We start from the raw sequence: 112,672 nt of genomic DNA on the forward strand, positions 1-112,672 counted from the left end.
GGTGAAGGCTGTCCGGCGGGCTGGTCAATGCCGGGCGAACCGGACGCCCGTCGGCTGCGCGACGTCCGGCTGCACGGCGGCGCCGTCGACGGTCAGCCGCTCCCCGTAGATGTCGGTGATCCTGACACCGGTCCCGCTCCCGGGGGGGACGGCACGCCAGCACCCGACGACCAGCAGCGCCAAGGGAATGCCCGTGACCAGTCCGCGCCTATCGGCCGTGCTGCTGCGACTGGCACCATTTCGGCGTCACGAACGCGTTCGCCATGCTGCGTCTGCTGGCGATGAGCGACAGGGACAAGGACGTCGAGATCCTCGTCCTGCGCCATCAGATCACCGTCCTGGACCGCCGACTCGGCAAGAAGAGGGTGCGGTTCCACCCGGGTGATCGGGCATTCGTGGCGGCGCCGCTGCACCAGCTCCCGAAGGACGTGCCGCCCAGGCTGCGGTTGCTGATGCGTCCGGACACGGTGCTGCGGTGGCACCGCGACCTGCTCGCGCGCCGCCACGCCGCCGCCTCCCAGCCGCCTCATGGGGCTTGTCGGGTCGTGAGTGAGACTCGATGAGTGGCCGCCAGCCGGCCGACTGAACGAGCATGCCGGTGGCGATGAGGGGTTTGCGGCCGATCCGGTCGGCGAGGTGGCCGGTGGGGCCTGTCCGGTGCCTCCACGAGATCGGGTAGAGGCCCTGTGGAAGGGAACCGGCGTCAGCACCTTGGCCGGGAGATACGGGGCCAGGTCGCGTTCCGCGAAGTGGCGCCGATCCGCGTCTGGCGGGTTGTGCTCAGGCGGGCCGGGTGGAGGCCCGTAGTTCGATCTCGTATCCGCCCTGTGGGGTGGGTTCGGCGGTGAGGGTGCCGTTGAGCAGTTCGGCGCGTTCTCTCAGGCCGATCAGGCCGTGCCGGGCGCTGGGCAGGGCGACGGACGGGCGGGTGGGGGCGGTGTTGGTGACGGTGACGCCGAAGTGCTGCGCGTCGTGCCACAGGCGCACCTCGGCGCGGGCGCCGGGGGCGTGCTTGCGTACGTTCGTGAGGGCTTCTTGGACCGTGCGGTAAATGGTGCGTTGGGCGGTGGTGCTGATGCCGGGCGGGAGCCCGCCGGTCAGGGTGGTCTCGATGCCGCTGTTGGCGATCAGCTGTTGGAGGTCGGCGAGGGTGGGCTGGGGGGTGAGTTCGGTTTCCTTGCCGCTGGAGGCGCGCAGCAGGGTGACCATGTGGCGGAGTTCGTCGAGGGTGTTCACGCTCAGGGTGCGGATGGTGCGGGCGGCGTCGCGGGCGTCGGGGTCCTTGGCGGCGACCTGCAGGGCTCCGGCCTGTACGGCGATGAGGCTGACCTGGTGGGAGACGACGTCGTGCATCTCGCGGGCCAGTTGGGCGCGTTCGCGGGCGAGGACGGTCTGGGCGTACAGGGCGCGTTCGTGTTCGCGGGCCACTTCGACCTCGACGAGCTGGCGGGCCACGTCGTGTCCGGCCTGCACGAGCTGGCCGCACAGGATCGGGGCGAAGGCCGTGGCCAGCGTGTAGACGAACTGGATGAGCGTCCAGGTGCGGTCGCCGGGAAACGTGTCGCCGGAAAACGTGTCGGACAGGGGCCAGGCGAGGGTGCTCGCCGCCGCGTTCAGCAGGGCGCAGCCAGCCAGCAGGGGGCGGTTGCGGGTGCGCGTGGCCAGCGTGTACAGGGCGGCGATCGGCGCGACCGCCACGTCCATGAACAGGGTCATGGGCAGGGTCAACAGGAAGACGGTCAGTGGAAAGCGCCTGCGCAGGAGCAGTCCGGCGCAGCCGAGGGCGGCGCAGGCCCATATGAACGGTGTCGCCTCGCCGTAGAGGTTGATCCAGGCGTCGAGGGCGGCCAGCACGACGAGGCCCGCGTCGACGGCCCAGGGCGGCACCCGCCGCCACCGTTCCTGAGCCGTGCTCATCATCCGTTGCTCCCTGCCTTGTTGGCGCCGTCGTCGCCGAGCAGTCCGGCCCGCTCCGCGAGGAGCGCCGCCTGGACGCGGCTGGAGACCCGGAGCTTGGTCAGGATCGAGCTGACGTGGTCCTTGACGGTGCCCGCGCTCAGATGGATGCGGGTGCCGATGTCGGCGTTGGACAGTCCTTCCGCGATCAGGACGAGGACGTCACGTTCGCGGTCGGTGAGCAGGTTCACGCGCGCCACGTCCTCCGCGACCTGGGGCGCGTCCGCCCCAGGATGGCCGCGCAGCAGAGCCCGCGAGGCTTTCGGGGACATCACCACGCCACCGGCGGCCAGGGTGCGTACGAGGTGGGCGAGTTGTTCGGGCTCGGTGTCCTTGAGCAGGAAGCCCGCGGCTCCCGAGCGCAGCGCGGTCAGGATGTACTCGTCGGTGTCGAAGGTGGTCAGCATGGCCACCGTCGGCGGCTCGGGCAGCGTCCGGATCTCCCTCAGGACGGTCAGGCCGTCCACATCCGGCATGCGGATGTCGAGGAGCACGACGTCCGGGTGCTCGCGCCGGATCACGTCGGCGGCCTGCGCTCCTTCCGCGGTCGCCACGACCTGGATGCCGTCGGAGGCGTTCAGGATCAGCTCGAACCCGGACCGCACCAGCGCCTCGTCGTCCACCACCACTACCCGGATCACCGGCGTTCCGCCTCACACTCGCCTGCTCTGTCCAGCTTCTCGGCGACCAGTACACCCCGCATCGGGGCGTCCACGTTCCCGCACGGTGATCGCCTGCCGTCGACACTACGTCCGGCACGGCGCGCGGCGGTGCGGCTGCTGTGGACACCCGCCACCCGGCAGGCCGGTTCCAGCCGGTCGGGGGGAAAGCTCCGGCCCGTCGGCGGGCGGGTGGGCGAGGCTCGGCGGATGGTGTCCGTGGTTGTCGTCCGGTGGGATCGGTCCGTGGGCCCGCCCGAGTCCGCGGGCCGCAGTCGATTTCCGTACCGTCAGAGGATCACCCAGCCATGCCCCGCCTGTACCTGCGTCAGCCTGTCCGTGCTCTGCGCCGCTGTGCGGCGCGGCCCCATGTGCTGTTCGGGGGCGTGTACGGGGCGGTACTGGCCAGCTCCATGGTGGCCGCCCTGACGGAGCAGGGTGAGACGGCGCCCGCCGACCGGTTCAGCAGCGCCGAGTGGCTCCTGGTCACGGCCGTCGCATCGGCCTTGGCGCACGGTTACGCACATCTGATCGCCCTGCGCGGCGACCGGACCCATCACGGTGTGCGCGCCGGGGTGCGGCTGTTGCTGTCCGAGTGGCCCTTGGTGGTGGCGACGGTGCCGACACTGGTCCTGCTGCTCGGCGCGGCCTGGGGGTGGTGGCCCTCGGCGGGCATCGAGTACGTGGCCTTCGCCGTGAACGTGGTGCTGCTGTTCGCCTGGGGCCTGCTCGCGGCCCGCGCCGCAGGTCGCACGTGGGGCTCCGCCTTGAAGATCGGCACAGTGGACGCGCTGCTCGGGCTGGCGGTCGTGGTGGCCAACGCCCTCATCAAGTAGGGCAGTTGGCCGTCCGGGGCCCGCCGAACGGCCGACGCGGCGCTGTTCCGCCGGTCGGAGGGGCAGACCCGGCCGGTCGGCGGGGGTGCTACCGAAGCCTGCCGGATGGTCCGCCTCCTGACGGCACCGAAGGATTTTCCGTATGACACAGATACAGCCGCCCCAGGAGACACCGGCTCCGCAGGAGAGCGCGCCTCCACGGTCCCGAACCTCGCCCGACTCCGCCGGGCAGACCCCCGGCGGTCCCTCGATGGGACGCCTGGTCGGGGTGGACCTGGCCCGCGCGCTGGCGGTGTTCGGCATGTACGTCGTGCACATCGGCCCGCCGCTGTCGGCCACACACGGCGTCGGCAGCTGGGTCCGGTACATCGCGGACGGCCACTCGTCGGTCCTGTTCGCCACCCTCGCCGGGTTCTCGCTGATGCTGATCGCGGGCCGCTTCGAGCCGAAGACCGGCCTGGCGGGCCGACAGGCGAAGGCCCGGATCGCGATCCGCGCCGTGATCCTCCTGGCGCTGGGCACCGTGATGGCGATGGAGTACGGGGGCGTGATCATCCTCGGCTTCTACGGCGTCTACTTCCTCCTCGCCCTGCCCCTGGTGCGACTGAGCGCGGGGACCCTCGCGATGATCGCGGCGGGGCTCGCGCTCGTCATGCCGCAGCTGGCGTTCGTCCTGACCATGGGGCTGAGCGAATCCGTCCAGCAGAGCATCAACGCCTACGACCCGCTCCGCCACCTCAGCGAGGTGGGAGTGCTCGATCTGCTGCTCACCGGTTTCTACCCGGCGCTCACCTGGATGCCGTTCGTGATCGCCGGCATGGCGCTCGGTCGCATGGACCTGTCGGCGGCCGCCGTCCAGCGGCGCCTGGCGGCGCTCGGCGCTTGCCTCGTCGTGGGGGCTTACGGCTTGTCCCTGCTGCTGGCGGGCAAGAACGCGTTGCGGAGCACGGCTGAGGACATGTCGTCGTCCAGTGGCTCCGGGGCGGCGTCCATGGGCAGCGGGTTCATGGAGCCCCAGCGGTCGTTCTCGGAACTGATGGCCGCCGGGCCGCACAGCGGCACCACGTTCGACATCATCGGCAGCGTGGGCGTCGCAATCCTCGTGATCGTGGGCGCGACGGTGGTGATGGACCGCCTGCCGCGTCTGCGCCGCCTGGCGAAGCCGGTCATCGCCGTGGGCACCATGTCCCTGACCGCCTACGTCGGCCACTTTGTCGCGCAGTCCGTGCTGTCCACACCCGCCGGGACAGGGACCCAGCAGTCCTGGGTGCCGCTGCTCATGTACGTCCTCGGGGCGATCGTGTTCGCCACCGTCTGGTCCCGCTTCTTCCGCCGCGGCCCTCTGGAGCACCTGCTCAACACCGCCACCAAGCCCGCCAAGTACGTCCGGTGAGGTCCGGCCGGGGTGGCTCGCCTTCCTGCCCCATCCCGGCCTGAACGGTCTGCCGAAGCCCGCAGGGGGATCGCCCTTGCGGGCTTCGGCTGTTGTTCTTGGCCGACTGATGTCGGGGACATGCGTGGGCAGGGTGCCGGCGCGGCCCGGGGGCGATCGTCAGTACTGGCAGGCGTGCAGGGAGCGTTGATCACGACGTGGCGTACGTGTGCGTCGGCTCGCGCCTGGCGCACGGTGCACCGCGCGCACGATCCCCGCACCACTCGGCGCCGCAGGCAGTCTCCAAGGTGCTGCCGTCGAGGGAGCTGACGGAGAAGAGGGTGTGATCCACGTGGGGAGGCAGCCGGGACAGGCAGGCGAAGAGCGACTCGGTGTCCCCTTCGCCCGAGGGTGTACTCCACCCTGAGGCCGGCGATGTGCTCGACGGGCTCGTCCGGGTCGCGGGGCTGTCGGCGAGCAGAACGTCGAGGAACCGGCCGTGGCGGTACAGCACGGCGTATCCGGCGGATGTCCGACGCCACCATCCCGCCACCCGGTACGGCCGGCGGCACCGGCGAGCCCATGGTCAAGCTGCCGCCAGCCTGGAGGCCCGGACCCTTTGGCAACCAAAACCGGCGAAGGAGGGAGGCAGGGGCGGCGGAGCCGGAGCCAGGCCCGCGGCTTCATCGAGATCAAGGACGGCACCGCCGCCTGAGGTGACCGCGGAGACGCCCACACCGGAGAGATCTGCGATCGCCGGCTCAGTGGACCAGTGACGCCGCCCGCGTGGCGAAGATGTGCACCCCTGCCTCGTAGAACTCAGGACGGACGACGAACAGGACACCCGCGCCCGCCACCAGCGTCAGGCCGAGAAGTTCCAGCAACCCGCCCCTGCCAGAAGTGACGTCACGGCCCGGCACGTCGATGCCGGCCGACGTCCCGAGGGTGGTTTCGGGCTCCTTGTCACGAACGCGCTGTGTCATGCCTCCAGCCTGGACGCCCAGCCGATCTCCGCACATCCGGCGACTGTCGGGTCCACCCCCGCCGAGTGGCTGGAGAAGACCGGCCTGCGGTGGTAGCGGCACATCAACTCTGCATGGCGACGACCGGTGCGTCAGGCTTGTCGGTCCCCGGGGAGCCGGGGCCGCCGACAGCCGACGGGGGCGGGCCGGTCAGGGACCGGGCGATGACCGCCGATCCGCCGCCGTGGAGCAGAACGCTGCCGAGCACCGTCAGGGTCATGGCGTACAGGGCGGTGTCGGCGTACCGCCCGTCCGGCAGAGCGTTGAACGCGAGCAGGCCGAACACGATGGAGGTGGTGCCGCGTGGTCCGAGCGCGCCGACAGGCCGGCGTCGGCCCGGGCGGAGCGCCGTCAGAGGCGCCGGGCCCCGCGCAGCCCCTGGGCGTAGTAGCCGTCGCCGTCGAGCCGTGAGGTGCCGCCCTTGTCACCCATGGTGGGGCCGCCCGCGTTCTTCCGGCTGGAGATGAAGCGCGGGTGGTCGGCGGTGTCCAGGCCGAGGTAGACACCGATGTGGCCGATCCGTTTGCCGGGCAGCTCCCGTGTTCTGAAGAAGACCAGGTCGCCGGGCTGGAGCTGCTGGATGACAGCGGGGCGGCGGTCGGTGAGAGGGATCACGGGCACGCCGAGCCGCCCGTGGGCGATCGCGTCGGGGGTCCGCTGCAGCCCGCTGCCCGCCGCGCCGTCCCGGCTGCCCAGCGGGAACTTGGCGCGGTATCCGTACACCAGCCGGACATAGCCGGAGCTGTCGACGGAGCGCGCGCGGTCCTTCTCGGGGCGGCGGGTGACCGTGTCGGGGAAGGTCCAGGGGATGCCCAGGTAGTCGTAGAAGTCCGAACCCGTGCGCGGGTTCGGCTTCCCTTGCCCGGCACGCTTGGAGTCACCGGCGGTGCCCGGTGTGTAGCGGGCGGCACCGCTGTATTTGACTCCCGCTGCCGTCGTCCGGACCGGGGCACCGGCGACGTAGTCGAAGGCCGTGGCGAGGATGTCGGGGTCGCGGCTGCCGAGCCGGGACCTGAGCCAGGTCCTGAACCAGCCGCTCCGCTCCGCGCCACGGGCCCATGCCTTGGGCAGCAGCCGCACCCAGCTCTTGGTGACGACCTTGGCATCCGTCGTACGCGGCTCCGCGAACGTCCTGCTGGGCCCTGTCAGTACGGCTGTACGGGCGCCGTCGGTGAACGTGGCGACGACGGTGCCGTGCCGGTCGCGGGCGACCGTGCGGGCGGGGTTGCCGATCCGCTCGAAGTGCAGCGGGCCGCTCCTGACCCGGATCCCGGAGCCCAGTGATGCCCGTGACATCTGGGATGCCCAGGATGCCGGTGGTGCCGGCGATGCCGCCGGGCTGTCGGTACGGTGCCTGAGCTGCAGGGTCAGCCCGCAGCTCGCCGCGAGCAGAACGGCTGTCACCAGGAACAGGACCGTGTTCCTGGTCAGGGAGAACCTACGGATTCTGGGCAGGAGGCGTTTCACTGGTCAACTCCGATGGGGGGAAGGGGAGATGGCGTCGCAGGTCGGTGCGGGGGCGGCTCATTTCGTGGGCAGGGCGCCCAGCAGCAGCCCGGAAACCAAGATCACGTAGGTGGCGAAGGTGACCGCGCCGGTGGAGAGGACCGTCGCTGTCTTGGGCTGCCTCTCGAGCTGGTAGGCGATGAGACCGGGGACGATGAACCCGAGGGCCTGATGGGCGAACAGCAGCGGGAACTGTTGCTGGAGCAACAGGGAGAGCCCGGCCTGGAGCAGGACACCGGTGAGCACGACGGCGGCGAACAGCCGCTTGCCGTAGAGGATGACGAAGCGCTGCAGCAGCTTGGTCAGCAGGTAGGTCAGGGCCGCCACGGCCGCGACCATGGCGGCGCGCCGCAGATCGCCGACGAGGGTGAGGGCGAGCCAGCCGGGGGTGATCATGCCGCCCGGTGAGAGGTTCGTGGTCAGGTAGCACAGGAGGGAGAACACCAGACCGAGTGCGATGCCGATGGCGGCGATCTGCGGGGTGACTACTGCGGGGATCAACGGGACGCTCCATGGGAGGAGTTGTGGGGGGCGACGAGTGATGTGTGGGCGTCGCTCGGGTCAGCCGGGTCGGCGGCGTCGGGGTGTTCGGGCGCGAGTGCCGTGAGCCGCTCCAGGAAGAGTTCGCCCTGGCCGTGGATGTTGCCGATGGCGACGAGCGAGGAGTCCGGCCCCAGGTGAGCCAGCAGCTCCGTGGTGAGCCGGTCGGGGTCGCGGCGGTCGCCGCCGAGATCGACGACGTTCCCGGTCCAGTGGGCGGGTATGGCGTCGGCGGCCGACTTGGTGGGGTGGCCGATGAGGAACACCGTCTCCGGGTCGAGCTGGGGGATGAGCGCGCCCATCTGGCCGTTGCGCTCCACACGGTCGGGACGGCAGTTGATGACGACGTGCAACGGGCGGTGGATCGCGCCCAGTTCGAGCAGCTGCTTGATGTTCATCAGCGTCGACTCGGGGTCGTTGGCGGCGAAGACGTTCGCGAATCGCAGCCGCTTTGCGTCAGGGGTGCGGTACCGCTCGACGGACAGCACACCCGGGTCCGGCGGCGCCTCGTGCATTCCCTTCAGCGCGGTCTCCCGGTCGACGCCGAGCAGTTCGGCGACCGCGATGGCGATGGCGACGTTCTCCTTGAAGGTGAACCAGCTGAAGCCGCGCAGTTCCTCGTCGGTGACGGTTTCCGGGTCGGCGTGGACCAGCTTGCAGTTCCGGGCGTCGGCCTCCTCCTGGAGGATGTGGAAGCGCTCCTTCTCGGCGGTGACACAGACGCCGCCCTCCGGCATCGAGCGACACAGGGAGCGGGCCACGTCGTCCAGCGTCGGGCCCATCTCGGCGAGATGGTCCTCGCGGACGTTGCAGAGCACGCCGATGGTGGAGCGGATCAGCTTGGACTGGTTGATCTCCTGGAGTGCGGGCATGACGGCCATGCACTCCATGACCAGGACATCGGGCCGGTAGCCGGCGGCCCGCCGGACGATGCCGATCTGCTCCACGACGTTGGCGATGCCGAACTTGCGGTAGACCGGCTCCTCGGTGGCATCGGGGTGGATGAACCGGGCCGCGGTGCCCGTGGTCTTGGCGACGGTCACCAGGCCGCTGCCGCGCAGCGCGCCCGCGCACAGCCGGGTGATGGAGGACTTGCCGCGAATGCCGTTGACCAGCACTCGGGTGGGTATGGCGGCGAGATTCGCGTCATGGCGGCGTTGTTCGACGATGCCTGCGAGGAGCAGGCCGGCGCAGCACGCCGCGAGGACGCAGTACAGGAAGAGCATGGCAGGTCAGCTCCTGGGACCGGGGCCTGACGGGGAAGTGGAGGAGGTGGACGCCCCGTCCGGGGAACCGGGCGCGGGCGGTGCGTCGGTGCGGAGGAGTCGCTGTCTGATCAGTTCGAGGCTGCGGGCGACGGATCCCACCTCGTCGTGGTAGCGCGGGTAGAGCACCGTTCTGCGGTCCCCGGCTGCCAACGCCTCGGCGCCCTGCGCGAGTTCACGTAGCGGCCGTACGACGACGAGGTACAGCCAGCCGAGGCAGAGGGCGCCCGTGGTCACCCCCAGCAGACCGACGAGCATGATCCGCCGCTGTGCCTCGTACTCGGGCAGACCGATCCAGAACACCGGCCTGATCGAGGCGACCTTCCAGCCGAGTGCGCTCGCGACGCCCAGCCTGTCGTTGAACGGCGCCACTGCGGCAACCGCCGGATCCCTCCAGCCGAGCAGCAGCTCGGCGGAGCCCTTGGTCGTGCGGACGGCCTTCATCTGGGCTCGCAGCCGGCCGTCGGAGACCCGCCCGAAGGCCACGAACCCCTTGTTGGACGCGATGACGCGATCCGCGGAGTCCACCAGCCATACCGAGCCGAGACCGGGGCGGTTGAGGATGCCGGTCAGGTACTGGACCTTGAACTCACCCACGACATAGTGGCGTCCGGACCTCGCCGGCGCGCCCTTGACCGGCTGAGCGGCCACGGCGGCGAGCACCGGTTCCGTGCCGGAGGTGTTCGTCTGCCTGACCCCGGGCCTGATGCGGACCTTCTTCGGGGTACGGGGTTCGTCGCCGGCCCGGAGGAGGATCTTGCCGGCGCCGTCGACGACGTACAGGGACCGATATCGGCCGTGCTGCTCCAGGGATCTGTCGAGGACCTTGCCCGCCTCCTCCGACCGGGAAGCGTCGATCACGGTGGCGAGATGGGTGAGATCCGCGTATCCGTCGTTGATCCCCCTGCGCACGCGATCAGCCGTCGTCTCGGTGCGTTGCCGCTGGTCGTCGGAGATCAGCCGCGGTACGACCGCAGCCGGGTGCGGCCAGGTGCTGCCGAGCGTCAGCAGCATCGACGCGGGCCAGGCCAGCAGAGCGAACGCGCACACCACAAGGACGGTGCGCAGCTCGAGCCGGCGCCGCCCCTTGCCCGTCCCGCGCGGAACACGCATCTCGGCCGGTGACTGCGCGACCGTCTCCTGCGACGGCCCGCCCCTGCCCCGGAGTTGCCCGCGCAGCGCCTCCAGCGCGGCGCCGACCCGGGCAGGTTCCCCGAAGTGGGGCATGTGGACGGGAGCCGTGAGGTCACCCGAGCCGAGCCTCTGCGCTTCGCGACGCAACCGCAGCAGAGGCCGCTGCACCACCATGTGCAGGGCGGCGGTGACCCCGGCCGCGAGGGCCAGTAGCACGGCCGCGGCGAGGAGGGCGAGACGAAGGTCACCGGTCCCGGCCCCATGGCGCTCGGTTTGCACCGTCGTGACGACCGTCAGTCCGAGTGCGCTGCTCGGACTCTCTTTCGTGGCAAGCCCCCGGGCCACTCCGGCGTACCCGACGGCGGTACGGGTGTTGCCGTCCGCCGCCCCGACGAGACTGCCGCTCGGACCGTCGAAGCCGCCGGCGGCGGCGGTGTCCGACGGTCCCTTGCTCTGCGCCTGGCGGGCTGCGGTGCCGGCCAGCGCCTTGGACCGGGCGGTGCCGGATCCCGGCCCGGCCGAGGTGAGAGTGGCCCCGTCACGGTCCACGACGGTGAGCGTGTGCTTCTTGCCGACGGAGATGCCCGGCGGCTTCAGGCTCTGGGAGGCGACGAGCAACTCCTGCCTGCCGCCTTGCGACAGCGTCGCAAAGGCCAGCAGCCGGGTGACGCCCGAGTCGTCCCGCACCAGTCTCGGTGGTGGGTTCGCCGGCAGTCCACGAAGGTTCACCTTCCCGAGCGGTACGGCCTCGCCCTGCGAGGCGAGCAGCCGACCGGTGGACTGGTCGACGACGGCGGTACCGCGCCACTTGGGGTAGGTCCGGTTGAGGCGGCTCAGCACTCCGTCCGCCGGTACGGACTCGGAGCCCGCGAAGTCCGCGGCCGCTGTCCGCAGATCGGTGACGCTCTGGTCGACGGATCCCTGCAGCGCGACCGCCCCGTCCTCGGCGATGTGCTGCTGGGAGCCGAGGACGGCCTCGGGAACGCCGCGTTCGGCATCGCTCCCGACGGCGAACACCGTCAGGCCCGCGACGAGCGCCAACAGAACCGGCAGGGCCGCCAGTGGCGGCCGCACACCTCCTAACACCGCCATGTCCGCGCGACGCCGAGCGGAGCGCAATTTGGATATCGGGGATCGGGTGGTGGTCAAGAAGAATCCTTTCCAGGAAAGAAGTTCTCGACCTGTCTGACGACGGGAATGCTTCGCCGGTTTATCGGGGAGGTGTGACGGTGCTCACCGAAAGAATGTAACAGCCGCCATGACATGCTGGTTTGCATACCCGCGACCATGGTGAATTTAGGCTTCACGAAATGCAAACAATTGCGATGGACCAACCCGCGAACGGGACGACAATTACCCGCAAGGATTATTTTGCATTTCTTCTTCCTCCGCCATCCCGCAGTCGGCTGTTTCACCCCCGCCGATCGGCGGGGGTGCGGCAGTCGTAGAGGCCGAAGCTGCCCCTCGTGCGCCAGCCGTAGGCCCCGGAGCGGACGCGCTTGCAGTGGGTCTTCACCCAAGTCGTGGCGGGGGTGGTGGGTCGCAGGTGGGTGAGCAGCACGTAGCGGAGTTGGTGGGTGGCGATCAGGTTGCCGAGCTGCGGGGCGCTGGGGAAGGGGGTCTTCCCGGTGAACCCGCCCATGACGAGCACGGGTTGGGACTGAGCGCGCAGCAGACGTTCCGCGGGGTAGGCGGCCTGGGTCGCGAGCAGGTACTTCTCGCCCTTGCGGTGGGCGATGAGGTAGTCCAGCAGCGCGGCGTCGCGGGCGCTGGGCCGGCCGAGCTCGGCCCGGCGGAGAGCGGACGGGTCGTGAAGGGCCGTGTGGTGGACTGCAGGTGCTCGCGGACCGGGTCCGGCTCGGTCAAGGGCCGCTGATCTGCCAGGAGATGGCCGCCGTGTTCGGCATGGACGTGGTGTCGGCGCGGGTGGAGGCACTGCGGTCGTAGGCGAGACGCCTGGTCGCGCGGGGCTGGCTGGCCGAGCAGCAGCCGGGCCGGTTCACGCTCGCGCAGGATGTGGCTGATGAGGATCTCGGAAAACAGCCAAGGCTACTCGTTGCCCCACTTGGTCCGGCGTTCAGCAGAGTGGGTAGCTTCAGCGAGCGTCGCGCACGTTGTCGGCCGGGACCGCCCACCCGTCGACTGTGCGGGCCGAGCCGGCCGGTCAGGGACGCGGGGCTTGAGCAGTATCCGATCGGCCAGTGGTGTCAGCGCCCCGCCGGAGTTCGGGCTCCGTGCCACTGGCCGGTCGAATGCGGGCGGCGCGGTCGAACCTCGCCTTCTCAACGAGGACTTGCACAGTCTCGACGAGGGCGACCACGGTCGGTACCGGGTCGAGCACATGTCTGATCGCGGCGGCCGGCGGGCCAGCGGCAGCTTCTAGGATCTGCGGCATGGCAACACGACTTGTGCAGATCAATATGAAGGCCCAGGACGACTCCGTGCTCGGCCGGTTCTGGGCGGAGGCACTCGGCTGGGGTGTCGACAGCGAGGGACCCGGTGTGACGAACCTCGAACCCGTGGGGTTCGCCTACCCCGACCCCACGGCCGTCTGCATCGACATCATCGCCCGCCCGGAACCCAAAACGGTCAAGAACCGGGTGCACGTTGATCTGGCCACCACCTCGACCGCCCATCAGGCGGAGTTGGTCGCACGCCTGAAGGATCTCGGCGCGACGCTCGCCGACGTGGGTCAGGGCAACGTCCCCTGGACGGTCATGGCCGACCCGGAGGGCAACGAGTTCTGCGTCCTGGAGCCCCGCCCGATCTACCGGGACACCGGGCCGATCGCCGCGGTGGTGGTCGACTGCACCGACCCACGAGAGATGGCCCGGTTCTGGGGCGAGGCGATGGACTGGACGCTGCACGAGGTCGCCGACGACCACGCGACCATGCGCTCCGCCAAGGGCGTCGGCCCCTACCTGGAGTTCCTCCGCACCCCCGACACCAAGAGCGTGTGGAACCGCGTCCACCTCGACGTCTGCCCCTACCCCGGTGACGACCTGGCAGCAGAGGCAGCCCGACTGCGCGCCCTGGGAGCCACTGACCCGGGTATCGACCAGTCCGCCATCTCCTGGACGGTTCTGGCCGACCCGGAGGGCAACGAGTTCTGCCTCCTCACCCCTCGCTGACGGCACCACCCGCCGGCCCTCGGCCACCATGGACACTCCGCCCGCCCCCGGAACGGGCTGTCCATCGGGCGGCCGCGCCTGTGACGCCCGGTCAGGTCAGGCATGGCTGGGGAGGTCCATCGAGGATGTGGGGTAACTCCCGATCAGGGGTGGCCGTATTCAAGGTTCAGGCAAGATTCTTGCGGAGCGTGACGGAGCGTCACCTTCCTGGCATCGTCACCTATGTGTGATGAACGTCTTGGACGTCGTGTTTCCGCATCTGAAGTCGGGTTGGTGGAGCGGGTGTTCGTGGAGGGCGGCACGGTACACGTCACCGCGCGTACTCCGGAGGACCGCGTGGTGGACTGCCCCCGGTTGCGGCATGGCCGCGCATCGTGTCCATGGCCGGTATCAGCGGCACCTCGCCGATACCGCTGTCGCCGGTCGTCCGGTAGTCGTCCACTTGTTGGGTGCGCCGTCTCATCTGCGATCAGCCAACATGCCTGCGCCGTACGTTCGTTGAGCAGGTCTGTCATCAGCACCGTGGCTGCCTGAAGAAGCATGCCGAGCGCGGGCGCGACCAGCCGGTGCAGATGCCCGTCCGTGGCGTCCTGCCCCCGACGCTGATCGTCCGGCGCGTCCTGGACCGGCATGTGGAGATCAACCGCATGCTCGCTGTCGGCTACCCGATCAGCGAGATCGCCCGCCGCCCGGGTCCCTCCACGGTTCCGTCATCTCCACAGACTCGCGTCGAGCCACGCGAGGGCCTACGGCATGATCACGACAGGTTCGGGGTCACCAGGGGATGACGCCGTCGTCCTCGAAGAACGAACCGGTCGGGCCGCCTTCGGGCAGCGTGGCGAGCCGGATCGCTGTGGCTGCGCCCTGCTCGGGAGTGCGGGGTCCGTGGAAGCCGTTGAAGTCGGTCGCGACGAGGCCCGGGCAGGCGGCGTTGATCAGGATGTTCGTGCCGGTGAACTGCCGGGCGTACTGGACGGTGACAGCGTTGAGGAACGACTTCGACGGCGAGTAGGCCGCCATGACGGGGCCGATCTCGATGTCCGGGTCCGCCTGCCGGGTCAGGGAGCCGACGGAACTGGAGACGTTGACGATGCGCGGCGACGTCGAGCGCCGCAGCAGTGGCAGCATCGCGTTGGTCACCCGGATGACACCGATGACGTTGGTCTCCACCACCCTGCGGACCACGTCGAGGTCGAGCGTGGTCGGGTCCTGCACCCACCCCGGGCCCATCTCTCCTGAGATACCGGCGTTGTTGACCAGGACGTCCAGGCGCCCGGCCTGTCGTTCGATCAGTTCCGCGGCGTCGGCGACGCTCTGGTCTCCGGTCACGTCCAGCGGTACCCCGAAGGCGTCCACCCCGGTGGCGCGCAGCTTCTCGACGGCGGTCTCGCGCCGGGCCTCGTCGCGGGCCCCCACGCCCACGCGGTATCCGAGGGCGCCCAGCCCGGTCGCGATTTCGTACCCGATTCCCTTGTTCGCACCGGTCACCAGTGCGATCTTCGTCTCGCTCATGCCGTTGATGCTCGCTCGTGGGCGAGCGGTGCATCAAACACCGATACGGTGCCCTGTCATACCCGGTAGGTATCACTGAGCTAGTCTGTGGCCGTGGACACCTTGGAGACCCGCGAGTTGAGGTACTTCGTGGCCGTCGCCGAGGAACTGCACTTCGGCCGCGCAGCCGAGCGCCTCGGCATGGCTCAACCACCACTGTCCCGAGCGATTCAGCAGCTCGAACGGCGCCTCGGCGTCTCCCTGTTGCAACGCAACCGCCGCGGCGTCTCCCTGACCGGCGCCGGAGAGGTGCTGCTGCACGAGGGCCGCGCCGCCCTCGACGCGACCAGTGCCGCCGCCCGCCGCACCCGTCGCGCCGGTGGCGCGGACAGTCCGGGTGGCCCCCGCAATCGCCTGGTGCTGGCGGTGAAGGCCGCCGCGGCTCACGAACTGCTGCAGAAGCTTCTTTACGCCTACGCGGCCGAGCCCGATGCCGCCGAGATCGAGGTGCTGCCGTGCGGCTTCTGCGAGCAGGAAGAGCTGCTGCGCGACGGCCGCGCCGATGTGGCGCTCATGCACGCGCCGTTCAACTCCCTCGCCGGGTTCGACAGCGAGGTACTGATGACCGAGGGGCAGATCGCCGTCCTGCCCGCCGGGCACCCCCTCGCCGCGCGCAGGACTCTGTCCCTGGCCGACGTCAGCGACATCCCCGATCTTCCGCTCGCCCGCTGGCCCCGCCACGGCACGTACCCACCCGGCCCGGGCCCCGAGATCCGGGACCAGACGCAGCTGGCCCAGCTGATCGCCCTCGGACGCACCATGGCCGTCTTCCCCGACTCCGCCCGCGCCTGGCTGTGGGCCGAGCACACCGCCGTCCCCCTGACCGACGCGCCCCCCGTCGTCACCCACATCGCCTGGCCCGCGCACAGCCGCTCCCTGGCCCTCGCCGGGCTGATCCGCACGGCCGCACAACTATGACCCTCTCTTGCCTTCCCTCACCGGCGTACGAGCGCCGCGCCTTCTTCCCCGGTCAGGCGGCTACCGCCGCGCCCTTCCGAGCGCACTGAAGTCGACGTCGAGCTGGGCGTCGTAGTCGTCCGGGGTGATGCCGAGCTCGTAGGTGGAGTTCTCGCCGAAGCGCATGATGTGCTCGGTCAAGTACGGGAAGACATCGGCGCATGCGAGCCGACGTGATCCTCAACCAACGCTGGTCGGCGATGAGTTGTGCGCGCGGCGGGCCGCTCGTCGGTTGTCAGTCGGGCCGTTGGGTGCGGTTCTCGTGGGCGAGGCCGTCCGGGTGGGCAGCCATGCGCTCCCCGAGGGGAAGGACCAGGGCCCGCAGCAGCACAGGGGCCGACCGCCGTACGACCGTGGGATCCGACGGTCGACGGATCGCTCCGATGTCCTGCCATCCCCACGACAGGAAGGCGTCGCAGGCCAGGGCGTCGGCTTGGTCGACCAGGGTCGCCCCGAGCGAGGCGTGGTGGTCGGCGAGCAGGCGTTGCTGGAGTCGGCGGGCGAGGTCCTGGTCGTCCGTGTGGGGATGCACCACGATCTCGGTGATTGCGAAGACGTGTCCGGACACGGTGAGCTGTTCGACGCTCTGTGGCAAGGTCCCGTCGAACCCTCTCCACCATGTCCCGTCGCGCGGTACGGGGAATCCGTAGGCACACCCGGCGAAGGCCGTGTCCTCCGCGATCAGCAGGGCGAATCCGGCCCGCCGGATGTCGCCGGTGAGCCGCCGCAGAAACGCTTCCCGGCCGCGGTACTCCTGGCCTGCCTGCGCGCGGGAGGACTCCACGTACAGATCGGCCAGGTCCTCCCGCAGGGTCTCGGCCTGCCAGCGGTTCAGCCGGCGCAGACGTACCGCGTGGGCGGGAGTCGTTGTGCTTCGCTCACTCCGCGGCGGCTCGCGGCGGAGCGGGGCCGTCACGGCGCACCGTCCGCGGCAGCGGGAACACGACGTGATGGTGCTCGAACGGCGTGGAGGTCGTGGAGCAGGAAGCCGGAGCCGGTGATCTCGATGATGCGGGCCATGGTCGGTGGCGGACAGTGCAGCTGGAGGGTGGTTCCGGCATCGGTGGCCGTCCGGTGTGCCGCGAGGAAGGCGTTGAGTCCGCCGGCGTCGCAGAAGGGGACCGCCGTGAGATCGACGTCGACGATGCGGATGCCGTCGCGCATGCATGCGGCCAGGGCGGCGCTCACAAGCGGGGCGGTGGCCAGGTCGATCTCTCCTGCGAGGGTGATCAGGGTGCGGGTGGTGTGGTCGTGCCGGTGGACGTTCAGCTGGGGAAGGGGCATGGCTCCTCGGTTCGGGGTGTGGGAGCGGACGGCACTGTCGGAAGCCTGGTCGGCGGACCGGTCCGGGGTGGGGTGGAGATCAGCCGCCCGGCAGGCGGCCAGCTGCGGGCGGACGGCTCATCGGGCTCCTGGGCTCTGTGCCGTCCCCCCGCTCCATGACGTCCCCGATCCCGGGCAGTCCTGGCTCGGGGGAACAGGACACGGAAAGACCCCGGCCTGTCCTGTGCGATGCTGCGGCCGGGGTCCTGGGCTGCGGGCTGTTCGGTCAGTTCGGCCCGTTCGGTGACGGGCCGGGAGGGCCTGCCGGAAGGGCGAGGCTCACCCGGCTCCCTTACGGGTGCGGCGCCGGGGACGCAGCCGCCCGCGTCCGCCGTCGCGATGGTCGCGGCGGCCGGTTCTGCTCGCCCCGGCCCAGCCGTGAGCCTTCCGCGGAGCCGACGGAGCCGGTCCCGCGACAGGCATTCCGGAGCGGCCGTAGTGGAAGGCGGCGATGTGGTCGCTGTCCCGCGTGTTGAGCAGATGGATGAGGACCACCCCGAGAGCGATCATCGCAAGAATCACGAGCACCGTCACGAACGTCTCCACGGCCCTCACCTCCCCATCGGCTGATGCAGCAGCGCAGCGGTCACGGCCGGGATCCGTGGACGTGCGGCCGGATCGCGGACCGCATGTCCTCCTTCGGAGTCCCAGACCGCCTCCACGGCCCGGTCGGTCTCGGACACCGTCCGCAGGCGCGCCGCCTCCTCCATCAGCCGGCTCGCGGTCGACGTGCCCAGTGGGTCGCTCGCGGCGGACATCAACCAGGAGGCCGAGACGGGAGTCGTCTGCGGCGGGACCACGAGGAGGTTCCAGCGGCCCATGCGGTAGGAGAGCAACAGCAGTTCATGCGGGTCCTGCTCGGCCAGGAACCAGCCCACCTTCACCACATGCCCGGCGACGGGCACCTTGCGCGGGACGACCGGCCAGTGGGTGGGATTCACCGTGACCCGGGTGATCCGCCCCCACAGGGGATCCAGCACGTCGGTCAGAGAGGGGAGTTCCGCCACCAGATCGCGGGAGCGGGGCCACCAGGCGCCGTCCAGCAGAGCCGGTGCGGGACCGACGGGAGCCAGGGACAGGCGGAGGGAGGACGAGGAGGAACGGTCTTCGGCTTCGGCTGTCGGCGGGAGGGAAATGGTCGCAGTCATGACGCGAGCCCTGCCCCGGGCCGGTCGCAGCCGGCCCGGCATCTTCGATCGCCGAAAACGTCACAAGCATGGAAGCCCGTGCGCGAAATATCCTCGGTAGTTTCAGCGTACTCCTCGGGCAGGCCCAACGGACCGTTCGGTCGGCGGAGGAACCCGGTGCGCAGCTGCGCCCTCGGACGCCGTACTGCCCGTAGAAGCACCCAATGACGGCAGGGTGTTTCGGTCATACGATGACAAGTGGGTCGGGCCTCGTTGTACCACCGGCGGAGCGCGCAGACAGGGAGCAGGGCATGATCCGAGCAGCCGACATCCGTGAGTGGCGCAACCATGACGTGGTCGACCCGAACCAGCGCAGGATCGGCATGCTCGAAGCGGTCTACGTGGACACGGCCACCGACGAACCGGCCATGGCCACCGTCCGGACCGGGCTGCCCACCCGCCACCGCCTGGTCTTCGTCCCCCTCGACGGCGCGGTCCTCGGACCCGGCTACGTCAAGGTCTCCTACGACAGGAGGCAGGTACGGAAGGCCCCGTCGATCGGGACTGACGACGTGCTGCCGGCCGAGCAGGAGGAAGAGATCTTCCGGCACTACGACATGACGTACCGGCCGGGAGCAGGGGGCGAACGTCAGCTCGCACGCCGCTGACATGGCCTTCTTCGCGGTGCGGCTGTCCCGGCGCGCCAGACGGCGTCCTGTCCGCTGACGGCCGCCATGACTGGAGGGCGGCATGGTGGAGGGTGCGGGAGGTGAAGGGCGGTCGTGGCCGGCGGCCGGGCCGGGTTTCTGGCCGCGGGTCGTCGAGCAGCTGGGCACCGCCCTGATGGTGGTGGATCCGGTCGGACGGATCCTCGCCGTCAACCCGGCCGCCGAACGGCTGCTGGGCCGCGCCGCCCGCGCGATGCGCGGGATGGACGCGCACGAGCTGCTGCACCGGGATGCGGACGGCAGCACGCTTCTGCGGAAGCAGTGCCCGCTGCTCCAGTCGCTGGCCGAGGGGGCCGCCGCGCGCGGGGAGGGCGACAGTTATCTGCGCGGTGACGGTCGCCTGGTCACGATCTCCTGGTCCGCTTCTCCCCTGGCGGACGACGGCTCCTTCCAAGGCATGGCCGTGCTCTTCACCGACATCACGGGCGACCACGGCGCGCGCCGTGAACGTGCGGCCTATACGAGTGCGCTGGAGGACCTCAACGAGCGGCTGACGCTGGTCGCGGAGATCACCGACGTACTGGGCCAGACCCTGGAGACCGACGAAGCCCTCGCCCGGCTGGGCCGTCTGCTGGTTCCGCGCCTCGCCGACTGGGCGGCGGTGGACCTACGGGCCGGTTCCGGGCAGGTCCACCGGGTGACGGTGACCGGTCCCGCGGGCCGGGACGCCGGACTGGAGGGCGGGCGCGAGCACCTTCCCGAGGCCGTGGAAGGTGACCACTCGCCTCTTGTCCAGGTGCTGAACGGCGGTTCCCCCGTTCTGCGGCACGAGCAGCACGACACGGACACGCACGACACGGGGACGGCGGCAGCCCCGCCCGGCTCTCCCCTGTCCGCCGCCCACAGCGACTTCCTGCGGACGGTGCACGCGACGTCCGTCATCACGGTGCCGCTGGGCTCCAGACGGCAGATCACCGGCGCGCTGACGCTGGTGCGCACCGACCCGGCGCACCCCTTCGACACCGCCGATCTGGACGTGGTGAGCGACATCGGCCGCCGGGTCGGCCTGGTCATCGACAACGCCCGCCGGTACGGCCGCCAGCGCGCCGTCGCCGAGGCCATGCAGCGCAACCTGCTCGCCCCGCTGCCCCAGCCGGGCCGCCTGCGGCTGGCCGCCCGCTACCAGCCCGCTCCGGTCGGCTCCCAGGTCGGCGGCGACTGGTACGACGCGTTCGAGCTGAAGGACGGCGCGCTCGCGCTGGTCATCGGGGACGTCGTGGGCCACGATCTGACCGCGGCGGCCGGGATGGCCCAACTGCACGGCATCCTGCGATCCCTGGCCTGGGACCACACCGAACCGCCCGGCGCGGTCGTCGACCGCCTCGACGACGCCATGCCCGCCATCACCACCGTCCCGATGGCCACCCTCGTCCTCGCCCGGGTCGAAGGCCACCCGGACACCGGCCCATGGACACTGCGGTGGACCAGCGCCGGACATCCGCCGCCTCTCCTCCTGGCCCCCGGCGGACAGGCGCAGTACCTCGAAGCGGGACAGGGACTCGTCCTCGGCGCTCCCCCGGCCAGCGGCGCGAGCAGGCCCAACGCCACGCTGCCCCTGCCGCCGGCCTCCACCCTCCTGCTCTACACCGACGGCCTGATCGAGATCCCCGGCAGTGACCTGGACACCGGCCTGGGCCGGCTGCGCCGCCACGCCCTCGCGCTCGCCCACGCACCGCTGGACACGCTGTGCGACGAGCTGCTCGCCCGGATGCCGCCCGGCAGCACCGACGACGTGGCCCTCCTCGCCCTGCGGCTGCCGACGCCGTGACAGGGGGCGAGCTGCCCGGGCCCCGAGGACGGGCGAAAGCCGTCATCGTCGGAGCGTTGATGTCCGCGGGTTTCCGCCAGAAGACGGCGGGGCGGTGGCGCTGTTCAGCCGAGCGCGGACTTCACCAAGGAGGCCGCGGCCTTCATGCCGGCCTCGTTCGGGTGGTACGTGGTCCGTCCCGAGGCCGGCTTGTACTTCTCCACCCACGGGTCGGCCGCGCAGGCGTCGTGGCCGTGGCTGGCGGTGGCGAAGCGGACCAGGGTCGCGCCTGTGCGGTTCGCCGTGTCGATGTAGGCCTGCGCCAGGCGGGTGGCGACGGTGCGCTCGAAGATCCGCTGGTCGGCGGTGAGCGGTACGCCGGTGCAGCCGCCGGTGTCGGGCAGGAGGGTGGAGTAGCTCACCAGGAGGATGCGTGCCTGTGGGGCCCTGGCCTTGACGGCGTTCACGACATTCTCGATCTTCTGGCCCACCGTGCCGAGGGCCGTGTTGATCGCGCCCTGGTCCACGGTGCCGCAGTTCGTGCCGCCGCTGTTCTGGCAGGAGTACGTGACCATGCTGCCCAGGTAGTTGACGTCGTTGCCGCCGATGGTGATCGTGACCAGGTCGGTACCGCTGTTCACGGCATTGATCTGCGGCGGCTGCGAACCCTGGTTGGTGGTGAGGATGTTCGCCGTCGTGGCGCCGCTGCAGGTGACGTCCGTCAGGTTCGCCCCGATGTCGCGGGCCACGATGCTCGCGTAGTTGTTGGCCGACCGGCTGCACGCCGCCGCCCCGCTGCTCGACTGCAGCGGCGGGATGCTCGGTCCGGCGGCGAAGGAACTGCCCATCGCGACGTAGTCGACACCGGCCGCCGTGTTGGAGGCGGTCCCCGCCTGAGCGGTCTTCGTGGTGACCGAGTCGGCGGTCAGGGCCAGTTGGGCCTTCGACTGCTGGACCTTCGACTGCCGGCCGGCGCCGTCCGCTGTGGCGCTGCCGCCGCAAGCCGTGAGGGTGAGGGCACCGACGACCAGGGCCGCACAGGCCATCAGGGCGTTTCGTCGGCGTGTGTCCGTTGCCACAAGCTGCTCCTGTCTTCATGGTTCATGGGGTGTGGCCCGCTCCGGTTCTGCCAGAGGAGAGCACGCAGTGCCGCATGCTCAACTCACGGTCGGGCATGGAGAGTTCAGACGGCGTGGCCGCGGCGGAGGACCCCTGCCTCCTCCGCCAGGCGGCCCGTGCTGCCCATGACGATGACCTGGAAGGCCGCGCCGAAGTAGGCGGTTACGGCGGTTACGAAGCGGGAGATCCTGCGGGTGCTGCTACGCATGGTGGGTTGCCTGCCTTCCGGGTCCGTGAGGTGCTGTACGTCGAACGGGCGCTCAGGTGGTGGCGTCGCTCATCGACTGCTGCCAGTACGTGACCTTGATCGAGTCGTCGATGTAGGCGCCCTTGGCGGGCAGCGACGGGTGGGCGGCGGTGCCGACGTTCCCGCTCATGGAGCGACCGTAGAAGTAGACGGTCAGGGACTTCGCGGTGCGGCCGTTCGTGCTGCTGCCGTCGGTGGCGGACAGGCTGATGGCCGCGTAACCGGACTGGCCCGGCTCGAGCGTGACGACTGCCTGCGGCTGCGAGTCCTCGATGACCGGGGGCTCGGACTGGGCATCGGTGAACTGGACGCTCGGGTAGCCGTAGAGGAAGCAGGCTTTGCTGCCGGTGTTGGTCACCGTGAGCAGCATGTGGTTCACGGGGCGGGTCAGCGGGGCCGCGACCGTCTTGGTGTTGGACCCCTCACAGGTGACCGGCTTGCCTGACGAGCCGGGCGCCTTCGACGCGGAGGCGCCGGCGGCGGGCTTCGAGCCGGCGGTGGTGGACCTGCCGCCGGAGGAGCCCGTCGAACCCGTGGAGCCGGTCGAACCCGTGGAGTTGGAGTCCGCGCCCGAGGAGGCCGCACCGGACGAAGGGCTCGTGGAGGTGCTCGCCGCTGCGCCCTCGTCGTGGGCGCCCGCTCCGTCGTTGCAGGCGGTCAGGGAGAGCGCGGCGAGAACGGCGGTCACGGCGGCGGCTGCGAGACGGGTGCGGGAGGTGCGGAGATCGGACATGTTGCTGTGCCCCTTCGGTGCTCGGGTGGCGGTGGTGATCGGATGACCGAAGCTTGTGAGGTGATCCGTCCCAACCGCCACGCCCAGCCGGGTGTTGGGGACGCTGGAACGCCGAAATGCACTTTGACCAGCGAGAACACAGTCACCCTGGAACGGGTGAATGGGATGCGGGGACTGCGGGGAACAGGTTGAGCAGCTCACCACGAACGCCCCGGGGGACGGGTCAGGGGTTCCAGTGGACGCTGGTGAACGCGCGGTCGAAGCGTCGCGCGGCCAAGTCCTCGCGCTGGATCACCCAGTGGACGGTGGCGCTCTCCCAGCCCTGCACGTCCATGCCGGCCACCCAGTCGGCCAGGAGTACCCAGTCCGAGACGTCACCCGAAACCGGTCCGTCCCCCCAGCCTGCTTCCGCGGCTTTCACCGCACTGTCCACGGCGTGAGCGACCGGGTCGTTGTCGATGGCCTCCTCATCGGCGTATCCCCCGATCTGCAGCGGCCCCTCGGGGGCGATGTCCGCACGGGTGCTCTCCCAGACCGCGACGAGTTCCTCGGAGCGGGGATGCCCGGGATGCGGCCCGCCCCACGGCATACCGGGCTGTACGACCGACTTGTGGCAGGGCAGCGACACATTGGCCGTCGCCCGCAGCGGGCCCTGCGGGAACTGCGCGAACATCGCCTCGTCGTCATCCCAGTCGGAGGAGTTCCAGGCGTGCTTGTCCCGTTCGGCCACGGCCGTGCCGACGGGGACGTACACCACGCTGCCCATGGTTTCGTCATCGCCCTCGGTCTCGGGGAAGGCGAAGAGCAGCAGTTGGCCGTCGGGAGGCAGAGGCAGGTCCGTCGCATCGGCGGGCAGGGCCGCGAGGTCGATGGAGGCGACGAAGGGATGGGCGAGGTCCGGGGCATCGGCCGGAAGCAGGAGCGGACCGCCGAATCGGCCCACGACCGGCCCGTCCCCGCCCCGCGTCAGCGTCGCACAGGGGCGGGCGGTGGCCAGCCATCGCTCCGCGTCGTCGGCCGGTATGCCCCGCTCAACTGCCTTGTCACGGAAGGGACTTAACCGGTCCCACATCTCAGGAGTCATGGGCACACCGTAAGGGGAGGCCCTGACACAGCCGCTTCGAAGCCGCGGCGGGCAGCCGAGGAGCCGCACCTGATTTCATGCGGCCGGCGTCTCGCCTGCCCGGTCCGCGACCCCGACATCCAGCAGCGCCTCGTCCGCCGAACCCAGGAAGTCGAGTGACTTCTTGTCGAAGACCCAGACCGAGCGGCCGTCGCGCTCCTTGAAACTCAGGCCGATGCCGGAGCGGCCGGTGTAGTCCTTGGCGTCGGTGACGACCGAGACGCCCGGGATCTTCGCGGCCGCGCGGTAGAGCGCGGCGTCCAGTTCGGGCAGGAGCGTGGCGTCGGGCAGCATGTCGCCGATCTTCTCCAGGGCCGCGCTCTGCCTGGTCCGCCCCTCCCCCTTCGTACCGGCGTAGATCTTCTCCAGCAGCGCATCGGGGTCGGTGGGCAGCGCCTGAAGCTCACGGAACGTGGTGACGTTCGGGTCGCGGCTCAGCCTCATGTCGTGAGTGCCCTTCGAGTACGAGGAGAACGGGTCCCGGGGCCGGAACGGCGGACCCACCAGCACCGTGACCCGGCGCAGTCCTGAGCGCTTGCCGTCGACGGCGGTCCAGCTCGCTTCGCGCAGGATCCGGATGTCGTTGTCCGAGAACTTCATGGAGCCCTGAGTGCGGACATAGATGTACTGGTCGTCCCTGACGGGCACGGTCTTCTTCGCGGCGGCGACCTCGGCGATGCGATCGAGCAGGTCGACCGCGTCCGCATCGGTCGTGGCGGTCCTGGACCCGACGGCGCCGGCAAGGACCGCGGCGACGACCGCTGCCGCCGTGGCGAGGGGTACGGCGATGACGGCGAATCGGCGGCGGGGGGCGCGCGCTCGTCGGCCGGGTGCAGGTGCCGTCGCGACGTCCAGGAATTCCGGGGCGGCCGGCTCGGCGATGTCTCTGAACTCCCTGAACTCGGTGAGCTCTCTCATCAGATGGTCCTTCAGCAGGTCGTGGCGGTCGCTCGTCAGGACCGGCTCACCCGGGCTCGGCAGCAGCCTGGCCAGTTCCTCGTGCTCTTCGGGGTTCATCGGTGCTTCTCCTGTGTCGAGCGGGCCGTTTCGGGACGGCCACCCGGTACCTGTCCGGTGCGCGGGCCGAGTCCCGGCCTTTCCTGCTGGGGTGGAACACCCGGTGTCGCGGCGGCACTTGGCTCCACCGGGTACTCGGCCGGCCGCCCGGCGGACGTGCGCCGGGCCAACTCCGCCTCCGACAAGGTCCGTAGACGCTGCCTTGCGCGGCAGCGAGCCGCTCGGCTTTCTCCATACGGCCGACGAGGTCGTCGGCGAAGTCGGGCAGGGTGTCACGGTCCGCCGGGCGGTTGGGGAGCCGGGCGAGCGCGGCGCTGTGCCGGCGGGCGGCGCGGCGCGTGTTGCGCAGAACGTTGGTGGCGATGCCGTACAGCCAGGGGCGCAGTCCGTCGCCGTCGGGCAGGTCGGCGTCTTCGTCCAGGGTCGCGGCTTCGGGTCTCAGCTTCTCCCTGAGCCGCCAGGCTTCCAGGAAGGTCAGGGACACCACGTCCTCCGCAGTGCCCCGGTCTGCCGACAGCCGGGCGGCATGACCGTAGACGGCCCGGGCATGCGCGGCGAACAGTTCGGCGAAGGCTTCCGGATCACCGGCGCGTATCCGGTCACGCAGGGAAAGTTCCACAACCAGCCCTGTCCGCTCGGCACTCGTCGTCTCTGTGGCGACGATCACACCACGAGCGGATCCTCGAACTAGCCCCGTGTGCGAACGCAAGAACAACCGGCCCGGCCGACACCCGCCCTCAAGAGCGGTCGGCCAAGGTCAACAGCGGTGCGATACCGCACTCCCGACCGCTACGCCAGAGCACATACGGTCAGGTCAGAGGCTATCTGACCTCGAAAGCGCCGTCACTTCCCAAGCTGAGAGTGCGAGTTCGATTCTCGTCACCCGCTCTTATTGAAGCCTTAGGCCAGCGGCCCGGGGCTTGCGTGTTGGTGCGCCGTTCCGGCATTTCACTGACGGCCCTGCACACAAAGGGGGGCCGGAGTCCGCAGTTCGTGCACTCCGCGGGAGCCCGCCGCGAGCGCGAGGTCGAACTCGGCCCGCAGTGCCTCTTCCCACGGCACCGTGGTGATGCCCAGGCTCCGCAGGAACTCGGTGACCCCGCTGCCGAAGGCATGTAGTGCGACCGTGAAGACCAGCTGAATGCGCAGGTCGGTCTCCAGCAGCTCGAAAACCTCGCGCAGTCGTTGGGCGAAGGTCACTGTGTGCACGACCACCAGGACCCTCTTGCAGTCCCGTACCGTCAGCCAGTGTCCCTGCTCGATCAGTGCTGGTTTCGTCGTTTGGACAGACACTCGATCCCCCCGTCGCTCGTCGCTGCGTACAACAGACGACAGAGGGGTTCCCCATACGCACGGCGCTTTCCTTGCATGCCTCTTGCAACACCCTTGCCCTGGTGTGCGGCGCATGGCAGGGAGTTGTCGGGCTTGCGGGCGCACGGTCGAGGGCGGAGGCGAGGCGGTTACGGTCGTAGCCCGGCACCGGGGCGATCCCATTCAGGACCATCCGTCGTCCAGCCATTTCTGTCCCCGCAAGGGCACATGCAGCGGCGCTCGCACGAACTCCCACTCAGAGTCCGACAGCTCATGGTGACGTATCACCGGACCATGACCCATCAGCCAAGTTCTTTCGCCGCCAGACCCTGGGCGGACGCCGGCACGAAGACCGTCTGCGAGGTGGCCGACCGGAAGTTGTTGTCAGCGTCGAAGACGGCCCGGTAGTAGCCGGCACCGCTCTGGTCCAGGTCGGCGGCGAAATCGTTGCCGCTGCCGCTCCAGGAAGCCTCGACCGTGGTGAGCGTCGACCAGTTCGCGCCGTCGGGCGAGTACTGGATGTGGACGTTGATCGTGGCGGGCGTCCAGCCGTCGGGGAAGTCGATGAGCCCCTCGGCGTGGACCTGTCCCGTGTCGGAGCGGGCGGCCGTGAAGGCCGTGAACTTCGACGCCCGGTGCACGTGGACGACGTCGCTCGTACCGGTGCCGGCCTGGAGGAACGGGTCGTCCGAGGTGTCCAGGGCGAGCTGGAAGTAGCCGCCCTGCCACGGCGTGTAGTCCATCGTGAAGGTGCCGTCGTCAGCGGTGGTGAAGCGGCCCACGAGGTCGGTCTGCGCGTCGTCGGGGCCGAACAGGACGCCCCCGGAGTACCCGGCCAGCGGCACCCAGCCGTCCGCGGTCTTCTGCTCGACCTTGACGCTCAACGTGACTGGCTTGCCGAAGTCGACGTCGGTGGAACTCACCGTGGACGTGAAACGGGTGGGAATCTGGTCGACACCGATCTGAACCGGCTCCGACTCCCCGTACAGCACCGTCGGCGTGCCACCGTCCATGCTGAACACGGCCTGGACGGGCGCGGCGGCGTCGAGCCGCACCGAGGCTGTGAAGTGCCCCTGGTCGTCGGTGGTCACCGTGGCATGCGTCGAGTAGTCGACGTTGATCTCGACCTGGCGTGCCGCAAGCGGCTTCACCTGACGGGTCGGCCAGCGCCCGTACAGCGTCCCCTCGACCTGCACGTCACGGTGTTCCCGGTCTATGGCGGTGCGGTCGACGGTGAGCGCGCCGAATTTCGCTGCGACGTAGTAGGCGAAATCGCCCGCGGACTGGCTCAGCACATGACCGCCGGCGGCATCCGTCACGTCCACGTCGATGCGGTAGGAGCCGAACTCCGGCAGCTTCATAGGCTTCTTGGTACGCCAGTTGCCGTCCTGACGGGTGCCGGAGAAGAGCCGGAAGTCCTTGGTCCCGATCTCGGCGACTTCGGTGTGCGAGGTGTACGAGACCAGGCGCGCCGTGATGCCCGTGATGTCGGCCCCGGACCGGGCACTGATCTGCAGGGTCCCGAGGTCGTCCGACACGCTCCCCGCGTAGGTGACCTCCGGCTGGTCCGCGGCGTGCGCGGCTGTCACGCCTCCCATGCCGAGCGCGACGGCCGCGACGGCCGCCGTGACCCATCTGCGTATCCTCCACAGCAACACTCTCGATCCCCACCCTCTGACGCGTTCGAGACGGCGGGGGCCCTCTCCGGAACGCCCGCCCGACCGTCCGTCTTTATATCGACCGCTCAGCACGGACGCGCGGCAATTAGCAGCAGGCGCAGGACTTCGACGCAGCCAAGTGCACCTGGACAGTGAGAACTCCCGGGTGCGCGCATCCGTCGGCCGCCGCGGCGGTACGGTGTGCGGCAGTCGATCGTCCGTTCTGCGATCGCTGACCAATGAGGGGGATCCATGAAGCACCGCCGCCCGCGCCACCGTCGCAGAGTGATCGCCAGAGCGGTCGGTACGGCCAGTGCGCTGGCCGCCGCCCTGGGTGCGGGGATGACGCCGGCGATGGCCGCCGGGAAGACGACCGACAAGCCTGCGGCCACCGGGTTCTCGCCCGACCAGCCCGACCAGCCCGACGCGAACACTCCCTGGGCGCCCGAGAACGACGCGGCACCGCTGAACTCCAAGGCCGTGCACCCTGATGCCTTCGCGTCCGGCCGCACGGGCGCGTCCGCACTCCAGCTCACCATGCCCGCGCCGACCGGCCGATACAGCGTGGGCATGGTCGGCCTGCACCTCGTCGACAAGTCCCGTATCGACCCGTACGTGCCCGGCAACAAGCCGCGCGAGGTCATGGTGTCGCTCTGGTACCCGACCGTCGCCCCGTCCGGGCACTATCAGGCGCCGTGGATGCCGTCGATCTCCGGCTCCCACTTCCTCGCCACGCGCGGACTGAGCCCGCAGCAGGTGACCCTGCCGAGGACCGCGGGCCATGTCCTCGCCCCGGTGGACACCGCGCTGGGCAAGCTGCCCGTCCTGCTGTACTCGACCGGGCTGCACTCGGACCGCGCGATGGGCACGGCGCTCGCGCAGGATCTCGCCAGCCGCGGCTACCTCGTCGTCACCGTCGACCACACCCACGACGCCAACGAGGTGCAGTTCCCGGGGAACCGGCTCGAGGTCAACGCCATGGCGCCGGGCACCCACTCCTCCGACACCCTCAAGGTGCGCGCGGCCGACATCCGCTTCGTCATCAACCAGCTCGGCACGATCAGCAGAGGCGGCAACCCGGACCCCGGCCACCCCACGCTCCCCAAAGGGCTGTCGGGCGCCGTGGACATGTCCCGCATCGGGATGTTCGGCTGGTCGCTGGGCGGCGCGGCGGTCGACACCGCCATGCAGCTCGACCACCGTATCGCCGCAGGTGCCAACCTGGACGGCCAGTTCTTCGGGACGGCGCCGAGCAAGGACCTGGACCGTCCTTTCATGCTCTTCAGCTCCGGCGGCCACAACCGCAACAACGACGGGTCGTGGCGGACCCTGTGGTCGCATCTGAAGGGATACCGGGTCGACGTCCAGCTTCATGGCGCGGCGCACCTGTCGTTCAGCGACAACGAGTGGCTTGTGCCACAGGTGGCGCCCCTGCTCGGGCTCTCCCAGGCCCAGGTCCAGCAGCAGTACGGCACGATCGACCCGAACCGCGCGATCCAGATCCAGCGCGTCTACCTCGCCGCCTTCTTCGACCAGGAGCTGCGCCACCAGCACCGCACCGTGCTCGACGGGCCCGACAGGAACTACCCGGAAATCTCCTTCGTCCGCTGACCGGGCACCCCGAAGGGCGGGCCCTGTCTGCGGGCCCGCCCTTCGTCGTGCCGGGAGTGGTGACACAGGGACGAAAGTGTGATGTTTATGTGAGTGCCTGAGGCTAGAGTGTTCGTTTGGTCGAACGTTAGAGCGCTCGGCGCCAGTTGAGAGAGGATCCGCTGCCCTGCCCACCGCCCCCCGGGCGCCGCGCCGACACCGCATCCGCCGCCGCGCCGATATGCCACTTCTCGGCGGGGTGCGCCCGCCGATCGCCTCGCTCGTCCTCCTGCTGCTGGTGGTCGCCGCCCTGACCGTCGTCGGCCTCGGCGACGTCCACGCCGAGCGGGTGCCACAGGCCGTGCAGAACGGTGAGCAGCAGATCGCCGCGGACACCGCGCTGTCGGTGCGCACCACGATCGACGTCGAGGCGAGCACGGTGCGCCGTACGGCCGCCGCGTACCCGGCGACGAGCACATCGACCCCCGCGACCACGCTCAAGGCGCTGACCTCTGCCAGGAAGGCCGTCCTCGGCAGTGCACTGCTCGACTCCCACACCGGCAAACTGCTGGCAGCCGGCGGCAGGCCGGTGCCACTGGCCGGAGTGGACGCCGCCAGGCTGACGTCCGGGCACGGCGCGATCCCGCCCCGGCTGGTGACCTCGAGCGGCACGCGGCAACTGCTGTACTTCGCCAAGGTCACGCTGCCCGCGCAGCAGGAGGACGCCAACCAGGACCAGACGGCCCCGAGCCGCGCCGAGCGGCAGTGGCTGCTGGCGGTCTCCGAGGCGCTCCCGGCCCTCACGGCGTACGGCGACGGGCGCACCGCCGAAGTGCTGGACGCGAGCGGCACGGCGCTCGCCACCACGGCCCACGGCACGACGTCGCCGGCCGCGGCGGACAGCGGTCTGCCCACGGCGGCGGCCCGCGCGGCGCACGGGTCGGGTCAGGACAACGACGCCTCGGGCAGCCTGCTGGGCGCCACCACGGGCAGCCGGCGCACGGTGGCCGGCTGGGCCCAGGTCGCCTCGGCCACCGGCCCGGGCGACACCGACGGCCTCGGGCTGGTGGTGCTCACCTCCTCGGCGGTTCCCATGGCGACCGCCGCCGCCGACTACTCGCGCTTCGCGCTGCAGGCCGCAGGGGCGCTGGCCGGGATCGCACTGCTGCTCGGGCTGGCGCTGCACTACTCCGTGCAGCGGCCGCTGCTGCGGCTGTATCTGTCCGCCGACCGCCTGGCCCGGGGTGCGACCGAGGGCGGGCCCGCCGCGTGGCAGGAGCTCGCCCGGCCGGTTCCGGTGCATGGCTTCGGGGAACTGGCCCGGATCGGGCGGGCACTGGAGTCGCTGCGCCGGCAACTGCTCGGCGAGAGCGGCCCGCAGGAGTTCCCGGCACGGCGGGGGCCGGGCTACAGGGCGCTGGCCGCGGCCTGCGCGGTGCTGGTGGCCGGCTGGGCGGTACCGATGATCTTCCTGCTGAACCGGGCGGACACCGCGACCGCGGTTCCGGCTGCGGTCGTCGCCGAACAGCAGGCGCGCACCGAGATCGCGACGAACCGGATCCGGCAGTCCTTCGACCAGTCGTACACCGACCTGAGCGAGGTGGCCGCGAGCCTGCCGGGCCGGAGCCGGGACGCCCAGACCGAGGTTCTGAAGCGCACTCTCGCCGACCACAGGCGCTTCCGCTCGCTGTATCTGCTCGACCGCTCCGGCGACATCGCGCTGCGGGTGGGCGACACTCCGCTGCGCACCCTCGTCCATGTGCCCGGCGGCAGCGGGATCACCACGGTCAACACCTCGGGCCGGATCCCGGCGATCGCCGCCTACGCCCAGGTCCGGGCCGTGAAGGGCAAGGCACGGGCGGCCGGCGTGGTCCTTTTCGGCGAGATCGACGTGAACACGCTCAACGCCGGCCTGGCCAGGCCGAAGCTGGGCAGCGTCTGGGTGACGGACGGCAATGACAGGGTGCTGGCGGCGAGCGTGGGCTACCGCGCCTTCCAGGCGCTGCCCGACTCCGGCCTGACCCGACTCGCCCGCGCCACCCAGGGCGCCCCGGGTACCGCGGGCACCGCGACCTCGGCGGTGCTCTCCTCGTCCTCCGGCCCGTCGGTCGACGCCGCCGCGCCGCTGGCGCAGAGCGGTCCGACGGCCCGCCTGCGCTGGCACGTGGTGACCGCAGAGCCCGCGGCGGCGCTTCAACTGCCCGCGGTGCAGGCCGAGCAGCGCACCATGCTCGCCGGGATCCTGGCCTTCACGCTGGGCGTGGTCTGCCTGGGCTGGCTGCACGTCGTGGTGGTCCGGCCGCTGCGCAGCGTCGCCCTGCTCGTCGAGCGGCTCGCCGGCGGGGACCGCCGCACCGTGCTGCACCCGGTCAACCATGACGAGGTCGGCTCGGTCACCCGCAGCCTGGAACTGATGCGCCAGGCCCTGGCGGAACGCGGCCGGGCGGGCAGATCCGGCCACGCCGGATCCGGCCACGCCGCCGGCCCCGCCGGGCCCCGGCGTGAGTACACATCTCAGCGGTAGAAGGACGGAATCGGCGTGCTCTTCCTCTATGTCATAGTCCTGCTGTGCTGCGCCGCGCTGTGGGCCGCCGGAATCCTGGAGCAGAAGCGGCACTTCGACTCGCTGGACCAGATACCGACGCGGGTGCTGGTCAACGGCATCCGCGGCAAGAGTTCGATCACCCGGCTGTGCGCGGGCGCGCTGCGCGGCGGCAGCCTCGTCACGGTGGCCAAGACCACCGGCACCGCGGCCCGGTTCATCCATCCGGATGCCACCGAGGAGCCGATCTACCGCAAGTTCGGAATCTCCAACATCGTCGAGCAGATCGGCATCGTGCGGCGGGCGGCGACCTACCGGCCGGACGCGCTGGTGATCGAGTGCATGGCGGTGATGCCCGCGCTGCAGGAGATCAACCAGGAGAAGCTGATCCGCTCCACCATCGGCGTGCTGTGCAACGTCCGCGAGGACCATCTGGAGGAGATGGGGCCGACGCTGGACGATGTCGCCCGCTCGCTCTCCCGCTCGATGCCGGTGGGCGGGGTGTGCGTGACGGCGGAGAAGGACCGGCTGCACATCCTCCAGGAGGAGGCCGACAAGCGGAACTGCCGCCTGATCCCGGTCGATCCGGAGACGGTGACCGACGCCGAGCTGCGCGGCTTCAGCTGGTTCACCTTCAAGGAGAACGTGGCGATCGCGCTCGCAGTCGCCGAACTGCTCGGCGTGGACCGGCAGACCGCGATGCAGGGCATGTGGGACGCGCCGCCCGACCCGGGTGTGCTGTCGGTCGAGCGCTACCTCACACCCGACGGCAAGAAGCTGCGCTTCGCCAACGTCTTCGCGGCCAACGATCCCGAGTCGACGCTGATGAACGTCAAACAGCTGGAGGATCTGGGCGCGATCAGGCGGCCGCTCAACGTGGTCATCAACTGCCGCCCGGACCGGGTGGAGCGCAACGGCCAGATGGGCGCGATCGTCCCCGACCTCGGCGCCGAGACGGTGTTCCTGATCGGCCATCCGACCAAGAGCGCCCGCGATGCCATTCCGGCCGGCTTCACCGGGCGGGTGGTGGATCTCGGCGGTGACCGCCGGGACCCCGACGAGCTGACCGCGGCGATGCTCGCGGAACTCGGCCCGGCCTCCTCGCTGGTGGCGATCGGCAACATCCACGGCCAGGGCGAGCTGTTCCTGGAATGCCTCGCCGAGCTGCCGCTGGACGAATCCGAGGAGCAGCTCGACGCCATCCCCGGCGGCGACGGACTGGACCAGGAGACCATGCAGATCGCGCTGGCCCGGCCGCGGGTCGCGACGGCCCGGCCACCCGAGCCGGAGCCGTATCGCTGGGTGGCGCCGCTGGAGACACCGGCACACGGCTTCCACGTCCCGCGGCAGCGCGAGCCCGCCCGCGAGTTCGCCGCCCGCCCCGGCCAACCCGACGGCGGAAGCGCCGAAGACGACCCGCGCCACCCCTACGATCCCCACCAGCCCTCGAGGAACCGCAAGTGATCCCCGCCACCCTCACCCCACAGACCGCCGCGCTCGGGATCGCCCTGGGGCTGGTCTTCTCGCTCGTCTGCTATCTGACGACCAACCTCTCCCCCGGGGGAATGATCACCCCGGGCTGGATCGCCCTCACACTCGTCACCGACGTCGAGATGGCCGGGCTGATGGTCGGCGTCGCGGCGCTCACGTACTTCGCGACGAAGCTGCTCCAGCGCACGGTGATTCTCTACGGCAAGCGGCTGTTCGCCGCCGTGGTGCTGTGCGCGGTGCTGATGCAGACCACCGTGATGCTCGCCCTCAGCCACGAGTTTCCGCTGCTGTACACGTCACAGACGCTCGGCTTCATCGTCCCCGGCCTGGTCTCCTACCAGATGACCCGCCAGCCGCTGGCGGCCACGGTCATCTCGACCACGGCGGTGACGCTGGTCACGTACGTGGTGCTGGTCTCCGGACTGTTGCTCGGGGCCCTGCCCACCGGCTGACCTGCCCATCACCCTCTCCACCCGGACTTCCAGGAGGACCGGCCATGCACTCCGCAAACGTCGGCAGACGCAGAGACAACCGCCCAACCCGCCGCGCCGTGCTCGGGACGATCGCGGGCGTGGCGACCGCCGGGGCGGTGGGCGGGTACGCCTGGGCACACCGCGGGCACGGCAGCGACGACGGCACCGGTACGGTCGCCGACGGTACGGGCACCGGCCCGAGCGCCCGGCCCACCGGGGCGCACTCCTTCGAGCGGCTGTCCGCACCCGGCCGCACCGTGGCCCGCGCCGCCGACGGCGGCACGCTCGCCACCTTCACCGACGGCGCCCGTACCGCCGTACTCGCCGGGCCCACCCGTCACTTCAGCGAGTCGCGGACCACCACCGCCAAGGTGACCACGGACGCCTGGGTGCGGGTGCTCCCGCACGAGTGGCAGCGGGGCATGGAGAAGTCCGCCTGGTTCAAGGGCTGGTTCGCCAAGGCGCTCGGCGACACCAGCCCGGACGTCTTCGCGGTGGCCTTCCAGTACAGCAGCGCCGGGGCGCCCGACAAGCACAACGCCGCCGGCGTGCGCTACGCGGGCACCGCGCACTTCGGCCCGCGCAATGCCGGGGTCAGCAACCCCCTGGACTTCGCCTACTACGACGAGAAGTCCGACTTCTACGACTATCTCGGCATTCCCTGGACGTTCCCGGACGGTACGCGCATGCAGCCGGAGAAGGCACGCTACGGCGACGTCGACTGCTCGGGCTTCCAGCGTCTGGTGTGGGGCTACCGCATGGGCATCCCCCTGCACAACACCAACACCCGGGGCGCCGGCCTGCCGCGCCGCGCCTTCGCCATCGCCGCCCACGGTCCCGGCCGTCTGCTGATCCCGAGCACCGGCGAACCGCCCACCGACTTCAGCATCCTGCAACCCGGCGATCTGGTCTTCTTCGCCATCATCAAGGACCAGCCGAACCTGATCGACCACGTCGGCATCTACATGGGTATCGACGACCAAGGCCGCCACCGCTTCTACTCCAGCCGCTCCGCCGCCAACGGCCCGACCATGGGCGACCTGTCGGGCCACGCGCTGCTGGACGGCACCGACTTCTACGCCCGCGGCTTCCGGGCAGCCCGCCGCCTGTGACCCCGCGGCCCGTGCGCCGCCGCCTCACCTGACCTGCTGATCCGAGGACCACCACAATGACCGCCATCCCCGCCGCCCGGCCCACCGGCACACACCGAGGCCGCCGGGCGGCGAACCGCTTCCCCGGCCGGCCGGAAGACGCTCCGCGCTGGGAGCGCCCGGCGCTTGCCGCGGTGCTGGTCGTCGCCGCGGTGCTGTACTCCTGGGGAATCGGGCACGCCGCGATCCACCCCTTCTACGGCGCGGCGATACGGTCGATGGCCGCCGGCTGGCGCTCCTTCTTCTTCGGCGGGCTCGACGCCGGCGGTGCGATCAGCATCGACAAGCTGCCCGGCGCCTTCTGGCCCGATGCCATATCCGTCTGGATCTTCGGCCCGCACACCTGGGCGGCCGCGCTTCCGCAGGTCGTCGAGGGCGTTGTCACCGTATGGCTGCTGCACCGGATCGTACGGGCCTGGGCCGGGCCGTTCGCCGCGCTGGTCGCCGCGCTGACGCTCACCCTCACCCCGGTCACCGTGGTCCTCACCCGGGCCACCATCCCGGACACCGCGCTCACTCTGCTCCTGGTGGCGGCGGCCGGAGCGCTGCAGAAGGCGGTGCGCACCGAGCGGCTGCTGCCACTGATCACCTGCGGGGTCTGGGTCGGGCTCGCCTTCCAGGCGAAGATGCTGCAGGCGTGGCTGGTACTGCCGGTCTTCGCCGCGGTGTACCAACTCGCCGCTCCCGGCACGCCGTTGAAGCGGGGTCTGCGCTTCCTCGCGGGCAGTGCGGTCGCGCTGGCGGTCTCCTGCTTCTGGGTGTTCCTGGCCTGGGCGACACCGGCCGCCGACCGCCCGTACCTCGACGGAACGTCCCACAACAATCCGTTCGCCCTGGTCTTCGGCTACAACGGTCTGAGCCGCTTCAGCAGCGATTCCACCGCGTTCGGCGCGGTCGCAGGCACCGCGGCCAGCCGCACCACCGGCAACACCGGCTGGGGGATGCTGGTCAACAACACGGTCGGCCCGCAGGTCGCCTGGCTCCTGCCGCTCGCCGTGCTCGCCGCGGTACTGGGCTTCGTCTGGCGCGCCGGGCAACCGCGAACCGACCTGCTGCGCGCGGGATTTCTGCTCTGGGGCGGCTGGCTGGCCGTGCACACCGTGGTGTTCAGCGCCTCCAACGGCAACCACGCCTACTACACCGCCGCCATCGCCCCCGCAATCGCCGCACTGACCGGCGGCGGGCTCGCGCTCTTCCGGTCCGAGTACGAGGCGCAGTACGAAGCGGAGTACGAGGCAGACGGCCGGCGGCATATGGCACTGCCGGCGGCGATCGCGCTGACGGCGGCGTGGGCGCTGGTGCTCGACTGGCCGACCCGATTCGTCTCCTGGCTGCTGCCGATCGCCGTGATGCTGGCGCTGTGCGCCGTGGTGGGCCTGTGGACCCGCGGGCCGCGCACCTCCCCGCGGATGGTCCACGGCGCCCTCGCCGCCGGGATCGCGGCCACCCTCGTCGTGCCGGCCGGCTGGGCCGTCTCCAGTCTCGACCCGTTCTACGCGGGCGCCGCCACCTCGCCGATGGCCGGTCCGGTCGGCAAGGCGTACTACGACGCCGTCCGTCGCCACCACGCTCTGCGGAGGGTGGGGCTCGACCGGCCCAGAGCCCGCGACACCGCGCTGCTCGACTACCTCACCACGCACCGCCACGGCGAGAAGTACCTGCTCGCCACCCAGGCCGCCTACACCGCCGAGCCCCTGCTGCGCGCGAAGTCCGAGCCCATCCTCGTCATGGGCGGCTTCACCGGCAGCACCCCCTTCCCCACGGCCGGGCAGCTCGACACCCTCGTCATCACCCACCAGCTGCGCTATGCGCTGCTCACCACCCAGCGCCCCACCACTCCCGCCACGACCTGGGTGAAGTCCCACTGCAGCCGCATCCGGCCCACCGCCTACGGCCGCCGCACCGACGGCAGCTTCGCCCTCTACGACTGCCGCCCCGGGGTGTGAGGCGACAGGCAACCTCACCTCGTCCGAACCGCTATTGCACAGCTGTGACGGTGAGCGCACAGCTCCGTCACGCCCCGTGGGAAGACTCCTCTCATCGCGAAGGCCGGCAGCCGAGCGGACCGGACCGGGTCCCGGGGACGGCTGGTGGCTTCCGCGAAACTCTCGTCGCAGCGTGATTCACATCCCTGGGGGAACCTCGATGTCCGCTCGTAACCGCCGGAGCACCGCAGCAGTCGTCACCGCGGGGGCCGCCGCACTGCTCACCCTGTGCGGCTCGGCCGCCTCGGCGATGGCCGCTCCGTCCTCCGGCAGCGGTGCCAAGGGCAGCGCCGCGATGGTCGCCGCCGCCGCGTCCGCCCAGACCCTCACCGTGCCCAGGGGACTCACCATCAGCGACGGCACCCGCCGCGTCGTGGTGGGCGGCAAGTCGATCGACTTCGGCGGCGTCGTCCGTGACCTGGCCTGGAACCCCAGCGGCAGCAAGGCCGCCTTCGTCGACGGGCAGGGCAACCTGGTCGTCTCCAACCCCGACGGCAGCCACCGTGTGACCGTCGCGGCCAACCCCGGCGGGCAGACCTGGTCCCACCCCACCTGGCAGGTCACCGCGGCCGACAGGGCGAACGGCATCCCCGCGAAGAACAACATCATCTTCACCGCCAAGATCCACGGCAGCACCGTTCTGGAAAGCGTCAAGGCCACCAGTGACCACGGCAGGCCGGCCCGCATCAGCCTGAACAGCGACCCGGACAGCGGCGCCCTCCCGAAGACCGGCAACGCCTGGCCCAACGTCGGCGGGACCTACGGCACCTCCGTCTACGAGAACACGCACACCGGCGAGGTCTACATCCGTGACGACTACCTGCGTCAGCAGGGCGGTGCGCTGACCAAGGGTTCCGAGCCCGCGCTCTCCCCCGATGTGGAGGAGGTCGTCTTCGTTCGCTCCGTCCACGGGCACGACCACCTCTTCGTGGACGAGTTCGGCGACGGCACCAACGTCATCAAGGACATCACCCCCGGCGCCACCACCGACTACACCGAGCCCGCCTGGTCGCCCGACGGCAAGACCATCGCCTTCCGCGCTCCCACCGGCACGTACACCATGACCAAGACCGCCCACGGGTTCGGCAGGCCCGTCAAGGTCACCAGCCACACCGGCCTGCCGGCCTACCGCGGCTGACCGCCGCCCAACCGGCCGCCCCAGCGGGCGAGTTCGGCCCGTAGCTCCTCCAAGTGCTGGTCGGCCGTGTCATGCGGCAGGTACTCGACCACATCGAGAAAGCGGAACAGGACCTGGGCCGAGGTGACGGCGAACTCGTAGTCGCCGAACCCCACCACGGCACCCAGCTCACCACGAACGGCGCCCCGGACGACATGCGCGGTCATGTCGTCCGGGCTTTGTGCTGTCAGCCCCCGCCGCGCATTGGGGCGGGCCAGATACGGGCAGACCATCGAGGCGTAGAGCATGCATGCGCGGTGCCCCGGAGCTTCCAGTGTCGCCGCCAGGTTGCGGTAGGGCCGCCCGGCAGCAAGCGCCTCACGGATCGCGGCACTCTCCGCGGCGCCGACCACCCGCCACACCGGGCCCTTGGCCATCAGGGTGTTGCAGACGGAACACAGACGCTGCCGTGCGCACTCGGCGCTGCGCCCGTAGTCGGTGAGCGCGAACTGGGGCTCGTCGCCCTCCCACGGCGTGATGGCGGGGACGGGATAGCCACGGCTGTCACGAGGTCTGGCCTCGACGGTCGCCGGCATGGGTACGGAATCGAATCGCACACCTCATGTTCAACCACATGACCGACCCACCGCGACGGTTGTCGGGCATGCACCGGATCTGACGGCGTGTCAATTAGGTGGGGCACCGCACCAGGCTCCCTCATGCAGCAGCGAGCACACCGTGTCCTGCGTTACAAAAACCGCCCAAGTTGCCCAGGTCACAGCGCAAATGTCCATTTGGCGTCCATGCTCGACCCGAAAACAGACGCCCGAAGTGGAGCGCATTGTCACTGACTTGGATGCGCCGTGCCGAAGTGACCCATGACACAGCGTTCGTGACGTTCTGCCTCGTTCCCCGTAGAAACCTGTAGAAAGGTGCCAATCATGGCCGCTTACCTGTGCCCGCCTGCCGTGATACACGGCGAGCACACCGTGCAGACCAGCGAGATCGTGGCGGAAGTGCGCGATCGTCACCCGCACGCGGCGTGGGCGCCGCGGATCGACGGCATCGCGGCCAGTACGGGCATCGAAAACCGCGGGTGGATGCTGCCGTTGGAGGCCGCCGTCGCGCCCGGCAACGGGAGCGGCCTGCCGGCTGCCGGCATCGGGCCGGCCCGGGAGGCGCTGGCCGGCGACGGGTTCGCCGAACAGGACGTGGATCGCGTGATAGCCGCCCTCGAGGCGATACCCGCGCCGCAGACCGTCCAGGAGCGCACCGCACCGGCCTGGGCGGCCGTGCAGTCCTGCGGGGAGCGTGCGGCGCGCGGTGCCCTGCAGATCGCCGGGCTGGACACCGCGGACGTCGACTGCCTGATCACCAGTAACTCCACCACCCCGGCGCTGCCGGGCCTGGACGTCGCCCTGGCCAACAAGCTCCCGCTCCGGGGCGATGTACTGCTGCTGCCGGCCACGCAGTGGGCCTGCATCGCCGGGACCCGCTCCCTGGCGCTGGCGGCGGATCTCGTGGCCGCGGACCCCGACCGGGTGGTCCTGGTCGTGATCGCGGAGGCACTGAGCACGACCTATCAGCCCGCGGACGACACCCTGGAGTCCCTGATCGTCCGGTTGCTGTTCGCGGACACCGCGGTCGCCGCGGTGGTCACGGGCCGCCCCAGGCCCGAGTCGGTGCTGCGGCTGGACGCCGCCTGGAACCACACGCTGCCCGGCACCCAGGACCTGCACCGCCTGGAGACACGGGAGGACGGCACCCACTTCGTGATGGACCGGCGCGGGCCGCGCGCCGTGCAGGAGACGGTCACCGCGATGTGGGAGTGGCTGCGCCTGCGCTACCAGGACGATCCCGACGCCTGGCACCCCGACGTCCTGCTCGCGCACCCCGGCGGGACCCGCGTGCTGGAGTACATGGAGCAGACGATGCCCGACGGGTGGCCGTCGGGGCTGCTGGACTACAGCCGGGACAGCTACACCAGCGGCAACCGCGGAGGCGCCGCCGTGTTCGACATCATGCGGAGGGCGTACGACGCCGGGCAGGAACGGGGCAGTCGTGCCGTCCTGTACGCGGCGGCCCCGGGCCTCACGGCCACCGCCCTGGAAGGGGAGTGGCTCTAGGGCCTGTCCGCGTCACCTCGCGACCGACGCCCAGACCACCTTGCCGGTGTCCGTCCACCGCACCCCCCACCGGGTGGTGAGTCCATGCACGACGTGCAGGCCACGGCCGCCGTCGTCGAGGAGCCCACCCTGGCCCAGTCGCGGGCGGCCGTTGCCGGTGTCGCCGACCTCGCACAGCAGCCCGTCACCGGTCCTGATCAGCCGTACCGTGATGGGTCCCTCGGCGAAGCGGACCGCGTTGGCGACCAGTTCGTCGACCACCAGCAGCACGCTGTCCCGGGTGAGGTCCCTGATGCGCCATTGCTCCAGCAGCGCGGCGACCAGCGTGCGGGCCCGGGCGGCCGCGTCGCCGCGGGCGGGCAGCCGCCAGGTCGCGGTGTCCCCCTTGCGGTAGCCGATCATGCGCGCGAGCAGCAGGGTCACGTCGTCGCGCCGGTGCACGGGCGCCAGCGTGGAGACCAGGCGCCGCGCGGCCTGCGGCAGGGCATCCCAGGGGTGGACCGTGGACACGGCGTCGGTCAGCCTGTCGATGCCCTCGTCGATCGAGAGGGCCTTGTCCTCCACCAGGCCGTCGGTGTAGAGGGCGAGGAGCGAGCCCGGGGGTGCGGCGAAGGCGTGCACGTCGAACGGCTCCCGCAGCGCGAACTCGGCGCCAAGACCGGGGTGGGGGCGAATCGCGACCGGGCCGGCGGGCCCGTCCGGGGGCACCAGGACCGGGGGGAGGTGGCCGGCGCTGGACAGCGTCACGCGGTGGCTGACCGGGTCGTAGACGGCGATGCAGCAGGTCGACCCGAGGGCGCTGTAACCGGCCGCCAGCCCGGACTCCGCGTCGTCGAGCAGCGCCACGGTCTCGTCCAGGTGCTCCAGCACCTCGTCGGGCGCCAGCCCCGCGGACAGCAGCGCGCGGGCCTCCATGCTCAGCTGCCCCATGGTCGCCGCGGCTCCCAGGCCGTGTCCGACGACGTCACCGACCACCAGCGCGGTACGGCCGTCCGGCAGCGGGAAGCTGTTCACCCAGTCACCGCCGACGCCCGCGCTGTCGGGGGTGGCGGGCTGGTAGACGCTGGCGGTCTCGATGGTGTCGCCGCCCGACCGGGGCAGCAGCCGGCGCTGCAACGCCAGCACCTGCGTGTGCTCGCGCTGGTGCTGACGGGCCAGGTCGACGTGATGGGAGGTCCTGGCCACCAGCTCCTGCAGGTCGAACAGCTCGCTGTCCTCGAAGGGGCGGCCCGCCCGCCGCCAGACCTCCGCCACCCCCAGCACGACGGGCGGCGCGCCGTCCAGGACGAGCGGTATGCACGCCACAGCCGCCGCCTGGTCACCGGGCACGAGGGCACGTACCAGCCGCGGACTGCCCAGTACCCGCTCGATCGCCTCCCGGTCGGGTATGACGATGGCCTGCGCGGCGTCGTCACGCCGTCTCGCCTGCGACAGCAGGCGACTCGCATCGCCGGGAAGATCGTCGCCCGGAGTCACGTAGCCGTCGGGCCAGGCCCGGTCCGGGACCAGTGCCGCCCGCCGGAGATGGATGCGCCCCTGCGGCTGCTCGGTGAGCATCTCACCCGTCCACACGGCGAAGTCGAGGTCGATGGCGGTCACGTCTCCCCAGGCCAGCAGGGACTCCGCCAGCGACTGGGCGGTCTCGCCGATGTCCAACGAGGTGCCGATCGCGGTCTCCGCGGCATACAGGTGCAGCCTCCTGGCCATGGCGATCAGCGAGACGGTCAGGCCCTCCTGAGGCGCCGCGGCGGCCAGGATGCTCATCGAGACCACCAGCTCCGACCCGTCGCCGCGCCGCAGTCGCTGGACCCGGGCGACATGCGGCTCACCGGTCTCGAGGACCTGCCGCAACCGCCGGGTGACCGTCGGTACGTCCCAGGGAGGCAGAAGATCGACGAAAGGGCTCCCCGTCACGGCCTCCACCCCCGCGAAAACCGGGGCGTCCAGATTGCAGCGGCTGATTCTCAGATCCCGGTCCAGGTTGACCGCGCCGAGGATCTGCTCCTGGCTGTCGGGGGTCGGATCGGCGGGTACGCGTCGGCGGGCGGCGCTGTCGCCCTGCGGGTCGGCGGAACCGGCGGCCGCTGCCGCTCCCTCTCGTGGCATGTACTGCCCCAAAGCGCTGCTGACCATGTCGAACGGCGACGCGGACGAGGAGGAAGGGGTGGAGTCCATGCGGCTCTCTCAGCTCGCTCGCCAACCCCGGCACAGCGCCGGGGCCGTACCAGAACCCGGGCGACGGGGTCCCGAAATTCCTGACCGCATACCTCATTCAATAACACCCGGGGCCGCTTCGCCCACCACGAGCACCGTACGGCCAAACCGATGCGAACAGGGCATGTCCGTCGGCTCCCCGACATGGTGCAATCGGTCGGACGGCCGACAGTGAGTGGGTACGTATGGAGCACGCCGCCGGAGAGGGGCCGAGACCGGGCGCCCCGGGGCCGGACCCCCGCGGGGCTGCCGGGCTCCGGGTCGGTGTCCTCGGTGAACTGACCGTGACGCACGACGGGCGGGTCCTGAGCCTCGGCGGGCCCCGGCCGCGTGCGGTGTTCGCGCTGCTGGTGCTGGCGCGGGGCGCCGTGGTCACCGGCGACCGGCTGATCGACGTCGTGTGGGGCGAGGAGCCGCCGCCGAGTGCGGTCGGTGCGCTGCAGGCGTACGTCTCGCGGCTGCGGCGGGTACTGGAACCGGCCCGGACGGCCGGTGCCCGCAGCAGTGTCATCGTGCGGGAAGGCGCCGGTTACGCGCTCCGTCTCGACCCGGACGAGGTCGACGCCTGGCGCTTCGAAGCGCTGCTCAAGCAGGCCGGACAGTCCGGGCACTCCGGACGGTCCGTGCCGCCGGCGGCGGAGAGGGCGGCTCTGCTCACCGAGGCGCTCGCCCTCTGGCGGGGTCCCGCCTTCGCCGGGTTCACGGACGGGCCGTGGGCACGGACGGAGGCGGCGCGCCTGGGCGAACTGCGTGAGGTGGTACGGGAACAGCTGCTGGCCGCCCGCCTGGAGTGCGGGGAACACACCGAGGCACTGCTCGCCGAGGCCGAGGACCTCGTCGCCGGACAACCCCTGCGCGAGGAGCGCTGGTCCCTGCTGGCCCTCGCCCACTACCGCGCCCATGGCCAGGCCGACGCCCTCTCCGCACTCCGCCGCGCCCGCCGCACCCTCGCCGACCGGCTGGGCATCGACCCCGGCCCAGCCCTGCGCGGCATCGAGGCCGAGGTCCTGTCCCACGCACCGCGTCTCGCCGCACCCCTGACGTCTGCTCCGCCCACATCCGCGCCGGTGTCCGCACCCGCCTTCGTGTTCGGCCAACTCGTCGAGCGGGAAAGGGAGTTGGCCGAGCTGCGGCAATGCCTGTCGGACGCGGTCGCGGGCCGCGGCGGGCTGGTGTGCGTTCAGGGCCCTGCCGGGATCGGCCGGAGCGCACTGCTGGCGGAGGCGGGGCGGCTGGGCAGGGAGTGGGGCGTACGGGTGCTGGACGTCCGTGACGGTCGCCCGGACGCCCTCGCGGAGGCGGAGGCTTCCCCGGGAATCCGCTCGTACGATCCCCAGGACCTGGTACGCCGGTTGCTCGACGCAATGACCGACGGACAGGCCCCCGACGGACCCGACGGCTTCGACGTCCTGCACGGGCTCTACCGGATCGTCGAGCAACTGGTCACCGACGGCCACCCTGAACGGCAGCCGCTGCTCCTCCTCGTGGACGACCTTCAGTCGTGCGACACGGCGTCCCTGCGCTTCCTGGCCCATCTGCTGCCGCGCATCCAGACCCTGCCGGTCCTCGTCGTCACCGCACTGCGCGCCGGGGAGCCCCCCGCCCGGCGCGAGAACGAGCAGGTGCTGGCCGACATCGTGCAGGACCCGACGGTGGTGCACATCCGGCCCGAGCCGTTGAGCGCGGCGGGTGTCGCCCAGTTGGTACGCCGACTGCTCGGCACCGTAGTGGCCGACGAGGTCGAACGTGCCTGTCAGCGGGTGTCGGCCGGGCTGCCGCTCCTGCTGACACACGTACTCGGGGCGCTGGAGACCGCGGGGACGGATCCGCGCGCCGTGGAGGAGGCAGGCGTCCGTGCCGTCTCCGACCTCGTGCTCACCGTGCTGGACCGGCTGCCGTCCGCCGCCACGGCCGTCGTACGGGCGGTCGCGGTTCTCGACGGCGGCAGCGGCGACGGCGGGGCCTCGCTGCCGACCGTCGCCGCCTTCACGGCACTGTCCGAGCAGGACGTGGCCGCGGCGACGGCGGCTCTCGTACGGGTCGAAGTGGTCCGTGACCGGTACCCGTTGGCCTTCGTCCATCCCCTGGCCGGCGAGGCCGTGCTGCGGACGGTGTCGCCGCGGGAGCGTCCGGCCCTGCACGAGAGGGCGGCACGGCTCCTCGACCGTGCCGGTGCGGCTGAGGAGCGGACCGCCGCGCATCTGCTCCTGGTCCCCTACCGGGGCGACCCCTGGGTGGTCGGCGTCCTGCGTACCGCCGCGGCTCGCGCGACCGCCCGCGGCGCGAACGACGCGGCCGCCACCCTGCTCACCCGCGCGCTGCTCGAACCGCCCGCCCGGGACGTCCGGCCCGAGGTGCTGCTGGAACTGGGGCGGGTCGAAGCACTCGTGGACGGGCCTGCGGCGGCCCGTCACCTGCGGGAGGCGTACGAGACGTCACCCTTGGGAGCCGGCGCCGCGCGCCTGCTCGCGCAGACGCTGATCTACACCGGCAGGCCCGGCGAGGCGGCCGAGTTCGCGGCCCGGGCGGCGGCGGAGCTGCCCACCGGGCAGACCGCCGCGGACGATACGGCCGACATGGCCGACGAGCGGCAGGGGCTGCTGGCCCTGGCGCGATTCGGCGCCTTCGCGCACGGGCTGTACACCGTGGGCACCAGCGGCCCGGATGCCCCGGCGCCACCCCCCGTCGGGGACGGGCCCGGCGCCCGCATGCTCGCCGCCGAGGCGGCGAGGGACGCCGCCGTGTGGGGCCTCGACCGCGCGGCGGCCGTCGCCTCGGCCCGGTTCGCGCTGACGGACCGGGTACTGCTGCGCAGCGGAAAGGTGCTGTCCTGGTGCACGGCGGGCGTCGTGCTGCACCTGGCCGACGAGGACGTCAGGCTGCTGTGGGAGGAGACCCTGACGTACGCCGGGCAGCGGGGGTCGCTGATCGGGACGCTCTCGGCACACCTGTGGAACGGGTTCACGCAGTGGCGGCACGGCGAGCTGCACCAGGCCCGCCGGTCGCTCGAAACCGCGCTCGAACAGTTCGGGGCGTGGGGGGTCACGCCCGGTGCGCCACAGTGCCGCGCTTTTCTGACCGGGGTGCTGCTGGACCTCGGGGACATCGCCGGCGCACGTGCCTGTCTGGAGCGGATGGAGCGGATGAGAGCGCGGGCCGGGGGCGCCGAGGGGGCGCGGCTGCGCGGGGAGAGCGAGGCGCGAGTGCTGATCGCCGAGGGCCGGTGCGCTCAGGCGCTGGCCGTGCTCGACGGCGTACGGCATCTCCAGCCGGCCGTGGTGAACCCGGTGTGGTGGGACGGGGAACTGCTGCGGGTACGGGCGCTGACCGGGCTGGGTGAGCGGGAGCGGGCCGAGGGGCTGGCACGGGAACAGCTGCTGATGGCCCGCAAGTGGGGCGCGCCCGGCACCGTCGGCCGGGTGCTGCGGCTGCTCGGCGAGGCACGCGGGCCCGACGGCGGACCCGAACTCCGGGAGGCGCTCGCCCTGCTGGCCGACGGCCAGGCCCGCCTCGAGCAGGCCCGCGCCCAGCAGTCCCTGCACGCCTTGACCTGCGGTGACACCGCCCAGGAGGCCGTCGGACGCCGATTCCCCCCAGCGTGACCGGCGTACGACGGGCCGTCGGGACGAGCATCCGGCGGCCGACTTGCGATCGGCTTGCAAGCGGTTCGCAAGACCGGTGGCGCATCATCCAGGACGCAACCGAATCAGGCGTACCACGCGTCAGACACACCACGCAGAACGAACGGGGGCGGCCCGGGGGACGGGTCGGGGGGCGAAGGACATGAGCAAAGCGATACGCGACGGGGACCAGGACCAGTGGGCGGTCCCCGGCTACACACGGATCAAGGAGCTGGGTTCCGGGGCCAGCGGCCGGGTGGTCCTGGCCACGCACGACACGACCGGCACCCACGTGGCGATCAAGTACCTGGCCGAGAAGCTCCGCGACGATCCCGCCTTCCGCGAGGTCTTCCGCGCCGAGGCCCGGCTGCTGGGCGAGCTCCGCTCCCCCCATGTCGTGGAGCTGTACGAGTACGTCGAGAGCCCGCGCGGCGCCGCCATCGTCATGGAGCTCGTGGACGGCGTACCGCTGCGCAAGCTGCTGCGTGAGCACGGCGCCACGACCCCCGAGGCCGCGCTCGTCGTCCTCAAGGGTTCACTGCTCGGCCTCGCGGCCGCCCATGCGGCGGGGGTCGTGCACCGCGACTACAAGCCGGACAACGTCCTGGTCGACGGCGACGGTTCCTCCAAGCTCGTGGACTTCGGCATCGCCGTGCCGAGCGGGGTGGCGGCCAACGCCTCCGGCACCCCGATCTACATGGCGCCCGAGCAGTGGACCGGCGGTGCGGCCGGACCGGCGACGGACGTGTATGCGGCGACGGCGACCTTCTTCGAGTGCCTGACCGGTATGAAGCCCTACGCGGGCGAGACGCTGGCCGAGCTGGCGATCCAGCACATCGAGGCGCCGATCCCGGACGAACTGGCCCCAGAGCCGGTGCGCCCGCTGATCCGCAGGGGCCTGGCCAAGACGCCCGAGGAGCGCCCGGCGAGCGCGGCGGCGTTCGTCGAGGAGCTGGAAGCCGTCGCGACGGCCGCGTACGGCGAGGACTGGGAGGAGCGCGGCCGACGCGAACTCGCCGCGCTCGCCGCCCTGTTGCTCCTCCTCTTCCCGCTGGCCGACGGTACGGCCTCGGGTACGACGGCCCTGGCCACGACCACCCTCGGGCCGGGCACCCGGCGGCTGCCCGGCCGGAGGGGGAAGCTGCTGGCCGGACTGGCGGCGGGGGTCGTGCTGGTGGTCGGCGGGGTCGCGGTGACGGCGGTCGCCACGGGCGCGGTCGGCGGAGACCGCAGGACGAACGCCTCAGGGTCCGGTCCCGGGTCGGACGGATCCGCCGACGGAACCGGTCCGAGCGGGTCGGCCGACTCCCCCGACGGGACCCCTTCGGCATCGGACGTTTCCTCGTCGCCCTCGGGAACCGGGTCGCCCTCCGCATCGGCGTCCGGGAACGACGGCGCCTCGCCCTCGGGGGACGGACCGTCCGGCGGGTCCGCTTCCGGCGGGACGGGCGGCACGGGCGGCGGATCGTCCGGCGCAGGGGGTACGACCACGACGGGCGGCGGTACGAGCACCACGGGCGGCGGCACGGGAACCACCGGCGGCAGCACCTCCGGTGGCGGCACGACGACGAGCGGCGGCGGTACGACGACGAGCGGCGGCACCACGTCTCCACCCGCGCCCACCCTCGACGTGAAGTCCGTGCAGATCAACGCGGTAGGCCCGATGTCGGCCGCCTGCACCATCGTGGCCTCCGTCAGCGTCACGACCGACGGCGCCGCCGACGGCACGCTCTACCTCAGCTGGTTCGTCAGCGACTCGGCCGGCGCGGTCGGGACCGTCGTGGCCACCGACTCGGTTGCGCTGCCCAAGGGGAAGACGCAGATCTCGAACCGCTACACCCACTCCTTCGCCATCCCGACGCGCTACGACTACCTCGGTGTCAAGGTCACCACCGACCCGGCCGCCGACTCGGGCAACGGCTCCTTCCAGTCCACCGCCGCACCCGTCGATTGCGACCCGCCCCGATGAGCACACCTTCCGAGGACCCCCGGCTGCGGTTCGCCCGTACCGATCCGGCGGCCCGCCCCGACGACCCCGATCTCGCCGCCACCCTCCCCCCGGCGGACCCGGCCGCGACCCTTCACTTCCCGTCTTCGGAAGCTGCCGAGGGGGAGACCCGTTTCGGACCCGGGGTGCCGGGTGCGACGGGCACGGCCGATGACCGCGCGACGGGCATCTGGCGGGGCACGATCACCCCGGATGGGCCGTCCGAGGTGAGCGCCCGGCGCCGTCGGCCGTGGTGGCGGCGCGAACTGCGCTCCCTGCTGGTGCTGGTCGCCGTCGTCGTGGCCGTGCTGTTGGGCCTTCGCTCCTGCTCGGCCTCCGATCCCCTGCACGTGCTGGACGCCACGGTCACCGCGCCCGAGGTCGGCCGCTGTGCGAAGACGGTCCTCGTCACCGGCGTCCTGAAGACCGACGGCCACCCCGGCACCGTCGACTACCGCTGGAAGCGCAGCGACGGCACGGCCTCCGAAGTCCTCCACCAGAAGGTCGGCAGGAGCGTCGAGCGCTCCGAGGTCGTCCTGCGCTGGAGCTTCGACGGCCGCGGCACGATGAAGGCCACCGCCACCCTCGAAGTGCTCTCGCCGAACCGGCTGACGGCCTCGGCCAGTTTCACGTACGACTGCTCCTGACCACCGGTTTCACGTACGCCGTTCCCCGTCCACGGCGGACATGGCGGCCACAAGCCCCGCCGCCCCGCACTCCCGCGCGATGGACCGCCCCCGGCTCAGCAAGGCGTCGGCCTCCTCCTGCGTCGCGTGCCCGGCGAGCGCGTAGAGCGCACGGGCGTACTCCAGGCGCGCCGGACCGGGCGCCAACAGGGCGACCGCCTCGCGCAGTTCGGGCTCGCCCTCGGGCCCGCGCAGCTCTCCGGCGATCCGGAGCACCCGCCCCAGCGTGCTGGGCGCTCCCCAGCCCTGGGCGACCTTCAGCTGCTCCTCGGCCAGGGTCAGCGCCTCGGTCCGCCGCCCGGCGCCCGCGAGTGCCTGCACCCGCAGCAGCGACCACGGCCACCACGCCGGGTTGGCCACGGCGGGCTGGAGGTGCCGTACGTCGTCGAGGGCTGCGAGCGCCTCCTCGTACCGTCCCTCCGCGTTCAGCACCCGGGCCTCGCTCTCCCCGAGCAGTCGCCGGCCCTCCGCGCCCCGGATCCAGCCGCGCATCCGCTCCAGGCAGGCGCGGGCCCCTGCGGTGTCGCCCAGGTCCAGCAGGACGGCGGTCAGGAAGGTGCGGCCCTGTGGGGCGCCCGGTGCGAGACCCCAGATCTCCGACTGCCCGACCGCGGTCTCCAGTGAGCGCCGTGCCGCGTCCAGGGCCCCGTGGTTCCACTGGGTGAAGCCGCGCCACAGATGCGTGGCGAGGACGGAGAAGAGCGAGCCGCGTTCCACGGCGCGGGCCACCGCGGCGTCCCAGAGCTCGCCCACCTCCTCGTCGGCGAGGTGCAGCACGATGCCGGCGGTGTACCAGAGCATCTCCTCCCCGGCGGCCTGGAGTACCCCGTCGGCGACGGCGAAGCGGGCCAGCTCGACGGCCCGGGTCCGGTCGCTGCCGTCCGACGCCGCCTCCCGGGCGAGGTTGGCGGCGAGCATCCGGGCGCCGGGGCCTTCGCCCTCGACGACCGGGTCCTCGACGGTCCGCCACAGCTTCGGGTCCAGGCCGTGCATGAACCCGCTGATGCGCTCCAGCGCCAGCAGCCCCTGCCGTTCGTCGCTCAGCTCGGCGGGCAGTTCCGCCGCCGCCCGGCGGGCGAACTCGGTCGCCTGGCCGTGGCCGCCGGCGAAGACCAGGATCCGGGCGAGCAGCAGGGCGGCCGCGGCCCTGCGGCCCGGGTCGGCGAGCGTGTCGTACGCCTGGCGCAGGTGTTCCACGGCGGCCGGACCGTTGCCGAGCGTCTCGGCACGGCCGAGGCCGAGCAGTACCTCGGGGCGGAGTTCGGGAGCGGGCGGTTCGTCGAGCGCGCGGGTGAGGTACGTGGCGGCGGCGTCGGGGGCGCCCCGGCCCGCGGCCTCCCGCGCCGCCGCGCAGAGGATGTCCACGACTCCCGCATCGCCCCGGTGCGGGGCCAGCAGCAGCTGAGCCGCCGTCCGCTCGGGCGGCGCGTCGGCGGCCGACAGCGCAGCGGCCGCCCGCTCGTGGCACAACTGCCGTTCCCCGGGAGGCAGTTCGCGGTAGATGGCCTCCCCGACGAGGGGGTGCACAAAGGCGTATGGGTGGCCCTCGCACAGGATCTCGGCCTGTACGAGCGGCACGATCGCCTGTGCCGCCTCCGCCTCCGGCCGCTCCATGAGCGCCGCCACCTCGGCGAGCGTAGCCGCCCCGTCCCCCAGCACGGCCACCGCCCGCGCCGCGGCACGCGCCCCCTCGGGCAGCCGCGCGATACGGCCCAGGACCAGCCCGGACACCGCCCGCGCCCCGGTTTCCGCGACCTCCCCGCTGTGCGCGGCATCGGGCCGTGTCCCGCGCGAGTGCAGCGCCCGCAACAACTGCCGTAGCAGCAGCGGGTTCCCGGCCGTGGCGCGATGGCAGGCCGCGGTGAACTCCTCGTCCGGTTCCTCGCCGAGCGTCTGCCTTACGAGACCGGCGACCCCGGCCGCCGTCAGCGGCGTGGGCCTGATCCGCAGCACCGAGGGGTCCGTCGTCAACGTCCCGGGCAACTCCTCGCCCTGCTGGGGCTCCCCCGTCCGCAGCGTGGCGGCGATGAGCACCGGCAGCCCTTCCAGCCGGCCTGCCAGATACGCCAGGAACCGCACCGAGCCGCTGTCGCACCACTGCAGGTCGTCCACGGCCAGCACCAGCGGCCCCGCCGCTCGCACCAGCTTCCGCGTCAGCTCGTACAGCCCGTTCAGCACCGCGAAACTCTGCGGCTGCGGCCCGCGCACCGCTCCGAAGACCGCCCCCGCAGCGACGGCGGCCCCGTCGAGGAGCGACTCGTCTCCGTCGCCCACCACCCGCTCGAACAACTGGCGTACGGCCCCGTAGCCGTAGTCCTTCTCCCGCTGGCTGCCCCTCGCGGTCAGGGTCAGTACCCCTTGCCCGGCCGCCGCCTCGGACGTCTCGCTGAGCAGGCGGCTCTTGCCGATGCCGGCCGGACCCTCGATGAGCACCACGTGGGGTCTGCCGTCCAGAGCCGAGCGCAGGCTGTCGTGCAGTTCGGCGATCTGGAGGGCCCGGTCGACGAGCACGTCGGTCCGCGGGGCGGGGGAGGGCAGCGATCCCGCCGGGCCTGCTACGGATACGGCTGACGCGGCGGCGGTGTCCGGCACCCGGCGGGCAGAAGCGTCCAGGTCGGGCGACTGCGCCAGGATCCCCGCCTCCAGGTCGCGCAGGGCGGCCCCCGGGGTGGTACCGGGTCCGGCGGGCAGCAGCCGTCTCGCGCGGCGGAGCGCGTCGAGGGCGTCGGCCTGGCGGTGCGCGCGGTAGAGGGCGAGGGCGAGAAGACGCCAGCGTTCCTCACGGAGGGGGTCCTGGGAGACCAGGGCTTCGAGTTCCGGCACGAGGACGGCGTCCTCGCCCCGGGCGAGGCGGGCGGCGAGCAGCCGTTCGCGGGCCAGCTCGCGCAGTTCGGCGAGGCGGGCGGACTCCAGACCTGCCCAGGGCTCGTCGGCGTACTCCACGTAGGCCGGGCCGCGCCACAGCGCGAGCCCGGACTCCAGGACGGACACGGCCTCCGACGGCCTGCCCTCGTCGCTGTGCACGGCCGCGGACCGCAGCGCCTCCTCGAACCGCCAGGCGTCCACCGCGTCGTCCGGCAGCCGCAGCGCGTACCCCGCCTGCTCGCTGACGATGACGCCCCCGCGCGCCCTCGCCTCCTGCTCCGGCTCCAGACAGCGCCGCAGATGGGAGACATGGGCCTGCAGCGAGGCGGCGGCGCGCACCGGCGGCCGGCCACCCCATACCCCTTCGACCAGCCGGTCCCGGGTGACCACCGAGCCCCGGGCGACGATCAGCAGGGCGAGGACGGCACGCTGCCGTCGCCCGCCCAGCTCCAGCGGGCGGTCCCGGAACGAGGCCCCGACCGCACCGAGCACCGTCATGCGCAGTTCGTGCATCGACACACAGCGCATCAAACCAGAACATCGATTCGACCGTGCCACACGTGCTGCACGGACTGCGTGCGGCACGACCGAGCCAGGCCCGATTGAAACCGTTCAATCCCCTCGCGCACGCCCCGCACACCGGCAGCATTCGGAGCGATCACGAACCGGCCGTGTCACGAAAACAATTGCACGACGATTGACCCCGGCCCCACTCGGCTCTACGTTACCCACGCCCCCCATGAATGAATCGATTCATTCCATCCGTACGAGTGAGGAGTCGTAGTGATCAGCAGGAGGAGCATTCTCGCGGGCGCAGTCGCCACGGTCGTGGCGGCAACCGTCGACGGCATACCGGCGGTGGCCGCACCGGCATCCAGACCGTTGCGCGTCACCGCGCCGACCGTGGAGTACGTCCGCCACCCCCTGGGGCTCGATACGCAACGCCCCCGGCTGAGCTGGCCGTTGGCCTCCGACAAGGCGGGCATGCGCCAGAGCGCCTATCAGGTCCGTGTCGCCACCAGCGCGTCGGGACTGTCCCGTCCGGACGTCTGGGACAGCGGGAAGGTCATGTCCGGCGAGTCCGTCCTCGTGCCCTACGCCGGTCCTGCACTCAAGCCCCGGACGCGCTACCACTGGTCCGTACGCCTGTGGGACGCCGAGGGGCAGGTCTCCGACTGGAGCACACCCTCGTGGTGGGAGACCGGGCTGATGGATGCCGGGCAGTGGACCGCCGACTGGATCTCCGCACCGGCGAGCCTCACGGACGCGCCGTCCTTCGAAGGCGGCTCCTGGATCTGGTTCCCCGAGGGCGATCCGACGAGCAGCGTTCCGGCGGCCACCCGTTGGTTCCGCCGCACCGCCCAACTGCCCGACGGGATCACGGCGGCGACGCTCGCCATCACCGCGGACAACGTGTACGCCGTCTCCGTGAACGGAGTCGAGGTGGCCCACACCGACCTCGACACGGACAACGAGGACTGGCGCCGCCCGGCCGTGATCGACGTACTGGACCGTGTGCGCAGCGGTGACAACGTTATCGCCGTCTCCGCCACCAACGCGACCGTGGGCCCGGCGGGGCTCGTCGCCGTCCTTGTCGTCCGTACCGCGTCCGGTGAGCAGAAGGTGTTCACGGACGCCTCCTGGAAGACCACGGATCAGGAACCCGCCGATGGATGGCGGCAGTTGGGCTTCGACGACGGGAGCTGGCCGGCGGCCCGGGTGGCGGCGGCCTGGGGCGGCGGACCGTGGGGGCGGGTCGTCCCGGTGTCGTACGCCGTCACACAGGTCCGACGCGAATTCCGGCTCCCGCGCCGGAAGATCTCACGCGCGCGCCTCTACTCCACGGCACTCGGCCTGTACGAGGCCCATCTGAACGGCAGCCGCGTCGGCACCGATCAGCTCGCTCCCGGCTGGACGGACTACCGCACGCGCGTCCAGTACCAGACGTACGACGTCACCGAGCTGCTGCGGCCCGGTACCAACGCCATCGGAGCGTACCTGGCACCCGGCTGGTACGCGGGCAACGTCGGCATGTTCGGACCCGGCCAGTACGGCCAAGTCCCGGCGCTCCTAGCGCAGTTGGAGGTCGAGTACGCGGACGGGACGAGCGAGCGCATCGCCTCGGGCACCGACTGGCGGGCCGCCGCCGGGCCGATCGTCGCCGCCGACCTGCTGAACGGCGAGACGTACGACGCGCGCAAGGAGACCCCCGGCTGGACCTCGACCGGCTTCGACGACACGGGCTGGCTCGGCGTACGCGGTGCCGGTGACGTCGCTCCCGGTCTGATCGTCGCGCAGGTGGACGGCCCGGTGCGCGTGGAGCGGGAGCTGACGCCGAAGGCCGTGACGCAGCCCAAGCCCGGCGTCTTCGTGTTCGACCTGGGGCAGAACATGGTCGGCTCGGTACGGCTGCGGGTGTCGGGCGACGCGGGCACGACCGTCCGGCTCAGACATGCCGAGGTGCTCGACCCCGACGGCACCGTTTACACCGCGAACCTGCGGAGCGCGGCGGCGACCGACACGTACACCCTCAAGGGGCAGGGGAAGGAGGAGATCTACGAGCCCCGCTTCACCTTCCACGGGTTCCGGTACGTCGAGGTGACGGGCTTCCCCGGCACGCCCTCCGCGCAGGCGGTCACCGGGCGCGTCATGCACACGTCCGCCCCCTTCACTCTCGACTTCGAGACCGACGTACCGATGCTCAACCAGCTGCACCACAACATCACTTGGGGCCAGCGCGGCAACTTCCTCTCCGTACCGACCGACACGCCCGCGCGCGACGAGCGGCTGGGCTGGACGGGAGACATCAACGTCTTCGCGCCCACGGCCGCTTACACGATGGAGTCGGCCCGGTTTCTCGGCAAATGGCTTGTCGACCTGCGGGACTCCCGGACCGCGGAGGGCGCGTTCACGGACGTGGCTCCGGTCGTCGGCACGCTCGGGAGCGGCACGGCAGGCTGGGGCGACGCGGGGGTCACGGTCCCGTGGGCCCTCTACCAGGCATACGGCGACCGCCAGGTCCTGCAGGACGCCTGGCCCTCCGTACAAAACTGGCTGACGTACCTGGAGAAGAACAGCGACCAACTGCTGCGCCCGGCGCAGGGATACGGCGACTGGCTGAACGTCGACGACGAGACACCCAAGGACGTCATCGCCACGGCGTACTTCGCGCACGGCGCCGATCTCGCGGCGCGGATGGCCGGCGAACTCGGCGCGGACGTCGCCCCGTACCGCGATCTCTTCCAACGGATACGGGCGGCCTTCCAGAAGGCCTACGTCACCTCGGACGGCCGGGTGAAGGGCGACACGCAGACGGCGTACGTCCTCGCCCTGTCGATGGACCTGCTGCCGGACGCACTGCGGAAGGCCGCGGCCGACCGGCTCGTCGCTCTGATCGAAGCCAGGGACTGGCACCTGTCCACGGGCTTCCTCGGCACGCCTCGACTGCTCCCCGTCCTGACGGACACGGGGCACACCGACGTCGCCTACCGCCTCCTGCAACAGCGCTCCTTCCCCAGCTGGGGCTACCAGATCGACCGGGGCTCCACGACGATGTGGGAACGCTGGGACTCGATCCGGCCCGACGGCAGCTTCCAGGACGCGGGCATGAACTCCTTCAACCACTACGCCTACGGCTCGGTGGGGGAATGGATGTACGCGAACATCGCCGGCATCGCGGCGGGCCGGCCCGGCTACCGCGAGATCGTCATCCGCCCGCGGCCCGGTGGAGACGTCAACTCAGCTCGTGCCACGTTCACTTCGGTCTACGGCCCCGTCTCCACCCGTTGGCGGCAGCAGGCCGGCCGCTTCAGCCTGACCTGCACGGTGCCGCCCAACACGACCGCCGAGGTGTGGATCCCCGCGTCCACGCCGAAGTCGGTGACTCACACGCACGGGACGTTCCTCCGCCTGGAGGACGGCTGCGCGGTCTATCAAGTCGGCTCCGGAACGCACCAGTTCACTGCTTGACGACTGCGGGTCAGTGGGCCGCCGCGGGCGGGGTCTTCTTGCGGGCCCGGTACGCGGCTGCCTTGATCTTGTTGCCGCAGGACTCCATCCCGCACCACTGCCGGCGCATGCCGCGCGAGCGGTCGATGTAGGTGCGGGTGCACTCCGGGTTGCCGCACTCCTTGAGCAGCGGCACGTCCGGCCCGCTCAGGAGCTCGACGGCGTGGCGTGCGACGAGGGAGAGGGCTTCTTCCGGCGCGGCCTGCGTCCACCGCCCCGACGGGGTCAGCTGCGGCACCGCCGGCGGTTTGCGCGCCGCGTTGTTGACCACGGTCAGCGCCGCCCCGTCGTACTCCTCCCCGAGGCGGCGGGCGGTGACCAGCCGGTAGACGGCCTCTCGCACGGTCTTCGCCTGCTCGACGTCGGCCTCCTGACCGGGCGAGACCGCGTCCACGACACCGGACTCCACGTACCATGCGCTGAGCCTGTCGGGCGTCACGAACATCTCGAAGCGTGCCGTACGGCGTGCTCGGAGCGTGGCGGCGAAGTCGAGCGCCGGGTTTCCGCAGACGAAGACATGGTCGAGGTTCACATCACCATTCTGGCAGGTGACTCCTGCGCCGGGCAAGGCGTGTCACCCCGGGCCCTCCGACTCACAGGCCCAGGTCGGCGGCGAGGCAGGAGAAGGACGTCCACGATCGCTCGGGGTCGTAGGCATACCGCGCCGGGTCGCTCGGCGCCGCCACCTTTTCCTCGACCAGGTCCTCGTAGCGGACACGCTCGGGCAACTTGCCGAACCGCGCTCGGCGGGCCGCCGCAGCGCTGTCCTTGGCACTCTGGTTTTCCATGGTCGTACTCCGTTCGGTCTCTGGAGGGGCGGGAAAGTCACCTGTCGGGAAGGTGACCGATGGCCGGGATCAGAAACGGTCCACGTCGATGACGGCCTGGGCGAAGGCGGTGGGCGCCTCCTGGGGCACGTTGTGGCCGATCCCCGTGAGGGTCCGGTGCTCGTACTTGCCCGTGAACCTGTCCCGGTACGAGGTGCCGTTGCCCGGAGCGGTGAAGGGATCCCGCTCGGGGTCGAGGGTGATGGTGGGCACCTCGATGAACGGCCGTTCGGCGAGCCGCTGCTCGAGTCCGTCGTAGCGGCGTTCCCCGTCGGCGAGGCTGAGCCGCCAGCGGTAGTTGTGGATGACGACGGCCGCGTAGTCGGGGTTGTCGAAGGCCGCCGCGGTGCGCTCGAACGTGGCGTCGTCGAAGTCCCACGTCGGGGAGACGGTGTCCCAGACGAGCCTGGTCAGGTCGTGGCGCAGATCCTTGCGCTCCATGGCGAGGCGGCCCCGCTCGGTGGCGAAGTAGTACTGGTACCACCAGGTGTGCTCGGCCTGCGGCGCGATCGGCTCGAGGTTGGCCTTCCGGTTGGTGATGAGGTATCCGCTCACCGAGACCAGAGCCCTGCAGCGCTCGGGCCAGAGCGCGGCGATGATGTCCGCGGTGCGTGAGCCCCAGTCGAAGCCGGCCAGCACGGCCCTCTCGATCTTCAGGGCGTCCATCAGGGCGATGATGTCGAGGGCGATGGCCGACTGCTGGGCATTGCGGAACGTCCGGTCGGAGAGGAAGCGCGTCGTGCCGTGGCCGCGCAGATACGGGACGATCACCCGGTAGCCCTCCTCGGCCAGCAGCGGGGCGACGTCGACATAGCTGTGGATGTCGTACGGCCAGCCGTGCAGACAGATGACCGCGGGGCCACGGGCGGGGCCCAGCTCGGCGTAGCCGACGTCCAGCAGACCGGCCCTGACCTGCTTCAGCTGCGGAAAGTCGGTGCGCGCTGCACTCCGGGTGGCGGCGTGGGCGGTCTGCCCACCCGGCAGACCGGTCATCGAAACAGCGGCCGCGCCCGCGCCCAGCCCCAGCACCTTGCCGAAACCACGCCTGTCGATCATGTGGATCCCTCCGTGCGGTCAGGTTTGCCGGCCTGTGCGATGACTGACTGTGGCACGAAGGTCGTCACCGGTCAAGCCGGTGACAATCCTGGGACATGCGTAAGCTGACAAGATTGCGTCACCATCCAGGATGGTGACGCAAGACGAAATGAAGGGACAGCCCGTCGTCACGCCCCCAGCACCGACCGGCCCGTGCCGGTGTCGATGAGGATCTGTCCGGCCTGTGTGACGTTGTCGGCGCGTACGGCTTCGGCCATCGCGGCGCGTGCCGCGTCGGGTGCAGCGTGCGGTGGGACCACGAGGAGGGAGAAGTGGTCCTGGTCGCCCCGGGTGACGAGGACGGTGTCGTCGCCGACAGCGAAGGAGTCGATGCGGACGACGCGGTCGCCGATGGTCATCCTTGTCGGCAGCTCTTCCCAGGCCCCGGCGTCCAGGCCGACGCGCGTGATCGGCCCGAGGTGCTCGGTGAGCGCGGTGATCAGCGCGGGCAGTTCGGCTGCGATGTTCCGGGAACGCGGCCACCACGCCCCGTCGAGAACACCCTGACGATCGTGCGTCGTCTCCAGCCGTACGACGGCTGTTCCGGGCTTGATGGCACGGTGGACCGCGTCCGGCAGGAGTCGGGGTGCACGCGGGGAGCCGGAGTCGGACATCGCACTCGCCTGCCTGCCCTGCGAGAGATGGGGGTGACTTCCTCGTCCCACCGTACTCCGCGGCTCACAGCGGCCGGGAAGTCCGCTGGTCACACCGGGACCACGGATCACACGGGCGTAGGGTGAAGGAAGCGGCGGACAGCTGATCCGTGCCCGAGGGGAACGACGAGGTCGCCATGCAGCCCAAGGAAACACCCTCGGACGGACACGCCGACGTACGCATCGTCGCCGCATCCCCCGAAGTCGCCCGTCGCGTCGCGGAGGTTCTCCGCCGTTGCTTCGCGGCCACCGAGCAGCGCAGCTTTCCCGCGGGCGCCGGCGGAGGAACGCGGCTCGAGCTCACCGTGGACACGACTCGGGCGGCGGAACCGGCGCGGTCCTGGCTGGAGACCAGTCGCTCCCCCGAGGAGGACCGCCTGCGGAAGTGAGGCGATGGGCGGGAGTCCGCTCTCACGGCGGCGGGGATGCGACGGGTCAGACCTGACCGCCCGCGGCGGCCGCCATGAGCGGTACCGCAGCTTGCTCGGTCGTATCCGGGGGCACGACCAGCAGGTCCCAGCGCCCCCGGCCGGGGGCGAGCAGGACGACGGTGTGCGGGGCGGACGCCGTCAGGGTCCTGCGCAGTCGTACGACCTGGTTGGAGACGAGCATCCGGCCGGGCACCGCGGACCACATCGCACCGTTGACGGTGACGCTGGTGATGTGGCCCCATGCGCGCGGCAACCCGGCGAGCAGTCGCGGAAGTTCGGCGAGCAGATCGTACGAACGCGGCCACCACGCGCCGTCGATGGCCCGGGGCAGAGCCCCGTGGGGTGCCAGGCGCAGGCGCAGCACGGGCTGGGAGGGGAGCGGGGGCTGCAGCGCGGTGGTCATGATGGCTCCTGCCAACTACCTTGCACGAATGGATGGTTGACGTCAGGCGCGACGGTCCGCGACCCGCTCCGGCGTGGCGGGCGTGCTGGGGCCGGTTGGCATGGAGGGGGCTCCTTGACCTGGGTGAAGGCCGCTGGGACGAGGTGCGGCCGGGGTCACGGGCTGCCCCTGAAGAATGGGTGGCGTGCTGAAGCGAACCTGTCAGGTGGGCACGACGCACCCTCGTGGTCCCCACCGTACTCCCGCGCGGACGGAAGCGTCGGGTGTCCCTGACCGGAGCCTCGGACAGGGTGCGCCCAGGTCGGCACCGCGTTGACACCGAACGCCGCCGGACGTTGACTGGCAGCACGGCGCGGGGCAGGCCGTGAAGGGCAGGGCCGACCGGGTTTGAGGAAGCCTGCAGCAGGCCGTCGAGAAGGCCGAAGGCGCCTTCGGGCGGTGACCCCTCATCGCAACGAAACGGTGCATACGACGATGTACGACCAGACACGCGCCCGGCAAGGCGCGGACCAGCCCCCGGTCCCCTCCGGGCGCCACACCCCGGGCCCGGAACCACTGCTCCCGTCAGCCGAACGGGACAAGATCGTCCGGCACCTCGGACACGCCGTCAACGTCTTCGCGGACGCCCCGGGCCAGGCCCTGGAGGAGGCCGAGAGCGCCTTCGACGAAGCCACCGACGCGCTGGTGAACGCCCTCAAGGAGCGGCGACGCGTCCTGCGCGCAAGCTGGCAGGACCAGGACCCCGAGACGCAGTCCACCGAACTCCGGTTCGCGCTGCGGGAGTACCGGGAGATCACCGGGCGGCTGCTCCGCGCATAAACGGTCACGGGTCCGACGGCGGAGGCGCCTTCCGACGGCCGCCGCCGGTCGTCCGATCCCCGGCGACGGCCGCCCGAGGCTCCCGGGCGGCCGATTCCCCCCGGCCTCGGCGCGCGTTCGGGAGCCGTGTGCCCCACATCGGACCGTGCGACGGCAAGCGGGAGATCACCGAGCCGGTCTCGCGACGAGGGGAAGCAGGACTGGGCAGGCACAGGAGCCGGCCACGACGGGCAACGAGAGCCGGCTGCTCTGCAGGGACTGCGAATCGGTCCTTGCCCGGGGGCTCGGGGCACAGGCAGCCGACGGGCTGCCGAACGGTGTGCGTTCCGACTGCAAACCTGTGCACGGCGGAATACCGCAAGCCTAGGCGGACTCTCCCCGGGTGAGAAGCCGTGAGGACCCTTGAGAATCCTGCGGACCGCACACCTGTCGACGCACCGGGCCGGAGTAGCGTGGAGCGAACCGGGAGTTGCCCGTACGCCGGCTCCGCGTCGGCGTCGTTCTCGGCGCACCACGACACCGGTCCGTCGCACGGCGGCCCGGAGACAGGGATCGCGACATGAACGCGCCCACCGGTCAACGCGCCTCGCCCGACCGGAAGCAACCCTCCTCACTTCGCCCCGCCCGGCTCACCCTGCGCCCGCCGAGCTTCCCGCCCGGCCCCGTGAGCGGCGCCTGGTGGCCCCGCTCCGACGACCTGCCGGCCGAACTGCCCGCTCTCATCGAGGCGTTCGACGCGTCGTGGGGACGTGTGACGCGCCTGGCCGCACACCGCAGCGCCTGGCCCCAGGCGCCGTGCGACCTGCCCGTCGCCGGCCACACGGTGCGCGCCGCGTGGTACACGTCCGGGTTCGACCCGCACGCCATCCGGCTCTTCGCGTACGGCGTCGGGCGCCGGGACCTGCTGGTCGTCCCGCCCGGGATCGAGGAGGCCACGGCAGAGCGCCTGATGACGGCCGCGGCCGATCCCGCGCTCCATCTCACCGCGACCGCGCTCCTGGCCGACGCGAGCGAAAGTCCCGGGGCGGGAGACATCTGACCGCCATGCCTCGGCACCGTGCCGCGCCGCCCCGCCAATGCCCGGCTCGCCGCATCCGGTTGGCGATCACCCGCACGGGGCATCAGGGATGGGCAGGCCCGGCCGGGCAGGACATGCCGCGGCCCGGCGAGCGGCCACGGCCAGGGCGGTCGGGTGGCCCAGGAGGGGAAGTGATCCGCCATGCGTACGCATCGGCGTACCCATCGGCGTTCCGTACGAGTCGAGTACCTGCTGTCCGACGAGGCCGAATCGGCGGGCAGGGCACGTAAGTTGACCTGGCAGTTCCTCGCCCGGCCCGACCGCCGGGCGGTGGGGCTGGACGCCGAGCACATCGGCGACGCGACACTCATCGTCTCCGAACTGGTCACCAACGCCACGCGGCACGGCGGCGCCTGCCGCCTGCGCCTGCACGTGTCCGACACACGGGTGACCGTCGAGGTCTACGACGGCAGCCCCGGCCGGCCCCGCGTGCGACCGCTGACGACCTGGGGCGAGAGCGGACGGGGCCTCGCCATGGTGCGGTGCCTGGCACAGCGCTTCGACATCGACCCGGTCAGCGGGGGCGGCAACAGGGTGCGCGCGGTCCTGGCCCTGTGACGGCCCGGGCATCATCCGCCGACGCGCCGTAGGGGGCAGAGGTCGTCGTCGCTGTACGACGGCCTGGCGGGGAACGCTTACGGCAGCGCGTGGCGCAGGACGCGGCCCCACATCGACGCGTACTGCCGACCCAGAGGTCCTGTGACGTACGGCTGTCCGTAGCGGGCGCAGATCTCCCGCACCCGGGGTGCGATCTCGGCGTAGCGGTTGCTGGGCAGGTCGGGGAAGACGTGGTGCTCGATCTGGTGGCTGAGGTTGCCGCTGAGGATGTGCAGCAGCCGACCGCCCTCGATGTTCGCCGAGCCCTGGATCTGCCGGAGATACCACTCACCCCGGGTCTCGCCCTCGATCTCGTCCTCCGTGAACGTCCGTACGTCACCGGGGAAATGGCCGCAGAAGATGACGGTGTGGGCCCAGATGTTGCGCAGGGCGTTCGCCGTGAGGTTGCCGAGGAGGCAGGGCACGGCGGAGGGGCCGGAGAGAAGAGGGAAAAGGAGATAGTCCTTGGCGAACTGGGCCGCCGTCTTGCGGGCCAGGCCGAAGAGGTCGCCGAGGAGGGCCCGCACGCTCTTGCGGCCGGCCGGCACCGCCTCCGCCTCCAGGTCGTACAGGGCGATGCCCCATTCGAAGACCGGCGCGAGCAGGGCGGCGTACAGCGGCTGGAACAGGTACACCGGGTGCCAGGGCTGGTCGGGGCTCATCCGCAGGATGGTGTAGCCGAGGTCGCGGTCGCGTCCGACGACGTTGGTGTACGTGTGGTGGAGGTGGTTGTGGGTGCGTTTCCAGGCGTCGGCGGGGGTGGCGAAGTCCCACTCCCAGGTGGTCGAGTGGATTGCCGGGTCGCCCATCCAGTCCCACTGGCCGTGCAGGATGTTGTGGCCCAGCTCCATGTTCTCCAGGGTCTTGGCGACCGTGAGCATCGCGGTGCCGGCCAGCCAGGCGGGCGGGAGGAGGGACACGGCGAGCGCGAGGCGGCCGCCGGTCTCCAGGGAGCGCTGCACGGCGAGGACCGTGTGGATGTAGCGGGCGTCGGTCGCGCCTCGTGCCGCGACGACCTCGGACCGGATGCGGTCGAGTTCGCGGCCCAGTTCGTCGCTCTGATCAGCTTGCCCGGTGGTCATGGCAGTTGCTGCGGTCATGGAGGGGCCTCCTCGGGAGGTCCTAGACGTCGAGGACGAGCGGACCCGCGGCTCCGTTGACGCAGGTCTGGATCAACTCGCCTGGTTCTCCGTGCAGTTCACCGGTGCGCAGATCGCGGATGCGGCCGTCGAGGAGCGGGACGAGGCAGCTGTGGCAGACACCCATGCGGCAGCCGTACGGCATCGGCACGCCCGCCTGCTCACCGGTCACCAGCAGCGGGCCTGACGCGGGCACGTCGGCCTCGACGCCGCTGCGGTCGAACCGCACCCGGCCGCCGGTGGCGCCGACGGCCTGCGGCAGCGGCGGGGTCAGCCGGAAGCGCTCCATGCGCAGCCGCCCGCGCAAGTCGGCGGCACGCCAGTGGTGTTCGGCCGCGTCCAGCAGTCCCGCCGGGCCGCACACCCACGCGTCCCGCCGCTGCCAGTCGGGGCAGAGCGCGGCGATGCGCTCCGGGGTTAGCCGGCCGGCCGTGCGTGTGTACGTCAGTCCGAGCCCGAGCCATGGCGACCGGGCTGCCAGATCGGTCAACTCGGCCCGGAAAAGGCACTGTTCGGGATCGGGTGCACTGTGCAGGAGTACGACGGCGTCCCGGCCGCCGACCGGTCGGCGGCGGTCGGCAAGGGTGCGCAGGATGCCCATGACGGGCGTGATCCCGCTGCCCGCCGTCACGAACAGCATCCGCTCCGGCAGCGGCTCGGGCAGCACGAACTCCCCCTGGGCCGGGCCGAGTCGCAGCACAGTGCCGGGCGGGGTGCGGTGCACGAGGTGCGGGGAGACACGGCCGCGGGGGTCCGCCTTCACGGTGATGGTGAGCGCGTGGTCGTCGGGCCGCGCGGTGATCGAGTACGTGCGCCAGTGCCGTACGCCGTCGATCTCCACCCCCACCGGCAGATACTGCCCGGCACGGTGCCCGGCCCAGCCGCGCCCCGGCCGGATCGTCAGCGTGGCCGCTGCGGGGCCCTCGGTGCGCACGGCGACGACCCGGCCCGCGGGGTGCCGGGCGGACAGCAGCGGGTCGAGCAGGGCGAGGTAGTCGTCGGGGGTGGAGGGGCTGGTCAACGGGCCGGCCAGCCAGGACGCGGCCGTCAGGATGCGGCCTCCGGTGCGGCCGGACCACCATCCGGTGAGCGGGTCCACGACGGGGGACGGCGGCTGGGACCTGGGCACAGGCATGCGGGTTCCCCTTCTCCTGGGCGTGGTCCTGGATTCGCTCTCCGGTGCGTGTCAGGGCTCGCTTCCCGGCGGGGTCTGCGGGATGCGCAGCGGCGGCCGTGGGATCCGTCGGTCGCGTACGCCCACGGCGTACCGGCGCTTCGGCCGGTTGCCCGGACCGAGCGAAGCACACCGGACGGCCGGCGGCAGGGCGGACGCGGACTTTCAGCCACAGGTCGCACCGCGCCCGTCGGCGGTGACGCGGCGCCCGCCCGACGCGGGTGCGGTGACCTGCACGGGCGGGCGGCACACAGAGGGGCCGCCGCGTGCCGGAACGGCCGGATCGCGGCGGGCGTACGGGGGTGTCAGCCGAGCAGACGGTCGACAGAGCCGTACGACAGATCGGGGGCGGGTACGGGCTGGGCAGGCGCGGTCCGGCAGGTGAAGCCGAGTCGGACCAGCGCCCGGACCATCTCCGCGGCGGTGAAGTCACGGGGGTCCTGGCGGGTGATGACCACTCCCACCTGCTTGACGGGATACACCCGGTCCCCGATGACGGCACAAGCACCCGTCACGGGCTCGGGCTGCACATTCTCCATCGACATCTCCACCCCGGCCTTGGACAGGTCGAAGGGGAAACGGGCAATCACACAGCGCATGGTGCCTCACCAGGGTCGGAGCGGATCCGGGGCGGGTGGAACGGAAACGGGAACGGAGAGGGGCCCGCACCCAAGGTGCGGGCCCCTGTTTCGCCGTATGCGCGTAAAGAGCGTGTGTGCTGGGACGCGGGTCCGGAGGGTCAGGCGGGGACGATGTTCTCCGCCTGCGGGCCCTTCTGGCCCTGCACGACGTCGAAGGTCACCTTCTGGCCTTCCTGCAGCTCGCGGAAGCCCTGGGTGGCGATGTTCGAGTAGTGGGCGAAGACGTCCGGGCCGCCGCCCTCCTGCTCGATGAAGCCGAAGCCCTTTTCCGCGTTGAACCACTTCACAGTGCCGGTGGCCATGTGTTTTCTCCTGTAGGCAGTGCTGGAACCCGCACCTCGCGGACTCCTTCATCGCTGTGATGATCACCTGCCCCGGAAACCCGGTAAGAATGGCAACCACAACTGCAACTGAGATTCAGCCTAGCACGGAACAAATCGACGACAAGAAAAGGACAGAAGGCGGAAAAGAAAACGGCGGGCACCTCGGAAAACGCTTTTCGGAGCCGGTCGAATTTCTGTTCCGGCGCCGTCAGATTTTCACTCGCCGCGGCGCAGTTCCTCGTTGGCACGCAGGGCGTCGGCCAGCTGGTCCTCGAGGCCGATGATCCGGCAGGCCGCCTCGATCGGAGTGCCCTGGTCGACCACGTCGCGGGCCCGCGCGGCCAGGCGCAGCTGGTGGCGCGAGTAGCGGCGGTGCCCGCCCTCGGACCGCTTCGGCGTGATCAACCCGGCCTCTCCGAGGGCCCGCAGGAACCCGGGGGTGACACCGATCATTTCCGCGGCGCGGCCCATGGTGTACGCGGGGTGGTGGTCGTCGTCGAGCCGGGCGACGGCGTGCGACCGGTCTTCCGTTGGCATGCCTGCCTTCCCGCGGACCGCCGAGCGTCACGGCCCGCAACAAGGAGCTGGTTCCCGTACCAGAACTCTAGTCGCCCCTGCGGAAATCCTCCCGCGGCGGGCGCAGAATGCCCGCCGCCTTCAGCGGAGCACCAGGAGGCGGCGCGGAGCGAAACGCGATGCTCCGCGGCCCTCGGCGGGGAGGCTGCGCCAGCCCCAGGACAGCAGTGCCTTGTAGGCGTCCACGTCGTCGCGGTCGACGACCGTGACGCCGAGGGTCGCGGTGTGATCGCTGAGCAGCCGCTTCTGCAGGCGCCGGGCGAGGTTCCACTCGCGGCTCTGGTCCTGGGTGCGCACCCGTCGCTCCACGAGGATGTCGGCGATCGCGAAGAGCCTGCCGAGGGCGGCGAGGCGGAACAGGTTCTCCGGGAGATACTCGTCGAGATCCTGCCACCAGGGCCCGTCACCGCGCACGAAGAAGCCGTACGCACATCCCGTGAGCACCGTGGCGCCCGCGGGAGAGGCGTTCTCCGCCACGAGCAGCTCGAACCCCGGCCGCCGCACATGGCCTGCGAGCCGTCGCCGGAAGGCGGCGCGCCGGTCCGGGTCCGACGGGTCCGAGTCCTCCGGCTCGCTCGACAAGGTGTGCGAGTACAGCTCGCCGAGCTCCGGCATGCGGTCGGCGATCTGGCGCCGGGTCAGCGGACGGACGAGCTCACCCGCCTCGGGCGACGGTCCCTGCCGGTGCCGGACCGGTTCCCTGGCGTGGGCAGTCGCCGGGCGGGCCGGCGTGTTCGCAGTCATGGGGCGAACCCTGCTCCGAGCCCGGACGGGTCCGGCCCGGCGTCGTCGTTCGCCGAGAACGGCGCCGGCGCGTGAGCCGGCACACGAAGAACCCTCGGTGCTTTCGAGCCTACGCCCGCCGCCGTGGCAGGCTTCGCCTGAGGACTGTGCTCCGGCGAAGCCGTCGCTCGTCCGGGCGGGCGGTGTGGTGCCGTCGTACGCGATACGCGCAGGTCTTGTGGTGGTCGGGGCAGGGGGACGGAGGCGCTATAGGCTCCCCGCGTGCCGATCATGAGCGAGTTGTCCACGGATGCAAATCAGCAACTTCGTTTCGCTCTGCTCGGGCCGCTCCAGGCCTGGCGGGGTGATGAGTGTCTGGAGCTCGGGCCGGTGCGCGAACAGGCCCTGCTGGCCTGTCTGTTGCTACGGCCGGGCAGGACGGTAAGTCGGCAGCAACTGCTCGGCGGGGTGTGGGGTCCGGAGCCTCCCGGCACCGGCGACAAGGTGATTCCGGTCTATGTGCATCGGTTACGCCGGCGTCTCGATGCACCCGTCATCGAGACAATTCCCGGTGGCTATCGTTTCGCCCCCGCGAGCGCGGCAGTGGACGTGGCGCGGTGCGAGGAGATCGCTGCCGAAGGGCGTTCCGCGCGGGAGGCCGGGGATCTCGGCGCCGCGGCGGAGGCGTGGTCCAGGGCACTGGAGCTGTTTCGCGGTGAGCCCTTGGCCGGGGTTCCCGGACCCTTCGCGGAGGGGGAGCGGTTGCGGCTGGCGGAGCGGCGGCTGGTGCTGGTGCAGGAGAAAGTGGACTGCCAGCTGCGGGTGGGGCAGCACGCCGACGCCGTGGGTGAGTTGTACTCCCTCACCACCGCCCACCCCTACAACGAGGCGCTCGCCGCCGTGCTCATGCGCGCCCTGCATGCCGGGAACCGGCAGGCCGACGCGCTGGACGTCTACGCCGCGGTGCGCCGCCGGCTGGTGGACGAGCAGGGGGTGGAGCCCGGCGCGGAACTGCGGCGGGTGCACGAGGCGGTTCTCCGCGGTGACGACGCGTTCCTGCTCGGCACCACCACCGCCGCCGTACCGATCGGGCCAAGCCGTCACAAGCGCCCTCCACGCCATGAACTGCCTGTTGAAATCGGCAACTTCACGGGGCGGGAGCGAGAGCTCGGGCTTCTCGCCACGCCCGCCGACGCACGAGTGGTCAGCGTCCGGGCGGTGGACGGCATGGCCGGGGTCGGGAAGACCGCCCTGGTGGTGCGGGCGGCCCGGGCGCTGCGGGACCGGTATCCGGACGGCTGTCTGTTCGTGGAGCTGCACGGGCACCGCGAGGACCGTGAGGCGGCGGGGCGGCAGCGGGTGCTGCGGCGGTTGCTGAGGGCGGTGGGTGCCGGTGAGGGACAGGACTCCGAGGACCTGGACGAGCTGGCCGCGTCGTGGCGGGCGGCGACCGCCTCCCTGCGCCTGCTCGTCGTGCTCGACGACGCCGCCCGCGCCGAGCAGGTGCGCCCGCTGCTGCCCGCCGGTCCCGGCAGCATGGTGCTGGTGACCAGCCGCCGGCGCCTGACCGGGCTGGACGCGGACCGCAGGATCTCGCTCTCCCCCCTCGGCATCGACGAGGCGGCGGGGCTGCTGACCCGCATCGTCGGCGGCGACGGCTCCGACCGCGAGCGTGCTGCCGTACGCGAACTGGCCACGCTGTGCGACCGGCTCCCGCTGGCGCTGCGCATCGTCGGGGCACGGATACAGGACCGTCCGTTATGGGCGGTGGAGGACCTGGTGGCACGGCTGGCCGACGGCGAGCGCCGGCTCGACGAGCTCGCCGTGGAGGACCGCAGCGTCGAAGCCGCGTTCCGGATCTCCTACGACCAGCTGCCGGCCCCCGAGCAGCGTGCCTTCCGCGCCCTGGGCCTGTCCCCCACCGTGCGGCTGGACCGGCTGACGCTGGCCGCCCTGCTCGACGGGACTCCCCCCGAGGCCGGGCGCCGCCTGGAGAGCCTGGCCGACGCGAGTCTGGTGCAGCGGGTGACCGCCGACCGCTACCGGCTGCACGACCTGGTGGCGGCCTACGCCCGACGCGTCGCCGTCGCCTCGCCCGACGAGGACGCGGCGGGCCGCAGCGGTGTGTTCCGGCTGTATGCGGCCGCCGCCCGCTGCGCCAGCGACTGGGGCACCTCCTCCCCGACCGGCCCTCGCGGCACCGGGCCCTTCGCGGACTGGGAGGAGGCCACGGTCTGGCTGGACGCTGCGGGCGGCGAACTGGTCGACGTGATCGGCCGCGCGGCGGCCACGGACCATCTGGACGAGGCCTGCTGGATCGCCGAGGGCGTGGTCGACTACCTCACCCGGCAGGGCCGCTTCCACGAGTGCCGCACCGCACTGGAGATGCTGCTGCCGCTGGCCGGCCGGGCCGCCGACCGGCGGATGGTCTCCGCACTGCGCACCGGCCTGGGCATGATGTACGGGCTGCAGGGCCGCTACGAGCAGGCGCGCGCCTGCTTCACCGAGGCCCTGGACATCAGCCGCCGGGCCGGTGACCCGCGGGAGCAGGCCATGGCCGCGGCCGGTCTCGGGACGTTTGCGAATTTGGCGGGACGGATAGCGGAGTCCATGACCCACTTCGCCGAAGTCGCCCGCTTGGTGGGCGAGTTGGCGGACGACGACTGGCTCACGGGGTCGGTCATGACCCGCGTCGGCGACATCCACCACCAACTCGGCGAGTACGACAAGGCGTACGACCGCTATCTGGATGCCATCGCCGTCGCCGAGAAGACGGGCAGTCCCAGGCTGCACGGCAAGACACTGCTCCGCCTGGGCGGTCTCCAACTCGACCTCGGCCGGCCCGCCGAGGCAGTGGGCACGCTCGGGAAGGCCGAGGATCTGGCCAGGCGGCTCGGGGACGTCCCCCTGTACTCCGCCGTCCTCGGCAGGCTGGCCACGGCCGAGGCGAACCTGGGCAACCTGCAGGCGGCGAGCGAACTCCGCAACCGGTCGCGCGCGATGCTGGACGAACAGACCGGCACGGCATCGGAGATCGCGATACGCCACCGGCTGATCTGGCACGGCGCCGTGGCCGAGGACCTGGCGGGGGCGCGGGACTTCTTCGAGCGGGGCACGGCGCTTCCGGATGCCGACGCCAATCGGGCAAGGATCTCGCGGGTGTTGGACGACATCGGGCGTCGGCGTGGGGGCCGGTAACTCCTCGGCCAGCCCGTCGGACGGATGCGGCCCGGCCGAATTGTGGTCGGCCGGGCCGCTCCCCCGTCCCCCGGTTCCCTGTCCCCCGTCCCCCGTTCCCCCTTCCGCCAGGAGCCCTACACGGGGCTCCCGTCGGCGTTCCTCCACTGGACCCCGTCCTTGCCGTGGTCGGCGAGGGTCTGGGGGATGACGAACTGCGGGTACTTCGGGTGCAGGTCGAAGTAGTGGGGAGCGTTCAGCGGGGACCTCAGGTCGCACACCGGGTCGGCGGTGATGCAGTACCGCGTGACCGGAATGCCGTTGAACTCCGCCGGGCCGGCGCCGGGCAGGGTGGCCACGCCGGGGATGCCCAACCCCTTGGGGAAATGCGCCCCGAGGCCGGTGTCGGGCTGCATCGGGTCGGCGTAGAGCATGCCGTCGACCTGGGAGAGCGGAATGCCGGAGCTGCCGCTCGCGATCGTCTGGAGCACCCGGTCCGCGGCCTGTGCGCCCTGGGAGTAGCCGGTGATCGTGAGCGTGGCGTCCGGGTGCAGGCGGTGGGTCTCCCGTGCCGCCTCCAGCCCCTTCTCGTAGCCGATCTGCACGCTGGCGTCGTAGGTCGGTGCGGTGAGGGCGTCGGGGTTCGGTGTCGTGCCGTCGATGAGCGGGCCGTGGGGGCCGATGATCGGGCCGGCGGTGGCCGGGTAGCACACCTTGATCGCGGAGCCGGCGGGGAGAGTCCCGTTCACGAAGTCGTAGGACCTTGTGGTGGTCGCGCAACCGTCCTTGTTGTCCGTGGCGCCGGTACCGCCGATCTCTATGTAGTAGTGCTCCGCGTCGGCCGCGTGCGCGGCGGCGGGGAACGCCACGGCGGTGCCGGCAGCCAGCGCCGCCGTCATGACCGCGGCGCGAACAACCCGTGCCATCCTGCTCGTTTGCGACATTGCCTGATCTCCCCCTGAGGTCGTGGACGTGCTCGGAAACGAACACTCCAGACGCTAGGAACGGGTGATCACATCGCAATGACATGTCGATGACTGCGCAGGTGGCAGCCGCCCGGACAGGTGTTCACGGCCCGGGCGCCGCGTCCTTCCACACGGTGTGGAAGGCCAGCCGCAGGCAGCCCGCGAGCGCCGGGTGCTCGATGAAGAGCGTGGTGGTGGAACCGGCGCCGGCCACCGGGTCGGGCATGTCGCACAGGACGAGGGAGGCGTCGGCTATGACGAGTTTCAGCGGCAGTTCGGGAGCGAAGCGGGCTTCCTCCCCGGCGGCGGCGAAGCGCCGTACGTGCTCGACCGTCTCGGGGTCGTCCAGGGCGTCGTCGAGGTAGATCGCCCGGACGGTGCCGCCCGCCCGGTGGATCCGGTCGACCACCGCCAGGCCCTCCGTGTTCTCGGCGGGGGCGACGAACGGCGGTTTGCAGAAGGTGAGAAGTTCGTGCCGCGCCTGCCGCTGGATGTCGGCGAAGCGCTCGGCGATCGCCTTCGGGTCGCGCAGGATCTCGATGTAGTCCAGCGGATCGGTCTGCTCCCGCCCCTGGGACCACAGCGGCTGCAGGACACCGGCCAGCCCCTGCGAGACCCGCTCCAAGCGGTCGACGGACTCGCGTTGCAGCGCCATCAGCCGGGCGAGGGCCAGCTCGGGCGTGACGGCGGAGTACGTGGCCACGCGACCGGGGTGCGAGGTGGCCAACTGCCGCCGTACCAGCGCATCCAGCACGTCGTAGACGCGTTGGCGCGGCACGTCGGCCTCCCGGGCTACCTCGGCGGCCGTGTAGGAACCACGCCTGACGAGTGCCAGGTAGACCCGAGCCTCGTACCGGGCCAGGCCCAGGGACATCAGGTCGTTGATGGTTCCGTCTTCAAGCTCCATGGCTGCACAAGGTACCTGTCGGCGTCGAGGAGTTGGGAGGCAAGGTTTTACCAACTCGCGCTGTTCTCTTCGGCAAACGGTCAATAACCTCGTCTACAGCCACCACTGACCGGGGTGGCAACACCAACAGGATGCCCGAACAACCGGCTTCACCCGGCACCCCCAATGGAAACCGCTTGTCATGCACGTGACATCGCTTCCAGCCGCCGTCGTGGAGCCACCCATCCCCCCACGGAGGGCAGTTCATTGAGTTCCCATCGCAGAAGGAAACTGATACGCCGCGGTGCCCCGGCACTGCTGTCGGCAGCGGCTCTGATAACCGGCGGCCTGGCCGTCGCCGCGCAGTCCTCGGCCTTCGCGACGACGTCCACCACGGCGTCTTCCCCGGCCTCCACGGTGCACACGCACCGGCTCTGTTCGCAGCCGAGCAAGCCCGGCTACATGGCATGTCAGGCAGAGGTCCGCACCGACCTCAAGTCGCAGAAGTCCCTCGGCCGCCAGGACACCCCCAAGGGCTTCGGCCCGGCCGACCTGCAGGCCGCCTACAACCTGCCCAAGGACGGCGGCAAGGACGCCACCGTCGCGATCGTCGACGCCAACGACGACCCGAACGCCGAGAAGGACCTGGCGGCCTACCGCTCCCAGTACGGCCTGCCGGAGTGCTCCACCGCCAACGGCTGCTTCAAGAAGATCGACCAAGACGGCGGCACCAACTACCCGGCCCCCGACGCCGGTTGGGCCGGGGAGATCTCCCTCGACGTCGACATGGTCAGCGCGGCCTGCCCGCAGTGCAAGATCCTGCTCGTCGAGGCCAAGTCCGCCAACATGGACGACCTCGGCGCGGCCGTGAACCAGGCCGTCAAGCAGGGCGCCAAGTACGTCTCCAACAGCTACGGCGGCGGCGAGGAAGCCGCGGACACGACCTCGGACGACCAGTACTTCAAGCACCCCGGCGTCGCCATCACCGTCAGCTCCGGCGACAGCGGCTACGGCGTCGAGTACCCGGCCGCCTCGCAGTACGTCACCGCTGTCGGCGGCACCTCGCTCAAGAAGGACAGCAGCACCCGCGGCTACTCCGAGTCCGTCTGGGGCAAGGCCGCCGGCGGCGACGGAGCGGGCTCGGGCTGCTCGGCGTATGACGCCAAGCCGTCCTGGCAGAAGGACAGCGGCTGCGCCAAGCGCGCCGTCGCCGACGTCGCAGCCGTGGCCGACCCGGCCACCGGTCTCGCTGTCTACGACACCTACCAGGCCAGCGGCTGGAACGTGTACGGCGGCACCAGCGCCTCCTCGCCGTTCATCGCCGGCGTGTACGCCCTCGCGGGCACCCCGGGCTCGGGTGACGTTCCGGCCTCGTACCCCTACGCCCACGCGGACAAGCTGAACGACGTCACCGACGGCGCCAACGGGTCCTGCAGCGACTACCTGTGCAAGGCGGGCAAGGGTTACGACGGCCCGACGGGCCTGGGTACCCCGAACGGTGTCGCGGCCTTCACCAAGTAGCCGGGCAGCCAAGTAGTCCCAACAGAACAGCAGTTGCTTCGCCCCGTCGGTCGATCCGGCGGGGCGAAGTGCTGCGCGCACTCCTGTCGCGTCACCAGTTGACGGCGTCGTCCATCGACTGCTGCCAGTACGTCACCTTGAGCGAGTCGTCGACGTAGACGCCCTTCGCGGGCAGTGACGGGTGGGCGCCCTTGCCGACGCTCCCGCTCATGGAGCGGCCGTAGAAGTAGACGCTCAGGGACTTCGAGGTGTAGCCGTCCGATCCGCTGCCGTCGGTGGCGGACAGGCTGATGGCCGCGTATCCGGACTGGCCCGGCTCGAGCGTGACGACCGCCTGCGGCTGCGAGTCCTCGATGACCGGAGGCACGGACTGGGCCTGGCCGAACTGGACGGCCGGGTAGCCGTAGAGGAAGCAGGTCCTGGAACCGGTGTTGGTCACCGTGAGCAGCATGTGGTTCACGGGGCGGGTCAGCGGGGCAGCGACCGTCTTGGTGTTGGAACCCTCGCAGGTGACCGGCTTGCTGGAGGAGGTGCTCCCGCCGGACGCCTTCGACGCGGAGATGTGCGTGGCCCCGGTGGCCTTCGGGGCGGAGGAGCCGGAGCCCGCAGCGGACGACGAAGAAGAAGAGGAAGAAGAAGAGGGAGAAGCGGACGCCGAAGGGGTGGACGAAGAGGAGTTCGCGGTCGGCGTGGTGGCCGCCGAGGCTCCCTCGGCCTTGACGCCCGTGCCGTTGTTGCACGCGGTCAGGGAGAGCGCGGCGAGAACGACGGTCGCGGCGGCGCCGACGAGCCGGGTGCGGGAGGTGCGGAGGTTGGACATGTTGCTGTGCCCCTTCGGTGTTCGGGTGGCGGTGGTGATTGGATGACCGAAGCTTGTGAGGTGATCCGTCCCAACCGCCACGGACAGCGGGGAGTTGGGGACGCTGGAACACCGAAACGCGTTCTGACCAGGGGGAACGAAGTGGTCCTGGAACGCGGGACTGGAACACGAGGGGATGGGGAAACGGGTGCCAGGGGCAACAGGGGCCGACGGAACGGAGCCGTTCGCGCAGCTGCTGCGGGAGCTCAAGGACCGCTCCGGACTGAGCTACGGGACGCTCGCCAAGCGGCTGCACATGAGCACGTCGACGCTGCACCGCTACTGCAACGGCACCGCGGTGCCCGTCGAGTACGCACCGGTGGAGCGCCTGGCGAGGGTCTGCCGGGCGACGCCGGAGGAGCTGGTGGAGCTGCACCGGCGCTGGATCCTGGCGGACGCGGCACGCGGGAGCCGGGCGGAACAGGTCACGGTGGATCCGGGCCCGTCGGCAACGCCCGCACCGGACGCGGGCGATGACGACGAGGGGACCGATGAGCCCGAGCGGACCGATGAGCCCGTCGTCGTCGACATGCCGCGCCAGGCCGCGCCGCCCCGCCGTCGCCGTACCGTCCTGATCGCCGCCGTCGCGGTGGCCGCCGTGCTGGGAGCCGTCGCGCTCACCGTGCCGTTCAACGGCGGGCACGACACGGGTGGCGATCGGGCAGCCGGTGACACCGCTCTCGCCACCGGTACGCCGGACACCGCGAGCCCGTCCGACTCCCCGTCCCCGAGCGCGACGGGACACAAGCCGTCCGCACCGGCCTCCGCGGGCGCCACCGGGTCCCCGGCCGCTTCACAGAGCGGCGGCAAGCGCAGCGGGGGCGGGCAGGCCGACGGCGGCGCCTCCGGCGCCGTCCCGCTCACCGTCGGCACCCGTCCCTACGTCTACGACCAGCCGTGCAGCCAGCACTTCCTCGTCGACAGCGGACCCGATCAGGTCGGCCCGCCGGCGAGCGAGCCGGACGCCCCGCGCTGGGCCGCCGCCTACGGGGCGGTGTCCTCGGGCCAGCAGGAGGTCGCCCTCACCGTCCAGGGCACCGGCGCGGAGACCGTCGTCCTGGAGGCGCTGCACGTACGCGTCCTCTCCGTGAGCGCGCCGCCCGCCTGGAACAACTACGCGATGGGCAGCGGCTGCGGCGGTGGCGTCGAGACCAAGTCGTTCGACGTCGACCTCGACCAGGGCAGTCCCGCGGTCACCGTCAAGGGAGGCCAGCGCGACTTCCCGTACAAGGTGAGCGAGTCCGACCCGGAGGTCTTCTACGTCGTCGCCCACACCAAGGCCCATGACATCCGCTGGGACCTCACCCTGGACTGGTCCAGCGGCAGCCGCCGGGGCACGGTCCACATCGACAACGCCGGCACCCCGTTCCGCACCAGCTCCAACGTGGGCCGCCCGTCCTACGTCTACCCGCTGGGCGGCAGCGAGTGGATCAAAGAGGAAAGCTGACCTCAATCGGGAGGTAAAGGGTTCGGCATCGTCCCTTCAATGACCTTGAACTGTGCATGACTCATTCGATGAGATGCGCGAAGACCATTTCGAGATCACTTCGTGAGACCGAGACCACTTCGCGAACCCGTCGCGAATCCTCTTCGTGAGACTCCGAACCCAGGGGGATCCATGCACATAGCCCGAATCGGGCTGGGCGTCGCGGCTGCCACGTCCGTCGCCGCCCTCGCGGTCACCGCACTGGCGACCGCCGCGCCCGCCGCCGTACCGCACACCCTGGCGGTACCGGCCGTCGCCGGGCACAACCTGGTCCACGGTGTGAGCAGCCCGCTGACCAGCGAGCAGTGCCAGGCCAAGTGGCACATCAACTGCTACACCCCGCTCCAGTACCGCAAGGCGTACGACCTCAACCCGCTGTACAAGAAGGGCATTACGGGCAAGGGGCGCACGATCGTCATCGTCGACTCGTACGGTTCTCCGACCGTGCAGCACGACCTCGACGTCTACAGCAGGCAGTTCGGTCTGCCCAGCACCAAGGTGAAGGTCGTCAAGTGGGGGCACGTCCCCGCCTTCGACCCCAAGAACTCCGACATGACCGGCTGGGCGGGCGAGACCACCCTGGACGTCGAGATGGCGCACGCGGTGGCACCCGCCGCCAAGATCGTCGTGGTGGAGACGGCGGTCTCCGAGACCGAGGGCACCACCGGTCTGCCGGAGATGATGGACGCCGAGAAGTACCTGATCGACCACAACGTCGGCGACGTCATCAGCCAGAGCTTCGGCGCCACGGAGAACACGTTCCCCGGTTTCAGCAGGGGCGACTTCTCCAGCATCAAGAAGCTGCGGTACGCCTTCCAGGACGCGAACCGCAAGAAGGTGACCGTGCTGGCCGCCTCCGGTGACGGCGGCGCGACCGACCTCAAGCTGGACGGCAAGACGTACTACAAGAAGCGCGTCAACTCCTGGCCGTCCTCGGACCCGCTGGTCACCTCGATCGGCGGCACCCAGCTGCACCTCGACGACAAGGGCGACCGCGTCAAGCCGGACAGCGTCTACAACGACTACGGCTCCGGCGGTGGCGGCCAGTCCCACGTCTTCACCCGCCCGTCCTTCCAGGACGGCGTGAAGAGCAAGGTCGGCACCCGTCGCGGCACCCCGGACATCTCGATGACCGCTGCGGTCAACGGCGGCGCCTGGGTCTACTCCAGCTACGACCCGACGGCCGTCGGCTGGGACGTCAGCGGCGGCACCAGCGAGGCCACCCCGCTGTTCTCGGGCATCGTCGCGCTCGCCGACCAGGCGGCCGGCCACCGGGTGGGCAACATCCAGAAGGCCCTGTACGGCCTCTACGCCCACAACGCCAAGGCCAACGGCGTCGTCGACGTCAACGACGGCACCAACAACAGCTACCAGGGCGTGACCGGCTACAAGGCCGTCAACGGCTACGACCTCGCCACCGGCGTCGGCACGGTGGACGCCCTCAAGTTCGTCCCGGCCCTGGCAAAGGCCAGCCGCGGCTGACACCTCCGGCACGACACGGACGGCCCGGGTTCCGCACCCGGGCCGTTCGCGTTTCAGCCGGGGGCCGTCCGGCGCTCACGCCACCCCGAGAAAGTGCAGCACCGCAAGGACCCGGCGGTGGTCCGCGTCCGCCTTCGGCAGGTCGAGCTTGGCGAAGATGTTGTTGATGTGCTTGGCCACCGCGCTCTCGCTGACTACGAGTTGTTCGGCTATGCCGGCGTTGGACCGGCCGCCCGCCATCAGTTCCAGGACCTCGCGCTCGCGGGGGGTGAGGCGGTCCAGCGGGTCGCTGTGCCGGCGTACCAGCAGCTGGGAGACGACCTGCGGGTCCAGGGCGGTGCCGCCCTCGGCGACCCGGCGCAGGGTGGCCGCGAACTCCTCGACGTCCGCGACCCGTTGCTTGAGCAGGTAGCCGATGCCCGAGGTGTTGGCCGACAGCAGATCGGTCGCGTAGCGCTCCTCCACGTACTGGGAGAGGAGCAGTACGCCGGTCTTCGGCCACTGGCGTTTGACGACCAGCGCGGCCCGTACGCCCTCGTCCGTGAAGCCGGGGGGCATGCGGACGTCCACCACCGCGATGTCCGGGCGGTGCTCCTCCACTGCCGTCAACAGCGCCTCCGCGTCGCCCACTTCGGCGGCCACCTCGAAGCCGGCCATCTCCAGGACCCTGACCACGCCGATCCGGAGCAGTACGGAATCCTCGGCGATCACGGCACGCACGGCAGCTCCACGGTGATGACGGTCGGTCCCCCTGCGGGGCTGTCGACCGACAGCGTGCCATCGACCGAGGCGACCCGCTTGGCCAGCCCCGAAAGTCCGCTGCCGCCGCCGGGTCGGGCGCCGCCCACGCCGTCGTCACGGATGACGACCAGCAGGGTCGTCCCGGCGCGCTCCACCGTGACCTCGGCCTCGGACGCCTCCGCGTGCTTCACCACGTTCGTGAGCGCCTCGGAGACGACGAAGTAGGCGACGGACTCGATCGTGGGCGACAGCCGCCCCGCCAGGTCCACCGTCACCCGGACCGGTACGGGCGCCCGGGCGGCGAGGCCGGAGAGCGCGGCGTCGAGGCCGCGGTCCTCCAGGACGGCCGGGTGCAGCCCCCGTACCAGACTGCTCAGTTCCTCGATCGCCTCCTTCGCCTCCCGGTGTGCCTCGTCGAGCACGCGGCGGGCGTTCTCGGGCAGGTCGCCGAGGGTGGCCCTGGCGATCCCGAGGTTCACGGCCAGGGAGACCAGCCGCTGCTGGGCGCCGTCGTGCAAGTCCCGCTCGATACGCCGCCGTTCGGCGTCGACCGCGTCCACCAGACCCGACCGGCTCTCGGTCAGCACCTCGACCCGGCGCTCCAGCTCCTCGGCACGGCTGGGTCCGAGCAGGACGGTCGCGACACGGGTGTCCAGCCGGGTGAGGACCCCGGACAGCCAGGCCGTCAGGTCCAACAGGCCGATTCCGGCAACCGTGAGGTACGCCGCCCAGGTCGAATACCCGAGGTGCGCCATGCGCCAGTCCAGCGGTACGGCCCAGATCCACACGTAGACCGAGGCGGCGGCGGTCGCGGCGGCCCAGGTCAGCAGCACGCAGAGCTCCGCAAGGGCCAGGAGCGGCCCGTCCACCAGGTGGTACAGGAGCTGCCGCCGCCCCACCGGGGACCGCAGCCACGCGGGCAGCCGGGGCCGCCGTCCCACATACGGCGAAGGGATGTCCACGCCGAGCCGCATGCGGAAGCGGGCACGCTGCACCTCGGTCAGGAGCGGCCCGGCAAGTGCGACAGCGGGCAGCGGCGCGACCAGCGCGAGCAGGACGGCCCCCGCCGATTCCGGGTGGAAGAAGATCCACGGCAGGGCCATGACGACCAGGACACCGAACTGGATCAGCAGACCCGAGGCGAAGAAGGCGGCCTGGTGTCCGGTCCCTCGGAACGGCCGTAGGAGCAGCCCCTGTAAACGGGTGACGGTGCGCATTGGGGAAACGCTACGTGCCCTGGTCAGGGGCGGTCCATGGTGCGAGTGCCCGGCTCGGGGTGCAACTAGTACCACCCCCGGAACGGACAGCTGCGTTACTGACTGTGACCGCCGATCGGCGAAGGCTTGAGGCCGTGGAGGAGAGCCCGAAACGCGAGGAGTCCGAACCGATGAGCATGCTGATGATCCGTCAGGAACAGGTCGCCCGTCAGGAGCAGAGGGCCACCCCCCGTGCGGCCGTGTCGCGGCTCCGCCGCCGGTGCCGCACGGAACACGTCCTCGTCGGCTGCGGGCTGGCCCTGCTGCCCTGGCTGGTCGTGCTGGCGAAGGGCCTGCCCGGTACCGCGGTCGCCGCGCACTGGAACACCGCCTGGGTCGGCCTGGACACCCTGGAGGCGCTGGGCCTGATCGCCACGGGGCTGCTGGCCGCCCGCGGCCACCACCTGCACGCCCTCACGGCCTCCGCCACCGCGACGCTGCTGGTGGTCGACGCCTGGTTCGACACGGTGACGGCGGCCCCGGGCGGGGATCAACTCTCGGCGCTGGCAATGGCGTTCGGCGCGGAGCTGCCGCTGGCGACGGTGTGCGCGGTGCTGGCCGTACGGGGGCTCGCCCGCCGCGCGGCCTGACCGGCACGATGCAACCGCTGCCGTACTCAGGCCATGGCGTCGCTGCGGACGTCCGTACGCGAGACCGCCAGGTAGCCGACGAAGCCGAGGATGGCGACCGTCCAGGACAGGGTGACCGGGCCCAGCCCCAGCTCAAGGCCGCCCCGCTGGTGACTCACGGCCATCCAGTCGGCGACGGAGGCCCCGAGCGGGCGGGTGATGACGTACGCCGACCAGAAGGCGGCCACCGCGTTCAGGCTGCCCCAGCGGTGGGCGACGGCCGGGACGGCGATGGCGGCGGCGTACACGACGGCCGAACCGAGGTAGCCGAGGCCGATCGTGGCGGTGAGGTCGCCTGCGGCGGTGCCGAGCGCGAAAGTGGCGAGGACGGCCGCCCAGTAGAAGGCCTCGCGGCGCCGGGTGTGGATGCTGTGGATGGAGAGGGTGCCCTCGCTGCGGTACCAGAGGACGAAGACGGCGGCCAGCGCGACCATGAAGACCGGGGTCGAGACCAGGTACGGCACCCCGAGGCCGACGTGCAGCACATCGGCGGCCATCGTGCCGAACACGCTGACCACCACGATCGCCGTCCAGTAGATCCAGGCGACGTACCGGCGCACGGCGAACTGCACCGCCAGAGCGGCCACGAAGCCGAGGCCGCCGAGGCCGACCGCGGGGATCGGGCCGAGCAGATGGGCCAGCCAGTCGGAGGCCGTCTCACCCATGCCGGTGGTCAGCACCTTGATGATCCAGAAGTAGACGGTCACCTCCGGCACCTTGCTCGCGGCATGCCGTATGTGGCTCGCGTGCTGCGCGGGCCGGTTGGGGGTGAGGTGATCTGTCGTCATGGCAGGCACGATGACACGGTGGAGGGCCGCCGCCACAGGCCCCTTTGCCAGAGTTTTGGCGCTTGTAGTGCTTGAGTTGCCCGAGCCGCGTCCGGGCCTGAAAGCAACCTGAACATGAGGGCAGATCTGCTGGTCAGGGGCGTACGGCGAGTGATATCGGGGACCGATACCGGGGACCCTGCGGCGGTCGTCAGCCGGCGTCCGGCGCGTCCTCCAGTCCCGTCGCCCGGCCCTCCTCGTCCCACCGGACGACCAGGACGCGCTCCACCGCCCCGCGGTCGAGAGGCCCGAACACATGCGGGAACAGGGTGCCCTCGGCGACGCCCGGCGGCGGCGCGGGATCCGCCGCCTCCCATACGCACTCCGCGGTCAGCCGTGCCTCGTCGAGCAGCAGCGCGAGCAGCGGCCGGGGAGCGCTGCCGTAGAACGTGTTCACGATTTTGAGCGTGGTCGCCTCGTCGGGGGAGCAGTGGACGAAACCGTCCCCGGCCAGGGAGGCAGGGGCGTAGGGCCGGTCCGGACTTGCGTTCCACTCGGCGCTCGGCACGACGTGATAGATCATGGCTCCGGTTATACCTCAGCGGCGCGCCCCGACCTGTGCTACCGTGATAAAAGTGGCAGTTTTGGTTACCAGAGGCTTTTGAGTGCTCTTCGACCTTCCGTCGACGAGCACTCTTTTTTGTGTCCGACCTGGGTAAATCGTTGCTGCGACGCCGGGACCGCAAGGTGCGGACCCGGGCACTGCCCTCAAGGGAGATTCAATATGGCATCTGGCACCGTGAAGTGGTTCAACGCGGAAAAGGGCTTCGGCTTCATCGAGCAGGACGGTGGCGGCGCCGACGTTTTCGCGCACTACTCGAACATCGCCACCTCGGGCTTCCGCGAGCTTCAGGAGGGCCAGAAGGTGACCTTCGACGTGACGCAGGGCCAGAAGGGCCCGCAGGCCGAGAACATCGTTCCCGCCTGACGCTGACGCGTACGTACCACGTGGCTGGGGCCCGCACTCTTTGGGTGCGGGCCCCGGCTCGTTGCGTTTCCCGGTACTCCGGCCAAATCGTCACCTCATCGTTCGCTCCACCTTTCGTTTCATCCTCCGTTTCAAACCTTCGCTCCATCCTTCACTTCGATTTCTTCTTCCGTTCCTTCGCATTCTCCGGCTCCTTCTTGCGAATCCTCATACGGCCCGGCCGCTGGGAGGCATTCCTCGATACGTGCCGCATCGAGGAGGGTTCCGTATGAACCGCATGAACCGCACAGCTCGCCCGAGCAAGAGACCCACTCGTCCCCGTACGGGCCGGGGCCGCCCCGCCGCGACCGGCGGCGAGTTCGCACTGCCGGTCACCGTCACCCCGGCACTGCCGCCCGTCGAGGATTTCGCCGAACTCGACATGCCCGAGCGGCTGTTGGCCACGCTCGGCGCCGAAGGCGTGAGTGCCCCCTTCCCCATCCAGGCCGCGACGCTGCCGAACTCCCTGGCAGGCAGGGACGTCCTGGGCCGCGGTCGCACCGGCTCGGGCAAGACCCTTGCCTTCGGCCTCGCCCTGCTGGCCCGGACCGCAGGACAGCGGGCCGAGCCCCGGCAGCCGCTGGCCCTCGTCCTCGTACCCACCAGGGAACTGGCCCAGCAGGTCACCGACGCGCTCACGCCGTACGCCCGCGCGCTGCGGCTGCGGCTCGCCACCGTGGTCGGCGGGCTGTCGATCGGCCGCCAGGCGAGCGCCCTGCGAGGAGGAGCCGAGGTCGTCGTGGCGACACCCGGCCGGCTCAAGGACCTCATAGACCGGGGCGACTGCCGCCTGGACCAGGTCTCCATCACCGTCCTGGACGAGGCCGACCAGATGGCCGACATGGGCTTCATGCCGCAGGTCACCGCCCTGCTGGACCAGGTGCGCCCCGGCGGTCAACGACTGCTGTTCTCAGCGACGTTGGACCGTAATGTCGACCGTCTGGTCCGCACCTACCTGCACGACCCCGTCGTCCACTCCGTGGACCCGTCCGCGGGCGCCGTCACCACCATGGACCACCACGTGCTGCACGTGGAGGACGAGGACAAGCACGCCACCACCACCGAGATCGCCGCCCGTGACGGGCGGGTGATCATGTTCCTGGACACCAAGCACGCGGCGGACCGGCTGGCCAAGAAGCTGCTGGCCGTCGGGGTGCGCGCGGCGGCCCTGCACGGCGGCAAGTCGCAGAACCAGCGCACCCGGACCCTGGCCCAGTTCAAGGACGGCCATGTCAGCGTGCTGGTGGCCACGAACGTGGCGGCCCGCGGAATCCACGTGGACAACCTCGACCTCGTCGTCAACGTCGACCCGCCCGGTGACCACAAGGACTACCTGCACCGGGGCGGCCGTACGGCACGCGCCGGCGAGTCCGGCACCGTCGTCACGCTGGTCCTGCCCCATCAGCGCCGCGAGGTGTCCCGTCTGATGGCCGACGCCGGGATCTCCCCGCGGACCACCCGGGTCCGCTCGGGCGAGGCCGAACTGAGCCGGATCACCGGCGCCCAGGCCCCGTCGGGCGTGCCCGTCGTGCTCACTCCGCCGGCCACGGAGAACCGCCCGGCAGCCGACGGCCGCCCGGCGCGTACGGGTTCCGCCCCGCGGGCACGGCGCGGCCGCCCCGCCCAGCAGGGCCGCCGCCGCTCCCCGGCCAAGGGCGCCAAGGGGAACGGCCGCTGAGACCGGCGGCGCCCGGGACGCTCCTGCGTCCCGGGCGGTGTGGCGCTACTTCAGACCGATGGCCGCACAGTCCGCCGCGTACTTCGCGGTGCAGATGTCCTTGACGGTGTAGACACCGTCCTTGATCACCGTGGACTTGATGTTGTTCTTCGTGAGGGCGACCACGGGGACCAGCATCGCCGGGATGGCCTTCTGGGTGGGGCTGTCGACCGAGTCCTGGGTCAGCGCGTCGAACTCGAGGCTCTTGCCCTTCACCTTGTCCACCGCCATCTCCGCGGCGTTGGCCGCCTCCAGCAGGAACGACTTGTACACGGTCATCTGCTGCTCGCCCGAGACGATCCGCTGCACGGCGTCCAGGTTGGCGTCCTGCCCGGTGACCGGCGGCATCTTGGTGACGCCCGCCGACTTCAGCGCGTCGATGATGGCACCCGCCATACCGTCGTTCGCCGAGTAGACGGCGGCTATGTTGCTCAGCCCCACGGACTGGATGGCCCTCCGCATGTTCGCCTTGGCGGCCGAGGGCAGCCACTTGTCGGTGTCGTACGACTTGGCGATGACGACCCGGCCCTTCAGCTCGCTGAGCGCGCCCTCCTTGAAGCGTTCCGTGTTCGGGTCGCCGGGATCGCCGTTCATCATGACGATCTTGCTGGTGGCGGCCTTGCTGCCGAGCGCGTCGGTGATGGCCCGGCCCTGCACCTCGCCGACGAGCTCGTTGTCGTGCGAGACGTACGCGTCGATCGGCCCCTGGGCGAGCCGGTCGTACGCGATGACGGGAATCCCGGCGTCCTTGGCCTTCTGCACATCCGGCGCGATCGCCTTGGAGTCCACCGCGTCCACCAGGATGATGTCCACCTTGGCGTCGATCATCTCCGCGAACTGCGTGCTCTGCTTGGCCACGCTCGCACCGGCGTTGGCGTAGCGGACCTTGCCCTTGTCGTGCGTGAGGGAGGCAACCCGCGCCTTGATGAGCGGGTAGTCGAACTTCTCGAACCGCGCCGTGTCCTTGTCGGGCAGCAGCAGCCCCACCGTGATGTCGTCCCCCTTCTTCGGACTCGCGGAACTACTGCTCCCGCTGACGCTGTCGATGACACCGCACGAGGAGAGGAGGAGCGCCGAGGCGCAGGCAAGAACGGGGACGACGGCGAAACGACGCGCGCCGGTTCTGCGGGGGGTCTGAACGATCACTTGCAGGTGCCTTCCGGGCAGTGGAGGAGCGGGCCACCGGATGAAGGAGAAGCCAACGGGCTCGTGGAGACGACGTCAAGACATCCGGTTGTCATCCTTTCAACTTCATACTGAATCTCCCCATCCGGCGCGTGTACCGCGCGCGCTCTGGCCCTGCCGGACGCTTCGATGTCCCGACGACAGCAGTGACAGCTGCGGCACCCGGCAGGCGCATTGGGGTTGGAGAAGGTCCGCCGGGTCGGGGGTCGTGATCCACTGCCCGCTGCGCCGGCAGGTCCGTGAGAAGAAAGGTCCGTGAGAAAAGAAAGGTCCGTGAGAAGAAAGGCCGATTGGCCGACCCCAGCACGGTGGTGCACGACAGTTATCGGGTGGCCCCTGTCAGCCCCTGAACTGCGTCGATCACGCCGTCCACCACCTCGGTCACCGGCTGGGATGCATCGATGATCGTCGCGCCCTGACTTTCGTAGATCGCTCGCATCCGAGGATTCCACATCAGGGCAGCTGCGAGTTCTTCGGGATGCTGACCGAACGTGTTCGTAGTGCGGGTCGCGAGCCGGTGGCGAAGGATGTCCTCGTCGATCACCAGGCACACGATGAGGTCGAAAAGATCGCGGACATCTGCCTCGTTCTCCGCCGACCCACACAAGAACGCGATTCGGAAACGAGACTCCTCGACGAGGGCCTCAACGCGCTCACGGACGATCGCCCACCCGTATCGGTCGAGCCAGCCCCCAGGGACCGGATCCGGAGGATCCACCACAACCTCGCCCTGATCCCGGTCGATCCAGCAACTGAACCCGTCCTCGTCGGCATCGACCGCAACGTAGCCACGCGCTCGCAACACCCCGCAGACCGTGGACTTACCAGTCCCTGAATTCCCCGTCACCCACACCAACGTCACGCCGCCAGCGTAGACAGCCCTCGGATGCGTTGGCTCCGAGCCGAGGGCACAATGTCGCCGGGGCTCCCGCGACCGGCGGTCGCCGCCTGCTTGTCCAGGCGGCCCCTTCTACGGGAGCTCAGCAATCGAGTGGAGCCAGAGCCGACGGCCCGCTTTGGGTCGATGCTGCTCCTTGCCGCTTGGGGCCGCCAGGGGCTTAGCCACCTCGCCAGACCGGGCAGGCCACCGGCCAAACCCGCTTCACCGACCGCTCGATGCCTCCACGCCCGCACCGGCTCTCTGCCCCGCATCCTGGCCAGCCTCTCCGGATGGCACAGCATCGTCGCCGCCCACTACCAGTACCGCGACCATCCCAATTAAGCCCTACAGCTCCCCTTCTCACATCATGAGCACGCATCCACCCAGGCTGCATTGTGGATTTGACGAGTTCATGGCAGACTGCCCGGACATAGCGATCAACAACTTGATTCGGCTCGCAAATAGAGCGGCCGATAAATGGGGGGATAATGTTTAATTCCAAGCTCACCCGCACGGCGGCGGGGGCCGTAGGCGCCGCCGCAATGATTGTCGCGACAGCGAGTCCCGCCTTTGCCGCAAACAAGACCGTAGACATAGGCCACGGCTACATGACCTTCATTGACGACGGAGACGTCTTCAAGATCTGCGACACCGAGGCGGACGGCAAGGGCGTATATGGCGCGGTTTTCTATAATTCATATTTCACCACTTCCGGCTACGAAAGAGTAATGACGGTTTCCGACGGCGGCGACAGCGGATGCGACAGTAAGGGTTACAATATCGGAAACTCTGGCAGCTATACGTTCGTCATCTGCTGGGGGAAGTACCCGACTAGTGCATTCATGGACCCCACCATGGGTGAACCGTGTAACGACAGTGGCGAGTTCAACGAATAATCGCCGGCTGGTTCACCCGGGTAACCAGCTCGGTCTTTCGTGAGGGGTCGTCGGCTTGCTGACGGCCCCTATTCGTTTTGATTGTGCATGCGGTCACCAGCGGCTCGTGCCACGTGACGCTCGAACGGGCCGTCGCCGAGGGACACGCCGCCCCAGCAGTCGGCGTATTCCTGTACGAGGTACAGGCCGCGCCCCCCGTCGGCATCCAGCGGGGCGAGTGGGACGTGGTCGTGGGGCGGTTGCCCGAAGGGTGCGGGAATGCGGGGGTGGCTGTCCCAGACCCCGACGCGCAGACGCCCGTCGGCGAGCGCGGTCAGGCGGAGGGACGCGGGGCCCTTGGTGTGCAGGTAGCTACTTGCAAAAGTACGTTCGCGGTTCGTGGCAGAGGGCCTCTCTACCTGCGGATTTGCACTCCCCGCTCCCACAGTTCCTAGGCGCGCTCCGCGAAGCGTGACCACATCCCCCCATCGCTCTGTCGACGCAGGTGCAGAAGCGGGGAATCGTGGCCGACGAGTCGGGCGAGGTGCGAAGTCACCAAGGCATCATGATCGAAACGGAAGAAGGCCGCACGCGTACGCCGCTCCTGACCGTCTGCAAGGTGACGCTGTGCAGGGCCCCTGGCCCACCATGTGTCGCCGGGCGCGGAGTTTCCGATCTGCACGGCCATCCTGCGGCCGGGGTACCGCATGCGACCGGCGGTGGTGAAGGTGACGGGGCCGCTGCCCGGACCCCAACCGCCTGGCGCGGCGCCGTTGCCCGAGGGCCAACTGCCGTAGAACCAAAGGACACTGCCCTTCGGGGCACTGCCCGAAGAGACAATTCCGTCCCATCACGCCCCCTCATACGCTCCATGGCGTCTACATGGACAACCCATGCGAAGAGGGGATTCCCGCGTGACCATCAGGACCGCGATACGCAGGACCACAACGCTTGCTCTGTTCAGCTCTGTCTTCCTCGGCAGCCTCGCCGGAACCGGCGTCGCCGCCCCGGCCGCCCCGGCCGCCTCCGTCCCCCAGTGCAAGGGCGAGTTCAAGCACGCCGTCTCCAACGTGAAGTTCTCCCGCATGCCCAACGGCCGGCTCACCTGGAGCTTCAAGCTGACCGCTGCGACGAAGAGGAACCTCGGCTCCCTGGTCAACGTCTCGATGCCGCAGGCCTTCGTCTCCGGCCACGAGATCAACCCGCCCTACGGCCCCCACACCCGCTCGAGCAGCTACGACTTCCACTCGAGCATCAAGAGCTACCAACGCAAGGGCAGCGGCCGCAACTTCACCATCAAGACCAACGACGAGATCAGCTTCTTCTGGCTGATCAAGAGCATCAGCCACCCGAGGTCCGGTGCCTACCGCACGATCACGTGCAAGGTACCCTCGGCCTGATCCCGCACACGGGGGCATAAGGGGAGATTAGCCGGATGAAGAACGTTCCCGTTCTGGGCGGACGCCACGAGCTGACCATCGCGGGCTTCGCCGCCACCACCGAACACATGGAGCTGCGCTACCGCCTCACTCCTCCTCTTCCCCAGAGCGAACCCGACGAGGAGAACGAGGTCGGCAACCACGAGCCGTACGTCTTCCTCGCCCTGGAAGCGCTCGACGACGTCGGCAACGAATACCTCGATTCGGGAGGAGCCTTCGGCCTCTCACCCGATGGCAGCGCCACCGAGGGTTCCCTCTCGGTGCAGCCCGGACCGTACGCGGACGCCCGTTCGGTCACCCTGCACCTCATCCTGTTCGACGGCACACGCGAGGAAACCCACGCCTTCACGTTCCCGCTCGAAGCCGCCGCCGGATAACGCACGAGCACCCGCGGCTCAGCGGCCCTCCCGCCGGGGAAGGCCGCTGAGCCGCGCAGGGCCGTCGGTCACGCGGCGGACAGCAGCGGTGGGTCCTCGGCCGCCGTCGCCGCGTGCCAGCATGCGCAGCGCGTGTCGGTGCACAGCACGTGGTGAACGAGTACGGAGAGCACCGCGGCCTGCAACCGCGTCTGCTGATCCAGCTTTTCCACGATCCGCGCGATGTGGGCCTTCACGGTCCGTTCCGCGATGCGCAGCTCCCGGGCCAGTTGCCGGTTGCCCAGGCCCGTGCCCAGCAGAAGAAGTACTTCCTTCTCCCGCTCCGTCAGACGATCCAGTCCGGAGATCCCCCGCACCGGATCGGCCCCCGTACGGCGATAGGCGCAAGTCGACCTGTTGGTCATGGCAGGTCCTTCCTGATACCGCCGTCCAAGCAGAGCCCCGTGCCCCCGGTGCGGCGGTGGTCGTGATCAACCTAGCGCCAGCCACTGACAAAGGCATACCGTCTCCCGGCGGCTGGGGTTCGCCGCTCACCGAGCCCGCGTGCAGCCACACGCCGCGGGCGCTCCCGGCAATCTGACGTACGGGCAGTCACAGCAGCCGTGTCAGCAACCGGGAGTCTGAGTGACGGAAGGGAGACGAGCCGCAGGCTCGCCCCCCTCGCCACTGTCGCGGGCTCTCAGGCCGACGGATTCACAACCACCTTCGCCGAGTTGTTCTTGCTGTTCGGGTCGAAGTTGACGGATGTGTCTGAGTGCGGGTGAACAACAACCCGCCCCGTCGCGTCCGGCACCACCCGGTCAATGCGCAGTTGGAACGGGAAGCTGACCTTCAGGTCCGGCTTCGCCCACAGCGGCAGGGTGCAGGCGTAGTGGCCGATGGTCGGGTCGTCGCCGGACGTTGAGGCAGTGTGGCAGGTGTCCGGTACGGACGTGGCCGTGGTGCCCTCCGGAAGGTAGAAGTCGATCACGGCGACCGGGTCGCCCGAGCTGACGTTGCCGACCCAGGCCGGGCCGCGGTTGACGAAGCGGAAGGCGGCGGTGACGGTGTCGCCGGCCGCGCCGCTCACCTCGGTGCCGTGCACGGCGAAGTCGGCGGTGTTGTCGGCGTTGATGTGCCAGGAGCGGCCGTTGTCCGAGGTGTCGAGGTCGGTGGTGTCGCCGGCGGGCTGGACCTCGTAGTCGAAGCGCTCGTACAGCGCGTGGTCGGTGACGGCGAGCTGTAGCGGCTGCGGCAGTTGCACGGTGGCACCGGGCGTGACTTCGGTGTCGAAGGTGCAGGTCGCGTATGTCATGGGCGTGTAGTCGCCGCTGTCGTCCGGGCCCGTGTAGGTGCACTGCGGGTAGCGGGTGACGACGTCGAGGCCGTACGTCGCCCACATCTTCACGGTGAAGCCGTGGGCGGTCTCGTTGCCGGTGTTGGTGATGGAGAACGGGACGGTGAGGCTGGTGCCCAGCGCTACGTCGTTGACGTCCTGCGGGGCAGTGACGCCGAGGTCCGGGCCGGAGCCGACGGTCACGAAGGTTTCCGCTGAGCCCTCCGGGGCGGTGAGCGTGCCGTCGGGCCCGCCTGTGGCCGTGGCGGAGTACTCGATCGCGCCCTGCGCTCCCACTGCCGCGCCCGCAGCGGCCCGCACCTTCAGCTGCACCTGCGCGCTGTAGCGGGTCGGCACGTTGCCGGTGTCGCACACGGCGACCGTACCGGCGTCGTTCGGCGTGCAGTTGTCGGGCCAGGACACGTCCGCTACACCGGCGAGCCCCGAGACGTCCACGGTCAGCCGGCCATCGGTCACCGTGAAGGTGTCGTTGTCGTGGTACAGGCCGAGCGCCAGCGAGCGGTACTGCGCCGCGCCCCCGTCCGGAGCGACGGTGACCGACTGCTCGTACGGCGCCTGGATCCACAGCTGATCGCTCTGCGCCTCGTCGGCGGAGGCGACCCCGCTCCCGAGACCGGCGACCGCCAACGCTCCCACGGCTGCGGCACAGGCCCCTCGGCGCAGCACACGCCCGGCCGGGACAGAACTCATGACATCCCCCAGAAACCGACGGAAGAGACCCCGGCGCAGTCGTCAGCACCGGGCGGCGAGTTGGACGACCTGCCGGGACAGAAGGTTGTAGGGGCGTCTCGTGTACGGCAGTTCACACACCGTCCGCCCGAAGAGTCCGAAGAACCCCAAGAACCCGAAGGGTCAGATAACTGTAAAGAACCTTGACAGACAAATGGTCTAGTCCAAAGATGGTCGCCGTTCGCCCCCACCCCCCTTTCATCTCCGTCCTCGTGCCCCATGGGAGCGTCAATGAGACGACCGCGTTCTCTTCGTGCGTTGCTGTCCTGCATCACCGTGACCGGCCTGTCGGCCGGGCTGGTCGCGCTCGGGGGAGGCGGGGCCTTCGGAGCGGAAGCCGGGTCCTCGCTGCCCGCGGCGCCCATGCCCGCCCATGTCGCCGCGCCGTACTTCGAGGCGTGGACCGGGGAGAGCCCGGCCGCGCTCGCCGCCGCCTCCGGCAACAAGTACCTGACCATGGCGTTTCTGCAGACGGACGCGGCCGGTTCGTGCACCGCGTACTGGAACGGCGACACCACCCAGCCCATCTCCAAGTCCGCCCCGTCGTCCTTCGGCAAGGACATCGCGGCGATCCAGGCCCGCGGCGGCAACGTCGTCCCGTCCTTCGGCGGCTACGGCGCCGACACCACCGGCACCGAACTCGCCGACAGCTGCACCAGCGTCGACGCCATCGCCAAGGTGTACGAGAGCCTGGTGACCACGTATGGGATCGAGCGGATCGATCTCGACATCGAGGCCGACTCCATCAACAACTCCGCCGGAATCGACCGACGCAACAAGGCCATCGCCCAGGTGCAGCGGTGGGCCGAACGGACCGGGCGGCGCGTGCAGTTCTCGTACACCCTGCCCACGACCACCACCGGTCTCGCGCCGAACGGCGTGGCTCTCCTCAAGAACGCCGTCGACAACCACGCGCGCGTGGACGTCGTCAACATCATGACGTTCGACTACTGGGACGGCGCCACCCACGACATGGCCGCCGACACCGAGACGGCCGCGGCCGGGCTGCACGGCCAACTCGCCGCGCTCTACCCGCACAAGAGCCCTGCGAAGCTGTGGCACATGATCGGCGTCACCGAGATGCCCGGCATCGACGACTTCGGCCCCGAGGAGACCTTCACCACCCAGGACGCGGCGAAGGTCGAGAAGTGGGCCGAAGCCGCGGGCATCAACACCCTTTCCTTCTGGGCTCTCCAGCGTGACAACGGCGGGTGCGTGGGCACCGCCGGCGCCAACTCCTGCTCCGGGATCGCGCAGGACACCTGGTACTTCAGCCACACCTTCGAGCCGTTCACGCGCCGCTAGCGGCGCCGGGCCGGGTCAGCACGGGGAAACCGCGCCCGAGGCCGAAGCCGCCGCCGTGCTGCTCGTCGGCGGTCTCGGCGGTCGGACTGTGATCAGAGCCACGGATTCGCACATCACGTGAGAGTTCCGGCGCTGACCTGGGAGTTCGACCGCCGAGTGCAAGGTGTGCAGAGAATCCGCGCAGGAGAAGCACACACGCCTCACACAGTCTTTCGAAACCCTCGTTACCGTTGCAGGCCGTTCGATCTCCCATGCATCCCCCGTGCGAAGGGTCAGGAAAACTGCGGATGGACTACTGCTCCTCATGCCGCCGGCACCTCAACGGCGCCCTGGTGTGCCCCGGTTGCGGTGCCTACGCCCCCGACATCGCACCGGTGACCTCGCACGGCCGTACCACCGCGGCGCCCGCCGCCATGGGGCTCTGGCCGGAGTCGGCCGGGATACCCGACACCGATGCATACGAGGGCTACGACGACCTGCAGGCCGCCGGGGGTGACGCCGAGAGCCCGGCGTCCGCCTCGACGGGGCTGGGCCGGGCGGCCCGGCGTCGGCAGCGGGCCCGCTGGAAGAAGAACCAGCGCAAGGCCGTGGTCGCGACCGCCGTCGCTCTCGTCGGCGGCGGCCTGACCGTTGCCTCGATGGACCGCGGCCCCGGCCACGGCAACCAGGCGTCGGCGGCCACGGACCTGTCGAGCATGGGTTCCGGGGAGCAGTCGGTGGACACGTCGGCAGATCTCCCGTCGACCACTCCGGGCACGGGGAAGCACCGCAAGCCCCGGGCCGACGAGGCGTCCACCACCGGCAGCGCGCGGCAGCGCTCCACCACCGCCACCGCGCCCCACACCGACTCGGCGAAGACCCAGCAGTACACGGCCCCGACACCGAGCTCGACGCCGACGACGGCGGCCCAGCAGGCGACCAAGACCGTCGAGGACACCACCTCGAAGGCCGCCGACACCGCCACGAAGACGACTCAGTCCCCGTCCTCGACGTCCACCGCCGGCACGAGCTCGAGCTCCGGATCGTCGAACACGTCGTCCGGCTCGTCCTCGAACACGTCCGGCTCTTCGGACACGTCCCAGTCCAGCTCCGACACGGCGTCGACGTCCCCGTCGGGGATCTGCGTGCTCGGGCTGCTGTGCGTGAGCTGACCGTCCGCTGACCTCGCCCCTGACCCTGGCCTTCTTCATCGGCCAGGGTCAACTGGGGTTGTTCTAAAGCGAGTTCAGATACCGCTCTCGAGATACCGCTCCTGTACGGCGGTGACGGCACGGACGACGAAGATGCCGGCCACGGCCGCGCCGACGGCCGCCGCGTCGGACGCCAGCAGCTGCCATACGTCCGTGTAGGCGCGGGCGATGATCTCGTCGGTGGAGTCGGAGTACGTGAGGCCGACTCCACTGAGCATGCCGATCAGCCACAGACCCCACCACACGTTCAGCGAGCGGGGCAGCCGCTCGCCGGGGGCGCTGGAGCGGTAGGCGTCCGCGATGATGCCGCGGGGGAACCACAGGTTGACGATGGGCACCACCCAGCCGAGGTAGACCCACAGGCCGGCGTAGCGCGGGCTGGTCCCGGACAGGTCGCGCGCGTTGTCCCGGATACGGCCCAGCCACACCACGAACGCGATCGCGCAGACCAGCGCGGCAAAGCCCGACACCGCGCTGACGAGGTGGTACGAGTCCTCCAGTGAGGTCAGCGTGCGGTGGTTCCCGCCGCCCTGGTCCGGCGGCCCGGAGGCCGGCTCCCCCGCCGCCGCGAGTCGGACGTGCCACACGGCCCGAGCCGCCCATCCGACGCCGGCGAGGGCGAGGGTGACCCTCGTGACGAGGCCTGCCGCACGGACCGGGCGCAGGGCGGGGACGGCGGGGGCGGGAGTAGCAGTGGGGGGTCCTATGTGGTCGTTCACCGGGGCATCCTCGCCGACGACGAGCGACGACCGCCACCCCGACATGCCCGGCGGCGGCCCTTCACTCCTCTTTCACTTGAACGTTCTCGCTGCCTGCAACGTATGAGTCACTGCGAGTGGTGCCGTGCCACCACCGTTGGGTCGGCTACGCGTCGTCACACGACACCGAGAGGCAGGGCGGAGCAATTTTATTAGAATCGAGTCGCCCCTACAGCAGTGATTCCGAGGTGGCCGTCCTGGAGCCGCAGGTGGACAGGGCTGCTGAAGTGAATGGTGTCAGCCATGTGATGGGCCTTGACGGGCTCCGTGGTCTGGCCGCGCTGTACGTCGTGCTTTTTCACTGCCGGCTGCTGGCCGTCCCAGGATTTCCCGAGAATTCGGGGCCCTTCTGGCTGGGCTGGCTGATGTACGGGCGTCTCGCCGTCGTCTTCTTTCTCGTGCTGTCCGGTTTCTCGCTGGCCATCTCTCCGGCACGCAACGGCTGGCGTCAGGGCAGCATTCCCCGGTTCCTGCGGCGACGCGCCTGGCGCATCCTTCCGCCGTACTGGGCGGCACTGGCACTGAGCCTGCTGGTCGCCCTCTTCGTGGTGCCTGCCTCGCATCATGGGCCGCCGACCGACAGATCGGTCGTCGTGTACGGCTTTCTGCTTCAGGACCTGTTCACGGCGCGCACGCCGAACGGTGCGTTCTGGTCGATCGCCGTGGAGGCGGAGCTCTATCTGCTCTTCCCGATCCTGCTCTTCGTCAGGCGTCGGCTGGGGGCGACGTTCCTGGTCGTGGGCGTGACCCTGCTCGCGGTCGCGCGCGGCCTGTCGGCGGAGAACGGCTCCCCGGTCGAGGGCGACAACTGGCTGACGCCGAATCTCGCCCCCGTATTCGTGGCCGGTCTGGTCGGCGCGGGAATCCTGGTCGGACGAGAGAGGATCCGGCGCCTGCCCTGGCATTGGCTCGCCGCCCTCGCCGTGATTCCGGTGGCGTCACTCATCGCCGTCAAGGGATCGGCATGGACGGTGAATCACTACTTCTGGGTGGATCTCGCCGTCGCGCCGGCCATGACGATGTTCATCGCAGCGGTCGCCACCGGGCGCCCCGCCCTTCTGATGCGGCTCCTGGCCACACGCCCCATGCGCAGCCTCGGCAACTTCTCGTACAGCCTGTATCTCATTCACCTGCCGATCGTCATGGTCGTCGTACGGAAAATCGCCCCGGAGTTCGTATCGGCCGGAATGCCCACATTCTGGTTCACGTTGATTGTGGGACTGCCCGCTTCGGTCCTGGCGGCATGGCTGTTCGCCGAGATCTTCGAGATGCCCTTCAAGCGATACCGGTCCTGGAAGTCCGTGCTCGCAGCAGGACGTGCACGCGTTTCCGGCGGGTGCGAAGAAACGCCGGGTGGTGGCGTGAGCCACCGACCCGGCGTTCCTCAAGTGCCCGTAGGCGTCGGTCAGTTGGAGAAGTAGATGTACTTCCAGTCCGAGTACGTCGTCGAGTTGACCGTGTCCCCCGACGAACCGTTGATGTACGCCGCCCGCACCCGGGCCTTGATCCCGGACTCGCCCGCGGCGCCCAGGCTCACGGCCGACTTGCCGTTCGCGGCGAGGGCGAAGTAGGCGGGGCTGCCGTCGACCTCGTACCACTTGCCGGCGTAGTAGACCTCAAGCTCCAGGCTCTGCTTACGGCCCGGGTAGTAGGTCATGGTCGTGGTGACGACCGGGGACGTGTTCTTGTGGAACCAGTAGTACGTGTGCGAGCCGATCGCGGCCTTCTTGTAGTTCTTGGTGACGGCCGTGGAGACCTTCACCTTGGCGTAGGCCGTGACCTTGACCGTCTTCGGCTGGTAGCGGGCGTCGCCCTTGAAGACCGCCGTGACGTCGGTGTCGCGGGTCATGTCGACCGTCGCGGAGATGTTGCCGCTGGAGTTGACCGTGGCGGTCCTGATCAGCTTGTTGGGCTTGTCGCCGCCGAAGGGGTTGGCCCAGATCTCGACCGTGCGGTTCTTGTACGTCGTACCGAGGTGCGCCGTGAACTTCACGTCGGCGCCGTACGAGTAGAGCTTGCCGTTGTTGTTCAGGCTCAGCGTCGTCGCGTTGCGGGAGACCTCTACCGCGTCGGAGCCGGAGGCCGCCGTGTGGGTCGTGTCGCCCGCGAAGGACACCTTGTAGGTGACCTTGCCGCCGGCCGGCGGGATGTCCGTGAAGGAGAAGCTGCCGTCCGCCTTGGTCTTGACGGCGGGCAGGGCCTTGCCGCTCGGCGAGTCGAGGTCCGTACGCGTCACGGAGAGGCTCGTGCCGGCCGGGAGGGCCGTCTTCGTCGAGGTGAGCTTGCCGGTGACGGTGAGCTTCTTGGCCAGGTCCGCCTTCGTGGGCGCCGCCACCGTGAGGGTGGGCAGTTCCTTGGCGGGGTCGGTCAGCGCGCGCAGGGTGTAGACGCCACCGTCGTTCTGGGAGACGGCGAAGATCCGGCTGCTGTCCGGTGCCCAGGCCAGCGCGCCGTCGACGAGGGTGTCGCCGCCGCTGCTGTTGCCGGTGTTGGGAAACTCGAACTCCCGCACCGGCTTCGGGTCGCCGGGCCGGAAGATGTGCACGTCGGGCCAGTACCAGGAGGAGCTGCCGCCCGCGACGGAGCCGTCCGGCGCGATCCGTACGGCGTTCGGGTACGGGTCGGTCGGGTAGTTCGACTGCTGGGCGAGGTCGGTGGCCGAGTAGGCGCCGACGCCGTAACCGCCGCCCTCGGCCCACGAGGTGAGGACCTGCTTGCCGTCGGGCGTCAGGTCGATCTGCTTGGCGAAGGAGTCCTTGGAGCCCTTGGTCCGCAGCGTGGCCCCGTCGGCCGTGACGTCGTACACGGCGAGTCTGCCGCCGTCGGCCGCAGCCAGGACGCCCGGCACGGACGGGTCGGCGGCCAGGACCGTCCCGGAGCCGGTGAACCCGGCGTCGCCGCGCTGGTCGAGGTGGATGACGGGCTCGGCGCCGGAGATGTCGAGCGAGCCGAAGTCGTCGCCGTAGGAGAACCAGATCCGGCCGTCCACGACCTCCAGGTCGCTCGGAGCGACGTCCGTGCCCAGCGGGTAGCTCACGGTCGGCGTCGCCGTCTGCGTGTCCACCGTGACGATCCGGTTGTCGCCCTTGACCGCCGCGTACAACTGGCTGGAGTCGGCCGACAGCGCCAGGCCGGTCACCCCGGGCTCGTCGGCCAGGGTCGTCCTGACGGTGCCCGAGTAGTCGGTGACGATGATCTTTCCGCTGGTCGGATCGGAGACGTAGACCAGCTGGTGGACGCCGTCCACGACCATGTCGCCGACCGACTTCACCGGCAGGATCCTGGCGGAGTCGGCCGTGGCCGGTCCCGCCGCGCCCACGGCGAGCGCCGCCGAGCCGAAGAGGACCGCGAGTGCCGTCGCGGTCGAGATGCTGCGCCTGCGCACAGTACTGATACCCCCACGAGAAAACCCGGTCTGTGACCGGGCGGTCGAAAGCGCCGCGCGGCACCCGGACATGACCGCTCGATCGCGGTGACGCACGGGGCGCGGCTGCTGTCCGCAGCGTATGTCATGCCTGTGACAGTTGAGGAATTGATTTGGCGTGTGCGGAGATTGCGTGAGGGATTCCGTGGCCGGGCGGGTCAGCCCTCGCCGTCCTCGTCCCGCGGCAGCACCGTCACCCGGTGGAAGTTGCACACGGCCGGCGCCGGGCCTCCCTGGTGGGCGGAGTGTGCCTTGAGGGCGACGCTGACCAGGCTGAGCAGCAGGTCGACGTCGGCGTCGCAGTCGAGATGGACGGTGACCCAGCGGGAGCCCGGCACCAGGCGGATGGCGGTCGACTCCGCGAAGTCGTAGTGGAGCCGCTGGATCGCGCGGGTGGTGAGGTGCAGGTCCACGTCCCGGTCGGAGTGGAAGTGCACGATCTCGTCGCGCGCGGAACGCAGTGCGGAGCCCGTGCCGCAGCCGGCCTCGCACGGGCTGAGGTCGGGCCAGGTCGCCAGCTGGCTCATGGCTTTCTGGGCCGGTGTCATGTGCCCATGGTGCGGTGCTTACCGCGCCGACACCAGGGCTTGAGCGATCCGTAACCCGCAGGAGACTCAGCTCACTTCGTCCCCTTCTCCCACACGGGCTCCGGCGGCAGTCCGAATTCCGCCCGGGCCCGGTCGGTCAGCTCCTGCACCAGCGCCGTCTTCGCACGCGAGTAGTCCCGCGCCGGGGTGCCGGCCGCCACGATGGCCCGCTTGAGTTCGGCGTACCGGGCCGCCTCCTCGGGGTGGGCGCGCAGGTAGTCCCTGAGGATGCGCTGGTTGCGGGTGGGCCAGCTGTCGTACGTCACCACATGCAGGATGTGGCTGCGGGTGCCGCCGTCGGCGCGGACGTACAGCAGCCGGTCGGTCATTCCGTTGTCGTGCGGGCGGAAGCCGAGTGCGGCGAGCGCCGGCTGGTGCGGGCCGACGTCGGCGAGGTCCGGTACCGCGCCCTCCCCCACTCTCGACTTCGCTCGAGCGGGGGGACCCCCATGGTCGATGACGGGCTTGGCCGCGAGGCCCGGGACGGCGGTGGAGCCGATGTGCTCCAGCGCGACGAACAGCCCGGGTGCCGCGGTGCGCAGGGCGTCCGCCGCGGCGGCGGCCAGGCGGGGCCAGTCCGGGTCGTAGTCGACCACGTGCATCCATGTACCCCCTCGGTCGGGGCCCTGACCTGCGCAAATACCGAAGGCTCCCCAATCGCCGCCTTTCGGCGATAATTGGGTCATGAGTACTGCGACGTTTGTTGTTGCGGCCACGTCGAGTGAGGTACTCAACGTGATCGCCGCCTTTGTCGGTGGCCTGATCATCGCTGGTGCACTGATCTGGGCCGTGCAGTTCGGTATGAACGTGCGGGACCGCGAACTGCCGCGGCCCCACCCGGACGAACAGCCCCACCTTCCCGACGGCGGTCCCGTCCGGGAGATGCGCGAGATGCGGGAACCCGACGAGGTACCGCACGCGGAGGGCAAGGAACGACTCATGCCCTACGAGCTCCACAAATCCAGCACCAAGACAGGAAAGGACCAGCACCGCCGGCGCTGGCTGCCCGGCTCCAGCGGCTCCTTCGGCAGTGGCGGCGTGGGGCACGTCTGACGCGCGGTACCTGCTTCTAGGCCATCCAGAAGAACACTGCCGTCATCCGCTTCTCCTCCAGCGTCTTGCCGGAGTATCCCGTCGCGCTGTGCACCAGGTTGGCGTTGTAGAGCAGCAGACGGTTGTACTTGTGCGGGACCCGTACGTCCTCCTCGAAGTGGTCCCCCGGGACGAACCGCGTACCGAGGGCCTCGACGAGGTTGTTGTGCGGGGCCTGCACGATGTTGCCGCCGAGCCGGCCGCCGGGCAGGGACTGGCGGTAGAAGGCGGTTCCGCAGTCCTTGGGGACGTCGGGGTTGAGGTACAGCACCGCCGCGTAGCGGCACAGCGCCCGTGAGTCGGTGTGCGGGCGCGGCTCGCTCTCGCCCTCGCCGACGACCTGGATGCAGTTGTGGTTGAGGGTGCCGCCGCCGGGGGCCTCCTGCACCCACAGTTCCTTCGCGCCGGTGGACTTCTTCACCAGGCGTTCCACCCGGGCGAGTTCGGCGGGCTCCAGGCCCGGCATGGTGCGCAGGCCCGGCCAGGTCTCCGAGGTGTACGGGTATCCCTTGACCCAGTCGTCCTTGGCGAGGCAGCGCTCCCGTACGGCGTCGACGTCGGGCAGGACGTCGTCGATGACCCAGTAGTCGCGGCCCTTGGTGGGCTTGCGGTAAGGGAGGACGGGCAGCGCCGTCGGGGCGTTCCGAGGGTGCGGTGGGGCTTTCCGGGGCTGTGGGGGCATGGGTCGAATCTAGGTCGGGGTTTCGTCTCGGCTCTCCCGTGAAATGGTCAACATTCCGTCAACCACGCGGGGCCCACCGGCCGTTACCTGCCTCACACCTCCCGGTTTTTACCAAACCAAAAGGTTCCGCGCCGCGGCCGGATCCGTACTCCCCTCCGTCCGACCCCCGCCATCCACCGGCGGGACCGCCGACCGGGCAGGAGGCACGGTGCGTTTTTCGCGGAATGCGACGGGAACTCTCTTCGTGGGCGGGGCGCTGAGCCTGACCCTGGCCGCACTCGCCTATCCCGCGATGCTCGGAGTCAACACCGTGTCGAGCTCGGGAGACCGCATCGTCGCGCAGACCCAGTGGGGTCCTCTGACGGAGTCGGACCGGGACTTCGTGGTCAAGGTGCGCGCGGCGGGGCTGTGGGAGTACCCCGTCGGGCAGATGGGCCTGAAGAAGGGGCAGAGCAAGGCGGTCCTCACCGCGAGCAAGCACCTGATCGACGGGCACGCGGCGCTGGACGCCAGCTGCCGCAAGATCTCGACGATGCTCAACATCACGATCCCCAACCTGCCCAGCCCCCAGCAGCAGGGTTTCATCAACACGCTCAACGCGGACAGCGGCAAGCAGTTCGACACGGACTTCGCCAACATCCTGCGTGTGACGCACGGTTCGATCTTCAACACGATCGCGAAGATCCGCTCGACGACCAAGAACACCGTGGTGCGCGCTCTGGCCGACCAGGCCAATGCGACGGTCCTGGACCACATCACGGTCATGGAGCAGACCGGTCTGGTCAACTTCGACCAGGTCCTCTTCCAGGAGACGACCCCGCCGAAGCTGCCCTCCAACGACCTGACGCCGCCGCCCCCGGCCGCGGGCCAGCCGCAGGTGGTGCTCACCCCGCCGGTGGACAGCACCACCCAGCCACCGATCCTGCCGGGCGAGTCGTCCACTCAGGGCGCCGTCAGCCCGAGCCCGACCGTAAGGTGAAATCCGGGACCGTGAAGTGAGATCCGGGCGGCTCCGCGGTAGTGGAGCCGCCCGTTCCATCTGTGGCGAAATTGTAATGGAAGATTGAACTACCCAGCGGTTACCGCCGGTTGACAGCGTTCCGCCAGGAGATCCACGATGTGATCGCACTGTGGCGCATGTGACCAATGGGCCCGGTGTTCCTCAGACCACTCACCCCCGGTGCGGCCGGGCGCGGCATGCTGCCCTGCGCCGCCGCGCCGGGAACTGCACACGCCGAGATGGGGACCTGCATGTCCATAGCGAGACGGGGCACCGCGCGACGCGTCCTGGTGACGGGCGCCGTGTCGCTCGCCCTCTGCGCCGCCACCGTCGCTGCCGCCTCGGGCGCCTGGGCCACCGGCACGCCCGGTGGTGACGGCTGGAAGCACGCCGACGGCTACCGGCCCGGCACCGGTGCCGGCACCAAGACGGAGACGGACCGCTGCCAGTTCTCGCTGGACGGCACCGACTTCTACGACTCGGTCAAGGTCGACGACCAGACCCTGAGGCCCACGGACGACGGCAAGATCCACGTCAAGGTCCGCACGGCGGGCGACGCCACGACCTGCACGGCCTCCCTGGCCTCCTACCTCGCCCACGGCCCGTCCTTCGCCACCTCCGGCGAGCAGGTCTTCGTCGACTTCGACTCGGTGACGGTCAAGCAGGGCCAGACCGACTCCCTCGACATCGCGGTGCCGGACGCGGGCTGCTTCGCGCAGATCGACCTCTACCGGGGCGCCGTCAAGTTCGACGGCAAACTGGACGCCAAGGACGGTTTCGAGCACGGCGATCTGCCCAAGGGCCCCGACCACCCGGTCATCAAGGACAAGCTGATCGCGTCCTGGAACGGCGGCACGAAGGACTGCACGACCACCGAGTCGCAGCCCCCGACCACCCCGCCCGCCTCCACGCCGGCGTCCGCGACCCCGTCGACCCCGGCCGAGGAGAGCTCCACCCCGACGCCGAGCGCCTCTGAGCCGACGTCCACCGACACCCCGGTCGCATCGGCCTCGACCTCCGTCCCCGCCGCCACGCCCAGCAGCGGCGGCGGCCTCGCGCAGACCGGCGGCGGCAGCGACTCCGGCGTCATCGCCGGCGGCGCCGCGGCACTCCTGGCCGCCGGTGGGGCGATCGTCGTCATGACGAAGCGCCGCCGTACGGCCCGCTCCTGATCCACGCCCGAGTTTCCTGATCCACCCCCGAATACGAACGCCCCGGAGACCCCCGCTCCGGGGCGTTCGTGCTGTCGTGACCCCGATGGCCGTCTCCGGTCCCGCTAGTCGCCTTCGACGGTGGAGAGGTACAGCTTCACGAAGCGTTCCACGTCGACGTCCAACGCCACGTCCACGAGGGCCTGTTGGCGGGCGCCCTCGTGGATCTCGGACTCTCCGGGACGCGGGCGGCGGTCGACGACCGTCTGACCGCGGCCCGGGCCGGGGGCGAGCGAGACCTCGACGGGGAGCAGGCCGGTGGTGATGCCGGCCGGGTCGACGACCGTGCAGACCGCGCCCGCGTCGCCGAGGCCGCCGGCCGGGTCGTCGCCGTCGGGGTCGGGCGCGGCCGGACGGTGGCCGAGCAGCTGTCCGGCCAGCCGGGCGCCCGGTTCCGCGCTCGCCTGCAGCCGTCGTACGTCCGCGCCCGGTACGACGACCCGCTGGAACACGTCGAGGCCGTACATCGTGATCGGCACTCCGGCGGTGAGCAGCACCGCGGCCGCCTCCGGGTCGTGCCAGACGTTGAACTCGGCGACGGGCGTGGCGTTGCCGGTGGCCACCGCGCCGCCCATGAAGACGATCCGCTCGATGTTGCGGGTGACTTCGGGATGGGTGCGCAGCAGCAGCGCGATGTTCGTCAGGGGCGCGGTGGGGATCAGCGTGACCGGGCGCGGGGAGGCGAGGATCTCGCGGCGCAGCAGGGTGACCGCGTCGACGTCGGCGGGGGTGCGGGTGGGTGCGGGCAGACCGAGGTCGCCCATGCCGTCGGCACCGTGCACATGCCGCGCCGAGCGCGCCGGTTCGATCAGCGGGCGCTCGGCTCCCCGGCCGACCGGGATGTCCCCGGCGCCCGCCGTCTCCAGCACGGTCAGGGTGTTGCGGACGACGCCGTCGACGTCCGTGTTCCCGGCCACGCACGTCACCGCACGCAGGTCCAGTCCCGGGTGCCGTACGGCGAACAGCAGGGCCAGGGCGTCGTCGACACCCGTGTCGCAGTCGATGATCACGGGGATGGGCTGACCGGTCACGGCGGGCTCCTCTCACGGGTGTTCAGGTGCGACCTTACGCAGCCGCGCAGGCTTCGGCGGCACACACCTCGCCCGGGCCGCGCGGCCGTCCGGATCCCGGCCGCGGCACCGGGTCCCGGGCGCACCGCTGCCCGGACCGTGCCCCGCACACTCTGCTCGGCCGTGGCGTCATGCATCCACCCAGAGTTGGGCGCCACGTGCGGCGACCCGGGCCGCGATGCGGTCGAGCAACTCCGCGGCCGGTACGGGTTCCGGGCGGCGCCCGTCCCGCAGCCGTACGGCAGCGAGGTCGCCCTCGGCCTCCCGCTCGCCGATCACCGCCTGGTACGGCACCAGGCGCGCCGCCCGGATGCGGGCTCCGAGGCTGCCCTGCTCGGGCCCCGACACCTGCGCACGCAGGCCGCGTGCCACGGCCCGCCGTACGACGTCGTACGCCTGCTCCTCCTGGGCCTGCGACACCGGCAGCACGACCAGCTGGACGGGTGCGAGCCACGCCGGGAAGGCCCCGCCGTGCTCCTCGATCAGCTGCGCCACCGCGCGCTCCACGCTGCCGATGATGCTGCGGTGGACCATGACGGGCCGGTGTTTCGCGCCGTCGGCGCCGATGTAGTGCAGGTCGAAGCGTTCGGGCTGGTGGAAGTCGATCTGGACGGTGGAGAGGGTGGCCTCGCGGCCGGCCGGGTCGACGACCTGGACGTCGATCTTGGGCCCGTAGAAGGCGGCCTCGCCCGCCACCGCGTCGTACTCGACACCTGCCCCCGCCAGCACCTCCTCCAGCAGCCCGGTGGCCCGCTCCCACAGCGCCGGGTCGGCGACGTACTTGCCGCCCTCCCCCGGCAGGGACAGGCGGTACCGGGCCGCGCGGATGCCGAGGTCGGCGTAGGCGCGGCCGATCAGCTCGAGGGCGCTGCGTGCCTCGTCCACCGCCTGCTCCAGGGTGCAGAAGATGTGGGCGTCGTTGAGCTGAATGGACCGTACGCGGGTCAGCCCGCCCAGTACCCCGGACGGCTCGGACCGGTACATGCCGCCCAACTCGGCGATACGGAGCGGCAGTTCGCGGTAGCTGTGCGACCGGGACCGGTAGATGAGGGCGTGATGGGGACAGAGGCTGGGCCGCATGACGACCTGCTCGCCGCCCAGCTCCATCGGCGGGAACATGTCCTCGCTGTAGTGGGACCAGTGGCCCGAGATCTCGTACAGCTCGCGCTTGCCGAGGACGGGCGAGTACACATGCCGGTAGCCGGCCGCGCGTTCCTGGTCCCGGATGTACTCCTCCAGGGCGTGCCGCACGATCGCGCCGTCGGGCAGCCAGTACGGCAGCCCCGCGCCCATCAGCGGATCGGTGTCGAACAACTCGAGCTCGCGGCCGAGCCGGCGGTGGTCGTGCATGGTCTCGCTCATGTTCTTGCTCATGTTCTTGCTCATCGGTCTCTCTCCTCGCGGTGACGGGCGAGCGACCCATGACGAAGCCCCGGGGCACTCGCCCCGGGGCTTCGGACATGCCGTGCATGGATCAGCGCGCCGGGACACTCTCCGGCGTCGTCGTGAGGAACGAGTGGGCGCGCTTCATGGGGGGACGGTAACGCGGCGGCGGGGTGGGCGCGACTGGTTTTGCGGCCGACCCACCCCGAGTCACCGGCCTCTTGCCAGGAAATACGTAACTACGTAATCTCTGACCATGGATCTCGAACAGCGCGTCGTCGATCTGGAGCGTCGGCTTGCCGCGCTGGAGCAGGCGGCCGACCGACCGCGCTCCGCGCCCTCGCCGGAGCGGGAACGCGGTGACGACCTGTGGGCGCTGCACGGCCTCAAGGACCAGCTGGCCGAGCTGGGCGCCGACAACGGCGGGGTGCTGTTCACCGGTGCCGTCAGGACGCCGACCGGAAAGCGCTACGAATGGCAGTACGGCCTGGCCACGGACACCGTGCTGGACGGTGACTGGACGGACGCGGCCGAGTCGTTCGCGGCGCTCGGCCAGCCCGTACGGCTGCGGCTGCTGCGCGAGATCCTCGGTGGCCGCTGCACCGCCGCCGAACTCACCGAGCTCGACGGCACGGGCACCACCGGCCAGATCTACCACCACCTGCGGCAGCTGACCGCCGCCGGCTGGCTGCACACGGCCGCCCGCGGCCGCTACGAGGTGCCGGCCGACCGCGTCGTACCGCTGCTGGTGATGCTGACCGCCGCCGGGCGCTGACCCCGCCCGGCCGACTCAAGGGGGAATGGAATGCGCAAGGTATTCAACTGGGCTGCTCGCGTCTGCCTGTTGATCTACCTGGTGATGGTCGTCGCGGGCTTCTTCGTCGACGTGCCGTACGGGTGGACGTGGCTCCCGCTCGGCCTGTGGGTGCTGATCGGGTTCGGTGTGAACCGCCGGGCGGCAGGTGTGCAGGAGCACCCGGTGACCGTCTCCGACGCCGAAGCCGTGGAGGTCGCCGCGCCGGTCACCGGCCGGTGGAGGGCGCTGAACAGCCCGGCGAGCAGGGTCCCCAGCCATGGCACCCGGGCGTACGGGCAGACGTACGCCATCGACATCGTCGCGGAGCCGGCGGAGGGCGGCCGGCCCGGTTTCGGCTGGTGGCCCCTGGTCCGGCGCAGTGAGGCCTTTCCGGCCTTCGGCGCGGACCTGCTCGCCGTCGCCGATGCCACCGTCGTGCGCGCCGACGACCGGCAGCGCGACCACCTCAGCCGCACGTCCTGGCTCGCGCTCGTGTATTTCTTCACCGTCGAGGCCGTCGTCCGCTCGCTCGGGGGTGCCCGCCGGGTGATCGGCAACCATGTCGTGCTCGACCTGGGCGACGGTACGTATGCGCTCTACGCCCATCTGAAGCGAGGTTCGCTCGCCGTCCGCCCGGGTGACCGGGTGCGCACCGGGCAGCTCCTCGGCCGGTGCGGCAACTCGGGCAACAGCACCGAGCCGCATGTCCACTTCCAACTCATGGACAGCGCCGACCTGAACTGCGCACACGGCACCCCCTTCACCTGGCGGGGCGTCGGTGTCCCGTGCAACGGCAGGACGTTCGAGGCCGCGGGGACGGCGGTGACGGCGCCCGGCGCGTAACCCGGACGGCCCGGCGCGCTGGTGAGGCGTCGAGTGCGGTGGTCCCTTGGAGACGTAACCGAGCTTGAGGTGGCCAGGAGGCGTCCGATGACCCGCACCCCGTCCCGTGTCCTCGTCTTCGCCGTGCTGTCCGCGGGGGCCCTGGTGAGCGCGAGTGCGTGCGGCCTCATCGTGGGCGTGGGCCCGGACCCGGAGACGGGGGCGAGGCAAGGGCGGACACCCGCCGCCTCGCCCAGTGCCGAGCACAGTGCGAAGCCGTCCGTGGCCGCCCCGGCCTCGCCCCAGCCCCTCACCGAGGCACAGGCTCAGGGCGCGCTGCTGACCCAGGCGGATCTGGGTGCGCCGTGGGCGCCGACGCAGGGGGCCGCGACCTGGCGGGACGGGGTGCTCAAGGCACACGCCGACGTACCGGAATGCCGAAAGCTTCTCGACGCGCTGTACACGGACGATCTGTTCGGTGCGGACGCGGCCGGGACCCGGGCCGTGACCGGGCTCGACGATGCCATGGACCAGGCGCAGTTGCGGTATCAGGTGCTCTCGTTGAAGCCCGCCGACGTGGACCGGACGCTGGCCTGGATGAAGACCTTGCCGCAGACCTGCGCCAAGTTCACGGCGGTGACCGGGCGCGGCACTGTCCAGGGCGTCCGGGTCGACGAGACCGTACTGCCGGTCGTCGGAGATGCCCGGCAGGGGCTGCGGGTCACGTTCACCGGCCCGACGGCAGACGGCCAGAAGACCGTGCTCACGCTCGACGTCGCCGTGGTCCGCGTCGGCGACGACACGATCGCCCTCACCCACGGCGGCACGGGCGACGTGTCCGCCGACGCCACGAAGGCCTTCGTACAGGTGGGCGCGCAGCGGCTGGCCGACGTCAGGAAGCAGGCGCGGCTCAGGGTCTGACCGCCTCCTAACCGAGCTTCTCCACAGCCTCCTTGGCCTCCTTCAGGCCCGCCCCCGTCGCCTCCCGGTACACCTTGATCGCCTGGATCTTCTTGCCGTCCCGCACCAGTGCGTTCACCTCGTCCGACCACGGTTCCGGCTCGGTCAGCCCCAAGTGGCCCAGGACGAGGTCGAGTTTGTGCTCGATCCGGGCAACTCGCTTGTCCGCGCGGGAGATCCGGTTCTCGATGCTGCCGATGCCGAAGAGCACGAGCAGGGTGATCACGGTGAACCCAAATATGTCCATGGCGCGATCATAGATATCCGAAGATCGCTCAGCCGCCGTCCAGTCTCTCCCGGTGCGAGACCACGTCGTGCGCCACCTCGAGGGCGGTACGGCTCTGCGCGAAGGCGTGGGCGCGCAGCCGGGCCAGCGCGTCTTCGGCGTCGATGCCGAGCTGCGCCATGATCATGCCGATGGCCTGGTGGACCTCGTCGTGCTCGGGGGCCAGACCGCCCAGCCAGGGCTCCTCCCCGCCGCTGCCGTTCTCCTCCCGCGGCAGGGACGTGAGGGCCAGCGTCATGACGGCGGCCACGAGCAGCGCCCGGCGCAGCTCCTGCTCGGTCAGCTCGCCCGGGGTGTCGCGGTAGAGGTCGAGCGTGCCCACGGTCACGCCGTCGTCGCCCAGCGGCACCGAGTACACGGCCTGGACGCCGACGGCCGTCACCTGCTGGGCGAACACCGGCCAGCGGCCCACGTCCCGGCCGGCCGTCAGATCGCAGGCGAGCACGGGGGCACCGGCCTGGGAGGCGGACAGACACGGCCCGTCACCGAGGGTGGCCTGCACCTCCGCGAGATACGAGGCCTCCGCGCTGCTCGCGCCGAGCCGGATGGGCATCCCGTTGCAGCGCAGCGACACGCTCGCCCCGACGACCGGCAGCAGCTTCACCGCCACCGCGCACAACCGGGCAGGGATCTCCCCGGGTCGGGCATCACGCACCACCTCGGCGATCACGTCGATGGCCCTGACTGCATCCACGGCCACCGCCTCCTTCGATCGCAGCGAGGCCTGCATCTGGGAGCGCTGCCCGACTACCCCTGCCCTCAGGGGCGAAACGCGGTCCGGCTGGACAGTGACACTGCCGAGAAGGACTGCCGACACTGACTACGAAGCAGGGCTACGGAGCAGGGCTACCGCTTCTCGTAGGGATCAGCGGGCTGCCGTACCCGCCGGGCCGACGTCGCGTCGAGGACCGGCGGCCAGGCCGCGTCCGTGCCCAGCCTGCCCCCGGGCTGCCAGGTGCCGGTGACGGTCATCCAGGTGTCGGCGGGCGGCGGCCCGTCGGATGCGGCGCCGCGGATCTCCACCTTGCTGGTGGTGGCGTCGGCGGCACAGCAGGAGACCAGGAGCCGGGTGAGGTACCAGGTGCCGTCGTCGCCGTGCGTGACGAAGCCCGTCATCCGGACCGTACGGCCCTTCAGCGACCGCCCGGTGTCGTACATCGCCCGGGAGCCGAACTGGGCGAGGGTGAGGTCGACCGGGTTTCCGGCAGGGAGGGCGGGGAAGATGCCGACGCCCTGCGCCGCCCGCTGGGCCGCCTCCCGCTCGGCGCTGTAGGAGCCGAGGGCGGGCGGCGGGAAGAGGAGCAGGGCGAGGGCGGGCAGGACGAGGAGCCAGGAGACGCGGGGGCCGGCGACGCCGTGACCGTGGCCGTGATCCTCGACGTGGTCGCGGCTTCTGAGGACGGCCGTCGTCAGGCCCAGCAGGATCAGTGCCACGCCGGAGACGATCAGGCAGGGCCGCAGGGCCGGCTGCACGTACCTCAGGTACAGGTCGCTGAAGAGCGTGATGCGCAGGACCGCGCCGCCCGTCAGCAGGAGCAGTGCCCCGGATCCGTAGCGCCTCACAGCAGCCACCACCCCGTCAGCACACTGCTCGTCACGGCCACCGCCCAGGTCACGGAGGTGAACCGCACGGCGAAGGCCCGCCCGAACGTCCCCGCCTGCAGCGCGATCAGCTTCAGGTCGACCATCGGGCCCACCACCATGAACGCCAGCCGCGCGGTCGGCGAGAAGCCGCTGAGCGAGGCCGCGACGAACGCGTCCGCCTCGCTGCACACGCACAGCACGACCGCGAGGGCGGCGAGCAGCAGCACCGACAGCCAGGCCGAGCCGGTGAAGACGTCCAGGACGGAGCGGGGGACGACGAGGTTGAAGGTCGCCGCGGCTGCCGCACCGAGCACGAGGAAGCCGCCGGCGTGCAGGAAGTCGTGCTGGAGCCCGGCGCCGAAGGCGCGCAGACCCGAGGAGGCCGGTGTGTGCCGTTTCGGCAGCCGGAGCCACTCGTCCCGCCCGAACCTCGCCCACAGCCAGCCCATCACCACCGCCGTCGCCAGCGAGGCGACCAGCCGGCCGAGCACCATCGTCGGCCGGCCGGGGAAGGCGATCGAAGTGGCCACCAGAACCACGGGGTTGATCGCGGGGGCCGACAGCAGAAAGGCGAGGGCGGCGGCGGGCGCGACCCCGCGCCGCATCAGACTCCCGGCCACCGGCACGGACGCGCACTCGCACCCGGGCAGGACGACTCCCGCCGCCCCCGCCACCGGCACCGCGAGCACCGGGTTGCTCGGCAGCAGCCGGCTGAAGACCCGCTCCGGCACGAAGGCGCCGATGGCCGCCGACACGACCGTACCGAGCAGCAGAAAAGGCACCCCCTGCACAACGATCGCCGTGAACACGGTCCACCAGGCGGCCACCGGCGGCGTGTAGAGGTCGAGCACGAGCATCGGCCCGAGAACGGACACGACCGTCGCGACGGCGATCAGCGCGGCGCCCCCGACGACGGCGTACACGAGCGCACGCACGACGAGACACAGCCAGTCGGCCACCGTCCGTCGCTCTTCCACGTGCCCGTCCCGGTCGTCCTGCTGATGCCCCGGCGAGCCAACAGCCCGAGCCTGTGCACAACTCCGGAACAACCCCGGAGAAGGCTGTGGGCAGCCACCCTCACAGGGGCGCGGGGCTGTATCAATATGCGGCTCCGCCGCGTGGGCGCGACCAGCCACGACGGCCCCGCAGTCGCCGACGGCGAATCCGCCCCTATTGGCATGGCGTCACAGCGGCGGCTGCGCCGGGGCCGGCCCCAACGTCGTCGTACCGGGCGCCGTACGGTGCCCCAGCCCCGTCCGGTACGCATCCAACGCCGCCTCCACCCGCCCAGTGCGCCGCAACAGATCGCCGAGCAGACGGCACAGATCCGCCAGGTCCCCCACCGCCCCCGCCCGCTCCAGCAGACTCAGCGCACGGACGTAGTGCTCCTCGGCGGCCTCCGTGTCCCCGGCGTCCTCGGCGATGATGCCGAGCAGGCGGTGGGCGGCGGCGGAGTGCAGGGCGCCGCGTTCGGGGCCGATGTCGCTGAGCACGTCGTGCAGGAGGGCCGCGGCCTCGTCGGACTTGCCGCGCCGGTGCAGTACGTCGGCGAGCTCTACCGCGACCTGGCTGCTGTAGAGGGCGGCGCGCCCCGCGGAGAGCATGTCGAGGGCCTGCCTCAACTCGGCCTCCGCGCGGTCGAGTTCGCCGTTCTGAGCGTAGACGTAGCCGCGCATCCAGTGGCAGTTGGCGAGTTCGGTGCGGATCTGGAGGGTGCGGTAGAGCTCGACGGCCTTGGCGAGCGAGGCGTCGGCCTCGGCGAGGCGGCCCTCGGCGAGCAGGGTGCGGGCCACCGAGCGGTGCATACGGGCCACGAGTGCGGGGTCGCCGGACTGCGGGGCGAGGGCGAGCGCGAACTCGGCGGCCTGGGCGGCGCGGGCGTGGGCGCCCATGTCCATGTAGGGGCCGATGATGCTGGCGTAGAGCAGGAGCAGGGCGTCCGGGTCGTGCAGTCCGCCGCGGTTGAGCTCGTCGAGGGTGGACTCCAACAGGTAGACGGCGTAGCGGAGTTCACCGGCGAGGTAGTGGGAGACGGCGCGACCTCGGAGGGCGGGGACGCGGGCGGGCAGCGGTACGTCGGTGAGTGCGCGCTCGGAGCGCTCGAAGTACTCCCGGGCGGCCTCCAACTCTCCCGTGTCCAGGGCGCATTCGCCGAGCCCGAGCAGCGCGACCGCCTGGACGTCGACGAGTTCGTGGCCCTCCGCCTCGGCGAGCAGCGCGGTGTACTGCTCCGCCGCCTGCTCGGCCTGCCCGCTCGCGAGGGTGCGCTGGGCCTCGGTCAGCCTGAGGCGCAGGTCGGTGGCGAGGCGGGCCGGACGCCCGGTGACCAGCTCGTCGTAGGCGATCCCGAGGCGCTCGGCAATGTGCCGTAACGCCTCGTCGGAGGGGCGGACCCGGCCGGCCTCCAGGGTGGAGATGTAGGCGGGGGTGTAGGCGGGCTCCGCCAACTGCCGCTGGGTGAGCCCGCGTTCGGACCGCAATTGCTGGACTCTTCGACCGATGGTTACCGGATCGTCACGGTCCGACACGACAACTCCCCCTGTACCTCTTGCCGTTGGCCCCTGCCGACCTCTACGTTAAACGGCGTCTTAAGCGCGTTTAATACAACACTGTTGAGACGTTGTTGAGAGGTTGCCGTGCTCCGACACATCTCCGAGCGTTACGCCCGAGGATTCGCAGCAGCCATCGTCGCAGTCGCCGCCCTGGTACTTGCCGCCAACGCGGGCCCGGCGCGGGCGGCGGACGCGACGCCTGTCGGTCAGGTGCAGCAGGTCAGCCACGGGGGCTGACGAAACGAGGCTCAGAACTCCGCCGTGTCCAGCTCGAAGCCGAGGGGGGCGGGGAGGGGGACGGCGAGGCCGAGCTTGTACTTGGGGTTCTGGGTGTAGTCGTCACCGGAAGGCTCGGAGTAGACGGTGATCTCCGCTTCTTCACGGTCGATCAGCAGGTAGACAGGGATGCCGGCGCGGGCGTAGCCGTGGATCTTCTTGTCGCGGTCGCGGTCGGCGGTGCTTTTGGAGGTGACCTCGGCGACGAGGAGGACACCCGTCGGGTCGTGCCATTGCTCCTGGTCGTCGAAAGTTCCATTCGGAGCGATCACCAGGTCCGGCTCGACATGACCGGTGTCCGACGAGCCGGGGACGTTCAAGCCGATGCCGAAGTAGTTGAGCAGGGAGTCATCCGGCACCTGCCGGATGACCTGGCGATTGACCTTCGCCAGAATCTCCTCGTGCTCCCCGTTGGCCGGTGGCGTCACGCAGATCTCTCCTTCGATCAGCTCCACGCGCCAGCCCATGGGAGCTGCCGCACTGATGCGTTCGAAGGCCGCCTCTACGCTCGTGTCCGAGTAGTCGGGCACGCCGTTGTCCGCGTCACTGTCGCCGTCAGGGTCGTCGTAAGGACCGTGAATGGCCTCGCCCTGATACCCAGGCATGATAATCGGCTCCGCCGTCGCCATGACAGACCTCCTTCGCTCGACGCGACCCTCCCAGGGTAGACGGGAGGGCCGCCGTCGTAATGCGGAGCCGTTCACTCGAACGAGTGTGCTGTTACGTTTCCGCAGCCAACCCGGCGGTCAGCACTTCCAGGTCGCCCAGTACCACTTCCCCTTCATCGAGCCGTCCGAGTTCATCACCGGCGTGTTGATCTGCACACCCGTGGAGCCCTGGCCCGGGTAGTACCAGAAGTAGTGGCCGTGGTTCCGCTTGCCGTAGTGGACCTCGAGCCAGCCCTGGGACTTGCGCCAGTACGGCGCGAACCAGTAGCCGCCCGCCTCATGGGGCTGGATGGTGCCCCTGAGGGTGGTGCCGGCGCTGACCGTCTGGCCCACCTCCCACTTCTCGGTCTGCGACGAGCTCGCGGACATGCCCCCTTCCAGCACGTCCGAGAAGCCGGACGTGACCTCCACCTTCGTCTCCTGCTGGAACGAGTACGACGAGGTGCGGTCGGTCCTGAACGTGACGTCGAAGCCCAGGGGGGAGCTGCCCGCGCAGTTGTACACCGGGTTGCCGACCTGACGCCGCTTGCCCAGCACGGTCCACGCCTTGACCTCGTGGTACTGGCACGAGTCGGCCTTGCCGTGGTTGCAGTCCCAGATCACGTCGGGCTTGTCGTCGCCCCAACCGGGGCTGGTGTTGGCGTTGGCCGTCCCCGTGGAGAAGGGGATCAGCGCGAGGGCGAAGGCGGGCGCCAGAAGGGCCAGTCTGCGGCGGCCGGGCTGCTTGAGCTTCATGGGTGTGGTCTCCCGTCGAAAGGAACGCAGCGACAGGACGATCGTCGAAGCCGAGGAATTGTTCGGACACCCCTCCCATCAGGGCAATCAACCCGAATCAATCCCCGCACACCGTCCGGTAGGCCATCCCCGGCAGATACGTCTTCCACTGCGCGCGCGTCAGACCGCCGCCCGTCCGCGCACACACCGTCTTCACCGCTCGCGTCGGATCGATCCCGTACCGCTGCAGTGGTACGTGCGCGCTGCCCGCGTACACCGTGGTGCCGTCGGCGCTGAAGGCGACGGTGTCGATCTCCTCGCCGGACGTCGTGAGGGGGGAGCCGAGCGGCTGCTGGGTGGCGATGTCCCACAGCTGGAGGCTGCCCGACTCGCCGCCGACCGCGAGGGTCCTGCCGTCGGGGCTGATCGCGAGGGCGCTGACCGCCTCCGAGGTGTCGCCGAAGACCGCATCGCCGATGCCGTCCGGGAGGGCGGCGAAGACGTTGTGCAGGATGCCGACGCGTTGTCGCAGCTTCCCGTCCCACAGCGCGACCCGGCCCGTCTGGTCGCCCGCGGCGAACA

General features: G+C 70.7%; 105 protein-coding genes and 2 pseudogenes (1 of these 107 cut by a window edge). 43 read left to right on the plus strand and 64 right to left on the minus strand.

The window, feature by feature from the left end:
* Window positions 1–24: 24 nt before the first annotated feature.
* Window positions 25–183, minus strand: a complete 159-nt coding sequence (locus ACFY10_RS33575) for a hypothetical protein (RefSeq protein WP_390669007.1) — start codon at window positions 181–183, stop codon at window positions 25–27.
* Between the two features lie 80 nt (window positions 184–263).
* Between ACFY10_RS33575 and ACFY10_RS33580 the strand changes: the two genes are divergently transcribed.
* Window positions 264–563 (plus strand): hypothetical protein, encoded by a 300-nt coding sequence (locus ACFY10_RS33580; RefSeq protein WP_390669008.1) that lies wholly within the window; start codon window positions 264–266, stop codon window positions 561–563.
* A 217-nt stretch (window positions 564–780) separates the two neighbouring features.
* Here the strand turns inward: ACFY10_RS33580 and ACFY10_RS33585 are convergent, their stop codons facing one another.
* Both ACFY10_RS33585 and ACFY10_RS33590 read right to left on the minus strand, forming a co-directional pair.
* Entirely contained in the window at window positions 781–1,917 is a 1,137-nt protein-coding gene (locus ACFY10_RS33585; RefSeq protein WP_390669261.1) for a sensor histidine kinase, read from the minus strand.
* Window positions 1,917–2,585: a response regulator gene (locus ACFY10_RS33590; RefSeq protein WP_390669262.1), complete on the minus strand. Its 669-nt coding sequence runs from the start codon at window positions 2,583–2,585 to the stop codon at window positions 1,917–1,919. The genes ACFY10_RS33585 and ACFY10_RS33590 overlap by 1 nt, the downstream gene beginning before the upstream one ends.
* Window positions 2,586–2,923: 338 nt before the next feature.
* On the opposite strand from ACFY10_RS33590, the gene ACFY10_RS33595 reads away from it, so the two are divergent.
* Complete coding sequence (locus ACFY10_RS33595) at window positions 2,924–3,451, plus strand: hypothetical protein (RefSeq protein WP_390669009.1); 528 nt, start codon at window positions 2,924–2,926, stop codon at window positions 3,449–3,451.
* A 142-nt stretch (window positions 3,452–3,593) separates the two neighbouring features.
* Window positions 3,594–4,844 carry a DUF418 domain-containing protein gene (locus tag ACFY10_RS33600; RefSeq protein ID WP_390669010.1) on the plus strand — a complete coding sequence of 417 codons (1,251 nt, stop codon included), beginning with the start codon at window positions 3,594–3,596 and terminating at the stop codon, window positions 4,842–4,844.
* 740 nt (window positions 4,845–5,584) lie between these two features.
* Here the strand turns inward: ACFY10_RS33600 and ACFY10_RS33605 are convergent.
* From ACFY10_RS33605 to ACFY10_RS33635, 7 genes are all read right to left on the minus strand, one after another.
* On the minus strand, window positions 5,585–5,806 hold the full coding sequence (locus ACFY10_RS33605; RefSeq protein ID WP_390669011.1) for a hypothetical protein: 222 nt from the start codon (window positions 5,804–5,806) through the stop codon (window positions 5,585–5,587).
* 103 nt (window positions 5,807–5,909) lie between these two features.
* The gene (locus ACFY10_RS33610) at window positions 5,910–6,131 is read right to left on the minus strand and encodes a hypothetical protein (RefSeq protein WP_390669012.1); all 222 of its coding nucleotides are present in this window, start codon (window positions 6,129–6,131) and stop codon (window positions 5,910–5,912) included.
* A gap of 65 nt (window positions 6,132–6,196) precedes the next feature.
* A complete protein-coding gene (locus ACFY10_RS33615; RefSeq protein WP_390669013.1) occupies window positions 6,197–7,312 on the minus strand; it encodes an NlpC/P60 family protein in 1,116 nt (371 codons plus the stop codon).
* A 57-nt stretch (window positions 7,313–7,369) separates the two neighbouring features.
* Window positions 7,370–7,852, minus strand: coding sequence for a poly-gamma-glutamate biosynthesis protein PgsC/CapC (locus ACFY10_RS33620; protein ID WP_390669014.1), 483 nt, complete (start codon window positions 7,850–7,852; stop codon window positions 7,370–7,372).
* A complete protein-coding gene (gene pgsB / locus ACFY10_RS33625; protein ID WP_390669015.1) occupies window positions 7,849–9,117 on the minus strand; it encodes a poly-gamma-glutamate synthase PgsB in 1,269 nt (422 codons plus the stop codon). The genes ACFY10_RS33620 and pgsB (ACFY10_RS33625) overlap by 4 nt, the downstream gene beginning before the upstream one ends.
* 6 nt (window positions 9,118–9,123) lie before the next feature.
* On the minus strand, window positions 9,124–11,364 hold the full coding sequence (locus ACFY10_RS33630; RefSeq protein ID WP_390669016.1) for a HAMP domain-containing protein: 2,241 nt from the start codon (window positions 11,362–11,364) through the stop codon (window positions 9,124–9,126).
* Window positions 11,365–11,701: 337 nt separating this feature from the next.
* Window positions 11,702–11,932: a hypothetical protein gene (locus tag ACFY10_RS33635; RefSeq protein ID WP_390669017.1), complete on the minus strand. Its 231-nt coding sequence runs from the start codon at window positions 11,930–11,932 to the stop codon at window positions 11,702–11,704.
* A gap of 188 nt (window positions 11,933–12,120) precedes the next feature.
* Here ACFY10_RS33635 and ACFY10_RS33640 point away from each other — a divergent pair.
* Together ACFY10_RS33640 and ACFY10_RS33645 are read left to right on the plus strand one after the other, a co-directional pair.
* Window positions 12,121–12,312 (plus strand): annotated as a pseudogene (locus tag ACFY10_RS33640) (hypothetical protein); the annotation flags it as partial.
* Between the two features lie 371 nt (window positions 12,313–12,683).
* Window positions 12,684–13,421 (plus strand): VOC family protein, encoded by a 738-nt coding sequence (locus ACFY10_RS33645; protein WP_390669018.1) that lies wholly within the window; start codon window positions 12,684–12,686, stop codon window positions 13,419–13,421.
* Between the two features lie 774 nt (window positions 13,422–14,195).
* On the opposite strand, the gene ACFY10_RS33650 is transcribed toward ACFY10_RS33645, so the two are convergent.
* Entirely contained in the window at window positions 14,196–14,933 is a 738-nt protein-coding gene (locus tag ACFY10_RS33650) for an SDR family oxidoreductase (protein ID WP_390669019.1), read from the minus strand.
* A 93-nt stretch (window positions 14,934–15,026) separates the two neighbouring features.
* Between ACFY10_RS33650 and ACFY10_RS33655 the strand changes: the two genes are divergently transcribed.
* Complete coding sequence (locus ACFY10_RS33655) at window positions 15,027–15,890, plus strand: LysR family transcriptional regulator (protein ID WP_390669020.1); 864 nt, start codon at window positions 15,027–15,029, stop codon at window positions 15,888–15,890.
* Between the two features lie 274 nt (window positions 15,891–16,164).
* Here ACFY10_RS33655 and ACFY10_RS33660 read toward each other — a convergent pair whose 3' ends face one another.
* The 4 genes from ACFY10_RS33660 to ACFY10_RS33675 form a co-directional block, all read right to left on the minus strand.
* Window positions 16,165–16,845 (minus strand): hypothetical protein, encoded by a 681-nt coding sequence (locus tag ACFY10_RS33660; protein ID WP_390669021.1) that lies wholly within the window; start codon window positions 16,843–16,845, stop codon window positions 16,165–16,167.
* A complete protein-coding gene (locus ACFY10_RS33665) occupies window positions 16,842–17,213 on the minus strand; it encodes an STAS domain-containing protein (protein WP_390669022.1) in 372 nt (123 codons plus the stop codon). The genes ACFY10_RS33660 and ACFY10_RS33665 overlap by 4 nt, the downstream gene beginning before the upstream one ends.
* Window positions 17,214–17,531: 318 nt before the next feature.
* On the minus strand, window positions 17,532–17,798 hold the full coding sequence (locus ACFY10_RS33670; RefSeq protein WP_390669023.1) for a hypothetical protein: 267 nt from the start codon (window positions 17,796–17,798) through the stop codon (window positions 17,532–17,534).
* A gap of 5 nt (window positions 17,799–17,803) precedes the next feature.
* Complete coding sequence (locus ACFY10_RS33675) at window positions 17,804–18,400, minus strand: DUF5994 family protein (RefSeq protein WP_390669024.1); 597 nt, start codon at window positions 18,398–18,400, stop codon at window positions 17,804–17,806.
* A 290-nt stretch (window positions 18,401–18,690) separates the two neighbouring features.
* On the opposite strand from ACFY10_RS33675, the gene ACFY10_RS33680 reads away from it, so the two are divergent.
* Complete coding sequence (locus ACFY10_RS33680; RefSeq protein WP_390669025.1) at window positions 18,691–19,047, plus strand: PRC-barrel domain-containing protein; 357 nt, start codon at window positions 18,691–18,693, stop codon at window positions 19,045–19,047.
* 82 nt (window positions 19,048–19,129) lie between these two features.
* Window positions 19,130–20,875, plus strand: coding sequence for a SpoIIE family protein phosphatase (locus ACFY10_RS33685; RefSeq protein WP_390669026.1), 1,746 nt, complete (start codon window positions 19,130–19,132; stop codon window positions 20,873–20,875).
* A gap of 104 nt (window positions 20,876–20,979) precedes the next feature.
* Here the strand turns inward: ACFY10_RS33685 and ACFY10_RS33690 are convergent, their stop codons facing one another.
* The 8 genes from ACFY10_RS33690 to ACFY10_RS33725 all read right to left on the minus strand — a co-directional run bounded on the left by ACFY10_RS33690 (window position 20,980) and on the right by ACFY10_RS33725 (window position 28,002).
* A complete protein-coding gene (locus ACFY10_RS33690) occupies window positions 20,980–21,933 on the minus strand; it encodes an SGNH/GDSL hydrolase family protein (protein ID WP_390669027.1) in 954 nt (317 codons plus the stop codon).
* A 104-nt stretch (window positions 21,934–22,037) separates the two neighbouring features.
* Window positions 22,038–22,181 (minus strand): hypothetical protein, encoded by a 144-nt coding sequence (locus ACFY10_RS33695; RefSeq protein ID WP_390669028.1) that lies wholly within the window; start codon window positions 22,179–22,181, stop codon window positions 22,038–22,040.
* Between the two features lie 52 nt (window positions 22,182–22,233).
* Complete coding sequence (locus tag ACFY10_RS33700) at window positions 22,234–22,953, minus strand: DUF4232 domain-containing protein (RefSeq protein ID WP_390669029.1); 720 nt, start codon at window positions 22,951–22,953, stop codon at window positions 22,234–22,236.
* A 223-nt stretch (window positions 22,954–23,176) separates the two neighbouring features.
* Window positions 23,177–24,037, minus strand: a complete 861-nt coding sequence (locus ACFY10_RS33705) for a DUF1963 domain-containing protein (protein WP_390669030.1) — start codon at window positions 24,035–24,037, stop codon at window positions 23,177–23,179.
* Between the two features lie 75 nt (window positions 24,038–24,112).
* Window positions 24,113–25,093, minus strand: coding sequence for a CU044_5270 family protein (locus ACFY10_RS33710; protein ID WP_390669031.1), 981 nt, complete (start codon window positions 25,091–25,093; stop codon window positions 24,113–24,115).
* Window positions 25,041–25,760, minus strand: coding sequence for an RNA polymerase sigma factor (locus ACFY10_RS33715; RefSeq protein WP_390669032.1), 720 nt, complete (start codon window positions 25,758–25,760; stop codon window positions 25,041–25,043). Before ACFY10_RS33715 ends, ACFY10_RS33710 begins: the two co-directional genes overlap by 53 nt.
* 281 nt (window positions 25,761–26,041) lie before the next feature.
* The gene (locus tag ACFY10_RS33720; protein WP_390669033.1) at window positions 26,042–26,386 is read right to left on the minus strand and encodes a hypothetical protein; all 345 of its coding nucleotides are present in this window, start codon (window positions 26,384–26,386) and stop codon (window positions 26,042–26,044) included.
* 320 nt (window positions 26,387–26,706) lie between these two features.
* Window positions 26,707–28,002 (minus strand): hypothetical protein, encoded by a 1,296-nt coding sequence (locus ACFY10_RS33725; RefSeq protein ID WP_390669263.1) that lies wholly within the window; start codon window positions 28,000–28,002, stop codon window positions 26,707–26,709.
* A gap of 345 nt (window positions 28,003–28,347) precedes the next feature.
* Between ACFY10_RS33725 and ACFY10_RS33730 the strand changes: the two genes are divergently transcribed.
* From ACFY10_RS33730 to ACFY10_RS33760, 7 genes are all read left to right on the plus strand, one after another.
* On the plus strand, window positions 28,348–29,673 hold the full coding sequence (locus ACFY10_RS33730; RefSeq protein WP_390669034.1) for an alpha/beta hydrolase family protein: 1,326 nt from the start codon (window positions 28,348–28,350) through the stop codon (window positions 29,671–29,673).
* A gap of 220 nt (window positions 29,674–29,893) precedes the next feature.
* The gene (locus ACFY10_RS33735; RefSeq protein ID WP_390669035.1) at window positions 29,894–32,176 is read left to right on the plus strand and encodes a HAMP domain-containing protein; all 2,283 of its coding nucleotides are present in this window, start codon (window positions 29,894–29,896) and stop codon (window positions 32,174–32,176) included.
* A gap of 15 nt (window positions 32,177–32,191) precedes the next feature.
* Entirely contained in the window at window positions 32,192–33,658 is a 1,467-nt protein-coding gene (pgsB, locus tag ACFY10_RS33740; protein WP_390669036.1) for a poly-gamma-glutamate synthase PgsB, read from the plus strand.
* A complete protein-coding gene (locus ACFY10_RS33745; RefSeq protein ID WP_390669037.1) occupies window positions 33,655–34,137 on the plus strand; it encodes a poly-gamma-glutamate biosynthesis protein PgsC/CapC in 483 nt (160 codons plus the stop codon). The genes pgsB (ACFY10_RS33740) and ACFY10_RS33745 overlap by 4 nt, the downstream gene beginning before the upstream one ends.
* A gap of 44 nt (window positions 34,138–34,181) precedes the next feature.
* A complete protein-coding gene (locus ACFY10_RS33750) occupies window positions 34,182–35,270 on the plus strand; it encodes an NlpC/P60 family protein (protein WP_390669038.1) in 1,089 nt (362 codons plus the stop codon).
* A gap of 56 nt (window positions 35,271–35,326) precedes the next feature.
* Window positions 35,327–37,255: an ArnT family glycosyltransferase gene (locus ACFY10_RS33755; RefSeq protein WP_390669039.1), complete on the plus strand. Its 1,929-nt coding sequence runs from the start codon at window positions 35,327–35,329 to the stop codon at window positions 37,253–37,255.
* 199 nt (window positions 37,256–37,454) lie between these two features.
* Window positions 37,455–38,432: a TolB family protein gene (locus ACFY10_RS33760; protein WP_390669040.1), complete on the plus strand. Its 978-nt coding sequence runs from the start codon at window positions 37,455–37,457 to the stop codon at window positions 38,430–38,432.
* Here ACFY10_RS33760 and ACFY10_RS33765 read toward each other — a convergent pair.
* Window positions 38,420–39,007, minus strand: a complete 588-nt coding sequence (locus ACFY10_RS33765; RefSeq protein ID WP_390669041.1) for a hypothetical protein — start codon at window positions 39,005–39,007, stop codon at window positions 38,420–38,422. The genes ACFY10_RS33760 and ACFY10_RS33765 overlap by 13 nt on opposite strands.
* A 345-nt stretch (window positions 39,008–39,352) precedes the next feature.
* Here ACFY10_RS33765 and ACFY10_RS33770 point away from each other — a divergent pair, with 345 nt between their 5' ends.
* Window positions 39,353–40,537, plus strand: a complete 1,185-nt coding sequence (locus ACFY10_RS33770; RefSeq protein WP_390669042.1) for a type III polyketide synthase — start codon at window positions 39,353–39,355, stop codon at window positions 40,535–40,537.
* A gap of 12 nt (window positions 40,538–40,549) precedes the next feature.
* Here ACFY10_RS33770 and ACFY10_RS33775 read toward each other — a convergent pair whose 3' ends face one another.
* Window positions 40,550–42,712 (minus strand): SpoIIE family protein phosphatase, encoded by a 2,163-nt coding sequence (locus tag ACFY10_RS33775; RefSeq protein WP_390669043.1) that lies wholly within the window; start codon window positions 42,710–42,712, stop codon window positions 40,550–40,552.
* A gap of 224 nt (window positions 42,713–42,936) precedes the next feature.
* Between ACFY10_RS33775 and ACFY10_RS33780 the strand changes: the two genes are divergently transcribed.
* The 3 genes from ACFY10_RS33780 to ACFY10_RS33790 all read left to right on the plus strand — a co-directional run bounded on the left by ACFY10_RS33780 (window position 42,937) and on the right by ACFY10_RS33790 (window position 49,005).
* The gene (locus ACFY10_RS33780) at window positions 42,937–46,353 is read left to right on the plus strand and encodes a BTAD domain-containing putative transcriptional regulator (RefSeq protein ID WP_390669044.1); all 3,417 of its coding nucleotides are present in this window, start codon (window positions 42,937–42,939) and stop codon (window positions 46,351–46,353) included.
* A 181-nt stretch (window positions 46,354–46,534) separates the two neighbouring features.
* On the plus strand, window positions 46,535–48,340 hold the full coding sequence (locus ACFY10_RS33785) for a serine/threonine-protein kinase (protein WP_390669045.1): 1,806 nt from the start codon (window positions 46,535–46,537) through the stop codon (window positions 48,338–48,340).
* Complete coding sequence (locus ACFY10_RS33790) at window positions 48,337–49,005, plus strand: hypothetical protein (protein ID WP_390669046.1); 669 nt, start codon at window positions 48,337–48,339, stop codon at window positions 49,003–49,005. Before ACFY10_RS33785 ends, ACFY10_RS33790 begins: the two co-directional genes overlap by 4 nt.
* Window positions 49,006–49,014: 9 nt before the next feature.
* On the opposite strand, the gene ACFY10_RS33795 is transcribed toward ACFY10_RS33790, so the two are convergent.
* The gene (locus ACFY10_RS33795; RefSeq protein ID WP_390669264.1) at window positions 49,015–52,422 is read right to left on the minus strand and encodes a BTAD domain-containing putative transcriptional regulator; all 3,408 of its coding nucleotides are present in this window, start codon (window positions 52,420–52,422) and stop codon (window positions 49,015–49,017) included.
* A gap of 270 nt (window positions 52,423–52,692) precedes the next feature.
* On the opposite strand from ACFY10_RS33795, the gene ACFY10_RS33800 reads away from it, so the two are divergent.
* Complete coding sequence (locus ACFY10_RS33800; protein ID WP_390669047.1) at window positions 52,693–55,878, plus strand: alpha-L-rhamnosidase; 3,186 nt, start codon at window positions 52,693–52,695, stop codon at window positions 55,876–55,878.
* Window positions 55,879–55,888: 10 nt separating this feature from the next.
* On the opposite strand, the gene ACFY10_RS33805 is transcribed toward ACFY10_RS33800, so the two are convergent.
* The 4 genes from ACFY10_RS33805 to ACFY10_RS33820 form a co-directional block, all read right to left on the minus strand.
* Window positions 55,889–56,449 carry a CGNR zinc finger domain-containing protein gene (locus ACFY10_RS33805; protein ID WP_390669048.1) on the minus strand — a complete coding sequence of 187 codons (561 nt, stop codon included), beginning with the start codon at window positions 56,447–56,449 and terminating at the stop codon, window positions 55,889–55,891.
* 61 nt (window positions 56,450–56,510) lie between these two features.
* Window positions 56,511–56,705: a hypothetical protein gene (locus ACFY10_RS33810; RefSeq protein WP_390669049.1), complete on the minus strand. Its 195-nt coding sequence runs from the start codon at window positions 56,703–56,705 to the stop codon at window positions 56,511–56,513.
* Window positions 56,706–56,774: 69 nt separating this feature from the next.
* The gene (locus tag ACFY10_RS33815) at window positions 56,775–57,800 is read right to left on the minus strand and encodes an alpha/beta fold hydrolase (protein ID WP_390669050.1); all 1,026 of its coding nucleotides are present in this window, start codon (window positions 57,798–57,800) and stop codon (window positions 56,775–56,777) included.
* Window positions 57,801–57,967: 167 nt separating this feature from the next.
* On the minus strand, window positions 57,968–58,453 hold the full coding sequence (locus tag ACFY10_RS33820) for a DUF5994 family protein (RefSeq protein ID WP_390669051.1): 486 nt from the start codon (window positions 58,451–58,453) through the stop codon (window positions 57,968–57,970).
* Window positions 58,454–58,629: 176 nt separating this feature from the next.
* Between ACFY10_RS33820 and ACFY10_RS33825 the strand changes: the two genes are divergently transcribed.
* Window positions 58,630–58,881, plus strand: a complete 252-nt coding sequence (locus ACFY10_RS33825; RefSeq protein ID WP_390669265.1) for a hypothetical protein — start codon at window positions 58,630–58,632, stop codon at window positions 58,879–58,881.
* A gap of 46 nt (window positions 58,882–58,927) precedes the next feature.
* Here the strand turns inward: ACFY10_RS33825 and ACFY10_RS33830 are convergent, their stop codons facing one another.
* Window positions 58,928–59,326, minus strand: coding sequence for a DUF5994 family protein (locus ACFY10_RS33830; protein ID WP_390669052.1), 399 nt, complete (start codon window positions 59,324–59,326; stop codon window positions 58,928–58,930).
* A gap of 474 nt (window positions 59,327–59,800) precedes the next feature.
* Here ACFY10_RS33830 and ACFY10_RS33835 point away from each other — a divergent pair, with 474 nt between their 5' ends.
* The 3 genes from ACFY10_RS33835 (at window position 59,801) to ACFY10_RS33845 (ending at window position 61,781) form a co-directional block, all read left to right on the plus strand.
* The gene (locus ACFY10_RS33835) at window positions 59,801–60,145 is read left to right on the plus strand and encodes a hypothetical protein (RefSeq protein WP_390669053.1); all 345 of its coding nucleotides are present in this window, start codon (window positions 59,801–59,803) and stop codon (window positions 60,143–60,145) included.
* 559 nt (window positions 60,146–60,704) lie between these two features.
* Complete coding sequence (locus ACFY10_RS33840) at window positions 60,705–61,184, plus strand: DUF5994 family protein (protein WP_390669054.1); 480 nt, start codon at window positions 60,705–60,707, stop codon at window positions 61,182–61,184.
* Between the two features lie 180 nt (window positions 61,185–61,364).
* A complete protein-coding gene (locus ACFY10_RS33845) occupies window positions 61,365–61,781 on the plus strand; it encodes an ATP-binding protein (RefSeq protein WP_390669055.1) in 417 nt (138 codons plus the stop codon).
* 77 nt (window positions 61,782–61,858) lie between these two features.
* Here ACFY10_RS33845 and ACFY10_RS33850 read toward each other — a convergent pair whose 3' ends face one another.
* The 6 genes from ACFY10_RS33850 to ACFY10_RS33875 all read right to left on the minus strand — a co-directional run bounded on the left by ACFY10_RS33850 (window position 61,859) and on the right by ACFY10_RS33875 (window position 66,417).
* Complete coding sequence (locus ACFY10_RS33850) at window positions 61,859–62,920, minus strand: fatty acid desaturase family protein (RefSeq protein ID WP_390669056.1); 1,062 nt, start codon at window positions 62,918–62,920, stop codon at window positions 61,859–61,861.
* 22 nt (window positions 62,921–62,942) lie between these two features.
* Complete coding sequence (locus ACFY10_RS33855; protein WP_390669057.1) at window positions 62,943–64,094, minus strand: ferredoxin reductase; 1,152 nt, start codon at window positions 64,092–64,094, stop codon at window positions 62,943–62,945.
* Between the two features lie 344 nt (window positions 64,095–64,438).
* Entirely contained in the window at window positions 64,439–64,732 is a 294-nt protein-coding gene (locus tag ACFY10_RS33860) for an SCO5918 family protein (RefSeq protein ID WP_390669058.1), read from the minus strand.
* A 140-nt stretch (window positions 64,733–64,872) separates the two neighbouring features.
* Window positions 64,873–65,076: a cold-shock protein gene (locus tag ACFY10_RS33865; RefSeq protein WP_390669059.1), complete on the minus strand. Its 204-nt coding sequence runs from the start codon at window positions 65,074–65,076 to the stop codon at window positions 64,873–64,875.
* A gap of 237 nt (window positions 65,077–65,313) precedes the next feature.
* Window positions 65,314–65,634, minus strand: a complete 321-nt coding sequence (locus ACFY10_RS33870; RefSeq protein WP_390669060.1) for a MerR family transcriptional regulator — start codon at window positions 65,632–65,634, stop codon at window positions 65,314–65,316.
* A gap of 120 nt (window positions 65,635–65,754) precedes the next feature.
* Complete coding sequence (locus ACFY10_RS33875; RefSeq protein ID WP_390669061.1) at window positions 65,755–66,417, minus strand: hypothetical protein; 663 nt, start codon at window positions 66,415–66,417, stop codon at window positions 65,755–65,757.
* Window positions 66,418–66,687: 270 nt separating this feature from the next.
* On the opposite strand from ACFY10_RS33875, the gene ACFY10_RS33880 reads away from it, so the two are divergent.
* Window positions 66,688–69,594 carry a BTAD domain-containing putative transcriptional regulator gene (locus ACFY10_RS33880; RefSeq protein WP_390669266.1) on the plus strand — a complete coding sequence of 969 codons (2,907 nt, stop codon included), beginning with the start codon at window positions 66,688–66,690 and terminating at the stop codon, window positions 69,592–69,594.
* Between the two features lie 116 nt (window positions 69,595–69,710).
* Here the strand turns inward: ACFY10_RS33880 and ACFY10_RS33885 are convergent, their stop codons facing one another.
* Window positions 69,711–70,499 (minus strand): PE-PPE domain-containing protein, encoded by a 789-nt coding sequence (locus ACFY10_RS33885; protein WP_390669062.1) that lies wholly within the window; start codon window positions 70,497–70,499, stop codon window positions 69,711–69,713.
* Window positions 70,500–70,641: 142 nt separating this feature from the next.
* Window positions 70,642–71,445 carry a TrmB family transcriptional regulator gene (locus ACFY10_RS33890; protein ID WP_390669063.1) on the minus strand — a complete coding sequence of 268 codons (804 nt, stop codon included), beginning with the start codon at window positions 71,443–71,445 and terminating at the stop codon, window positions 70,642–70,644.
* 270 nt (window positions 71,446–71,715) lie between these two features.
* On the opposite strand from ACFY10_RS33890, the gene ACFY10_RS33895 reads away from it, so the two are divergent.
* Window positions 71,716–72,945 carry a S8 family serine peptidase gene (locus tag ACFY10_RS33895; RefSeq protein WP_390669267.1) on the plus strand — a complete coding sequence of 410 codons (1,230 nt, stop codon included), beginning with the start codon at window positions 71,716–71,718 and terminating at the stop codon, window positions 72,943–72,945.
* A 91-nt stretch (window positions 72,946–73,036) separates the two neighbouring features.
* Here ACFY10_RS33895 and ACFY10_RS33900 read toward each other — a convergent pair whose 3' ends face one another.
* The gene (locus ACFY10_RS33900; protein ID WP_390669064.1) at window positions 73,037–73,765 is read right to left on the minus strand and encodes a DUF4232 domain-containing protein; all 729 of its coding nucleotides are present in this window, start codon (window positions 73,763–73,765) and stop codon (window positions 73,037–73,039) included.
* 187 nt (window positions 73,766–73,952) lie between these two features.
* Between ACFY10_RS33900 and ACFY10_RS33905 the strand changes: the two genes are divergently transcribed.
* Together ACFY10_RS33905 and ACFY10_RS33910 are read left to right on the plus strand one after the other, a co-directional pair.
* Window positions 73,953–75,251 (plus strand): helix-turn-helix domain-containing protein, encoded by a 1,299-nt coding sequence (locus tag ACFY10_RS33905; RefSeq protein WP_390669065.1) that lies wholly within the window; start codon window positions 73,953–73,955, stop codon window positions 75,249–75,251.
* Window positions 75,252–75,422: 171 nt separating this feature from the next.
* Complete coding sequence (locus tag ACFY10_RS33910) at window positions 75,423–76,772, plus strand: S8 family serine peptidase (RefSeq protein WP_390669066.1); 1,350 nt, start codon at window positions 75,423–75,425, stop codon at window positions 76,770–76,772.
* Window positions 76,773–76,847: 75 nt separating this feature from the next.
* Here the strand turns inward: ACFY10_RS33910 and ACFY10_RS33915 are convergent, their stop codons facing one another.
* Both ACFY10_RS33915 and ACFY10_RS33920 read right to left on the minus strand, forming a co-directional pair.
* The gene (locus ACFY10_RS33915) at window positions 76,848–77,492 is read right to left on the minus strand and encodes a LuxR C-terminal-related transcriptional regulator (protein ID WP_390669067.1); all 645 of its coding nucleotides are present in this window, start codon (window positions 77,490–77,492) and stop codon (window positions 76,848–76,850) included.
* Window positions 77,480–78,730: a histidine kinase gene (locus ACFY10_RS33920; protein WP_390669068.1), complete on the minus strand. Its 1,251-nt coding sequence runs from the start codon at window positions 78,728–78,730 to the stop codon at window positions 77,480–77,482. The genes ACFY10_RS33915 and ACFY10_RS33920 overlap by 13 nt, the downstream gene beginning before the upstream one ends.
* A 170-nt stretch (window positions 78,731–78,900) precedes the next feature.
* Here ACFY10_RS33920 and ACFY10_RS33925 point away from each other — a divergent pair, with 170 nt between their 5' ends.
* The gene (locus ACFY10_RS33925; protein WP_390669069.1) at window positions 78,901–79,359 is read left to right on the plus strand and encodes a hypothetical protein; all 459 of its coding nucleotides are present in this window, start codon (window positions 78,901–78,903) and stop codon (window positions 79,357–79,359) included.
* A gap of 26 nt (window positions 79,360–79,385) precedes the next feature.
* On the opposite strand, the gene ACFY10_RS33930 is transcribed toward ACFY10_RS33925, so the two are convergent.
* Both ACFY10_RS33930 and ACFY10_RS33935 read right to left on the minus strand, forming a co-directional pair.
* The gene (locus ACFY10_RS33930; RefSeq protein WP_390669070.1) at window positions 79,386–80,186 is read right to left on the minus strand and encodes a hypothetical protein; all 801 of its coding nucleotides are present in this window, start codon (window positions 80,184–80,186) and stop codon (window positions 79,386–79,388) included.
* A gap of 190 nt (window positions 80,187–80,376) precedes the next feature.
* On the minus strand, window positions 80,377–80,748 hold the full coding sequence (locus ACFY10_RS33935) for a DUF952 domain-containing protein (protein ID WP_390669071.1): 372 nt from the start codon (window positions 80,746–80,748) through the stop codon (window positions 80,377–80,379).
* A gap of 201 nt (window positions 80,749–80,949) precedes the next feature.
* Here ACFY10_RS33935 and ACFY10_RS33940 point away from each other — a divergent pair, with 201 nt between their 5' ends.
* A complete protein-coding gene (locus ACFY10_RS33940) occupies window positions 80,950–81,153 on the plus strand; it encodes a cold-shock protein (protein ID WP_007383480.1) in 204 nt (67 codons plus the stop codon).
* Between the two features lie 277 nt (window positions 81,154–81,430).
* Window positions 81,431–82,870 (plus strand): DEAD/DEAH box helicase, encoded by a 1,440-nt coding sequence (locus ACFY10_RS33945; protein ID WP_390669268.1) that lies wholly within the window; start codon window positions 81,431–81,433, stop codon window positions 82,868–82,870.
* A 45-nt stretch (window positions 82,871–82,915) separates the two neighbouring features.
* Here the strand turns inward: ACFY10_RS33945 and ACFY10_RS33950 are convergent, their stop codons facing one another.
* Window positions 82,916–84,055 (minus strand): sugar ABC transporter substrate-binding protein, encoded by a 1,140-nt coding sequence (locus tag ACFY10_RS33950; protein WP_390669072.1) that lies wholly within the window; start codon window positions 84,053–84,055, stop codon window positions 82,916–82,918.
* A gap of 361 nt (window positions 84,056–84,416) precedes the next feature.
* Window positions 84,417–84,956 (minus strand): AAA family ATPase, encoded by a 540-nt coding sequence (locus ACFY10_RS33955; protein WP_390669073.1) that lies wholly within the window; start codon window positions 84,954–84,956, stop codon window positions 84,417–84,419.
* A gap of 506 nt (window positions 84,957–85,462) precedes the next feature.
* Here ACFY10_RS33955 and ACFY10_RS33960 point away from each other — a divergent pair.
* Window positions 85,463–85,870, plus strand: a complete 408-nt coding sequence (locus ACFY10_RS33960) for a hypothetical protein (protein ID WP_390669074.1) — start codon at window positions 85,463–85,465, stop codon at window positions 85,868–85,870.
* Between the two features lie 430 nt (window positions 85,871–86,300).
* On the opposite strand, the pseudogene ACFY10_RS33965 reads toward ACFY10_RS33960, so the two are convergent.
* Window positions 86,301–86,429: pseudogene (locus ACFY10_RS33965) on the minus strand (XRE family transcriptional regulator); the annotation flags it as partial.
* A gap of 334 nt (window positions 86,430–86,763) precedes the next feature.
* Between ACFY10_RS33965 and ACFY10_RS33970 the strand changes: the two are divergent.
* Window positions 86,764–87,249 (plus strand): hypothetical protein, encoded by a 486-nt coding sequence (locus ACFY10_RS33970; RefSeq protein ID WP_390669075.1) that lies wholly within the window; start codon window positions 86,764–86,766, stop codon window positions 87,247–87,249.
* A gap of 35 nt (window positions 87,250–87,284) precedes the next feature.
* Complete coding sequence (locus ACFY10_RS33975; RefSeq protein WP_390669076.1) at window positions 87,285–87,665, plus strand: hypothetical protein; 381 nt, start codon at window positions 87,285–87,287, stop codon at window positions 87,663–87,665.
* Between the two features lie 68 nt (window positions 87,666–87,733).
* On the opposite strand, the gene ACFY10_RS33980 is transcribed toward ACFY10_RS33975, so the two are convergent.
* Both ACFY10_RS33980 and ACFY10_RS33985 read right to left on the minus strand, forming a co-directional pair.
* Window positions 87,734–88,069: a helix-turn-helix transcriptional regulator gene (locus ACFY10_RS33980; protein ID WP_390669077.1), complete on the minus strand. Its 336-nt coding sequence runs from the start codon at window positions 88,067–88,069 to the stop codon at window positions 87,734–87,736.
* Between the two features lie 275 nt (window positions 88,070–88,344).
* Window positions 88,345–89,691, minus strand: coding sequence for a hypothetical protein (locus ACFY10_RS33985; RefSeq protein WP_390669078.1), 1,347 nt, complete (start codon window positions 89,689–89,691; stop codon window positions 88,345–88,347).
* A gap of 270 nt (window positions 89,692–89,961) precedes the next feature.
* Between ACFY10_RS33985 and ACFY10_RS33990 the strand changes: the two genes are divergently transcribed.
* Window positions 89,962–91,035, plus strand: a complete 1,074-nt coding sequence (locus tag ACFY10_RS33990) for a chitinase (RefSeq protein WP_390669079.1) — start codon at window positions 89,962–89,964, stop codon at window positions 91,033–91,035.
* Window positions 91,036–91,322: 287 nt separating this feature from the next.
* On the plus strand, window positions 91,323–92,186 hold the full coding sequence (locus ACFY10_RS33995; protein WP_390669080.1) for a hypothetical protein: 864 nt from the start codon (window positions 91,323–91,325) through the stop codon (window positions 92,184–92,186).
* Window positions 92,187–92,260: 74 nt separating this feature from the next.
* Here ACFY10_RS33995 and ACFY10_RS34000 read toward each other — a convergent pair whose 3' ends face one another.
* Window positions 92,261–92,944, minus strand: a complete 684-nt coding sequence (locus ACFY10_RS34000; protein WP_390669081.1) for a DUF4328 domain-containing protein — start codon at window positions 92,942–92,944, stop codon at window positions 92,261–92,263.
* A gap of 227 nt (window positions 92,945–93,171) precedes the next feature.
* On the opposite strand from ACFY10_RS34000, the gene ACFY10_RS34005 reads away from it, so the two are divergent.
* Window positions 93,172–94,404: an acyltransferase family protein gene (locus ACFY10_RS34005; RefSeq protein ID WP_390669082.1), complete on the plus strand. Its 1,233-nt coding sequence runs from the start codon at window positions 93,172–93,174 to the stop codon at window positions 94,402–94,404.
* Here the strand turns inward: ACFY10_RS34005 and ACFY10_RS34010 are convergent.
* From ACFY10_RS34010 to ACFY10_RS34020, 3 genes are all read right to left on the minus strand, one after another.
* Complete coding sequence (locus ACFY10_RS34010) at window positions 94,389–96,368, minus strand: YncE family protein (protein ID WP_390669083.1); 1,980 nt, start codon at window positions 96,366–96,368, stop codon at window positions 94,389–94,391. The two genes, ACFY10_RS34005 and ACFY10_RS34010, sit on opposite strands and share 16 nt — an antisense overlap.
* A gap of 197 nt (window positions 96,369–96,565) precedes the next feature.
* On the minus strand, window positions 96,566–96,955 hold the full coding sequence (locus ACFY10_RS34015) for a luciferase family protein (RefSeq protein WP_390669084.1): 390 nt from the start codon (window positions 96,953–96,955) through the stop codon (window positions 96,566–96,568).
* Window positions 96,956–97,026: 71 nt separating this feature from the next.
* Window positions 97,027–97,596, minus strand: a complete 570-nt coding sequence (locus ACFY10_RS34020; protein ID WP_390669085.1) for a GrpB family protein — start codon at window positions 97,594–97,596, stop codon at window positions 97,027–97,029.
* Between the two features lie 82 nt (window positions 97,597–97,678).
* Between ACFY10_RS34020 and ACFY10_RS34025 the strand changes: the two genes are divergently transcribed.
* Complete coding sequence (locus ACFY10_RS34025) at window positions 97,679–98,047, plus strand: DUF6479 family protein (RefSeq protein WP_390669086.1); 369 nt, start codon at window positions 97,679–97,681, stop codon at window positions 98,045–98,047.
* Window positions 98,048–98,063: 16 nt separating this feature from the next.
* On the opposite strand, the gene ACFY10_RS34030 is transcribed toward ACFY10_RS34025, so the two are convergent.
* Entirely contained in the window at window positions 98,064–98,768 is a 705-nt protein-coding gene (locus ACFY10_RS34030) for a DUF6445 family protein (RefSeq protein WP_390669087.1), read from the minus strand.
* A gap of 244 nt (window positions 98,769–99,012) precedes the next feature.
* Here ACFY10_RS34030 and ACFY10_RS34035 point away from each other — a divergent pair, with 244 nt between their 5' ends.
* Both ACFY10_RS34035 and ACFY10_RS34040 read left to right on the plus strand, forming a co-directional pair.
* The gene (locus ACFY10_RS34035) at window positions 99,013–99,747 is read left to right on the plus strand and encodes a DUF4142 domain-containing protein (RefSeq protein WP_390669269.1); all 735 of its coding nucleotides are present in this window, start codon (window positions 99,013–99,015) and stop codon (window positions 99,745–99,747) included.
* Window positions 99,748–100,019: 272 nt separating this feature from the next.
* Window positions 100,020–100,940, plus strand: a complete 921-nt coding sequence (locus ACFY10_RS34040; RefSeq protein WP_390669088.1) for an LAETG motif-containing sortase-dependent surface protein — start codon at window positions 100,020–100,022, stop codon at window positions 100,938–100,940.
* A gap of 104 nt (window positions 100,941–101,044) precedes the next feature.
* On the opposite strand, the gene ACFY10_RS34045 is transcribed toward ACFY10_RS34040, so the two are convergent.
* Entirely contained in the window at window positions 101,045–102,010 is a 966-nt protein-coding gene (locus ACFY10_RS34045; RefSeq protein WP_390669089.1) for a nucleoside hydrolase, read from the minus strand.
* A gap of 168 nt (window positions 102,011–102,178) precedes the next feature.
* Complete coding sequence (gene thrS / locus ACFY10_RS34050; RefSeq protein WP_390669270.1) at window positions 102,179–103,399, minus strand: threonine--tRNA ligase; 1,221 nt, start codon at window positions 103,397–103,399, stop codon at window positions 102,179–102,181.
* A gap of 289 nt (window positions 103,400–103,688) precedes the next feature.
* Here thrS and ACFY10_RS34055 point away from each other — a divergent pair, with 289 nt between their 5' ends.
* The 3 genes from ACFY10_RS34055 (at window position 103,689) to ACFY10_RS34065 (ending at window position 105,971) form a co-directional block, all read left to right on the plus strand.
* On the plus strand, window positions 103,689–104,207 hold the full coding sequence (locus tag ACFY10_RS34055) for an ArsR/SmtB family transcription factor (protein WP_390669090.1): 519 nt from the start codon (window positions 103,689–103,691) through the stop codon (window positions 104,205–104,207).
* A gap of 30 nt (window positions 104,208–104,237) precedes the next feature.
* Window positions 104,238–105,071, plus strand: coding sequence for a M23 family metallopeptidase (locus ACFY10_RS34060; RefSeq protein ID WP_390669091.1), 834 nt, complete (start codon window positions 104,238–104,240; stop codon window positions 105,069–105,071).
* An 87-nt stretch (window positions 105,072–105,158) separates the two neighbouring features.
* A complete protein-coding gene (locus tag ACFY10_RS34065) occupies window positions 105,159–105,971 on the plus strand; it encodes a hypothetical protein (protein ID WP_390669092.1) in 813 nt (270 codons plus the stop codon).
* Window positions 105,972–105,978: 7 nt separating this feature from the next.
* On the opposite strand, the gene ACFY10_RS34070 is transcribed toward ACFY10_RS34065, so the two are convergent.
* From ACFY10_RS34070 to ACFY10_RS34105, 8 genes are all read right to left on the minus strand, one after another.
* Entirely contained in the window at window positions 105,979–106,257 is a 279-nt protein-coding gene (locus tag ACFY10_RS34070) for a ribosomal protein L7/L12 (protein ID WP_390669093.1), read from the minus strand.
* Window positions 106,258–106,285: 28 nt separating this feature from the next.
* Window positions 106,286–106,990: a GAF and ANTAR domain-containing protein gene (locus ACFY10_RS34075; protein WP_390669094.1), complete on the minus strand. Its 705-nt coding sequence runs from the start codon at window positions 106,988–106,990 to the stop codon at window positions 106,286–106,288.
* A gap of 152 nt (window positions 106,991–107,142) precedes the next feature.
* The gene (locus ACFY10_RS34080; protein WP_390669095.1) at window positions 107,143–107,859 is read right to left on the minus strand and encodes a TIGR03943 family putative permease subunit; all 717 of its coding nucleotides are present in this window, start codon (window positions 107,857–107,859) and stop codon (window positions 107,143–107,145) included.
* A complete protein-coding gene (locus ACFY10_RS34085) occupies window positions 107,856–108,857 on the minus strand; it encodes a permease (protein ID WP_390669096.1) in 1,002 nt (333 codons plus the stop codon). Before ACFY10_RS34085 ends, ACFY10_RS34080 begins: the two co-directional genes overlap by 4 nt.
* Before the next feature lie 207 nt (window positions 108,858–109,064).
* Window positions 109,065–110,408: a tetratricopeptide repeat protein gene (locus tag ACFY10_RS34090; RefSeq protein ID WP_390669097.1), complete on the minus strand. Its 1,344-nt coding sequence runs from the start codon at window positions 110,406–110,408 to the stop codon at window positions 109,065–109,067.
* A gap of 272 nt (window positions 110,409–110,680) precedes the next feature.
* Window positions 110,681–111,337, minus strand: coding sequence for a Uma2 family endonuclease (locus tag ACFY10_RS34095; RefSeq protein ID WP_390669098.1), 657 nt, complete (start codon window positions 111,335–111,337; stop codon window positions 110,681–110,683).
* 117 nt (window positions 111,338–111,454) lie between these two features.
* Complete coding sequence (locus tag ACFY10_RS34100) at window positions 111,455–112,111, minus strand: hypothetical protein (protein WP_390669099.1); 657 nt, start codon at window positions 112,109–112,111, stop codon at window positions 111,455–111,457.
* A 97-nt stretch (window positions 112,112–112,208) separates the two neighbouring features.
* Window positions 112,209–112,672, minus strand: partial view of a helix-turn-helix domain-containing protein gene (locus ACFY10_RS34105; protein WP_390669100.1) — the end only. Its footprint extends 3,280 nt past the window's final position; the window shows 464 of its 3,744 coding nt (coding positions 3,281–3,744); its start codon lies off the right edge, out of view; the stop codon is at window positions 112,209–112,211.

Source organism: Streptomyces sp. NPDC001401 (genome assembly GCF_042895385.1).
Lineage (GTDB): Bacteria > Actinomycetota > Actinomycetes > Streptomycetales > Streptomycetaceae > Streptomyces.

Bases quoted from the DNA above. Each gene is read 5' to 3' on its own strand.
- ACFY10_RS33865 (WP_390669059.1), bottom strand. From the start codon at position 65,076: ATGGCCACCGGCACTGTGAAGTGGTTCAACGCGGAAAAGGGCTTCGGC.
- ACFY10_RS34040 (WP_390669088.1), top strand. From the start codon at position 100,020: ATGTCCATAGCGAGACGGGGCACCGCGCGACGCGTCCTGGTGACGGGC.
- ACFY10_RS33790 (WP_390669046.1), top strand. From the start codon at position 48,337: ATGAGCACACCTTCCGAGGACCCCCGGCTGCGGTTCGCCCGTACCGAT.
- ACFY10_RS33850 (WP_390669056.1), bottom strand. From the start codon at position 62,920: ATGACCGCAGCAACTGCCATGACCACCGGGCAAGCTGATCAGAGCGAC.
- ACFY10_RS33940 (WP_007383480.1), top strand. From the start codon at position 80,950: ATGGCATCTGGCACCGTGAAGTGGTTCAACGCGGAAAAGGGCTTCGGC.
- ACFY10_RS33975 (WP_390669076.1), top strand. From the start codon at position 87,285: ATGAAGAACGTTCCCGTTCTGGGCGGACGCCACGAGCTGACCATCGCG.
- ACFY10_RS33635 (WP_390669017.1), bottom strand. From the start codon at position 11,932: ATGGGCGGGTTCACCGGGAAGACCCCCTTCCCCAGCGCCCCGCAGCTC.
- ACFY10_RS33855 (WP_390669057.1), bottom strand. From the start codon at position 64,094: ATGCCTGTGCCCAGGTCCCAGCCGCCGTCCCCCGTCGTGGACCCGCTC.
- ACFY10_RS33925 (WP_390669069.1), top strand. From the start codon at position 78,901: ATGAGCATGCTGATGATCCGTCAGGAACAGGTCGCCCGTCAGGAGCAG.
- ACFY10_RS34015 (WP_390669084.1), bottom strand. From the start codon at position 96,955: ATGACACCGGCCCAGAAAGCCATGAGCCAGCTGGCGACCTGGCCCGAC.
- ACFY10_RS33845 (WP_390669055.1), top strand. From the start codon at position 61,365: ATGCGTACGCATCGGCGTACCCATCGGCGTTCCGTACGAGTCGAGTAC.
- ACFY10_RS33935 (WP_390669071.1), bottom strand. From the start codon at position 80,748: ATGATCTATCACGTCGTGCCGAGCGCCGAGTGGAACGCAAGTCCGGAC.
- ACFY10_RS33700 (WP_390669029.1), bottom strand. From the start codon at position 22,953: ATGTCCGATCTCCGCACCTCCCGCACCCGTCTCGCAGCCGCCGCCGTG.
- ACFY10_RS33580 (WP_390669008.1), top strand. From the start codon at position 264: ATGCTGCGTCTGCTGGCGATGAGCGACAGGGACAAGGACGTCGAGATC.
- ACFY10_RS33985 (WP_390669078.1), bottom strand. From the start codon at position 89,691: ATGAGTTCTGTCCCGGCCGGGCGTGTGCTGCGCCGAGGGGCCTGTGCC.
- ACFY10_RS33750 (WP_390669038.1), top strand. From the start codon at position 34,182: ATGCACTCCGCAAACGTCGGCAGACGCAGAGACAACCGCCCAACCCGC.
- ACFY10_RS33910 (WP_390669066.1), top strand. From the start codon at position 75,423: ATGCACATAGCCCGAATCGGGCTGGGCGTCGCGGCTGCCACGTCCGTC.
- ACFY10_RS33770 (WP_390669042.1), top strand. From the start codon at position 39,353: ATGGCCGCTTACCTGTGCCCGCCTGCCGTGATACACGGCGAGCACACC.
- thrS (WP_390669270.1), bottom strand. From the start codon at position 103,399: ATGCACGACCACCGCCGGCTCGGCCGCGAGCTCGAGTTGTTCGACACC.
- ACFY10_RS33810 (WP_390669049.1), bottom strand. From the start codon at position 56,705: ATGGAAAACCAGAGTGCCAAGGACAGCGCTGCGGCGGCCCGCCGAGCG.
- ACFY10_RS33795 (WP_390669264.1), bottom strand. From the start codon at position 52,422: ATGCACGAACTGCGCATGACGGTGCTCGGTGCGGTCGGGGCCTCGTTC.
- ACFY10_RS33585 (WP_390669261.1), bottom strand. From the start codon at position 1,917: ATGAGCACGGCTCAGGAACGGTGGCGGCGGGTGCCGCCCTGGGCCGTC.
- ACFY10_RS33785 (WP_390669045.1), top strand. From the start codon at position 46,535: ATGAGCAAAGCGATACGCGACGGGGACCAGGACCAGTGGGCGGTCCCC.
- ACFY10_RS34095 (WP_390669098.1), bottom strand. From the start codon at position 111,337: ATGGCGACGGCGGAGCCGATTATCATGCCTGGGTATCAGGGCGAGGCC.
- pgsB (WP_390669015.1), bottom strand. From the start codon at position 9,117: ATGCTCTTCCTGTACTGCGTCCTCGCGGCGTGCTGCGCCGGCCTGCTC.
- ACFY10_RS33815 (WP_390669050.1), bottom strand. From the start codon at position 57,800: ATGATCGACAGGCGTGGTTTCGGCAAGGTGCTGGGGCTGGGCGCGGGC.
- ACFY10_RS33645 (WP_390669018.1), top strand. From the start codon at position 12,684: ATGGCAACACGACTTGTGCAGATCAATATGAAGGCCCAGGACGACTCC.
- ACFY10_RS33875 (WP_390669061.1), bottom strand. From the start codon at position 66,417: ATGACTGCGAACACGCCGGCCCGCCCGGCGACTGCCCACGCCAGGGAA.
- ACFY10_RS34100 (WP_390669099.1), bottom strand. From the start codon at position 112,111: ATGAAGCTCAAGCAGCCCGGCCGCCGCAGACTGGCCCTTCTGGCGCCC.
- ACFY10_RS33860 (WP_390669058.1), bottom strand. From the start codon at position 64,732: ATGCGCTGTGTGATTGCCCGTTTCCCCTTCGACCTGTCCAAGGCCGGG.
- ACFY10_RS34055 (WP_390669090.1), top strand. From the start codon at position 103,689: ATGGATCTCGAACAGCGCGTCGTCGATCTGGAGCGTCGGCTTGCCGCG.
- ACFY10_RS33735 (WP_390669035.1), top strand. From the start codon at position 29,894: ATGCCACTTCTCGGCGGGGTGCGCCCGCCGATCGCCTCGCTCGTCCTC.
- ACFY10_RS33960 (WP_390669074.1), top strand. From the start codon at position 85,463: ATGTTTAATTCCAAGCTCACCCGCACGGCGGCGGGGGCCGTAGGCGCC.
- ACFY10_RS33820 (WP_390669051.1), bottom strand. From the start codon at position 58,453: ATGTCCGACTCCGGCTCCCCGCGTGCACCCCGACTCCTGCCGGACGCG.
- ACFY10_RS34030 (WP_390669087.1), bottom strand. From the start codon at position 98,768: ATGCCCCCACAGCCCCGGAAAGCCCCACCGCACCCTCGGAACGCCCCG.
- ACFY10_RS33755 (WP_390669039.1), top strand. From the start codon at position 35,327: ATGACCGCCATCCCCGCCGCCCGGCCCACCGGCACACACCGAGGCCGC.
- ACFY10_RS33680 (WP_390669025.1), top strand. From the start codon at position 18,691: ATGATCCGAGCAGCCGACATCCGTGAGTGGCGCAACCATGACGTGGTC.
- ACFY10_RS33900 (WP_390669064.1), bottom strand. From the start codon at position 73,765: ATGTCCAACCTCCGCACCTCCCGCACCCGGCTCGTCGGCGCCGCCGCG.
- ACFY10_RS33930 (WP_390669070.1), bottom strand. From the start codon at position 80,186: ATGACGACAGATCACCTCACCCCCAACCGGCCCGCGCAGCACGCGAGC.
- ACFY10_RS33605 (WP_390669011.1), bottom strand. From the start codon at position 5,806: ATGACACAGCGCGTTCGTGACAAGGAGCCCGAAACCACCCTCGGGACG.
- ACFY10_RS33890 (WP_390669063.1), bottom strand. From the start codon at position 71,445: ATGGAGCTTGAAGACGGAACCATCAACGACCTGATGTCCCTGGGCCTG.
- ACFY10_RS33840 (WP_390669054.1), top strand. From the start codon at position 60,705: ATGAACGCGCCCACCGGTCAACGCGCCTCGCCCGACCGGAAGCAACCC.
- ACFY10_RS34070 (WP_390669093.1), bottom strand. From the start codon at position 106,257: ATGGACATATTTGGGTTCACCGTGATCACCCTGCTCGTGCTCTTCGGC.
- ACFY10_RS33595 (WP_390669009.1), top strand. From the start codon at position 2,924: ATGCCCCGCCTGTACCTGCGTCAGCCTGTCCGTGCTCTGCGCCGCTGT.
- ACFY10_RS33945 (WP_390669268.1), top strand. From the start codon at position 81,431: ATGAACCGCACAGCTCGCCCGAGCAAGAGACCCACTCGTCCCCGTACG.
- ACFY10_RS33885 (WP_390669062.1), bottom strand. From the start codon at position 70,499: ATGGCACGGGTTGTTCGCGCCGCGGTCATGACGGCGGCGCTGGCTGCC.
- ACFY10_RS33830 (WP_390669052.1), bottom strand. From the start codon at position 59,326: ATGACCACCGCGCTGCAGCCCCCGCTCCCCTCCCAGCCCGTGCTGCGC.
- ACFY10_RS34060 (WP_390669091.1), top strand. From the start codon at position 104,238: ATGCGCAAGGTATTCAACTGGGCTGCTCGCGTCTGCCTGTTGATCTAC.
- ACFY10_RS33725 (WP_390669263.1), bottom strand. From the start codon at position 28,002: ATGGGAGGCGTGACAGCCGCGCACGCCGCGGACCAGCCGGAGGTCACC.
- ACFY10_RS33880 (WP_390669266.1), top strand. From the start codon at position 66,688: ATGAGCGAGTTGTCCACGGATGCAAATCAGCAACTTCGTTTCGCTCTG.
- ACFY10_RS33835 (WP_390669053.1), top strand. From the start codon at position 59,801: ATGTACGACCAGACACGCGCCCGGCAAGGCGCGGACCAGCCCCCGGTC.
- ACFY10_RS33710 (WP_390669031.1), bottom strand. From the start codon at position 25,093: ATGAACCCCGAAGAGCACGAGGAACTGGCCAGGCTGCTGCCGAGCCCG.
- ACFY10_RS33920 (WP_390669068.1), bottom strand. From the start codon at position 78,730: ATGCGCACCGTCACCCGTTTACAGGGGCTGCTCCTACGGCCGTTCCGA.
- ACFY10_RS33780 (WP_390669044.1), top strand. From the start codon at position 42,937: ATGGAGCACGCCGCCGGAGAGGGGCCGAGACCGGGCGCCCCGGGGCCG.
- ACFY10_RS34020 (WP_390669085.1), bottom strand. From the start codon at position 97,596: ATGCACGTGGTCGACTACGACCCGGACTGGCCCCGCCTGGCCGCCGCC.
- ACFY10_RS33695 (WP_390669028.1), bottom strand. From the start codon at position 22,181: ATGCGTAGCAGCACCCGCAGGATCTCCCGCTTCGTAACCGCCGTAACC.
- ACFY10_RS33825 (WP_390669265.1), top strand. From the start codon at position 58,630: ATGCAGCCCAAGGAAACACCCTCGGACGGACACGCCGACGTACGCATC.
- ACFY10_RS33650 (WP_390669019.1), bottom strand. From the start codon at position 14,933: ATGAGCGAGACGAAGATCGCACTGGTGACCGGTGCGAACAAGGGAATC.
- ACFY10_RS33600 (WP_390669010.1), top strand. From the start codon at position 3,594: ATGACACAGATACAGCCGCCCCAGGAGACACCGGCTCCGCAGGAGAGC.
- ACFY10_RS33870 (WP_390669060.1), bottom strand. From the start codon at position 65,634: ATGCCAACGGAAGACCGGTCGCACGCCGTCGCCCGGCTCGACGACGAC.
- ACFY10_RS34065 (WP_390669092.1), top strand. From the start codon at position 105,159: ATGACCCGCACCCCGTCCCGTGTCCTCGTCTTCGCCGTGCTGTCCGCG.
- ACFY10_RS33675 (WP_390669024.1), bottom strand. From the start codon at position 18,400: ATGACTGCGACCATTTCCCTCCCGCCGACAGCCGAAGCCGAAGACCGT.
- ACFY10_RS33665 (WP_390669022.1), bottom strand. From the start codon at position 17,213: ATGCCCCTTCCCCAGCTGAACGTCCACCGGCACGACCACACCACCCGC.
- ACFY10_RS33980 (WP_390669077.1), bottom strand. From the start codon at position 88,069: ATGACCAACAGGTCGACTTGCGCCTATCGCCGTACGGGGGCCGATCCG.
- ACFY10_RS33705 (WP_390669030.1), bottom strand. From the start codon at position 24,037: ATGACTCCTGAGATGTGGGACCGGTTAAGTCCCTTCCGTGACAAGGCA.
- ACFY10_RS33685 (WP_390669026.1), top strand. From the start codon at position 19,130: ATGGTGGAGGGTGCGGGAGGTGAAGGGCGGTCGTGGCCGGCGGCCGGG.
- ACFY10_RS33995 (WP_390669080.1), top strand. From the start codon at position 91,323: ATGGACTACTGCTCCTCATGCCGCCGGCACCTCAACGGCGCCCTGGTG.
- ACFY10_RS34025 (WP_390669086.1), top strand. From the start codon at position 97,679: ATGAGTACTGCGACGTTTGTTGTTGCGGCCACGTCGAGTGAGGTACTC.
- ACFY10_RS33775 (WP_390669043.1), bottom strand. From the start codon at position 42,712: ATGGACTCCACCCCTTCCTCCTCGTCCGCGTCGCCGTTCGACATGGTC.
- ACFY10_RS33990 (WP_390669079.1), top strand. From the start codon at position 89,962: ATGAGACGACCGCGTTCTCTTCGTGCGTTGCTGTCCTGCATCACCGTG.
- ACFY10_RS33765 (WP_390669041.1), bottom strand. From the start codon at position 39,007: ATGCCGGCGACCGTCGAGGCCAGACCTCGTGACAGCCGTGGCTATCCC.
- ACFY10_RS33760 (WP_390669040.1), top strand. From the start codon at position 37,455: ATGTCCGCTCGTAACCGCCGGAGCACCGCAGCAGTCGTCACCGCGGGG.